Raw genomic sequence first — 115,343 nt, forward strand, 5'->3', positions numbered from 1 at the left:
ACCATCCAATACAGGATATTGATAATCAACAAGTGACTGATTGAATTGATTAACATTTTCTTTTCCTTTTCCGCCTACAATTTTTTCAACTTCTTTCATACTCATTCCTTTTTTAATCTGTTTAAATTCTTCTTTAGAAATTTTTCCATCAGCTGTACTATCAGCTGTACTACATGCTGAAATTAATATCACCATAAGGGATATAGACATTAAAAAAAATAGTGACTTCTTTTTCAATATTTGTTCCTCCTAAAATATGTTGTGAATATATTCCGTTATCCAGTATAACAAATAAGCAACAGTGCTTTAAGGAATAATTTGTGAATGAAGGAAACATTTAAATAGTCTTTCGCCAAAACGAGAACATGTGTGCTATAATGAACACAAACAAATGTTCTTATGGAGGTTATCACATGAATCATTTACTTAAATGTTCGTTCAATCAAAAAATCCCAATTGAATTAATTTATTTAAACGGTTCAGGAGATTTATCTCAAAGAACTGTAATTGTTAGAAAGATATATGAAGATCGTGTATTAGTGTATTGCATGCAAAAGCAACAAGTTAGAATGTTGAAATTAGCTAATATACTATCAATTGATAAAGTAAGAATGAAATATCAATATGCTTAAACATACATAATGAGGTGATATTATATGTCAACATCAATTCCTAAACCACCAAAGAAGAAAGGTGCTTCAAAAAAGGAACCTAGACCGTATATGGATGAATTCGAACAACAAGAAGCTGCTGAATTAATTCAAATGGCTGTGCAAGATGATACAGAGTTAGTGTTTACTTTGTATAGAAAGTATAAAGACCCAGAAATTATTAAAGGCAAAATAATTAAACTTGAACCACAAATGGGTAGAATTGTGTTGAGTGATGGACCTAATCCGATACATAAAGTTCAGTTTATGAATATTTTAAAAATCGAAACACCTCGTTAATTAAACTGGGTGTTTTTTATATACTCATAAACTCACTGTCAAAATAGAACTTGTCCATTAAGTTATTCACAATTCCGTTGAAATAAGCGAATTTACCATTCTTCATTTTTGTGCCAGACTTCACTTTCATAACAAATTCTTTAATAGCTTTTAAGCCAATAGTAAGCTCCTGGTCTTTATTGAACACTGTATCACCTGTTGTATAATTAACGACTTTATTACACTGTCTTACGACCTTCCACAGTTCTTGAATTGTTTTAGATTCAGAATAAAAAGAGCTAGTTAAAGAAACAAAACGTTCTGGTACCCAATGAGCAACAAAATTAGCTCCTTTAATGTTTTCTTCAGGTGTATTGCTATTCTCATTACTATTACGTTTGTTTATATTTTTTATATTTTGTTTTAAGGAAACAGGTGTTGTTTTAATGGTAGGACACTTTGTAGGATTTTTAGCAGGTTGCTTGTCGGACATTTCTTCCACAATTGGTTGAATGATAATTGCATTTGAAGTTTGAAGCATATCTTTTTTACGCTTCATAGATACCTGGCGGATCATGCCTAAGTCCACAAGTTTCTTCATTAAACGTTGTACAGTTTTATATGATACTTCCATCTTGTTAGCAATCCTATTTTTGCACAGGAAACTAACGCCTACATATTTGCAGCTGTGGCGCTTTAAAATTCCAAGTAATGCAATGAGTTTAGATTGTACATCGGTACGCTTAATAGACATACAGATGATGTCTCTATATGTACGAATAGTTTTATTCATTTCTTCCAATTCTATAAATGTAGAAAGATTGTGGAATGATTGTTCACTTGCTATAACATCAATGCGTTCCTTCATTTGTATATGTCTCCTTTGTGGAAACAAAAAAGCAACGTAGCCATTTTGTGACAAACGTTGCTTAATAGACCCTGCATGATATAAAATAATTCATGAGGGTACAGCAAGTGTTTGCCTAGTACGATTAGGCAGGCGGTATAAGAGTGTTGGTAGCACTACTTATACACGTTGTGCTCTTTTATTTTTAATTTTTCGTATTTGCGAGAACTTTACATGTTTATATTTGAATACGAAAAATCAAGTTATACATAGGCAAACTATTTTTATTGGAAGTTTAAATACGTCGATTGTGCACCCAAGGGAAGTTTTTAAAGAAGCGTTCCGTCGGGCAGCAGCCTCTATTATATGTTTCCATATATATTGTTTTAAAATGGGCGGATTCATTATTTGTTGTGAATTTAATGTTTGGTAGAATTTCGCCCAATCTATATGGGCGAAATTCTATTGATAAAATAGCTTCTTAATCTAAAGGATTTTTGTTTTTAATTGCTTATGTATCTATTTTTTGCTTGGCATGTACTAGTTCGCTGGACAAACAAGATCGCGTAAGGTTTTTGGGGATAAGAAACCTTGAATTTCTTGGGCAAAGAGATGCAATTTATTAGATGTAAAAATAGAAATATAAAACGCTATCCTTTCCTATGATTCTACAGAAAGAATAGCGTGTTTTTTAATTTTAGAGGGTATATTGTTGTGTTGACTTGATAACAGTGGGAGTCCACTCCTTTTAGGTAATAGATTAATTTCAGAAGAAAATTAAAAAACGCATCAAATATGCAATATTGCATATTTGTAGAATTCATTATCCAAAAAACATAATATATGTTTTAATTAACCAAGGGAGTGATTAGTATTTTTGGTAAACTAAGGAATCATAGTTATTTTTTTAAAATTTAAAAGGGGTGTTTTTTTATGAATACTGAAAAAGGAAATGAAAATTTTGAATTTAACGAGTTATTTGGTGATATTGAGTTAATTGAAATTGACGAAAGTATTACACTTTCTGAAACTGCTGCATCTAGTGGTATTTCATCTTGCAATAGTTGTTCTTGCTGTGCATCTACTTCATGTTGTGATGGTTGTTGTATTCATATAGGCGGATGATTTAATAAATCACTCCCCCTTAATTTGATTGTGAGGCGATTTTATGGATATTATTATTAATAATTTAAATAAAAAGTATGGAAATATGTATGCGCTTAAGGACTTAAACTTAAAAATAAAAGAAAATTCTACTGTTGGTATTATTGGGCACAATGGTTCTGGAAAGACAACATTATTAGAAATATTATCAGGCTTAAAAAAACCTACATCAGGAAATATTAATTTTTTGAATGGAAAGGATTTTAAAGAAGATTTAGGTGTTGTTTTGCAAGAGAATTCTTTTTATGAGGATGTAAAAGTTATAGAATTAATTAAATTATTTTCAACATTCTATAAAAGTACGATGGATGTAAATGAGATCATTTCTGTAACTGGGATAGAAGGATATATTAATGAGTATTATAAGAATTTATCAGGTGGAATGAAGCAACGAGTTAATATTGCATTGGCAATATTAAACAAACCGAGATTACTATTATTAGATGAACCTACTACTGGATTAGATCCTATAGCAAGAGAAGATTTGTGGAGCATTGTAAGAAAGCAATCTAACAACACAACAATTTTACTTTCTTCTCATTACATGGAAGAGGTTGAGAAATATTGTTCTCATATTTTGTTTCTTATTAAGGGAAATGTTCATTATTTTGGAGAGGTAAAAGAATTAATAAATAAAGAACAAAAAAGTCTAACAGATATATATATATCTTGGAATCATGAAGGAGCAAAAAATCAATGAGTTCATTTGCTAAGCAATTTTTAATTGAATTAAAAATATATTTAAGGCAGCCGTTATATATACTGTTTAGTTTAATAATGCCAGTTGCAAGTTTTGTGTTTTTTGGGAAATTGTATTCGTCAAATGATTATGGTGGAGTGGACTTTTTTTCTTTATATATACCTGGATTTTGTATGTTAATTTTATTTGCTACATCTGTTTTTAATGTTGGAAATCAAATTATATCCGATAAAGAGAAGGGGATATATAGAAGAATAGCTGTAACCCCAATTAAAATTTCTCGATTTATTGGGGTTATTTTACTGAAAGCGGGTTTATTAGCTATCATTGGCTTCCTCCTTATTATTTTAGTTGCTATCTATATGTTTAATATCGAATTCGGTATTGAGAAAATCTCATTCTTATTAGCGTACATTATTTTTATTGGTTATTCATTATTGTTAGGTATTGGGATAGCTCTACTTATAGATAGAATTAAGACGTATACAGTTTTAATGATGACCTTATTTTTTCCTATGTTCTTCTTATCAGATGCGACATTACCATTAACAGCTTTACCAAAGTGGGCTCAGAATATTGCTGAGTTTAATCCTTTATATCATGCAAATAAAATATTACGTCCTTTTTGGGATAGTAAATTTAATGATTTATATAGTAATAGTGAGTTATTTAAGTCTTATTTAATTTTAGGAGTAATATTATTGGCAATCTATATAGGATTATTGGTTAAGGAGAAGATGAAAAATGACTAATAAATTTCATCCTGTAGTTGTTCGGAGAGAAAAGTTTTTGGCGCGTAATGATTTTTTTTTAAATAAAGAATTAACAAGCACGTTTCGATACATGAAAAATATTAAAAAAGAATTAGATCAATTGCTTATGTCAATTGATTTAAAGAAAGGAGGGAAAAAAAAGCTATTAACAGAGATAGAGGGTGAAGATAAAAGTAAAGAATTAGAAGACTATGGAAAATTACATCATCACTATCAAGAGTGTTTAATGAATTTAAAAGAAGTCTTGGTACATGCAGAGAAGGAAGACCGCATAAGGTACAAAGAACTTTTGAAGGAAAATAAAGATTTTAGATCGATGATTAGACTAGTTAATAAACCTTTAAATAATAGAATCGAAAAATATTTAAATAATGAGTACGACGATAGTTATAGAAAGCTACGAAAAATAGAATATCCACTTTCAAATATTATAACTCGAGCTATTAAGAAGACTTCTCCATATTTATTATTTAATGAAGTAAGTTTTAGTTCAAATAATATTAATGACTTTGAATATAAAGTTGATAAGGAGTTAATTACTCCAAATTTTGTATTTTTCCATAGATTATACGAAAAAATCATCTTGAATCATTGGAATATAAAAAATACAGTGTTTAGAGTTAATAGAAGAACAAAAATTGAAGGAGAGTATTTGTTCTTTTTTTCTAATTCTACAGATAATTATAAAATTTATAAAGCAAAAGATGGGCTAGGAAAATTAAAAGTAAACAAGTTTATTGAATTTTTATTATCAAGAGATATTGTAACTACTTTAGATTTGCAAAAAACATTTAAGCTTACAGATATAGAAGCACATAAGGTATTTACTAGGTTATATGATATTGGTTTACTTGAAATCATAGAATATTTAGATGAGAAAAAGGATATATTTAAGCAAATATTATCAAAGATACAAAAATTAGATGCGATAGAATATAACAGATTCAATTTCATTACTATCAAGAAAATGCAAGAACAATTCAAACATATAAATAAAGATTTGAATGAGGAAATAATTAATAGTATTGAAAAAAAATACAATGAATTAGTAGAATATAACAATATGGATGATATGCCTAATAATATTATGGTGTATGGTGATAATATCAAAAGTCAATCAAAATGCGGAGAGGTTTTATCAAGTTCTATTACCGAACTGTTAAGTGTTTATAAAATATTTGATGTGAACGAATTAATAAAAAATGAATTCATAAATAATATTGAGAAATATATGGTCGATAATAAAATCCCTTTTAATCATCCTAATATTTTGAATGAATTAACTAGTGCAAATTTGAAATATGCCGAATTTTGGACAAATCCATGGTTTACTCCTAAAAATATGTGTATAAAAAATAAAGAAATATTAAATATTAGGGACAATTTCAAAAAAGAATTTATGATGTTGAACCAACATAAAGACTCCATAGATATTGAAGAAGTCATTGCAGATTTAAAAATAAACATTTTAAATGATAAATTTAATAGTAGGTATTCCCCGAATGGTTTTTTTAGTGTTTTCTTTCAAAAGGATAAAAATAAGACTATAATCAATAATATTTACCCAGGTTATGGAAGTTTTTATATAAGATTTCTTAGATATACGAATATTCAAGAAAAATATAGGAAGGAAATAAATGAGTTTTATTATGATGATAAGTGCAAATATGCTGAAATAAATGAGACTTTAGGGTTTAATGCAAATGTTTCTAATGAAGTATATTTACCTTACAGATTAATTGATGATATATCAAGATCTGTGGATCATAAGCAAAATTATGAGAAGATTATACAAAGTAATAATTGTATGTTGGTATATAAAGAAAATGAATTGTTCCTAGAGTTTGAGAATGAATATATAAAACCAGTAATTAATAGTAGTTTAATCAGAGCTCTATATCCAGGAAAATTAGCTTTTGTTAGTAGTATATTTACCAATATTAACTTTATTACAAATTTGTTGGTTCTAAAGATTAATTATGATAAAGATATAAATATTTTACCGAGGGTTACATATAAAGATTTAGTGTTAAATAGAAAAAAACACTTTGTGAAGAATAATGTTTTTAAAGACTTGCAAAACAAAGAATGGTTTGAACGTTATATATCTATTAGAAATTGGATTGAAGAAAATAATATAGGGAATGAGTTCTACATTAGAGTAAGAAAAAAAGAATACATCGGAAAAAACATATTATCATTTGATGTGGAGTTTCAGAAACCTCAATATTTTAATTTGGAAAGTCCACTTTTAATGAGACATTTAGCCAGCATTCTGACTAAATCGGCGGAATTGATAATTGAAGAGTCTATTCCAAAAGATTCTTCATCTCCAGAATTTATGCAGGAGGTTAGGGTAAATGAGTAACAAAATATATAAAATTTCTATTTCTTTAAACGTGCAAAAAGAATTTAAATTAAGTTTTTTGAAAGAGATAATTAATACTATAAAAGAATTTAGGGTTAAAAATCCTGAAGTAGAACTATTCATATTTCGTAACATAGAAAACGGCCCGAAGATTAATGTATATATATATGGAAAAAGGGACGTTTCGTATACTTTATATTGTGAAGTGGAAAGTTTGTTTCAGAAGTTCTTAAAGGAAAATAAATTAAAATTTCGGGAAAACTCGATTTATAGCACTAGTATGGAAGAATTGAAAACAATGAATAATCTTCTAACGTATTCGAATTATGAAAATTTAACTTTATCGTTCGAATGTATAGATAATATAGAGCGTAATGGCGAATATCATAGTGATGAAGAAAAGGAATTTGTAAACAAATGGCTATTGGAAAATGGCACTTTGATTGAAGATACTATTAATTTTGTAATAGAAGAAGAACCTTATAAAAAAATATTGTTTGCTGTATTGCTATTCAAGATAATTTCTTCAAAATTAGATAGAAAAAGTTTAAGAGGATATTTATCTTTCAAATCTCATTATGAAGGTTTTATAAATTATAAAGAGTATGAAATGAAGGGATATGCAGAAAAATTCAAAAAATATTATGATGTATATCACCAACAATTATACTCGAATTTCTATACTTTTGACAAAATGAAGGACGAGCATATGAGAAGATTATTGATGACATGGGCTAATAGAATCGATAAAGCCGTAGTGGATATAAAAGTGCTACCCAGAAGGAAATTAGAGGTAGATCATATGGAATCCTTTGTGGAAATGAGTGAGTTTCATAAAAATATCTTCTCACAGGAGAATATTCATTATTATGTTAGTGATGAATTCCAAAATTATAGAATATTAATCAATTTAATTTATTTACTTTTACCTACATTAGGTATAAATACAATTGAGAGATTACTGGGTAGCTATATCTTAATACGATTGATTGAGGAAGGATAAACTTGAAGTATATATATAATAATAATTTGTTTATTAAATCAAAGAATGAAAAAAAATATTTGTTACGTATAAAAAATAAGGAATTATACATTGATAAAGAAAAAATTAATTACTCTTTAATAGAAGAGATTGTTACTTTAACTTGTGAAAGTATTGATTCTAAAGAATTAGAGACTATTTTGAGAAAGACATATAGTATATATGAAATAGAATTACATCTTAAACTATTGGTTAAGATAAAAGCGTTATCAATAGTTCAGGATAGTTACATTGTATCTCCCAGAAATAATTACATTATAAAAAATTATCCGGATGGAGAAGGAATAATTGAAAAATTGGATTCTACTAATGATGAATTTCCTAATGTGATTTGGATAGATAGAAACGATACAAGTAATATTCCTAATAAGTATCCATTTTTTATTGCAACAAAAGATTTACTAACTAATTATGTTTTTAGAGTCTGTACGCAACAAGATAGAAAAAGAATAATTTCATTTATTAAAGAATCCAAACTTGTTTCAGATGGCTTATTGTTATGTGACTACAGTAAAGAAGTAATGTTGAGGTATATTGAATTATTGAATATAGATAAGTTGTCTAATTCACAAAGGCTAAAGGATGCTTTTTCCTTTTATTCAGATGGTCAAATAAAAAACTTTGAAATTGATCATTACTCTGACTACTCTTACAATAAAGAAATGATTAATGTGAAGGTTAGGGAAAATAATGAAATAATTTCCGCATTAATCCAGTACTTCTATAGCTCTCCTAATTTTGATTTAAAGATAGGCGTGGAAAGGAAGAATAATAAATTTGTTGGCTTCTATCAAACTAGAATTCAGAACTTAAATAATGAAGAAGTAAAAGAAGATACATATTTATTATTCTTAGAAAAGATATGTAATGATATCTTAAAATTTATTAAATTACCTAGTGTAAAGCAAATAGCAAGTATTCAAAGAGAATTTGAAAATACAGATGAAGCAATAATTAATTCCCAGATATATGTAAAGACAGGGGTTTTAATAGGTGATAAACATGTACTTAGACAATAAGTTAATTGTTAATAATTTGTTAGAAAATGAAGAAATTAAAAAAGAAATTGAAAAAAATTTAATTAGAAATAAAAAGTTAGATATCAGTAATAATATGTTAAAGGTTAATAAATTGGATCCATACTTAGATGCAATACAAAAATATTTAGAAGCTAAAGTTAAAAATAAAGAATTTTTAGACTTTAACACAAACTTTTTAGAAGTATCGAAGCACAATATAAATTTAGAGTCTAATGAGAATAGGCAAAAAAACAATATGTTAAATAAAAATTGGCATATAAGAAATCTAAGTGAACTATCTTATTTGAAGAACGAACTTTTTGATAATAAATATGGAATAATAAATAATATTTATAAAGATATTAATTCCAGTGATTATTGCATAGTAGGAGCAGAATTTTCCATCTTAGAATCTAAAGAAAATATAGTTGGATACGGGAGGGCTACCACTTTTCAAGAAGCAGAAAATATAGCTATTTTAGAAGCGATAGAAAGATTTTGCATGTTTAATATTGAAAATTGTACCCACAGAGGCATCTTAAAGGAAGTTATTGAAAATCCATATATTAGAAATGAATTGAAAGAGTATGAAGATGAGAATATATATTATATTGAAGCACATAATTATAAGACAAATGATTCATCAAATATCCCTTTACAATTTGTTGATTTAGTTGTTAAAGATAATAAGAGAATGGTTTTAGAAACTTCTAATGGCACCGCAATAGGAACGAGTTATCACGAAGCGATGTTATATGCATTATTAGAGTTTATTGAAAGAGATGCATTTTTAACGTTTTGGCACAAGAAAGTTAAATTAGATATGATTGATGTAGCGAGTTTAAATGTAGAACAAAAAAATATTATAGAAAATTTCGAAAATGATGGAAAGAAAGTTTATTTATTTGATATGGCTATTGATATAGATATACCAACAATTCTCTGTTTAATCATATCAAATAAAGAAAAACCTGCTACATATGTAAGCTCAGGGACACATATTGACCCTGAATTAGCAGTAGATGCGGCTTTAAAAGAAGCTATTGTTGCACATAACATTTATAGAACGAATAATGCGGTAGGAAAATTATATAATAATAAATTTGAAGTTGAAGGTCTATCAGATCATTTTAATTACTATTCACATCCAAGTAAAATTACTACGTACGATTGGTTAATTGAAACTAGTAAAAAAAAGAATTTGTATGAAGTATATCCGAAGATAGAGAAGAATTTTAGTGATGTAGAAGCTGTAGAATTCGTAATTAAAAAAATGGAGAATATAAAAGAAATATATAGTGTTCTTTTAGAAAATAGATTTATACAAAATAAGGGCTTATATGTAGTTAAAGTTGTGATACCAGAAATGCAGACAATGTATTTTGGCTATAAGAATAAGCGTATAAACATTAATCGACTAGATGCTGCTATTAATAATTCGAAGCATAGATATAAGGTAGAATTTAATAGGGGAGAATACTATGATGAACCACATCCCTTCCCTTAAAAAAGATTTTATAGAAGATTCGGTTATCAATAGATACGTCACTGGGGAGAAAGAATGGAAATCATCGCGTTATATTGAAAATATTTCAAGAGTATGTAATGAAAAAGTGCGTACTACTACAGAATTTGAATTTTTTTTAAAAAAATTAGCTAAAGCATTCTCTGTATGTAGAATAGAATTTGAAAATCCATATCAATCTCATAAGTTATTTCCAGAAGCTAGGGGAATAGGTACTCACAAGTTGGTGATAAAACATACATACAATAAAAAAATGTACACCTATTATTTAATGAAATATTCCTCTAGTTTTGAATTAATAGATGAAATAGAAGTGGATGAGAAAGATGAAAATATCGCTTTGATTTTATATTTTGATATATATGAAATAAATAATATATATGGAAAGTTCGGATTTATATTAACATTACTTAATGGTGGGCATTTAATTGATAATATACAACAATTTATAAGTCATGAAGGTTTAATTATGGAAGGTGGAGAAATCTTTCCGCACGATTGCACATTTAGTAATGATGATTTTTTATTTCCTGGTGTAAAGATCATGTTATCCTCAGTTTCTCAAAGTAGAAGTTCAGAGTATATCTTTAAAACTAAATATAAAGTGGATTTTGATGCGCGTACTATCTATAAAGATGACTATTATAGAAGTTATGTTGATTTTAAGAATCGATGTATTAATTCTAGAAATATGATTCGTTCAACTTTCAATAATCTATATTTTCAAAATATGAATATGAGAACTAGTGGTCACAATCTACAGGGATTGGCGTTTAGAAGAAAAATATGTGCTGATTTTTCCTTTTTAAAAGATATAGTGTCAAAGTATCCGTATTTAAAGGTGAAAGTTTTCAATCAAGATTTCCATAAGATATTATTTGAAGTTGGGGATTTTTTAGAATTGGATAGTGTTTCTTATTTAGTTCTGATATTTATTGATTCGGAATATTTGTTCACTCAAAAGGATTTGGCGTATGCATATTTATTAAGTGGACAATTAATGAATGAAATAAATTCAAGAATTTCTAATAAGCTTTTTTGTAGATGTATTCGGAATATTAACGAGAAATATATCTTAAGTGAAGGGGAAGTACATGGATTTCCGTTATATGCATGTATGATAGGTGATAAAGGTTTAGCAAGTAATTATAAGTTAGAAAGGTGGGAGTGTGATTAAATCTATTCATTATTTTATTCATAATTTCGATGATCAAGATAGATTAATAGTGAAATTAAAAGAAATATTTAAAGATATTCAATGGTTTTATATTAGGTATTGGGAAGGAGGACCGCACTTAAGGATTAGGTTTTTAGACGATGGTAATATATATGAAAAAATTTTATTAGATACTATAAGTAAACATCCAATAGAGAATAAGAAGATTTACTCAAAAAAAGAGTACTATGAAATGATAACTGTTCGAGAAAGTTATGAAGATCAAGATAATTTATTATGGTATACCCCATATTCGATAGAATATATTGAGTATGTGCCTGAACTTGAAAGGTATGGTGGGACAATAGGAATGCCTATATCTGAAAGAATCTTTAATATATCTTCAAACTTAGCGAGTGATATTATTTCAAAAAGAAGTAATCTTCATCAACGATTACTTCTTTCATTGTACTTTTCATATAGCATTTTAAAAACCATGGATGTTAATGTGAATGATTTTATGGGACAATATTATTCATTTTGGAAAACATATGAAAATGGAATGAATTTCAAGGTTAATGAGAAAGCAATTGAACAACTAAAATTTGCCATTAAATCATTAGATAGTAAGAAGTGTTATATGGAAGAAATCAATAAAGTTGTAACGGAGTTAAAAATAATAAAACACCTTCTTAACAATAAGGATTATATGTTATATATATTAAGCTCTCAAATACATATGCATAATAATCGATTGGGTATTACAGCAGATATGGAGGCATCCTATGCTAAAATATTAATGAGTATAAGTAGGTGAGGGTGTAGTGTGGAAACGGAAAGAGTCTAATTTTAATAATATATTAAAGTTGATGGAATTTCATTATTTAACGTCACATGAACGTAGCAACATGGACATAAATCATATTAAGAGTGTTCATACTGAAGAAGTAATAAATACAGTATGTTCGACAATCAATTGGAATGAATTAATTGTTAATGAACAGTTGGAAATGGAAAAACATGAGATTTTTCGAAAAAGGAGAACTTCATGGGATTTTAATAATTGTGTAGATTTAAGTAAGTTACATGCTATTTTAAACATAGGACTAGGTGTTACTGAAATAGTTAAATATGGAACAAATATAGTGCATAAGAGAGCATATCCTTCGGCTGGAGCAGAATATACAGTTAATGTTCATTTAATAGCAAAAAATATTGATAAAAAAATAGACAACAAGGTATTGAGAGTTAATGATGATGGATTAGAAGTACTTCATGAATTGAATAACTATAATTTTAATGAAATTTGTTCTTCTACAAAGTATGGAGTTAAAAGTTTTGAAGATGCCAATGTATTAATTTTTTTAACTATAGAATTTGAAAAGTTATTTTCAAAATATGGTGCATTATCATATAGATTGGCACTACTAGAGGCAGGGCATATGGCTCAAAACCTTCAATTGGTAGCAAGTAATTATAATATTAAATCAGTTCCTTTAGGCGGGTTTTATAATGAAGAAGTAAAATCAACCTTAAAATTAGATACTGAAGAATGTCTATATATTTTAGCTTTGGGGTGAATGTATGCTTTTTTGGAAAAATAACTATAGATTATTTGAAGAAGCAGGAACTTTAGTCATATATAATTTTAAAACTAATAAGGCTGAAAAAGCTCTTGATATTAAGAATAATCGAAAAGAACAATTTCAAAAATTAAATGAAATAGATTTAAACAGCACTGATCAGCAAAAATTATTTAATTTAATAAATCCCGCTTTTAACAAATATCTAAAAGAATTTGGTAAAGAAGAATTGGAGCAGTTAGCAAAAATACAAAAGTTTAGTATTCAGTTTGCATTAAATTTAAAAGATTCTTATGTTTTGAAGAGTAATTTAATACAAATAAATATTGAAATGTTTCATTTGTTTTACCGAATTTTCAATATTTCTGTATATGAGGATTTATCGTTTGATAATTTTAGAGTTAGCAGGTATTCAACTAATCAGCTTAAAAGCATATTTAATAATGCTGTGTGTAATGATAAAAAGGTTTATTTGGTTAATTATAATAGTGTGTCTAGAGACGACATCGAGTATATAGAGGATACTTGTAATAAGAAAAATTTAATTAGGTTGTATTACGGTGAGACAAAGAAAGAAATAGTGATTGGCCCTGGTTTAATTGGAAATGAACAGAAAGTATCAGTTTTAAAAATATACGAAGGGCACTATTTTGAAAATACACCTTTATCATTGGAAGCTAATGCTTTAATCTCTTCACTGCTAACTTATGAATTACCAAAATACCATGAGAATTTGATGAATTTATGTGTAGAAGATATAAGTTTGTGTAAAGGGAAAATTTTTATGATTAATAAAAAGAATTTTTCGGCAGAAGATATTATTTTATAGAAAAGGAGAAATGAAAGTGAATTATAATAGACATAAAATGGTAGATCCAAAGGAAACGATTAATAAAATTAAGGTTTTTTTAAAAGACCTTCAAGTAAACATTAAGGAACATGAGTTACTAAATACAAATGGATTTAAGTCTCAACTATTGCAATTAAATACAACTCCATTATTTGTAAATGGAAAAGGGACAACTGATATTTTTACACAAGCAAGCGCATATGGAGAACTAACGGAGAGGATTTTGTCAAGTGTTTTATTTAGATTTAATTATAAAATGGATCAAAAAAGTATTGAATTAGACAGGAATTTAAGTGTTGTTGATAGTCTTGGATATGATATTGATTTTGTAAATGAAAAGTTAAATGCAAACATAGATCAATATTTTTTAAATGAAATTCAAAAATATTACTTTAAAGATTTAGATGAGAAAAAAATAGTTATAGAAACTTATGAAGATTATTTTAATAAAGAATCTATAGATATTCCTGTTTCATACATAGATGCAATGTATACAACAAATGGTATAGCATTTGGTAATACATTATTGGAGGCTAAGATACAGGGGTTAAGTGAAGTTTTTGAGAGATATGCAAACAGGGAATCTGTAATTAATAGGATGACCCTCCCAATGATTGAAAATTGGGAACAGTTAGCGGATGATAAGTTAGTAGAAAAAATTAATCAGTTTAAAGATCTAAATGAATTAGAAATAGAGGTGCGTTCGGTTTGTATTAAAGAGCAACTACCGGTAGTCTGTGTGATTGTTTATAAAAAGAATGATGGAAAGTATTTTGTTAAGTTTGGAGCTCATTTTTCTTTTACAGTTGCTTTAGAAAGATGTTTTACAGAACTAATGCAAGGTCGAAAGCTTGAGAATGATTTTTGGAAAGCTAGAATTTATCCAGAGAATAAAGTTTTGATTGAAAAAAATCTAGAGGATATAATGAAAGATGGCGATGGATATTATCCTCCTGAATTCTTTAATAAAGAATCTATTGATAATTTTACATATGAATTTGGTGAAGATAATGATTCTGCATTATTTATTTATGAAAAATTACTTTTAGAGTTAGGGAACAAAGTGTATTTTAAAGATTATAGCTATAAGGGATTTAATGTATGTAAATTCATTGTTCCTGATGTGAGTAATGTGAATTTATCTATGAGTAATGTATTACAATGGTATAGAAATAATGAGAATCACACTCGTGCATTACTTAATTTTGTAGAATTAGATAAAAATGAAAGAATGCAGACGATTAAATATTTTAAAGATTTAGGAGTTGCAGATAATAGTCTTCTAACAGGGTTTATTAAATTCCCAATTTCATATAGAGATAAGTTAAATTATCTTACTTTATCATACCTTAAATCGATTGATATGATCTTAAGTGGAGAGGAAGTAAAAGAATTTGCATACTCAAAAGTAGTTAACTCTAATTATAATAAAATAAAAGAATTATTAGGGAAAGGTAATGATAAGGAAATAATTTATCAAGCACTTTTATATCCTCGTTTAAACAATAATGAAATATATATTCAAAAACAGAAAATTTCTTTCAATCAAGAAATTAAGGTTTTACAAGACACAATAAATAAGAATTTTTAAATTTGACGTCTGTGAAAAAATAAGATTATGATCCCCCTAAGGAAACTATTTACCTCAGGGGGATGTATGAAAATATAAATAGATATAAAGTAGTGTATCTAATGAGGAAAGACTGAAAATTATTAAAATGGGTGAAAGATAAAAGAGGTGATTTATACAGTGGTTAGATCACCCATACATGCCCATCAACTTAAGGATATTGACTACTCTCAAGTGTAAAAAACGTTATTCTTTCTAAAGAAGATTATTAGAAAGAATAACGTTTTTTATGAATGTTTTGTTTCAAGGTAGACTACAATTATTTGCTGAAGAGCTATGCTGCCATTTAGTACTTTCTTTATAATTGGGATTCTTTTATGATGAAATCAAATTTTTTATCTAGGCTTTAATTAAACTTTCTTTCAAGTCTACAGGATGTAGTAAAAAATGATAATATTTTATTTAAAGTGGAATTAGTATACAAAAAATTAATCAAATTTGTCTCTAAATCGATTTGATAACTTCCTTTCGGTTTTATTACTATTGATCGAAATTACATTCCTAGATGAATTATTTGCTGGATTAGTTTTTTGGAATTCCTTGAAAAAGTCAATGGGACTAGTAAATAATTCTTCCATAGCTCTTATAGCCATTCCTTTGGTTTTATGACTAGACTCTATTAATATGTGATGATATAGATCAAATAAAAGTAGCTGAATCTGATTTTGTTTTTCTTGTAATTTGTTATATTTCTCTTTTTGTATGGAGAGTTGCTTTTGATAGTCTTCATTTTTTTGTTTAAGCTCGTTTTCTTTTTGTATTCCCTTAATAATCAGCTTTTCTAATGGAAGTAAGCTGTTAATTAAAGCCTCTTTATTGGCGTATTTTTTATCAACTAGATCTACTATGTTTGGAACTGCTGTTTTTGCATCATTTGAAATAGGGAGCCGATGAGTAAATACAGCATTAGCTTCATCTACTAATTCTCTTCCTAGGCGACCTTGTTTTCTCCAAAAAGATTCTGATGTACTTGTATCTAAACGACCTTGCTCAACTAAATAATTAGAAAAACAATAGATATCCGAATATTTAATCTGACCTGATACATTTTTTTCCGTTTTATACAAATAGATTATTTCTTTTACTTGAGTCTCTGTTAATTTTACTTTACGCCCCACTTTATTCATCAAAAATGTCCCCTTTAGAATTCAGAGTTTGTAGCGCTGTTAAATTACTTATCTCGGCTTGAACTTGTTTTGAGGTAGTTTTTAGCCGTCCTAACGTATTAGGATTTATTCTTGTCAATTCGTCTTTTAAAATATTTGAATGTAAATTTTTTATAAACGCAAAGAGTTCATGGATATGCTTTCTTTTTTTTAACAATATTTCTTTAATTAGTTCTTCTTTTTCCAGAAGCTCTTTTGTGTTAATTCTCCAATGAGAACAAAGCATACATTCTTCAGACTCGCATCTTTGCAAGGCATCTGTACAATAACCTATTTTTAATTTTCCTTGAAAAGACGAGGTAGGGGGAGCAAATGCTTTTAATTGAATTTCTTTAGGAATAAAAGAATCATTTATAGTATCTGAAGTTTGTCCTTTATGTTGATTTTCTTTCAAGTATTTAAATTTGGAAAATAATTTAAATACTTCACTATCAATCCAATATTCTATATGAGATGAATAGTGGTATTGTGCATTAATTGTTTGATGTCCACCGAGTCTTGCGATTTCAACTGGAGAAATTCCTTGCATCATGAGGGAAATGAAGGCAAGGTGTCTAGTATCATTAGGGCTGAGATGATATTCTTTAGGAATATCACAATTATACGTTTTATTAAGTACATCTTTATAAAATTTTGTAATTAATCTTTGCAGATTCTCACGATTAAAATCAGTGCTAACCCTTTTCTGTCGTTTTCTTTGATTAGATGAATCTGTCCATATTAAAGAAGGATATGAAACTAGGGTATTAGAATAACCATAGGATTGAGTATCGTTAATATAATTATTTATGAGATCATATATATCTTTTGATATAGCGACAGTATCAAGTATTTGGATGTTGCGTTTATTGTTTGATTGTATCTTTCTTCTTGGAAGATGTATGAAGTACTCATTATTTTTGACGGATAAGCAATTTCTTTTTATGGCAGCAAATTCTACACTTCTTATAGGTATAACATTGGTAAGCTTCCACCAGATTAAAAGGGGGTAATACAAAAATTTTTCTTTTTGTACTGTTATATCTAAACCTCCTTTTGTTTCTAGCTGTTTAATTGTTTCAAAATGTTTTTCTAAGTAATAAGAAAATTTCAGTATTTCCTTTGAAGGAGGAAGTTGCCTAACACTATGAATAAAATTAAGTTTAGAGTTTACTTCATGAAGTTTAGGGATGAAAACCTCTCCAACCTCAAGGTCGCTATAGTCAAAAAAATTCAACATTGAAGTTATTAAGTAGATTTTAGTGTTGTTTTCAATGATTGGTTTATGTAACCATTCTATGAATTGACTAACAATTTCTTTTTGGAAGCCATGGGTTTCTTTAAATGCTAGTAAGAAGTGATAATATTGGTTTACTACGGTTGCGATCTTAAATTTATTTAATAACTCTGAAATCCAACACTTAACTATGAGTTTAAACTCATTTGGTAAATCAGTACTAAACATATGTGTGTGTAACGCGTTGAAGTCAATTTTATGTGTTCTGCCTTTAGAGTTAGGGTTTGCCAATAACCACAAATCATCATCGAATTCACCAGATATCAGTAAATCTAATTTCTTTAATTGTCGTAACGTGCTTTTGGATTCTTCAATGGTGGTCAGTAGAGAAAATGATGATTCTGATAGAGCTTCTATTATCTCTTCATCTATTCCTAGTTTAATAATATTCATATATCCTCCTATAATTCGTACTGTGTTGTAGGGACATAGGTGAGATATTCTTCGATGTCTTTTTCGAGTTCTAGATTATCTAATAAAGCCAATAACTCAAAATAGCCTTCTTGTTTTTTTTCGAAAAACTGGAATACTTCTTCTTTTCCAAATGAAACACAAGCATCGTGTAATATATCCATCTCCATGTATAAAAGATTAGCTAACTTTATCCGCTCAGTATTATAGGTAGTGTTTTCAAATTGGTCTTTAAAGCTTTTTAAATGGGAACTAATACTTTCTGTAATTGCGGAAAGTGCATAAAAGTTAGGGATGGCATATACACATTGTTTGCAGCTCTTTGCTGGGTAGATACAGCCTGTTTCTGATACTAAGCATTGGATATGTTCCTCTCGGCTAGGAAGTACATTAGAATTTAGTTTGAATAAATAATCTATGACAGCTTCCTTTCCCATGTTTAAAATCATGTCACCAATTAATTTTTTTTCTGATAGAACACTATTAATAAATTCAGATGTAGCTTCTATCTGGTAAATATCCTTAAATTTTTTATTTAATACAGTAATTTCATGTGTTCTCTGTTCGCGATTATTTGATTCTCCTAAAAGTACTTCGGCAAAAAGGTTAGTAATATATCCAAAGTGTTTTCTTTGAAATAGCTGGCGAGATAAGTGATCTAATTCTTTTTCTGGGATGTGTATATAAATATTAGTAGTTTCAAAGTCTGCATGTGCACGTAGTCTTTGAGCGACTTCAAGTGCAGCTCCTCCATGTCCTTTTTGAAGAAGTAAAATATACATAAATGATAATAAGGTTCTATTCATTTTCCTATTTTCAAAAATAAACTGCGAATCACTAAAATTTTTAAAGAAAGCTTTTTGAGCCGTCTCAGTAAAGTATTGATGTTTATTTCCGAAATCAATAATATGATTACGTATTGGAAAACACTCATTTGCTACAAGTTGACATATAATTACTGCCGTTGCTAAAGAAATTGTAAGATCTCTTGAGCAAAAAAAACGGTTAGTTACTTGTGTTTTTGAGACGGTTAAATCTTTTGCAATAAGTTGGTTGATAACCTTTTGAGCATCTTCGATGCTCAATTCTTGATCTTTGAATTGTTGTAGAGATGTTATATGAATTAGTTTTAAATCAACATTGGGGATTTCACATACATCTTTGTGTCGCCAAGCATTGTTTAAGTGAATTAGTATATATAACCATGAAGAGGCGTAATGTTTACTTAATGTGTTGTGCTTCCTTTGGTATTTATAGTCATGGGTTTTATTAATAGCGTCATTGATCGCCTTCGTTTTGTGTAATGTTATGTTATTTGTATAATGGAATAAAAGTTGGTATTGTTCATATTCATAAATATCTTTATCTTTCTTTGTTGATTTTGTGGCATATGGATTTTTTATCAATTTTAAGTTGAACGTTGGTAAGCTGTTAACTTTTAATTCATGATAATAGCTATTTATAAATGCATATAAAACAAACTGATGTGTAATAGGGATTTGCTCATTAAATAATAAAAGGTTAATTTCTTTAGAAGATTTGAGATAGAGTTCTTGATTTCCTAGCGAATTAATGAGGTGCTTTGTACACTTTACTAGTTGAGATACATTTGCTTCAACTGTTAGTTTGTGTGCCTTAGATAGTTTCAATTTATTGATACAATAGCTCATCCACTGATTCTTTGTATACCAACAATTTGTAGGGAATGTGAGCTCATATATATCTAGTTGAGTTAAGAAGGAATCAGTTGGTTTACTATAGTTTAATTGAGCGATTTGTTGCTTAATTGTATCTTCTTTAATAAAGGCGTCTACTTCGGATTTTAAATAAACAAAGCTACGACGATTTTTGCTATTTAAAGCTACTTTAATTAAATAAGATGTTTTGTACCTAGTGAAATACTTATCAACATGCTGAGAATAACCTTTATTTCGAAGGTATTGTGGAGTGCAATATTTTATTTTTGCTTCTTCTTGAAGTTGCTTTAATTGGTTAATATCTGTTTTTAGATATATTGTGGTGTCTTTATAATAAAGGAAATCTAGATTTTCTTCCTTTCGAATTTGTTGGAGTTCTGTATCATTCGCATTTAAAATGTCTTTGACTTCTTTTAATGTATAATAGCTATTAATCTTAAAGGGCGCTCTGGGTTCGGTGTTGCTAAGTGAAAGCTGGGGAGTATGAACGAATAGGTGTTCAATATCTTTTTTGAAATAATAGGATAATGTGTAGTGAAATGTTAATTTTTTTATATTGTTTTTTCCAATCCAGTGGTTAAGGTCTCTGTGAGTTATTTGATACTCCTGTACTACGTCATTGTTTGAAATATATTTTTCAAAGAACAGATCCAACCCGGTACGTTCAATAAATATAAACTCCCTCTCAATTGGTATTTCGAATTTTTTGTATTTGATTCCTATAGATTTACATATATGAAGAAGATTTGGGATGAAATTAACTTGTAGCTGAGAAATTTTAAATTGTTTTATACCAAATAATCTAGTAATTTTGGTGAGTTTATAATAATGTTGTTGTAGTTCACCTACTAATTTAGCGTACTTTATGAAGGATTTCTCTTCAACGAAGAACTTATTATCGGTATCAAAGAAGTACTTAAAATGCCCCAATTGCGCTATCTTGATTAAGGTCTCTACTTTTTTTGCTACATGACTATACTTAACATCCTTTACTACCCTAGCCCCAATCAACCATGTAGATTCATTTGAGTTGGTATTGTATTTTACAGTAGCTTGTTTGAGTATGTTGAAATCACTGATTGAAATGAATGGGTTTTTAATAGTTATCTTTACCTCGTTTATATCTGTTTTTCTTAAAATCATATGATAATCGTGTAGTGATAGATTAAGTTGCTTTAATATATCATCTCTGTGTATAAATTCTTTTGAAAAACGTAGCATGTCAATTTTTTTTATATACTCTTTGTTTCTAAATACTTTAAAATCAATTAACAATTGCTCTTTATTTTTAATAAGTCCTTCTTTATAGTGGGTAATTTTTGCATTTTTTTTTACGTGAAATACTTGTTCAATAAATGAATGAATGGATAAGTAGTTTTCGTGTATTTCACTTTCAATTTTTATATATTCTTTTATCTCTAATATTGATACGAAAGAGGTATTGTTCTCGTTCTTTATAGTAATAAACCCCTCTTTTTCAAGTTGTTGTAATTTGAATCGACTCATGTTCAAGCATTTAAATTCAGGATCAATTGCTACTGAGTTAATAGGAACCAAATCTTTTTTCACGTTTGAGCACACCATCTTTCCAGATTTTTTTAACAAGATTATCTTCAATAAATCCAATACGTTCAATAGGGATATTTTTAATTTCGTCCATTGCTTCTTTTATAGATTCTATTGTTAGTTTTTCATCTACATAGTCCATTGCGGAGTGGATACTTCTATCACCACGCCCGATAGCAATTTGAGTAATGCTTAATCCCATATCCATCAAAAAATTTGTGAAAATACCTCTTCCTATATGTGTCCCCCAGTAAGAGTCGCTAAATAGCCTGTAATCATCATATCGTTCGGCTGTTAATAAAGATTTAAGAAAATGCTTTTTTATCTTTTTAAATCTTTTTTCGTATACTTTTCCAGACATGGCGTTCCCATCTTTATTAATGAAGAAAGCAAAAGGATTTTTTATTTCCTTTTGTTTTATTTCGAGCATCTTTCTATGTTCTTCATACACTTCCCATACCAGATCATTATCTAATACGCTTTGTCTAGTTAAATGGGTTTTAAGGTAATTTAATCGTTTTGGATACTCATTTTTTGTATCTTTTAAGTGTGAGAATAATTTATTTCGGTTATCCTGAATTTGTACAGATAGACTTTCTCTTGTAGAAGCAAAGATATCTCCTCTAGTGATGTTTACAACTTCTCCTTTTCGTAGGCCGCCATAGAACTGTAAGCAAACACCAAAGGCAATGTCAGGCGCTACTTTTCGTGCTACTTGAATAAAGTGCGCAGTAAGAGAGTATCTGTTTACACCGAAATCTTTTAACTTTGCAGTTCTTTTCTTCATGGTATCTTTTGAAGGGAATCTAGTTTGGAGGCTCGCATGTCTAAATAATGATTCAATTATAGGATTACCATTAGCATCCGTTCTTGATTTTACTTCAAAGTGTTGGTCAATTAAATCTAGTTCTTGTAAATATAGATAAAACTTAGTTAATATCCCTTCGTGCTGTAGGACAGTAGAACGCTTAAGTCCACATAATGTTAAGTATGAAATATATTTACTTCCATGACTAAGGGTGAGGCCCCTAATCCCTTCACTTTGAAGTGATAGGAAAATGTCGTTCCTTTCTTTTATTTCACAATATATAAAATTCAGAAAACGACAAACGATATAGGCTGGTATTGTTTGTGAGTTTAAGGATTTTCCCATGTATGCATATTTAATTCTTATAAAGTCTGTTAGTGGATGAGGTATTGTAACGCCCGTTTGTTTATCCTGGACCCCAATAGCAATAATTCTATTTGTAACAATTATGTCTCGTATCGTTTCCTTTATAGGTATTTCTTTGACGACAAATCGGTAATTTGTTAAATTGCTGTTCATCTGAATACCCCCTTGAAAATATATTACATTAATTGAAAGGGTTATTAAATACTACGTAGTAAACTATTTTGCCCTTGGGGATAAATGGATGGTCGAAATGGTTTTACCTATACCCCCTTGGTAAATATGGAGTTATATAATAAAGGTAGGGATAAAATTTATTTTGGCCAAAACTGTACCTATATGTCTTCATAACCATCCCTCAGGAGATCCGGCGCCGAGCCGTGAAGATATTGAAGTTACAAAACGACTAGTAGAATGTGGTCGGATTATTGGAATTGAAGTGCTTGATCATATCATAATAGGTGACCATAAATTCGTGAGTTTAAAGGAAAAAGGTCATATTTAAGACTATTCTTTTTACCTATTTTGTTTTATAATGTGATTTATGAGTTTTTTGTAGAAAATTATCTACAAGAAGGATACAGATATAAAAAAACGTACTGTTTTTATAAATATAAAGTAAGAAAAATGAGTCCGTGAAAATAAGAAGGGAAGATAAATGATATGTTTGGATTTGGTGGATTTACTCGCGATCTTGGAATTGACTTAGGAACAGCGAACACGCTTGTATATGTGAAAGGAAAAGGTGTAGTTTTACGTGAACCTTCAGTAGTAGCATTACAAACTGATACGAAACAAATCGTTGCGGTAGGTAGCGATGCAAAACAAATGATTGGTCGTACACCAGGAAACGTAGTGGCACTTCGCCCTATGAAGGATGGTGTAATTGCTGATTATGAAACAACAGCAATAATGATGAAATACTACATTCAACAAGCTCAAAAATCAAATGGATTCTTCTCACGTAAACCATACGTAATGGTATGTGTACCATCTGGTATTACAGCTGTAGAAAGACGTGCGGTAATCGATGCGACTCGTCAAGCTGGTGCTCGTGATGCTTATCCAATCGAAGAGCCATTTGCGGCAGCAATTGGTGCAAACTTACCTGTTTGGGAGCCGACTGGTAGTATGGTTGTTGATATCGGTGGTGGTACAACAGAAGTTGCAATTATTTCTTTAGGTGGTATTGTAACAAGTCAATCAGTTCGTGTTGCTGGTGATGATATGGACGATTCAATCATTCAGTACATTAAGAAGAGCTATAACTTAATGATCGGTGAAAGAACAGCAGAAGCACTAAAATTAGAAATCGGTTCTGCAGGCGAGCCAGAAGGTATCGAGCCTATGGAAATTCGCGGTCGTGATTTAGTAAGTGGTTTACCAAAAACAGTACTAATTCAACCAGAAGAAATTGCAGATGCATTAAAAGATACAGTAGATGCAATTGTAGAATCAGTTAAAAATACGCTAGAAAAAACTCCACCTGAATTAGCAGCGGATATTATGGACCGTGGTATCGTATTAACAGGTGGTGGGGCATTACTACGTAACTTAGATAAAGTGATTAGTGAAGAAACAAATATGCCAGTTCTTGTTGCAGAGGATCCATTAGATTGCGTAGCAATTGGAACGGGTAAAGCATTAGACAATATCGACCTTTTCAAAACTGCTGCTCGATAATATTGCAAAATAAAAATCAATGAAATTAAGAGGGTGTGAACGTGCCACAGTTTTTCTTAAACAAAAGATTAATTGTTTTGTTAGTTAGTATTATTCTTCTCGTGGCATTGATTGGAATCTCATTGAAAGAACGGAACAGTTTATCATGGCCAGAGCAGTTTATAAAAGATACTGTCGGTGTTGTAGAACGTGTATTCCAAAAGCCAGCGAATTATGTTGCCGGATTCTTCGAGAACGTAGAAGATGTAAAGCGCACGTATGAAGAGAATAAAGAATTAAAAGCAAAGTTAGATAACTATGCAAAGTTATCAAGTGACGTAAAGCAATTAGAAGATGATAAAAAGAAATTACAAGAGTTAACTGGTAAAAAAGAGTTGAATAGCGATTATACTGAAATTCCAGCTACTGTTGTTTCTCGTAATCCAGATAAATGGTACGATTTAATTGGAATTGATAAAGGGGCACAGCAAGGAATTAAAAAAGATATGGCTGTAATCACTTCACAAGGTTTAGTTGGACGAGTGAAAAGTGTATCGCAGTTTACATCATCAGTAGAGTTGTTAAGTTCTATGAGCCGAACAAACCGTGTTTCTGCTATTGTACAAGGTCAAGAAAAAATCTTTGGATTGATTGAAGGTTATGATAAAGAAAAACAATTACTTCTTTTCACAAAGATTGGCTCTGATGCACCAGTAGCAAAAGATCAATTAGTTGTAACGTCTGGGCTTGGGGATATTTTCCCGAAAGGGCTTGTGATCGGAACAATCGTTGATGTTCAGCCAGATCCATACGGTTTAACAAAAACAGCTTATGTAAAACCTGCTGCTGATTTAAATGACGTAGAGCATATTACGGTTGCCAAACGCGCTACGCCTACAGCGCCGTTAGAATAGGAGGGGAAGAAGAGATGATGACGATTTTAAAAAGAGCAGCTCTTCCTCTTTTGCTCCTTTTTGTTTTTTTATTTGAAAATATGTTCTCTACTGTTGTTCCAACAGACGTCTTTTGGAAAGGCAGTATAGCAGCACCGCATTTCTTTATAATTGTGTTATGTTTTATTACGGTGTACTATAGTCAGGTTCAAGGGATTTACTACGGACTATTATTTGGTTTCTTATTTGATACCGTATACACAGAACTGGTCGGAATATATATTTTTGCTTATCCGATTTTAGCTTATTTAGTTTATAGTGTGATGAAGGTATTACAATTGAATTTATTTATTGTCGCTTCTATCGTACTGGCTGGCATTGCAGCATTAGAGTATTATGTGTATGGGTTTTTAACTTTGTTAGGACGTACTCACATGTCAGCATCTGTCTTTTTCACAGATCGTCTCCTTGCTACTTTATTGCTAAATGGAATTTTCTTGTTAATAGTTTGTTTCCCACTGAGACGATATTTAGTGCGTCTTTCAAAAGCGATAGAAGAAAAGGAAAAAAGGATTTTCTAATTTTATGTCGAATTGAATCGGTGGGGTGAACTTTAGTGGAAGAAAAAAAGCAACAAAATGTAACGATAAAAGGGACAAAAGATGGAATAACACTTCATTTAGATGATTGCTGTTCATTCTCTGAGCTACTAAAAGAATTGGATGAAAAGCTTTCTACACATTACTATGAGAGTGACGGACGTTCTTTAATTGAAGTGCGTGTTAAAGTAGGAAATCGCTATTTAACAGAAGTACAACAAGAAGAGATTCGTACGTTAATTCGCAATAAGAAGAACCTTGTTGTAGAATCAATCGAAAGTGATGTTATAACAAAAGCAGAAGCAATAGCTTGGAAAGAAGAAACAGAAATTGTCCCTATTTCCAAAATTGTTCGCTCTGGACAAGTGTTACATGTAAAAGGCAATTTATTATTAATTGGAGATGTTAATCCAGGCGGAACGGTTATCGCTGGGGGGAATATTTTTGTCTTGGGATCATTAAGAGGAATTGCACATGCGGGGTATGATGGAGATTCAGAAGCTGTTATTGCTGCATCTAGTATGAACCCTATGCAACTCCGAATTAGTGATGTGACAATGCGGGCTCCGGAAGAGAAAGAAGACGGAGCAGAGGCGGCAGAATGTGCGTACATTAATGAGAACAATCACATTGTTGTCGATCGCCTGCAACTTCTCACTCATCTTAGACCTGATTTAACAAAGTTAGAAAGGGGAATTGTATAGCTGTGGGAGAGGCAATAGTAATTACATCTGGAAAAGGCGGAGTAGGTAAAACTACAACGTCTGCGAACATTGGTACAGCCCTTGCGTTATCTGGAAAAAAAGTGTGTTTAATTGATACAGATATCGGTTTACGCAATTTAGACGTAGTAATGGGGCTAGAAAATCGTATTGTATTTGATCTTGTTGATGTCGTTGAAGGGCGTTGTCGTTTACCTCAGGCTCTTATTAAAGATAAGCGTTTTGATGATCTTTATTTATTACCTGCAGCACAAACGAGCGATAAATCGGCGGTAACACCTGAACAAATGGATGAATTAATACAAGTATTACGTCAAGATTATGATTACATATTAATTGATTGTCCTGCGGGGATTGAGCAGGGATTTAAAAATGCAGTAGCAGGTGCGGATAAAGCAATCGTTGTAACAACACCAGAAGTATCCTCAATGCGTGATGCGGATCGTATTATCGGGCTTTTAGAGAAAGAGGATATTGAACCACCGAAACTTGTCATTAACCGTGTGCGTAGCCATATGCTTCATGAACAGGATATGTTAGATGTTGATGAAATCGTACGTACACTGTCAATCGAGCTTCTTGGAGTTGTCGAGGATGATGATGAAGTTATTCGTGCTACGAATACAGGTGAACCTGTAGCACTGCAACCTAGTGGGAAAGCAGCAATAGCTTATCGTAATATTGCAAGACGCTTATTAGGTGAGAATGTACCATTACAAGCATTTGAACAAGAAAAAGTATCGGTATTTACAAAGATGAAAAATTTCTTTGGAATCCGTTAAAAGCACTTCGCATAAATGCGGAGTGCTTTCTTTTTTCTTCGCATGAATATCTTCCTTCTATAACTCATACATATGTACAAACTGTATATAACTGTTTCTATGTTAAATAAGGCTAACGAAAGAAAGGAGACAGTATGAAGAATAGAAGAGTGGAAGAAATTAAAAAGCGGATTGCGAAAAGGAAAGCAGAGCAAGAATTGCTAGAAGAAGAGCGGTATTTTGAGGGAGGAAATTTTGATAGCGAAACGGTCTTTATTGAAGAGGGGGAGAAGGAAATTCATCCTCTATTTCGAAAAGAAGTTTTTCTCTTCAAAGTTTTGCTGTCAGCAATATTAGTTCTTTCTGTTGCTATTTTATATAAGAATGCGCCTTCTTCTTTCGATGGTGCTAAAGCTGTTACAGAAAAAGTGATGAAAGAGGAGTTTCAGTTTGCCACTGTAGCGAAATGGTACGAAAAGCAGTTTGGAAAACCTCTCGTATTCTATTCGCCTAATGAAAGAAAGGAAGGAACAATTCAGCAAAAAGATTATGCAATTCCTGCCTCTGGAAAGGTGATGCAAGGCTTTCAAAAAAATGGTCAAGGTGTATTTGTCCAAACAGCTACAAATGCAACAGTTGAGTCAGTGAATGAAGGGCTAGTTGTTTTTGCGGGCAAGAAAGAAGAACTTGGAAATACAGTTCAAATTCAGCACGCTGATGGCACGGAGTCATGGTATGCAAATTTAAATGATATGTCAGTAAAATTATATGATTACGTTTCAAAGAAACAAAAAATTGGAATAGTGAGTAATGATGAAAATAATAAAAATGGCAAATTTTATTTTGCAATAAAAAAGAATGGAAAATTTATTGATCCAATTCAGGTGATTTCATTTGATTAAATATAGGGATGTTTTCACGAAAATTTCCGTGCATCCGTTGTTTTGGGTTATTATTGTCATCGGTATTTTTACGGCGCGTTTTAAAGAGTTACTATTGTTATTTTGTATCGTTCTCATTCATGAACTTGGGCATGCTTTTGCCGCAGCGTATTATAATTGGCGTATTAAACAAATTCAGCTTTTGCCGTTTGGTGGCGTAGTTGAGATGGAAGAGCATGGGAATAAATCGTTAAAAGAAGAATTAATTGTCGTTATGGCGGGGCCAATTCAGCATATATGGATGATTGCGGCCGCTTACATTTTGTATCAAGCGGGCTGGGTAACTGATGATTTGTACCATTTCTTTGTATGGAATAATGTCATTATTTTAGGGTTTAATTTATTGCCTATTTGGCCACTTGATGGCGGAAAAGTATTATTTAATGTATTATCATATCGTTTTCCCTATTTACAAGCACATGAAAAGATGATGAAATTGTCATGTGTTTTTTTTAGTTTAATATTAGGATGGCAGTTACTTTGGAATAGTAATAACATTATGATGTGGGTATTACTCGTTTTTCTAGCGATTTCTTTATATCAAGAATGGAAACAAAGACGGTACGCATTTATGCGTTTTTTATTAGAGCGTTATTATGGGAATAAAAGAGATATTGAAAAAATAGCACCTATTGAGGTGAAAACGGAAGATCATTTATATACGATTTTCACAAAATTTCGCAGAGGATATAAACACTCTATTATCGTCCATGGAAAATATAAAGAGCATTACACATTGGACGAAAATGAATTGTTGTATGCGTATTTTGCTGAAAAACGAACAACCTCATCTGTTGAAGAATTAATTGGTTAGTGTTGACGACGACACTAACCTTTTATATTGTAAGGAAAAGAAATGAAAAGTGAGGAAAGAATTTTGAAGACGTTATATATTAACTACACTGGTTCGGAAAAGCGTGTTGCGATAGAAGAGAAACAAAAAATTGTCGAGCTTTTATGGAAACGGAATGAAGAGCAGGAGATTGTCGGACATATTTATGTTGGGCGTATCGTAAGAACAATTGCTGGAATGAACGCAGCCTTTGTAAATATCGGATTAGAAAAACATGCATATCTTTCGTTTGATGATGTACCATCTTCATATCGCATACATGAAGGGCAGGCAATACTTGTACAAGTTGTGAAAGAGGCAATTGATACGAAGGGGCCAAAATTAACGGCGAAGATAGAATTTACCGGAAAATATGTCGTTTACATGCCGTATGATGACATGCGCGCTGTTTCTCGGAAAATAAAAAATAATACAAGAAGACAACAGTTACTGGGAATTGAAGTAGAAGGAACGGGTGGATACATTTTCCGTTCTGCTTCTGAAAAAGGAACGATCGATGAAATACAAGCTGAAATGCAAGGGTTGCAGCAGTTATATGAAGAGTTAAAAAGAAAAGAAGATCAAGGGAAGGCGCCCTTACTACTTCATCAACCAGCGACGTTTTTAGATCGTGTATTTCAGGAGAACCCAATTGAAACAATTGAAAAAATAGTTGTAGATACGAGAAGTATAGTAAAAGAATTAGAAGAAAAAGTAGGGAAAGAAAGAGTATCCTTTTATAATGAAAAATCTTCGATGTTTAACCATTTTGGAATAGATCGTGAAATCGAGAAAGCACTTCAAAAAATTGTGTGGCTACCAAATGGTGCCTATCTAATTGTAGAACAAATGGAGACGATGACTGTAATTGATGTGAATACAGGTAAATTTACTGGAAAACAAAATTTACAAGATACCGTATTTCACACAAATGAAATGGCTGCGGAAGAGATTGCTCGTCAATTAAGACTTCGTGATATTGGCGGGATGATATTAATTGATTTTATTAATATGAAAAGACGGGAAGATAAAGAGAAGGTAAGAGAACGCCTCATAGCTGCTATGCAAGATGATCGCACATATACAAGAGTGCTTGGGTTTACAGAGTTAGGTATTTTAGAGATGACGCGAAAACGTAAGAAACATTCGTTACGTGACGTATTATTAGAAGAATGTGTACCTTGTAAAGCGACCGGGTATGTTATGTCTTATGAAACAATTGCATATGAGCTAGAGAGAGAGTTAATTACATATGGCAATATAGAAGATGAAGCAGTATTAATCGCTGCACCAAAAATTTTGCAAAAACATTTTTCACAAAAAGAATTACAAAAAAATATTCCATTTGAAATTTATTTCAAAGATGATATTATCGAAAAGTACGCTATTATCCGTTTTGGAAGTAAGAAAGAAATTGTAGAACGGAAAAAATAGTTAGCAGAACATTCATTGACAATAGTCAATGAGTCATGGTAATATTTTTATGTTATAGTTTATAGCACCTAAACTGCTATATGCTACAACCGCACAAGACAGGTTCCCTAAAGACATTTTATGTCTACCTCGTTTTTGGCGAGTCTTAGTAATTAAGAGGAGGTGCAAGTATGTACGCAATTATCGAAACAGGTGGAAAACAAATTAAAGTTGAAGCTGGTCAAGCAATCTACATTGAAAAATTAGATGTTGAAGCTGGTGAAACTGTTACTTTTGACAAAGTTCTTTTCGTTGGTGGCGAAAACGTGAAAGTTGGTAGCCCAGTTGTAGAAGGTGCAACAGTTACTGCGAAAGTTGAAAAACAAGGTCGCGCTAAGAAAATCATCGTTTTCAAATACAAAGCGAAAAAGAACAATCGTAAGAAACAAGGTCATCGTCAACCTTACACTAAGCTAGTAGTTGAAGCTATCAACGCTTAATTCTGGTTAAGATGATTAAAATTACGATAAGTCGCACGAAACTAGGAAGTATCCAATCATTTAAAATGACTGGACATGCCAATTATGCGCCACATGGACAAGATCTTGTCTGTGCTGGAACTACAGCGGTTGTGTTTGGTTCTATAAATGCAGTGGAAGAACTTTGTAATGTGCAGGCAACTATTGAACTCGGAAGTGATGGCGGATTCTTGACGTATGAATTGCCTAATGATTTAGACGTTCATACAGCAGAAAAAGCACAAATACTTTTAGAAGGATTGGTTGTTTCACTTAAGACGATTGAACTTGATTACGGAAAGTATATCCGTTTAATAGAAAAAGTGCAGGAGGTGTAACGTATGTTAAGATTAGATCTTCAGTTTTTCGCATCTAAGAAAGGTGTAGGTAGTACAAAGAACGGTCGTGACTCTCAGTCAAAACGTCTTGGTGCTAAACGCGCAGATGGTCAAACGGTTTCAGGTGGTTCAATTCTTTACCGTCAACGCGGTACAAAAATTTATCCAGGTGTTAACGTTGGTCGTGGTGGCGATGACACTTTATTCGCGAAAGTTGACGGCGTAGTACGCTTTGAGCGTCTTGGTCGTGACCGCAAACAAGTGAGCGTATATCCTGTTGCTCAAGAAGCATAAGAACTCACGGAAAACTCTAACCTGAGTGCAGGTTAGAGTTTTTCTATATTAAGGGGTATCTAAATGAATGAAAAATGGACAATTATAGATGCATTGCGCCATTCAAGACATGATTGGCTCAATCGTTTGCAGATGGTTAAAGGAAATCTTTCCCTTGGAAAAGTGGAAGAGATTCATGGGCTCATCGATCGTTTTGTCCAAGAAGCTAGACAAGAATCCAATCTGATAGGGCTATCAATGCCTTTATTTTCAGAGTGGATTTTAACATATAATTGGAAACAGCAACCGTGCTTATTGGAGTACGAAGTGTTAGGGAAATTACATAACTTATCTCATCTAGATGAGACTGTATGTACATGGACGAATCAGTTTTTCTCGATGCTTCAGCATAGTTTAGACGTATATGTTGAAAATTATGTTTGTATCACAATTGAATGTGACGCGGAGAATGCTCGTTTCTTTTTTGATTTTCGTGGAAAGCTAACGAATGTAGAAGAACTACAAACGTGGCTTGCGAACCAAAACAATAAATGGTATTCCATTTCTTATACAGTACGAGACGAAGAAGTCTCAGTTATATTACAACTAATCGAAAAAAGTGTGGTGAAATAATGTTTGTAGATCAGGTCAAGATATATGTAAAAGGCGGCGACGGTGGTAACGGAATGGTTGCGTATCGTCGTGAGAAGTATGTACCTAAAGGTGGCCCAGCAGGTGGCGACGGTGGTAAAGGTGCAGATGTTGTTTTTGTTGTTGAGGAAGGCTTACGTACATTAATGGACTTCCGCTACCAACGTCATTTCAAAGCTGATCGCGGTCAGCACGGAATGAGTAAAGGTCAGCACGGTCGTAAATCTGAAGATTTAATCGTAAAGGTTCCACCAGGAACAATAGTGAAAGATGAAAAAACAGGTGAAATTCTTGCCGATTTAGTAACGCATGAACAAACAGCTGTAATCGCAAGAGGTGGCCGAGGTGGCCGTGGTAACTCACGTTTCGCAACAGCGACGAACCCAGCACCAGAAATCGCTGAGAACGGGGAACCAGGTCAAGAACGTGATGTCACGCTAGAACTTAAAGTGCTAGCAGATGTTGGACTTGTTGGATTCCCAAGTGTAGGTAAATCTACATTATTATCTGTTGTATCATCAGCGCGTCCGAAAATTGCAGAATATCACTTTACAACAATCGTTCCGAATCTTGGTGTTGTTGAAACTGGTGATAACCGCAGCTTCGTTATGGCTGACCTTCCTGGACTAATTGAAGGCGCACACTCCGGCGTTGGACTTGGACACCAATTCTTACGTCATATCGAACGTACACGTGTAATTGTGCACGTTATCGATATGTCTGGTTTAGAAGGACGTGAGCCATATGAAGATTATGTCACAATCAATAATGAACTAAAAGAATACAATATGCGTTTAACTGAGCGTCCACAAGTTGTTGTTGCAAACAAAATGGATATGCCAGATGCAGAAGAAAACTTACAAGCATTTAAAGAGAAATTGGGAGACGAAGTAAAAATTTTCCCAATCTCAGCTGTAACGAAACAAGGTGTTCGTGACTTACTATTTGAAGTAGCGAACTTATTAGAAACAACACCAGAATTCCCAATGTACGATGATGTAGAAGAATCTGAAGCAAGTGTAATGTACAAATTTGAATCTGAATCTAATTTTGAAATTACACGCGAAAGTGATGGTACATTTGTTATTTCTGGTTATGACATTGAGAAAACATTCAAGATGACAGACTTCTCACGTGATGAATCTGTACGCCGATTTGCTCGTCAAATGCGTGGAATGGGTATTGATGAAGCCCTTCGTGCACGTGGTGCAACAGACGGAGATATTGTAAAAATTCTTGAATATCAATTTGAATTTATCGATTAAGACTGCCGAAATATGGCGGTCTTTTTTTTTCGCTATTTGAGTCCAGTAAAGATCTGATTCGTATAGTTGAACCATAAGTCGGTATAGGAAAAAATCCCCATTGATTAAAGTTTCAATTTATAATAGAAAAAGGAGTGATTTTAGAAGAATATTTTATGGGGAGAAAAGGAACATGTATAAAATATTAATTGTAGAAGATGATGAAAAAATTGCAGAAATATTAGAGGGGCATTTAGAAAGGTATGGATATCAATCTTTCAGAGTAAGCGATTTACGGCATATAAAAGATGAGTTTGTAAAAGTAAGTCCTCATCTCGTGTTACTTGATATTAATTTACCATACTTTGATGGCTTCTACTGGTGCCGCCAAATCCGCATTGTATCGAATGCGCCAATTATTTTCGTTTCTGCAAGGACAGGGGAAATGGATCAAGTGATGGCGATTGAGAATGGCGGGGATGATTATATTACAAAGCCATTCCATTTAGATATCGTAATGGCAAAGGTGAAGAGTGCACTTCGCCGCGGATATGGTGAGTATGCTTTGGCCGCGGAAAGTGATTGTTTAGGTGTTAATGGATTGTTATTATTCCCATCACAGCACACAGTAGAGTGGAAAGGGCAACAAACTGAACTTACAAAAAATGAATTTTATTTATTAGAATGTTTAATGAAACAAGCGAATCAATACGTGACACGTGAAGAGCTGTTAGAGGCCTTATGGGATGAAGTAGCTTTTGTTGATGATAATACATTAACTGTGAATGTAAAGCGTGTAAGGAAGAAACTTGAGGAGTTAGGTATTAAAAATGCAATTGTCACAAAGCGTGGGTACGGTTATGCTCTTCTTACTGAGTGGGGCGAAGGGCATGAAGGTTAAAAGCTACCTCATAGACCGTTTTTCCTTAATCCTTTCTTACATTATAAGCCTTTGTTTATTTGGGCTCGTATTGCAGTTGCAAAGTCTTTTAGAAAAGCGTTCGCTGGACTGGAGTACATGGCTATACGGACTGTTATTAGGGACAGTTGTGTTTAGTGTATACCTTATTTACGATTACCGAAAACGAAGTGTGTTTTTAAAGAGAATAGAACAGTATATTGCCGGTGGACATACATTACATGACTCTTTACTTATCGATACTTCTTATACGTCAGAGCAAGAACTGGTTGTTGAAGCGTTTACGTTGCTAAGGCAGCAATATATGAATGAAGTTCATAAGCAGCATGCAAAAGAGCAACAGCAAATGATTTTTATGAATCAATGGATCCATCAAATGAAAACACCAGTATCCGTTATCGAATTATTGTTACAGAAATATGGTAAGGAACACCGTGAAGCAAGGGGAACGATTGAAAGTATTCGTGAAGAAAATAACCGTATTTTAAATGGGTTAGATTTAGCGTTACATATGGCAAGGTTAGATCAGTTTTCGAAAGATTATAGAGTAGAAGTAGTAAATGTTATAGAGGTCATTCGAGATATTATTAATGAAAATCGAAAGTCGTTCATTCAATCTTCTGTATTTCCGAAACTGATGTTTGAAGAAGAGACTTGTATGATTGCGTCTGATAGAAAGTGGCTTAGTATCGCTATGAGCCAAATTGTTGTGAATGCAATTAAGTATACAAAAATTTCAGAAGCAGAGAAAAAAGAAATTCAATTTCAAATTGAAGAGAAAGATCAAAAGGTATTACTACATATTAGGGATAATGGAATTGGTATTCCAGAGCAAGATGTAAAGCGTATATTTGATCCGTTCTTTACGGGAATAAACGGCCGTAAAACAAGGGAAGCGACAGGGATGGGTTTATATATTACGAAGGAAATTTGCGGTAATTTACATCATGGAGTGTATGTACAATCAACTGAAGGGGAAGGAACAACAGTTACGTTCCAATTTGCAAAAGATGAAGAATATCATACATTAATGAGAAAAATGACAAAACTGTAAGATAACAAAACGTTTTGTAAGGGAAATCACTCGTTTCTTTTTCTTATTTTTCTTATAGTAAATGTAAGAAGAAAACACGTAGGGGGATTAGAAATGAGTGTTCTTGAAGTAAAAGGATTAACAAAGGTGTATCAATCAAAAGGTTCAGTAGCGACGACTGCTTTAAATGATATAAATTTTAAAATTGAAGAAGGCGAATTTGTAGGAATTATGGGGCCTTCAGGGAGTGGGAAAACAACGCTTTTAAATTTATTAGCGACAATTGATAAGCAAACTTCAGGTCATGTGCTTGTAAATGGTGAAGAAATTAATCAAATGCGCGCTGCAAAATTGGCGGAATTTCGCCGTACACATTTAGGATTCATTTTCCAAGATTTTAACTTACTTGATACGTTATCCATTAAAGAAAATATTATTTTGCCGCTTGTAATGGCGAAGAAATCTGTAAAAGAAATTGATGCGAAAGTACTTGAAATTGCGAGGTTTTTAAACATCGAAGAAATTTTAAATAAAAAAGTATACGAAGTATCAGGTGGACAACAACAACGTGCAGCTGCTGCAAGGGCAATTATTCATGAACCAACATTAATTTTAGCGGATGAGCCAACGGGAAACTTAGATTCGAAATCAGCGAAATCATTAATGGGAGCACTTCAAGATTTACATGAGCAAAAGAAAGTGACAATCGCAATGGTAACGCATGATCCGGTAGCGGCTAGTTATTGTGAACGTATCCTCTTCATACGTGATGGAGAGATCTTCTCAGAAATACATAAAGGAAGAACGAAACAAGCCTTTTTTCAAGAAATTTTGGACGTACTTGCGATGCTAGGGGGGGAATATCATGAACTTTCGCCAGCTCGCGCTTAACAATGTAAAAGGAAATTGGCGTAATTATAAAGCGTTCCTTATTAGTAGTTGTTTATCGATTGTCGTATTTTTCATGTATGCTTCCTTCATTTATCATCCAGATGTCGTAAGCGGTAATATTAGTATGAAGACGATGATTACAAAAGGATTAGAATCGATGAATTATATTGTAGTCATCTTCTCAGCACTTTTTATTTTATATGCGAATTCAACGTTTTTACGAGCAAGAAAAAAAGAATTCGGTTTATTAACATTAATAGGTGGAACGAAGTCTCAGCTCGGCCGAATGATTATATTAGAGCAACTGATGTTAGGTAGTATTGCCATTATAGTAGGTATTGGGATTGGAATGCTTTGTTCAAAACTTTTCTTCCAAGCACTCAGTGTCTTACTGAAAATTGATAAAACACTGCCGCTTGTGTGGAATGGAAAAGCAGTTCTTATTACAGCTGGCATATACTTTATCCTCTTTTTAATACTATCATTGTTTAGTGTTTGGACAGTAGGCCGCTTGCAAATTATTGATTTATTAAGAGAGGCAAGAAAACAAAAAGTAGAGCCTTTTGCATTTACATGGTTAGGTGTAGCTGGTATAGGATGTATTATTGCCGCATATGTGCTTAGCTTCCAAGTGACATTTATGAATTTTATAATGCTGTTTTTACCGATTGTAGGGCTGACAATAGGCGGAACGTATTTACTGTTTACGCAAGGTAGTACAGTCGTATTAAAAGCATTGCAAAAAAGAAAACAATCTTTTTATACGTATCCAAATATGTTTGTTCTTAGTAATCTTATTTATAAAATGAAAGATAATGCTCGTTTTCTATTTGTCATTTCTATCATTACGGCGGTTGTTTCTTCAGCAGTTGGTACGCTTTATGTATATTTTGAAAATATGAGTGCGAAAACGATAGAGCTTACACCGCATGCTATTTCATATGAGGAAAAGGGACTAAATACGCATAGCCTGATTAATGAAGAAAAAGAACAAGAGATTGTAAAAAAACATGGGTTTGAAGATGCACGAAAAGTAACTTACGTAAAACTACCTGCAACACAGAAAATAATGTTGTTTAACAGTGAACGTGAAGTACCAATGACGATTATTTCAGAAAAAGAATATAACGCGGAAGTGCGTAAACAAAAGAAAGAGCAAATTACAGAGGTTCATAATGCACCAGGTAGTGCGACGATGGTTATGGTTGATGCAGCAAATGAACTTATGAAGATAGATCGTACGAAACCGTATGAATTTACAATCAACGGACAAAGGCAGTCTGTTCAATTAAATGAGCCAACGTCATATTCTGTTTTTAATGATAGCGAATATCTCATTGTGAATGATCAAGATTTTGAGAAATACGAAAAGCTCGTACCAGATGAAGAAAAGACGAAATATTATGGTTATTATATTGAAGACTGGAAAAGTACGGAAGACCTTGTGCTAGATTTGAAAAAGGAAATTGCACCAGAAAAGCAAGGGGAATTGAGAAACGCAGTGTTTGCTTATAAAGATATAAGAGAAGGTGGAGCGATTACAATGTTCATCGGATTCTTCGTAGCAGTACTGTTCTTCTTCTTTGCTTGTAGCATGACATACTTTAAATGGTTTAACGATAAAGAACAAGATCGTATTCAATTTAAGTCATTAAAAAGAATTGGTATGACAGATAAAGAAATTCGTAAAATTGCAATTCGACAAATGGGTGTTATCTTCTTTATCCCAATTTTAATCGGTACAATTCATAGTGGATTTGCCCTTCATACGTTAGGGAAAATGCTTTATATCGATTTATGGAAATCAGGTGCGATTGTAATAGGTGCATATATTTTAGCTTCTGCCATTTACTTTATGATTGCGCAAAGAGGATATTTAAAACACGTAAAAAGCTAGGGAAACCTCTAGCTTTTTGCCTATGTAGTAAGTTACAGGAGGACGATAGATGAACATTCGGCAACTAGCGCTGCAAAATATAAAGGGGAATTGGCGTAATTATAAAGTGTTTTTCTTAAGTAGTTGTTTTGCAATATTTGCTTCTTACGCATACATGTCTGTTATTGTACATCCGTATATGCAAGAGACGATGTGGTATCAAAATGTACGCTGGGGACTTATCGTATGTAATGTTATAATTATTTCTTTTTTCGTCGTGTTTATTTTGTACTCTACTTCTATTTTCATAGAAGCACGTAAGAAAGAATTAGGACTATATATGTTAATGGGAGCGACGAAGTCTAACGTAATAGGAGTGATTATGACCGAGCAAATATTGATCGGGATTTTCGCTAATATTTTCGGTATTGGGCTTGGTATAATCTTTTTGAAACTCTTTTTTATGGTGTTTAGTATGTTACTTCGCCTTCCGAAAGAGCTCACTGTCATATTTGATGTGAGAGCGATTGGTGTAACGTTTGTTACATATATGGTTGTTTTTATTATCTTATCTTTTATAAGTGCTTTACGTATATGGAATATAAAAATCATACGGTTATTAAAAGAATTTCGAACAGATAAACGAGAGAGGAAAACATCAAAGTGGCTTTGTTTATTCGGTTTTTCTTGTTTAGTGGGCGGATATGCGTTAGCACTACAAGTGACGATGACAACGATAGCATTATACTTTTTTCCGGTGTCTATACTTGTCTTTTTCGGAACGTATTTTTCTTTTACACACGGTGCCGCTCAAGTATTAGAAATGATAAAACGAAGTAAAAAAATTATGTATACATATCCGTATTTATTTATAGTAAATCAACTGTCACATCGAATGAAGGAAAATAGTCGCTTTTTCTTTATGCTTTCTATGGCAACGACGTTTGTAGTTACAGCAACAGGTACGGTATTTTTATATTTTTCCAGTATGCAAGATATGTGGCGTGGCGGAGGAGCACACTCATTTTCGTACATAGAAAAAGGTACTGCTACTCATGAAGTCTTTGAGGGAGGTGAGGTTGAAAAATTACTGCATCAATATGGATATGATGATTTTCAATCTATGAGTTTTGTTGGAGTATATGCATCTTTTCAGTCCAATAAGGGAGAAACAACAATAGCACCGCTTATAAAGGAAAGTGAATACAATCAAGAGGCAAGAAAACAAAAACAGAAAATGTATCATCCTAAAAAAGGAACAGTTACACTTGTTTATTATAATAAACGCAATTATCCTAATGTATATGATCAAAAAGAGATTCAATTGCAAGTTATGAATCAAACATATCAATTTGTATATAACGGTCAGAAAGAAGGGGTGGAATTTAATTATCACCCCGCGTACATTAATGGTCTGTTTTTCGTCATGAATGATGAAGATTTTAACAGTATAGCAAATACAATTCCGGATTCTGAAAAAATGATATATAGAGGTTACACATTACCAAATATCGAAAATACGAAAGATTTGAATGAAGATTTACGGAAACATATGAAACAAGATACAAATGATGCATTTCGAAGTAATATGGAGTTATATGTGAATATGAAAGAGTTCGGTAATATTACTCTATTTGTAGGCTCATTCATTAGTATATTATTTTTTCTTACTTCATGTAGTATCGTATATTTTAAATGGTTTCATAATATTGCATCGGATCGAAAGCAGTACGGGGCACTCTCTAAACTTGGAATGACGAAGGAAGAAGTGTGGAAGATTTCTCGTTGGCAATTATGTATGCTATTTTTTGCACCTATTATAGTAGGGAGTATGCATAGTGCAGTTGCGTTATATACGTTTCATAATACGGTCTTTATGGACGGATCATTCAGAAAAGTGGGCTTGTTTATTCTGTTTTACATTACTGCATGTATCATTTATTTCTTCTTCGCTCAAAGAGAATACAAGAAACATTTAGACTAGCGAATGCTAGTCTTTTTTAATATTCGAAATTCTCATAGAAGAATATAAAAAAGTATGGTATAACAGTAAGAAAACGAAAAAGAGGGAAAAGACGATGATTCGAGTAGGATATTTAGGACCAGAAGCGACATTTACAAATATGGCGGTGAGTCGTTTTTTTCCGGAAGCAGAGCATGTACCGTATCGAACGATTCCAGATTGTATTGATGCAGCAGCAAATGAAAATGTAGATTATGCGGTCGTACCGTTAGAGAACGCCATAGAAGGTTCAGTTAATATAACAGTTGATTATCTCGTACATGAGCAGCCACTTTCCATTGTAGGAGAAATTACAGTGCCAATTCAGCAACATTTACTCGTACGCCCGCAGTACGAAGAAGTGTGGAAAGAAGTATACGCTGTACATTCTCATCCGCATGCCATTGCACAGTGTCATAAATTTTTAAATGAGGAATTAAAAGGCGTAACAGTTCGAGATATGACATCAACAAGCGCTGCTGCGCAATATGTGAAAGAACATCCTGAAGAAAAAGTTGCCGCCATTGCAAATGAAGCAGCGGCAGAAAAGTATGGATTAACAATTGTAAGGCGTGACATTCATACGCATAAAAACAATCATACGCGTTTCCTTGTTCTGCATAAGAAAAAGAAAGCAGTACTCCCAAACAACGGAGAAAATCGCGGGGAGAAAACGACGCTTATGATAACGTTACCGGCGGATTATGCAGGAGCGCTGTATCAAGTGTTATCAGCTTTCGCATGGAGAAAATTAAACTTATCAAAAATCGAATCTCGCCCGATGAAAACAGGTCTTGGAAATTACTTTTTCTTAATCGACGTAGATAAAGCATATGATGACGTATTATTGCCAGGCGTAATGATGGAACTTGAAGCACTTGGCTTTTCTGTTACTGTTTTGGGGAGCTATTCTTCTTATTGGTTGTAAGAAGTGAGGGTGTCGGTATTTGTCGATAAGTCGATATTTCATGTCGAATCGCTGATATATTTTGAAAATCGCCGATATAATTAAAGAAGCGGTCGATATAAGTTCATTTACTAGTATAATGATAGATTAATAAAAACCCACCTGCAGAAGGTGGGTTTTTTTATTTCAACTTCGCAAGACGATCCTCTAACTGACCACGCCAAATATCAGCTAGTTCTTGTACAGCAAGAACCTTCTCAATGCCATCTTTATCTTTTCTATTATGAAAATAAATTTCGTTAGAGAACAAAACAGATACATTATTTGATGGACGCTCTAGTAATGTGATTTTAGAATCTTTACGCACAGCACCTTCTTGTAGAACTCGGCATAAGTATCCAGTATATCCAGTTGCTACAATGCGTGGTAATATGCCAGGAATACCAAGGCGTTTTGAAATTGTGCTACAGGGTACTCTCGCTTGTGTAACTTGAATAATTGCCTCACCTAATTGATATGTATCTCCGATGCAAACATCACGCTCTAACATATTTGTTACTGTAATGTTTTCGCCAAATGTGGAAGCTGGAAGTGTTGTTTGAAATTCTTCTTCCCATAGTGCGTAATGTTCGTATGGATACACACAAACAGCGCGGTCAGGTCCACCGTGATGTTTTAAATCCGCTACATCATCACCAAGGAATCCATCTTTTGAGAGGAAAGCTTCTTCTGTAGGCTCCTTACATATACCTGTTATCATTTCTTTATCTTCGTTATATTTCATTTGTTTCGGTTTACCGGTGCTAAAGTGAACGAGTTCAATTCCCATATTTGATCTCCTTTACAATTGATTACAATATTATATCATTAAAAAAAGCACAGAGAATGATAAAAAACTCTGTGCTTTTACATTAATAAACGAGAAATCCTGCTTTATCTAGTGCCTCACAAGCTGCGTCTAATTTCTCTTTTGAATCTGCTTCAATTGTATGTAAGTGAATACCATCTGTTAGTTGCGAAAGATAGGAAGCGTTTGTGTTTTCGATTTTTTGTAAATATTGCTCTACATCAAAGCGATTACTTACCATAATCGATGCTGTTAAGTCGCCGTATACAGGATGCTCAACTTTTACGTCTTTAATCGTAATGCCGTGGTCAACTAACATAGTAAGTTCTTGACGTACTTCTGCCGGTTTATGTTGGCATACGATTACGCGTTCAAAAGCTTGTTGTCTTGTTTGTGGTTTTAAATATAAATACCCTTGTGCAGTTGCAATAATTGGTTCATTTCGTGCTTTTAGTAAGGAAATGTCTTGAACGATAACTTGCCTACTTACGTTTGTCTTTTTAGATAGCTCATTCCCCGATAACGGTTCATTTGCAGCAAGAAGCCACTCGAGGATGAGTTGTCGTCTTTCTTCGCCTAAAATCTTTTTTTGATCATTTTGTTTCATAATGATTTAACACCTCTATAAAATTGATTTCCAATTGTGTGTAGTGCATGAATAGTTGTATCAATTTGTTCTTTCGTTGTGTGATGTCCGAAAGAAAAGCGGACATATTGTTTTGCCTCTTCATACGTTTTTCCAATTGCGAGCATTGTTTTTGAAGGTTCTTGTTTACCGACTTGGCAAGCACTTCCAGTTGAAATGGCAATACCATGCCGGTTACATTCTAACATTGTATACTGACCTTCTATTCCTTTTATTGTAACCCCAATAATATGTGGTAAACAAGCTGTAGAATGTCCTTTCACTTCAATTTCTAGAGGAAGTGTTTGCAATTGCTCTAAAAAATAAGATCGTAATTGTTTAAAACGAACGCTCTCTTCCTTTTGATTCTTTAATATATGCTCTGCGGCTGTTAAAAAAGAAGCGACTCCAGGAACGTTCACTGTACCAGGGCGAAAGCCTTTTTCATGAGAAGTTCCAGGGAATATTTGTTCCCAGCGAACTTGCGGATTTATATAGCAAGCTCCAACTCCTTTTGGTCCGTATATTTTATGGGCTGAAACAGAGAGACTATCAATCTCCATCGCTGTAACGTCTATTGGAAGTTTACCAAACGTTTGAACACAATCCGAATGAAATAAAACATTAAATTTTTTTAAAAGTGCTCCGATCTCTGCAATGTTTTGAACGGTCCCAATTTCAGAGTTTCCATGCTGTATACTTGCTAGAGCAGTATCTTCTGTAATAGCTGCTTCTAAATCTACTAAATGAATTATCCCACTTTTATCAACAGGAATCTCAGTAATAGTATAACCTTGCGATTGTAAGGATTGAAAATAACTTCGAATCGATGCGTGTTCCATAGGTGTCGTAATAATATGCTTTCCATTTCTAGCATTTAGAAGGGATTGAATCGCAAGGTAGTTAGATTCTGAACCGCCGCTTGTAAAGAATACACCTTGTTCCTTACCCCCAATCATTTCTGCAAATGTTTCTCTACAAACTTGTAATAAAGATGATGCGCTTCCGCCGATATCGTGTAAACTTTGTTCATTTCCGAAATATGTTTTTGCCGCTTCTACATATGTTTCTAAAGATTCTTCGCTCATAGGTGTTGTCGCTGCATAATCTAGATATATCATTATTTAATTTCCTCTCTTCAGTAAGAGTGACATTTGTTTTCATTTTTAGAATGGTAGTGAAAATAAGAATTGTAAAAAAACTCTTGTCATTATTTTAAAACTATGTAAATATAGGTGTCAAGACAGTTGGAAAGTGTAAAGTGGGAGGCAACAATTATGCCAAGTGCAGATGTCTTGATTATTGGAAGTGGCGTTGCAGCGCTTCGTGTTGCGAAAGAGCTTTGTCACGAAAAGAATGTGATAATTATCACAAAAAAAACAGGACGTAATAACAATACACATTTAGCTCAAGGAGGAATTGCAGCAGCTGTTGCTACATATGACGATCCGAGTGGGCATTTTGAAGATACATTAGTGGCAGGTTGCCATTATAACAACGAAGAAGCAGTTCGTTATTTAGTTGAAGAGGGGCCGAAAGAAATAAGTAAGCTTATTACAAATGGAATGAAATTTGATGGGGATGAAAAAGGGCTCCACCTTGGTAAAGAAGGAGCGCATCGAAAACGGCGTATTTTACATGCGGGAGGAGATGCAACTGGTAAAAATCTATTAGAGCATTTAATACAAGAAGTAGTTCCGAATGTTACTGTCGTTGAGCATGAAATGGTGCTCGATTTTATTATAGAAAATAATAAATGCGTAGGAGCTTTAACGCGAAATAGTGAAGGGAAGCTGAAGCGTTACTATGCTGATAATACGGTGTTAGCATCAGGAGGAATTGGTGGCTTGTACGCCTTTACATCGAATGATGAGACAATTACAGGCGATGGACTTGCGATGATATATCGAGCTGGGGGAGAACTTGTTGATTTAGAATTTGTACAATTTCATCCGACAATGTTATACGTGGACGGGCGATGTTGTGGTCTTGTTTCTGAAGCAGTTCGTGGTGAAGGAGCTGTCCTTATAAATGAAAAAGGACAGCGTTTTATGATGGGTATACATCCCGGGAAAGATCTCGCACCGCGTGATGTAGTGGCAAGAGCTATTCATGAACAACTTCTTGCGGGTGAAACAGTGTACTTAAACATCGAAACCATTCAAAACTTTGAACAACGTTTTCCGACCGTCTCATCATTATGTAAAAAGAATGACGTTGATTTAAAAGGGAACCTTATTCCGGTCGTACCGGGTGCTCATTTTCATATGGGCGGCGTGAAGACGAATTGTGACGGAGAGACGTCCATTTCAAACTTATATGCGGTCGGTGAAGTGGCTTGTAATGGAGTTCATGGTGCGAATAGATTGGCGAGTAATTCATTATTAGAAGGTCTTGTGTTTGGAAGAAGAATAGGAAAACACATTTTAGCTAAACCAGCAGAGGAAAGAAAAAATGTGCCGGAAGAGAGAGGGAAAAGTTTTATAGCTCTTAATGATTTACCGCTGAAAGAAGAAATACAAGAATACATGATGAAGCATGTTGGGATTGTGCGAACTGAGAAAAATTTATCATATGTTAAGAGATGGTTTAGTAGGTACGGTGTGCTAAATATGATCTTACAATATGATGCACTTACAAATGAAGAGATAACGCTTATTAATATGTTAACAGTTTGTGAGCTTATAACAGTATCAGCTTTGCAAAGAGAAGACAGTATTGGTGGTCATTATCGCATTGATTATCCAGAAAGAAATAGCGTGAAAAAAGAGATTATCCGAGTGAGAAGAAAACTACAACTTGTTTAATAAGGGGAAGAGGGGTTTTATGAATACGTTAAAAGTTAAGGAAGCATTAAATCGATTTTTTCTAGAAGATATAGGAGAAAGAGATGTAACATCTCAGCTTATCTTTCCCGATAATGCACTTGCGAAAGGAACGTTTCTTGTAAAGGATACAGGGGTATTTGCAGGGCGCTTAGTAATTGAAGAAGGATTTAAATTAATTGATCAGAGAATTGAAGTTGAACTTCATAAAAAAGATGGGGATCTTGTAGAAAAAGGCGAAATAATTGCAACCGTGCAAGGCCCAATCGCATCATTATTAACGGCAGAGCGCGTTATATTAAACGTTATTCAGCGTATGAGCGGGATAGCGACGATGACACGTAAGGCGGTTTTTGCTTTAGATAGCAGTCATACACGCATTTGTGATACGAGAAAAACAATGCCAGGACTACGTATGTTTGATAAATATGCGGTAGTATGCGGGGGCGGATTTAACCACAGATTCGGTTTATATGATGGTGTCATGATTAAAGACAATCATATTGCTTTTGCTGGCTCGATTACAAAAGCTGTTACATCGGTGAAAGAAAGATTGGGACATATGGTGAAAGTAGAAGTTGAAACAGAGACAGAGGCGCAAGTAAGAGAAGCAGTAGAGGCCGGCGCAGATGTTATTATGTTCGATAATCGTACGCCAGAAGAGATTCGTGAGTTTTCAAAAATTGTACCAAGTGCCATCGTTACGGAGGCTTCAGGTGGTATTACAATTGAAGATTTATCAAAATACGGAAAAACCGGGGTAGATTATATTTCACTTGGAGTGTTAACACATTCAGTGAAGGCACTTGATATTAGTTTTAATATTGAGGCTTAATGAGAGTGGTTTAGAGGGGGAGAATCATAAATGGGTATTTTAGAGAAAGTTCAGCCAATCGAAGTAATGTTACCAGAGCGTTATCAAACGATGTCTACATTAGAGATGGAAGAGCGTGTTCGTGAAATTAAAGAAAAAATGGGGGCATTACTCTTTATTCCAGGACATCATTATCAAAAAGATGAAGTGGTGCAATTTTCAGATGCAGCAGGGGACTCACTGCAACTCGCGCAAGTTGCAGCGAATAATAAAGAGGCAAAATATATTGTGTTTTGTGGTGTGCACTTTATGGCAGAAACGGCAGATATGTTAACGACAGATGATCAAATTATCATCTTACCAGATATGCGTGCCGGCTGTTCTATGGCAGATATGGCAGATATTGAACAGACAGAAAGAGCGTGGAAAGAGCTCACGAAATTATTTGGGGATACGATGATTCCGTTAACGTATGTAAATTCAACAGCTGCGATTAAAGCTTTTTGTGGTCGTAATGGAGGGGCAACAGTAACCTCTTCTAATGCAAAACAAATGGTGTCTTGGGCGTTTACACAAAAAGAGCGTCTTGTCTTTTTACCAGACCAACATTTAGGAAGAAATACAGCGTACGATCTAGGTATTCCGTTAGAAAAAATGGCAGTGTGGAACCCGCATACAGATTCGTTAGAGTATGATGGAGATATAGAAGAAATTCAAGTGATTTTATGGAAAGGCCATTGTTCTGTTCATCAAAATTTCACTGTGAAAAATATTGAAAATGTGCGAAAAAATCATCCGGATATGAATATTATTGTTCACCCTGAATGTTGTTATGAAGTTGTTGCCGCTTCTGATTGTGCAGGATCAACGAAATATATCATTGATATGATTGAAGCTGCTCCAGCGGGAAGTAAGTGGGCGATTGGTACAGAGATGAATTTAGTGAACCGAATTATTCAGCAACATCCTGATAAAGAAATTATTTCGCTAAATCCGTTTATGTGTCCTTGTTTAACAATGAACCGAATTGACTTACCTCACCTATTATGGGCACTTGAGAACATAGAAAGAGGAGAACAAATTAACGTTATTCGTGTGGAGAAACAAGTAACAGAAGAGGCAGTTCTTGCATTAAATCGTATGTTAGAGCGTGTTTAAAGCAGCGGAATTTCCGTTGTTTTTTTTCGTACATATAATCATAACAAGAACGAAAGAGGCATACATTGTGTTGAGGAAATCATTGCGATTTTTCTATGCTTATTCCACTTCGAATCATATTGAAAATAGAAGAAGTGATAAAAGTAAAAGAAGTTAATGTTGTTTAGAAAGTGTTACTTCAAAGTGTTTTTTACTTATAGATAAGTTATACAGGAGGGGGAAAATTTGAAAATTCATATCGTGCAAAAAGGGGAGACCCTTTGGAAAATTGCAAAAAAGTACGGAGTGGATTTTGAAACGCTAAAAAAAACAAATACACAGCTTAGTAATCCAGACCTAATTATGCCAGGGATGAAAATTAAAGTGCCATCGAATAGCGTTCATGTGAAGCAACAGACTGGATCGGGTTCAGCGCCCCCGAAACAATATGTAAAAGAGGTACAGCAAAAAGAGTTTGCATCAACACCAACTCCACTTGGAATAGAAGATGAAGATGAAATTATGTACCAATCAGCACCTATTACACAGCAACCAGCTATGCAACAAACGCAAAAAGAAATGCAGGTAAAACCGCAAAAAGAAATGCAGGTAAAACCGCAAAAAGAAATGCAGGTAAAACCGCAAAAAGAAATGCAAGTGAAACCACAAAAAGAAGTACAGGTGCAGCCACAAAAAGAAGTGCAAAAAGAAAAACCAGTTGAAAAGCCACCTGTCATTCAAAAACCACCTGTTGTAGAGAAAGTAGAAAAGCCACCTGTCATTCAAAAACCACCTGTTGTAGAGAAAGTAGAAAAACCAAAACCGACTACGAAAGAAAACACTAAATTTTCCATTAATGTATTGCCACAGCCACCGCAACCGCCAATTAAAGCGAAAAAAGAATATAAAATTTCAGATGTAATAAAAAAAGGAAGCGAGTTAATTGCTCCTCAAATTAATAAAATGAAACCTAACAACGTCATTTCTCCGCAAACGAAAAAAGACAATATAGGAAACATAGTGTCACCGCAAGTGAAGAAAGAAAATGTAGGGAATATAGTGTCACCGCAAGTGAAGAAAGAAAATGTAGGGAATATAGTGTCACCGCAAGTGAAGAAAGAAAATGTAGGGAATATAGTGTCGCCGCAAGTGAAAAAAGAAAATGTAGGGAATATAGTGTCGCCGCAAGTGAAAAAAGAAAATGTAGGAAGCATAGTCTCGCCACAAGTGAAGAAAGAAAATATAGGAAGCATAGTTTCACCAAACGTATCAAAAGAAAGTGTTATTATCCCGCAAGTAATACCGCCTAATATTCAAGTGCCGAATATAATGCCAATAATGGATAACAATCAAATGCCGAACATGATGCCGATAATGGATAACAATCAAATGCCGAACATGATGCCGATAATGGATAACAATCAAATGCCGAACATGATGCCGATAATGGATAACAATCAAATGCCAAATATAATGCCGATAATGGATAACAATCAAATGCCAAATATAATGCCGATAATGGATAACAATCAAATGCCGAACATGATGCCGGTAATGGATAACAACCAAATGCCAAATATGATGCCGATAATGGATAACAATCAAATGCCGAACATGATGCCGATAATGGATAACAACCAAATGCCAAATATGATGCCGATAATGGATAATAATCAAATGCCGAACATGATGCCGATAATGGATAATAATCAAATGCCGAACATGATGCCGATAATGGATAACAATCAAATGCCGAACATGATGCCGATAATGGATAATAATCAAATGCCAAACATGATGCCGATAATGGATAACAACCAAATGCCAAACATGATGCCATATCAAATGCCGTATCAACAGCCAATGATGCCGCAATATCCGCATTATCAGCAACAAAATCCATACAATCAAATGCCGTATCAACAAATGGCACCGCAATATACTTCTATGCCAAATCCAAATATGATGCCAATGGATAATAATATGCCACCACTCGTACAAGGGGAAGAAGATTGTGGATGCGGAGGAGAGAGTAGGTTATATAGTCCGCAACCGGGTGGACCACAATACGCCAATCCTTTATATTATCAACCGACTCAGCCAGCATATGCACCGCAGCCAGGAACGATGTACTATCAACCAGACCCACCAAATGTATTTGGAGAACCAGTTTCAGAAGAAGAGGACGAAGAGGAAGTTTAAAAAAGGTGGGGTTATTCCCACCTTTTTTGTATTCATGATAGTCAGGAATATGATGAATTTACATTAAGTGCTAGAAAATTCCTAGTGAAATATTAACAGTGTAAAAACCCTCTCTGTTACTCATCATAAGGGGGAGCTTTTCGAAAGAGAAGTTCATTCTAACAAGGGGGGTTTTTGTATTGAATACGAAAGTAAAAGTTATTGCTGCTTCTTTGTTAGTTACCAGTGCATTAGCTGCATGTGGTACACCGAAAGATAATAATGCGATGGATGGACGTAACTATAATTACGAGCGTACATCTTATAATGATACACATCCATATCGTGATAATGTAACGCGTAACAATCATTCTACAGATTATGTAACATATAGAAATGGTCCTAACAATACAGGATCCAACTATTACCGTGATGTAAATTACAATGGGCAAATTGCTAATCCGCATCCAACTCGTAATATTACAATGAACAATTCATACATTAACAATGATGGTAAAACTGCGGAGAAAATTACGAATCGTGTAAAACGTATGAATAACGTAGATCGAGTTTCTACAGTTGTATATGGAAACGATGTAGCGATTGCGGTAAAACCACGTAATCCAGCGACAAATGAAACAGCGATGGCGAACGAAATTCGTCAAGCTGTTGTAAATGAAGTTGGAAATAGAAACGTATATGTTTCTGTAAGAAATGACATGTTTACTCGTGTCGATGCAATGAGTACACGTCTACGTAACGGTACAGTTACAAACGATTTTAATCGTGACATAACAAATATGTTCCGAGATATTCGTTACGGTCTGACTGGTACTATGCGATAACAAATCAAAGAGGAAGGGGATAGCCCTTCCTCTTTATTCATCTTCGTCTTGTAAACGACGTTTTTTTATGAAATAACTAATGGAATAAGAAGTTAAAAAGCATATGAAGAGAATACTACCTGTTAGAATAGCTTCAAATAGAGGCCTTTCTGGACTGAAAATAATATAAATGATAGCCATAACGATTCCTACAACAAGGGAGCGTAATACAATTTTATAATAAGGTGTTAATTTCATTTCTTTTTCACTGTTTTCTACATCGATTGAAATACTTAGTTGTAAATAACTAAGTAACATGCTTGTAAGAATAAATAATAACCATAATGGAGATTTTGTAATTTGATTAATTCCTTCGGTGAATCCGATATAACCTAAAATGCCGATTATACCAATTGATTGGAAGAGAAAGGCAACACGTATGTTTTTTAACGTTTGAAGTATGAGGCGCTCGTCTTTAATTTTTTTCAAAGCATTCATCCCCTGTTTATATTTATAGCATTAATTGTAACATATATATTACAATAACCAATTTATAATTTACATAAATTTCAATTTGATGAAAGAGGAAGACAAATATGTTTAGAAACATGTTGCGCTTCTATCTTATTAATGTTATATTAGCAAAGCGATGAGCTAATTTACGTAAGACGAGAGATATGCTTAAGTGCTAAACACGCGAATGTGGTCGCCTGGTTTCTCGCCGTAAACGCATCAAGACGCCTGCTTTGCAGGCGTCTTTCATTTTATATAAAAGTAAATGATACATGCAGATGAGGACAAACCCTTATCTGCATTTTTTGTTTTCCTTAGAAATTTAACGCTATTGTTTATATGGATAAAAACCCCATTTCCGGAAAAGCTACAAATGAAAGTATGATTTTGCCTAGAAGAGGTGAACGGAAATGAAATGGATACTAATTGCAGTGCAAGCTTTCGTTATGATGTTTTGCTTAGCTTATGGATCCGATGTGAGGGCAGAAATAACAGAAAAAGTACCTGAAGTTACAATTTTATTAGAGCGTATGTATGTTGATGGAGAAGTAAGCGAGGAAATACTGACAGAAAAAGTAGCGGATTTAGAAAAGTTTTTGCAGCAATATAAAGAATGGCAACTTGTTGATCGTGATGATGTGCAAATCGTATTACAAAAGAAAGTGGATGATATTTCTCCTTTACTGAAAACGAGCGGTTATTTTGGTGTTTCAGAGGAAGGGATATTGCAAATTTTCAAAGGGGTACCGAAAAGTGATAACGCGATCCATTCCTTCTTTCAAATTGATATGAAAAAGCTTGAAAGTTATGAGCGTGCGGAATTAAAACGTGGTATTCGCATAAAATCAAAAGAAGGTTTTGTGAAGACAATCGAAAAAATGAAGCAGTACGCAGTGCAAAATAAGAAAAAAAGCAGCTCAGGGTGAGCTGCTTTTTCTTATTTATTCTTAGCTAAAATCTCTTTTGCGATTTCATCAATTAGCATATCTTTTCCGATTGGATTGAAGGCTTTCGTATTGAAGACTTCATTTGATACTTCATATACGTGATTGTTTTTTACTGCTTTATTATCTTTCCAAACCGCACTGTTTTTATAGTCTTCGTACACTTTATCAGCTTCTCCGCCGAAGTTTACAATAAACATTTGATCAGGCTGGAATGCAACAAGACCTTCTAGTGATACTTGTGCCATCGTTTGTTTTAAATCTGTACCTTTTGTTGCTGGAAGCTTTAAGTCGTTAAAGATGATGTCACCGTATCCGAAGCTACCGTATACACGGAAGTTTTGTGGTGTAACTGCAACGAACATAAAGTTCTCATCTTTTGTTTTTTCTTTAATTTTTTTAGATAAAGACTCTGCTTTTTTATCGTAGTCTGCAATCCATTTGTCAGCTTTCTTCTCTTCGTCAAATAGTTTACCTACTTCTTTAAACTTACCGCGCCAGTCTTCTAGATTTGTTTCTAGAACAACTGTCGGTGCAACTTTTTCTAGTTGATCATAAATTTTCAATTGACGATTGTTTAAAATAATTAAGTCTGGTTTTAAAGCAGTAACAGCCTCTAGGTCAACTTTAGGCGCCCAGTACCAGCCGACTGCTTTTACGCCGTCTAGCTTGTCTGTTAAGTGATTTTGGATTTTATCTTTATATGTGTTCGCTGTGCCAACAGGTTTATGTCCAAGGAGTAATAATTCCTCTGTTGATCCAGATAAGTCAACAATTCTCTTTGGATTAACTGGAATTGTTGTTTCCCCTTTAGCATGTTTTACAACTTTCGTTTTTGGTTGTTCTTTTGCTTTTGATTCTTCTTTTTGAGAAGAACAGCCAACAATAGAAAGAACAACTAGCATAATAGTAAATAAAATAAATAGTCTTTGTTTCATCCTGATGTAACCCCTTTAATTAATATTGATAATCATTATTGACTCCTGTATAGTAATGTTCTTTTTGTCTTTATGTCAATAGAAAAAAACGGAAATTGTAAACAGGGAACATTTGTTGGGGTAGTCTCGCTTTTCTATTGTTAAATATGTTAAAATGGAATACATGATTTGAGAGGGAGAGATCGTATTTTGTTTGAATATGTTACAGGTTACGTGGAGTATGTAGGACCGGAATATGTCGTAATTGATCATAATGGAATTGGTTATCAAATTTTCACACCAAATCCGTATGTATTTCAAAGAAGTAAGCAAGAAATTCGTGTCTATACATATCATTATGTGAGAGAAGATATTATGGCACTTTACGGATTTAAAACACGTGAAGAGCGTTTATTATTTACAAAGTTGTTAGGTGTATCGGGGATTGGACCAAAAGGTGCTCTTGCAATTTTAGCTTCTGGTCAAACAGGACAGGTCGTGCAAGCGATTGAACATGAAGATGAGAAGTTTTTAGTGAAATTCCCAGGTGTCGGAAAGAAAACAGCACGCCAAATGATTTTAGACTTAAAAGGAAAACTAGCAGATGTCGTGCCAGATGCATTTGTTGATCTGTTCTCGGATGCCGAAAGTTTTGATCAGAAGAAAGGTTCATCAACTGAGCTTGATGAGGCGCTTGAAGCACTACGAGCACTTGGTTACGCAGAGAGAGAAGTTTCTCGCGTTGTACCAGAGTTATTAAAAGAATCACTAACGACGGATCAATATATTAAAAAGGCACTTAGTCTTTTACTAAATGGTAAGAGGTGAGTATAATGGACGAACGTCTCCTTTCAGGGGAATCTGGATACGAAGATGCGGATTTAGAGTATTCATTACGGCCACAGACGCTCCGTCAGTATATTGGCCAAGATAAAGCGAAACATAATTTAGAAGTTTTTATTGAAGCGGCGAAAATGCGTGAAGAAACGTTAGATCACGTACTTTTATATGGACCACCTGGACTTGGTAAAACGACGCTTGCGAATATTATTGCCAATGAAATGGGTGTTAACATTCGAACAACGTCAGGTCCCGCAATTGAAAGACCAGGAGATTTAGCGGCTGTATTAACAGCACTTCAGCCTGGGGATGTATTATTTATTGATGAAATTCATCGTTTGCATAGATCTATTGAAGAAGTGTTATACCCAGCGATGGAAGACTTTTGCCTTGATATCGTTATTGGGAAAGGACCGTCAGCTCGTTCTGTACGTCTAGACTTACCTCCATTTACGCTAGTTGGGGCAACGACGCGTGCAGGTGCATTATCAGCACCACTTCGTGACCGTTTTGGTGTGCTTTCACGATTAGAGTACTATACAGTAGATCAGCTTTCTGCGATTGTAGAACGTACAGCAGAAGTGTTTGAAGTTGAAATAGATTCGTTAGCTGCATTAGAAATTGCAAGACGTGCCCGTGGTACACCTCGTATTGCGAATCGTCTATTACGACGTGTACGTGACTTCGCACAAGTTCGCAGTGACGGAACGATTGCGATGGAAATTACACAAATGGCGTTAGAACTATTACAAGTAGATAAATTAGGACTTGATCATATCGATCATAAATTACTGCTTGGTATTATTGAAAAGTTCCGCGGTGGTCCAGTTGGATTAGAAACTGTTTCAGCAACGATTGGGGAAGAATCGCATACGATTGAAGATGTGTATGAGCCGTATTTATTACAAATTGGCTTTTTACAAAGAACGCCAAGAGGCCGGATCGTAACACCGCTCGCATATGAGCATTTCGGAATGGAGATGCCAAAAGTATGACGGAGATGCCAAAGCTGCTTATTACAGCTGGTATTTTGCTCATTGTTGTTGGATTAGCTTGGAAGTTCATAGGAAGACTTCCAGGCGATATTTTTGTGAAAAAAGGTAACGTTACCTTTTATTTTCCTATCATTACATGTATTGTGTTAAGTATTGCATTATCTTTCATTATGTATATAATAAATCGATTCAAATAAGAAATAGGTGGATACAGTTATGGATATTAATCTGTTTGATTTTCATTTACCAGAAGAACTCATTGCACAAATTCCGCTTGAAGAGCGTGAAACATCAAGATTGATGATGTTAGACCGTGAAACAGGAGATATTGAGCATAAACATTTTACGGACATTCTTTCTTACTTACATGAGGGGGATTGCTTAGTTTTAAATGAAACGAAAGTTATGCCTGCTCGCTTGCACGGTGTGAAAGAAGATACAGGTGCACACATTGAAGTGCTTCTTTTGAAACAAGAAGAAGGCGATAAGTGGGAAACGCTTATAAAGCCAGCGAAGCGTGTAAAAGAAGGGACTGTCATCTCTTTTGGTGAAGGAAAGTTAAAAGCAACTTGCATTGGAACAGCAGACCAAGGTGGGCGTCAACTTGAGTTTTCATATGACGGCATCTTTTATGAAATTTTAGACGAGCTTGGAGAAATGCCTCTTCCTCCGTATATTAAAGAGACGCTAGAAGATCGCGATCGTTATCAAACGGTATATGCGAAGGAAATCGGTTCAGCAGCAGCACCGACGGCTGGCCTTCACTTTACAGAAGAGTTACTTGAGAAATTGAAGCAAAAAGGCATTCAATTAGCATTCATTACACTCCATGTAGGACTTGGAACATTTAGACCAGTTTCTGCAGATACGATTGAAGAGCATCATATGCACGCAGAGTATTACCATATGTCTGAAGAGACAGCTGCGTTATTAAACCGCGTAAAAGAGAATGGCGGACGTATTATTACAGTAGGTACGACATCAACACGTACGTTAGAAACGATTGCGACAGATCATAGTGGTAAGCTTTGCGCCGCTTCTGGCTGGACAGATATTTTTATGTACCCAGGATATGAATTTAAAGCAATTGATGGTTTAATTACAAACTTCCATTTGCCGAAATCAACATTAATTATGCTTGTAAGTGCATTTGCAAATAGAGATAATGTACTTCATGCTTATAATGAAGCAGTAAAAGAAAAATATCGTTTCTTTAGCTTCGGTGATGCGATGTTCGTTGCATCTCACGCTAAAATGAGAAACAAATAAAAGGAGTAAATTATGACAGCAATTCGTTATGAATTTATTAAAACTTGTAAACAAACGGGTGCGCGTTTAGGTCGAGTACATACGCCGCACGGTTCATTTGATACACCAACATTTATGCCAGTTGGTACACTTGCAACAGTTAAAACGATGTCACCAGAAGAATTAAAAGCAATGGATTCTGGCATTATTTTAAGCAATACGTATCATTTATGGCTACGTCCAGGACACGAAATTATTCGTGAAGCAGGTGGCTTGCATAAGTTTATGAACTGGGATCGTGCAATCTTAACGGATTCAGGTGGATTCCAAGTATTTAGCTTAAGTGATTTCCGACGCATTGAAGAGGAAGGCGTTCATTTCCGCAATCACTTAAATGGTGATAAATTATTCTTATCTCCAGAAAAAGCAATGGAAATCCAAAATGCATTAGGTTCAGATATCATGATGGCATTTGATGAGTGTCCACCGTTCCCTGCTACTTTTGAATACATGAAGAAGTCTGTAGAGCGTACGAGCCGCTGGGCAGAGCGTTGTCTAAAGGCGCATGAACGTCCACAAGATCAAGGTTTATTCGGTATTGTACAGGGCGGGGAGTTTGAAGAACTTCGTCGCCAAAGTGCGAAAGATCTTGTTTCAATGGACTTCCCTGGCTATGCTATAGGCGGTCTATCTGTTGGTGAACCGAAGGATATTATGAATCGTGTTCTTGAGTTTACAACACCACTTCTTCCTGATGATAAACCACGTTACTTAATGGGTGTAGGTTCTCCTGACTCGTTAATTGATGGTGCGATTCGCGGTGTTGATATGTTTGACTGTGTACTTCCAACTCGTATTGCTCGAAATGGTACATGTATGACAAGTGAAGGCCGTCTAGTTGTGAAAAACGCGAAATTCGCTAGAGACTTTGGGCCGCTTGATCCGAACTGTGATTGCTACACATGTAAAAACTATTCTCGTGCGTACATTCGTCACTTAATGAAATGCGATGAAACGTTCGGAATTCGTTTAACGTCTTATCACAACCTTCATTTTCTGTTAAACTTAATGGAGCAGGTGAGACAAGCTATTCGTGAAGACCGTCTTGGCGATTTCCGCGAAGAGTTCTTTGAACAGTATGGCTTTAATAAACCGAATGCTAAAAACTTCTAATACATAATTTAAAAGGAGGAACACAAGATGAATGCAGGTATGATGAATATCGTTATGATTGTTGCGATGTTTGCGATTTTCTATTTCTTATTAATTCGCCCGCAACAAAAGCGCCAAAAAGCAGTTGCTCAAATGCAAAATGAAATCAAAAAAGGTGATGCTATCGTAACAATCGGTGGTTTACACGCTACAATCGAATCAGTGGATGAAACGAAAATTGTTGTTAAATCTGGTGGTTCACACTTAACTTTCGATCGCAATGCGATTCGTGAAGTTGTGAAAAACTAATGATGAAGGCCCTGCATGAAATGTGCAGGGCCTTTTTTTAACTATTTTGTTTTGACATATTTACACCGAAAATACCTCCGAGTGTACTCGCACCCATTAATGCTAATTGGTAGAGTAACTGTGAGTTCGATAAAGTTTGAGAGAAGCCTAAATAGTTAACGAGAAAGACGAGAAGAGTGAATGTGAGTCCTGTAGTGAAACCTACTAACCAACCTTTTCCTTGTGCCTTTTTACCAGCAATGAATCCAGACATAAGCATAGATAGAAGGGCTATTATAAAAATAGTAATTACTAATGTCCCTTCATTAATATTCGTAAATTTTAATAAAAGAGCCATGATCATACTTGTAATAGATGCGAGGATTAATAGGGTAATAATACCGAAGCCGATTGCGCTCGATAATTTTTTCGTTCCATCCATTATGCATTCCCCCTTTTTAATACAAGCATATTTTCATTTTGTTTAAGTTAGACTAGTTTCTTTTTTGTAGGGGAGCCTATAAGTAAAAAAAGGGGATGTAGAAATGGAATGGGTATCAATAATCGGACGAACAATGCTTTTGTATACAATCATTTTAATTATTTTTCGTCTTATGGGTAAACGTGAAATTGGAGAATTAAGTGTATTAGATTTGGTTGTATTCATTATGCTTGGTGAAATGGCTGTAGTGGCAATTGAAAATACAGATAAATCACTTTGGCATCAATTAGTTCCAATGATTTTTCTAATGTGTATACAAATCATTTTGTCGGTCATTTCTTTAAAGTTCCAGCGTTTTCGGCATTTAATAGAAGGAGAGCCTGCGATTCTTGTGAATGCAGGTAAAATTGATGAAAAAAAGATGCGGAAGCAGCGATATAACATAGATGATTTATTGATGCAACTACGTGAGCAAGGAATCGGAGATGTGCGTGATGTAGAATACGCTATTTTAGAACCATCTGGAAAGTTATCTGTGTTTCAAAAACAAAAAAGTAAAAAAAGCAAAAATGATACACCAATTTTTACACTCCCACTAATTATAGATGGAGAAATTCAATACAATCATTTGCAAATGATTGAGCATACAAATGAGTGGCTCGTTGAGAAATTGAATAACTTAGGTTATAAAGATGTGAAACAGATTGTATATTGTAGTTTTCAAAATGGACAATTTTTTGTTGATTTGAAAGAAAATTAGAGGCTTACCATTTTGAATGGCAAGCCCGCTTACTTCAAAAATGAAAGTTTCCGAATGATAGGGAGACGACTTAATTCTTCTTTTCGAATGAGTTTGAAAACGAAGAGGAGAACGATATAAACGATTGTTGTTAAGGTAATTTCCCATAATGTTTGTACGCCAAGTGAATGAGAGAAAACGATATGCTTATGAAGATAAAAACCGAAGGTACCAGCAATCCCGATAGCAATTCCGCCGAAAATATAATCTTTTGCGTAAATGGTAAATGTAATTTTCTTTAAAACAGTGGCGTAGTGAAGGAATGTTACGGTTACTATATTCGCTGCGATGGCGAGGGCAACCCCCATCATTTGGAACTCTGGGCGTGAAGCGAGTGCAAAGATAACGATTAATTTTACGATAGCGCCAATAAAGGTGTTCATCATAGCAGCGCGTGCTAAGTTTAAAGCTTGCAAGACAGACGTAAGGGGACTTTGGAAATAATGAAATAAAAAGCAAGGTGCAAGAAGCTGGATGAATGCGGCCGCGTTGTCTGATCCGTACATGAGAGTTAAAACTGGAGAAGCAAATACATATAATATAACGACTGACCATCCACCGGTTATTAAGGAAATTCGAAGTGCTTGTTGTAATCGGTGTTCCACTAATTTGTGTTGTCTCTTTGCCATTGCCTCGCTAATTGATGGGATGAGTGCTGTAGAAAGAGCATATGTAATAAAGGCTGGCAGTGATAGAAGCGGGAACGCATATCCGTTTAATATACCGTATTGCTGAGTTGCGACAGAAGCAGCAACGCCGGCGATCGCTAAGCTTTGCATAACGACGATAGGTTCAAAGAAATAAGAAACGGAACCAATTAAACGGCTTCCTGTAGTTGGTAAAGCAATGTCCATAAGGGAATAAAACGTATTTTTGCTCTCCTTTACAGTAGTGAAAAATCCAGAGCGTATAGATAAATGTTTTTCGCGTTGGAATAAAGTAAGTAAAAATAATAAAGATGCAACTTCGCCAAGAACAGCTGATAGCATGGCACCGGCTGCAGCATATTCTACGCCGTAAGGTAAAAATAACCGAATGCATACAGCGATAATTGTAATGCGGACAACTTGTTCTATGACTTGAGCATAAGCGCTCGGCTTCATATTTTGTTTCCCTTGGAAATAACCACGTAAAACGGAAGAAACTGCAATAACAGGGACGACAGGTAAAATAGCCATTAATGGATAGTAAGTTCTTTCATCTGTTAATAATGTTTTTGCTAAAATAGGTGTGAGTAGCATAATCCCAATTGTTAAAATGATACTAATAATGGATGTAACGGCTAGCGAGACAGTTAATATTTTTTTAACTTTTTGTTTATCGTTCACTGCTTCCGCTTCTGCTACAAATTTTGCGATTGCAACAGGAAGGCCAATTTGTGTTAATGTAATTGCTAAAATGAAGGTGGGGACAGCCATCATATAAAGGCCAACGCCTTCTTCGCCTAAAATACGTGCCATTACAATGCGGTTAATAAATCCAAGGATTTTTGTAATAAAGCCAGCTATCATTAAAATAAATGCACCTTTTAAAAAGCTTTGTTTCGTCATGGTCTTCTCCTACCTTCTCAAAATCAATGGAATGATTTACAATAATTTATATGCACGTATGAGACAAGAATGACAAGCATTTAAGAGAGTGAAGTATGAATGGTACTCTTGAAAGAAGTTATTACTGTCCATTAGAGCGGGATTAAAAGCGACTTTTCGTGCTGAAATAAGAAGGAGATGTTATATATGTTGGATAAAGAGGCTTTGGTAGAATCATACCGCGGACAGTTACAAGTCGTTTTAGAAAGTAAAGTAGAAGAGTTTCACATGTTTGGTTATGACCGAGTGACAGATAATGATATTTGGAAGTTTCTCAAGGTGAAAAAGTGGAAAAAGATAGACAGTGATGTTAGGTTGTATGCATTAGTAAATGATGTATTAAGAGTAAGTACTAATGAATATATGAATTATTTAACTGTTGAAGCATATCAGGCGCCACTTTGGTCGTTTGATGAATATGAAAATAAATAACCGACTGTAATTGGTTTGTTCTTCCTTTTGCAGTATAATGATAGGTATTGATAAAGAGGAATTAATTATGTCTAAGATTATATATAAAGGAGGTAGTGAAGAGAAAAAATAAATAATAGAAGTGTAGGTATTGTGAAAAGCTTACCGACACAGCTAGTGATGAACTAGCGGAAATACATGTATTTTATAGAAAGTAAGTCTACTAACTAGGCGTATGCACACGTGCAAAAATGAATCGTAAGAGATTTATTGAAAGTGTTAGTAGCAGAAAGAGGGTACATATGGCAAAGCGTGGTACAAGAATTGCCGCCTTTTTCCTCATCGTTTTATTAATTGGTGGAGTAATTGGTGCGGCAGGAAAAGACATAGCAAAAGGAATTAGTCTAGGACTAGACCTTCGCGGTGGTTTTGAAATTCTGTATGAAGTAAAACCAGCCAAAAAAGGTGATAAAATCGATCGTGATGCACTTGTAAGTACAGTAGGTGCTCTTGAAAATCGTGTCAATGTTCTTGGTGTAAGTGAGCCGAACATTCAAATCGAAGGGGAAGATCGAATTCGTGTACAGCTTGCTGGTGTACAAGATCAGCAAAAAGCACGTGAAATGTTATCAACACAAGCGAAACTAACATTCCGTGATGTGGATGACAATCTTCTTATGGACGGAACGGATTTAAAAGGCGGCGGAGCGAAGCAAACATTTGATGAGCAAGGCCGTGCGAGCGTAGGTCTTACACTAAAAAGCGCTGAGAAATTCCGTGAAGTAACTGAAAAGATTTCAAAAATGCCACCACCAACGAATTTAATGGTAATTTGGCTTGATTTTGAAGAAGGAAAAGATTCATATAAAGCAGAATCTGCAAAACCGAATCCGAAGTTTTTATCAGCAGCAACAGTAAGCCAAGTATTTAACCAAGCTGAAGTATCTATCGTAGGTGGAAACTTTACAGTTGAAAGTGCGAAAGAACTTTCATCTTTATTAAATGCAGGTGCACTTCCTGTTGATTTAAAAGAAATGTATTCAACATCTGTTGGAGCGAAATTTGGTCAACAAGCATTAGAGCAAACGATTTTCGCTAGTGCGATCGGTATTGCTATTATCTTCTTATTCATGCTTGTATTCTACCGTTTACCAGGACTTGTAGCGGTTATTATGTTAGGTTTATACATTTTCGTTACATTACTTGTCTTTAACTGGATGCATGCAGTTCTTACGTTACCGGGTATTGCAGCATTAGTGCTCGGGGTTGGTATCGCAGTTGATGCGAATATCATTACGTACGAGAGATTGAAGGAAGAGCTTAAAATTGGTAAGTCGATGATGTCAGCATTCCGTGCTGGTAACCATCGTTCATTATCGACAATTTTAGATGCGAACGTTACAACAATTGCAGCAGCTGGTGTATTATTCGCTTACGGTAATAGCTCTGTAAAAGGATTCGCAACAAGTTTAATCGTAAGTATTTTAGTTGGTTTCATTACGAACGTATTCGGTACTCGTTTCTTACTAGGTTTACTTGTAAAGAGCCGTTACTTTGATAAGAAACTATCTTATTTTGGTGTTAAGGAAAAGGATATTATTCCATTAACAAAAGGTGTAGTACATCCACCGACGAGATTTGATCGTATTAATTTCGTAAATATCGGTCATAAATTCTTCTTATTCTCAATTGTAGTTGTAATTGCTGGGGCAATTATATTACCGATCTTCAAAATGAATCTTGGTATTGACTTTGCAAGTGGTACACGTATCGACTTGCAATCAAAACAAGCAACTACTGTTTCTAATGTTCATAAAGATTTGAAAGAATTGAACATCGATGTGAAGGAAGAAGATATTGTACCGACCGGAGATGACAATAAAGGTTTCGCGGTTCGTACGTTAGGCGTTTTATCGAAAGATGAAATTGCGAAAACAAAAACATTCTTCCACGATAAATACGGTACAGATCCAAACGTAAGTACAGTTTCGCCGACAATCGGTAAAGAGATTGCACGAAATGCATTCATCGCGGTTCTGATAGCTTCATTGGTTATCATCTTATACGTAAGTATTCGTTTCCGTCTTACGTACGCAGTATCTGCAGTAATCGCATTATTACATGATGCGTTCGTTATGATTGTTGTGTTTAGTCTTTTCCAGATAGAGGTAGACTTAACGTTTATCGCTGCGGTATTAACGATTATTGGTTACTCTATCAATGACTCAATCGTTACGTTTGATAGAAACCGTGAGTTATACAACCAGAAAAAACGAGTTCGCGATATAAAAGATTTAGAAGAAATCGTAAACTCAAGTATTCGTCAAACAATTGGTCGTTCAATTAATACAGTGTTAACAGTGTTATTCCCGGTAATCACACTACTTATTTTCGGTAGTGAATCACTGCGTAACTTCTCACTTGCATTATTAATTGGATTAGTTGTAGGTACGTACTCTTCTATTTTCGTGGCTTCTCAAATTTGGTTAATGCTTGAAAACCGTCGTTTGAAAAGGGGCAAAAACAAGAAGAAGGTTGAGAAAGAAGTATCTGAACCGCAAGTATAAAAAATAAAGTGAAACTTTAATCAGTGGGGGTTTTGTTCATCCCCCACTGATTATTAGCCTTCACCAATCGGGCTTTTACGGGAAGTTATCTCCCACCTAACTTCCTCGCATTCGCCGGATTTTGAGGTGGGAGTCTTACTGCCCACAAATAGCGGGATAAAACATATAAAAAGATGGTGTCTCTATATGAGGCATCTCTTTTTCGTTTGCGGACACAATAAAGTAGCGCCTTTTTTAAAGGGGAGATAAATGGAAGAAAGTGGTGATGTTATCTTTGTTTTTGTTACAATAAAGTGAAACTTTAATCAGTGGGAGTCTTACTGCTCGTTAAAGCGGGATAAAACGATAGGTTAAGAAAAGAAGGGATTTCAATTATGGAAAAAGATGAACGTTTTAAACAGGCCGAGTTTGGTGCTATTGTCGGAATCGTTGGTAATATTATATTAGCGATTGTAAAAGCGGTAATTGGTTATATTGGAAACAGTAAGGCACTTTTAGCGGATGCGGTGCATTCTGGATCAGATGTAATTGGCTCGTTAGCTGTACTTTTTGGATTACGAGCAGCAAAGCAACCGCCTGATGAAGATCATCCGTATGGTCATGGTAAAGCGGAATCGATTTCAGCGATTATTGTTGCGGTATTATTATTTATTGTTGGAATAGAGATAGCGATTTCGTCTATAAAAGCTTTTTCACAAGATTTAGAACCACCAAAAGGAATTACGATTTTTGCAGTTATTCTTTCGATTGTAGTGAAAGAAGGGATGTTTCAGTATAAATATCGATTAGGGAAGAGGATAAATAGTGATGCAATTATTGCAAATGCATATGAACATCGTTCGGATGTGTTTTCTTCAATTGCAGCTTTAATCGGCATTTGTGCAGCTATTATCGGCGGTAAGTTAGGCATAGATTGGCTTGTATATGCCGATCCAATTGCGGGATTATTTGTTTCAATTCTCGTTGCTAAGATGGCGTGGAGTATTGGAGCAGAAGCTATTCATGCAACGCTCGATCATGTTCTGCATGAAGAAGATGCTGTTCCGCTTAGGGAGGCAGTTTTTCAAGTGGAAGGTGTGAAGAAAATCGGCTCTTTATATGCAAGGGAACATGGCCACTATGTTATTGTTGATATTAAAATATCTGTAGATCCATATATCACTGTAGAAGAAGGTCACCGCATCGGAAAACATGTAAAAGAAAAACTTATGAAACAAGATAACGTACAAAATGTTTTTGTACATATTAATCCGTATTCTCCAAATTAAACATAACGGATATTTAATTATATAGATATTGAATCGTAGTTTGCATTATATTGTCACCCCTTAATCTGTCTTGTATAATGGATAGGTTAAGGGGTGATTTCGTGTTACAACCGAAGACGCGTTGGAAAGAAAAAGAATATAATGAGGAACTAGTGAGTGAATTAGCAAATAAATTGCAACTATCACCTCTTGTGACTTCATTATTTCTCGGCAGAGGCTTAAATACAGAAGATAAGATTGTAGACTTTTTAAATACAGCAGATCAAGAATTTCATGATCCATTTTTACTTGAAGGAATGGATCGGACTGTAGAACGTGTGAAAAAAGCCATTGAAAATGGAGAACAAATATTAATATTTGGTGATTATGATGCGGATGGAGTAAGTAGTACGACTGTATTATATCTTGCTCTCAAAGAATTAGGTGCAGAAGTAGAGTTTTATATTCCAAATCGTTTTACTGAAGGCTATGGGCCAAATGAAGAAGCGTTTCGTTGGGCGCACAGTGCAGGGTTCTCACTAATTATTACTGTCGATACTGGTATCGCAGCGGTACATGAAGCGAAGGTAGCGAAGGAACTTGGGATAGATCTTATTATTACAGATCATCATGAGCCGCCACCAGAGTTACCAGAGGCATTTGCGATTATTCATCCGAAATTAGAAGGCGGTGTTTATCCGTTTCATTATTTAGCGGGTGTTGGTGTTGCATTTAAAGTTGCACATGCACTTTTGGGCCGTGTACCAGAGCATTTATTAGAAATTGCAGTAATCGGTACGGTAGCCGATTTAGTATCGCTTCACGGTGAAAATAGATTGTTAGTACAGCGTGGACTGAAGCATATGCGAATGACTCGAAATATCGGTTTAAAGGCGTTATTTAAAGTTGCTAACGTTTCGCAAAGCGAAATTACAGAAGAAAGCATCGGATTCTCACTCGCACCTCGTATTAATGCAGTTGGTCGTTTGGAAGATGCAACACCTGCTGTACACCTTTTATTATCAGAAGATCCAGAGGAAGCGAAAGAGCTAGCTGAAGAAATTGATGGGCTGAACACACTTCGAAAAGATATTGTAAAGCAAATTACAGAAGAAGCTATCGCTGAAGTCGAAAATAATTTCCCGCCAGAAGAAAATAAAGTATTAGTCCTTGCAAAAGAAGGTTGGAATCCAGGGGTAATTGGGATTGTCGCTTCTAAGTTAGTTGAACGTTTTTATCGTCCGACGATTGTATTAAGCATTGATCCTCATAAAGAAACAGCAAAGGGATCGGCTCGTAGTATTGCAGGATTTGATTTGTTTGCAAACCTTTCAGATTGCCGTGAATTGTTACCGCATTTCGGAGGTCATCCGATGGCGGCGGGAATGACGCTTAATATGAATGATGTGGATGAATTAAGACGCAGGTTAAATGAGCAAGCAGATGTAATTTTAACAGAAGAAGATTTTATTCCGATTACAGCAGTGGATGCATTTTGTAAAGTAGAGGATGTAACGCTTGCCGCGATTGAGGAGATGCAAAAGTTAGCGCCATTTGGCGTAGGAAATCCGAAACCGCGTATTGCGGTGAAAGATGCTGACTTAGAAAGTATCCGTGCAATTGGATCTGATGGATCTCATTTGAAAATGGCTCTTCGTGAGGGACAAGCAACACTGGATACAATTGGATTTGGATTTGGTGCTTATGCGAAAGAAATCTCTCCAGTTGCGAAGGTTTCTGTAGTAGGAGAAGCGTCCATTAATGAATGGAATAACTTTAAAAAGCCGCAATTAATGGTGCAAGATATTGCTGTAGAGGCATGGCAATTATTTGACTGGCGTAGTATGCGTAATGTAGAAGCAAATTTAGCAGAACTTCCGAAAGAAAAAATAACCATGGTGTATTTTTCTGAAGAGGTATTGAATAAGTTTTCTTTAGAAGGCTATAAAGAACAGCTTGTGCATGCATCAGAGGTAACACATTTAGATGATCAATATATTGTGTTACTCGATTTGCCGAAAGGAACAGATGAATTGCGTGATTTATTTAAAGTAGGATTTCCATCTCGAATTTACACGCTATTTTATCAAGAGAACAATCATTTATTTAGTACAGTTCCAACGAGGGAACACTTTAAATGGTACTATTCTTTCTTAAGCCAAAAAACATCATTTTCTTTAAAGCAATATGGGGAACAACTGTGTCGTCATAAAGGTTGGTCAAAAGATACAGTAAATTTCATGACACAGGTGTTTTTTGAGTTAGAATTTGTTACAATAAAAGACGGTGTCATTTTTATGGCAGATAAAAAACAAAAGCGTGATTTAATTGAATCGAACACATATCGTGAGAAAATGAACCACTTACAATTAGAGAAAGAATTGGTTTATAGTACATATCAGCAACTATATACATGGTTTGAAACGATTCGTAATCATAAATAAGTAGAACAGTTAGGGTAAAGGATTTGTATTTACAAACCTTTTATATCTGAGGAGGATTCAGAAATATGGATTTCAAGCAACATATCGCAATTGTACCAGACTATCCGAAAGAAGGTATTGTGTTCAAAGACATTACACCTTTAATGAACGACGGAAAAGCATATAAAGCAGCAACAGATGCAATCGTTGAGTATGCAAAAAAAAGAGACATTGATGTTGTAGTAGGACCAGAAGCGCGTGGTTTTATTATCGGTTGCCCAGTTTCTTATGCATTAGAATTAGGTTTCGCACCAGTTCGTAAATTAGGGAAATTACCACGTGAAGTAATTACAGTTGACTACGGTAAAGAGTATGGAACGGATGTTTTAACAATCCATAAAGATGCAATTAAGCCAGGTCAACGTGTATTAATTACAGATGACCTATTAGCTACAGGTGGAACAATCGAAGCGACAATTAAACTAGTTGAAGAACTTGGCGGAGTTGTAGCAGGAATTGCATTCTTAGTAGAGCTTACTTACTTAGATGGTCGTAAAATGTTAGATGGTTACGATGTATTAGTATTAGAAAAATACTAATCATTATATAGGTGAAACTACGGTGATAAAAAAGGTACCCGTGAATCTCTTGGAGAGGAGCGGGTACTTTTGTATAATTGCACAAAAAAACATGGTGAAATGTCAGTAAAATCTTTTCCTTTTCACAATTCACAATCATTGGGTTATAATGATAGAATATAAATTATTCTATTCAATAAAGATAAAGTCAATTTTCAATAAAAGGTGATTCGATGGCAAATGAGCAAGTACTAACAGCTGAACAGGTACTCGAGAAAGCAAGTCAATATTTAGCGGATGAAGATATTGAGCTAGTGGCACGTGCCTATGAATATGCGCGTGATGCACATAGCGAACAATATAGAAAATCGGGTGAACCATATATTATTCACCCAATTCAAGTTGCAGGTATTTTAGTTGATTTACACATGGATCCGGCTACAGTATCGGCAGGTTTCTTGCATGATGTAGTGGAAGATACAGAAATTACATTAGAAGATATTGAACGAGAATTTAATAAAGAAATCGCTATGCTTGTTGATGGTGTTACAAAGCTTGGAAAGATTAAATATAAATCCCATGAGCAGCAACAAGCAGAAAACCATCGCAAAATGTTTATTGCAATGGCTCAAGATATTCGAGTTATTTTAATTAAACTAGCTGATCGTCTTCATAACATGCGTACATTGAAACATTTGCCTCAAGAGAAGCAGCGTCGCATTGCAAATGAAACGTTAGAAATCTTTGCACCTTTAGCACATAGACTCGGAATTAATACTATTAAATGGGAGCTAGAGGATACGTCACTTCGCTATTTAAACCCGCAGCAATATTACCGTATTGTGAACTTAATGAAGCGTAAACGTGCAGAGCGTGAAGAATATTTAGATGAAGTAATGACTGGCATTCGTGAGAAATTAAAAGAAGTTGCAATTCAACCTGAGATTTCTGGAAGACCAAAGCATATTTACAGCATTTATCGTAAGATGGCACTGCAAAATAAACAGTTCAATGAAATTTATGATTTATTAGCTGTACGTGTTGTTGTAAATAGTATTAAAGATTGTTATGCGGTACTTGGAATTATTCATACGTGCTGGAAGCCAATGCCGGGTCGTTTTAAAGATTATATTGCAATGCCAAAAGCAAATCTATATCAATCTCTTCATACGACTGTAATTGGGCCGAAAGGTGATCCACTTGAAGTGCAAATTCGTACGAAAGAAATGCACGAAATTGCAGAATTCGGGATTGCGGCACATTGGGCGTATAAAGAAGGTAAAGCAGCAGAAACAACGGGTACATTAGAGAAAAAACTAACATGGTTCCGTCAAATATTAGAATGGCAAAATGAAGCTTCTAATGCAGAAGAGTTTATGGAATCATTAAAAATTGATTTGTTCTCTGATATGGTATTTGTCTTTACACCGAAAGGCGATGTAATGGAATTACCTCTTGGCTCTGTCCCAATTGATTTTTCATATCGTGTCCATTCGGAAATTGGAAACAAAACAATTGGTGCAAAAGTAAACGGGAAAATGGTGACACTTGATTATAAGCTGAAAACTGGTGACATCATTGAAATTTTAACATCGAAACATTCGTATGGCCCAAGTCAAGATTGGGTAAAGCTTGCTCAAACATCTCATGCGAAAAATAAAATACGTCAATTCTTTAAGAAGCAACGTAGAGATGAAAATATTGAAAAAGGCCGTGAACTTGTTGAAAAAGAAGTGCGTGGCTTAGAGTATGAAATGAAAGAAGTATTAGCACTTGATAATTTAAAACGTGTTGCTGAGAAGTTTAACTTTGCAAATGAAGAAGATATGTTTGCAGCAGTTGGATACAACGGAATTACAGCTGCACAAATTGTTACGCGACTAACGGACAAGTTCCGTAAACAACGTGAAGAAGAAGAAATCGTTGAAGTTAAAGAAGTTCGTAAACCGATGAAAATTCGAAAATGGGATTCTGGTGTAAAGGTAAGTGGTGCAGATAATTTGTTAATTCGTTTATCAAAATGCTGTAACCCAGTTCCAGGTGATGATATCGTTGGGTATATTACGAAAGGTCGAGGCGTATCAATTCACCGTTGCGATTGTGTCAATGTGCATACAGAAGAAGCGGTAGAGCGTTTACTAGAAGTAGATTGGGAAGGTAGTCCTGAAAAAGAAATTGAATACAATGTTGATATTGAAATTTCAGGCTATGATCGTCGCGGTTTATTGAATGAAGTATTACAAGCTGTTACAGAAACGAAGACGTATATCTCAGCTGTTTCTGGTAGAAGTGATCGTAATAAGATGGCAACGATTAACATGTCGATTTCTATTCGAAACTTACAACACTTGAAAAAAGTAGTAGAGCGCATTAAACGTGTTCCAGAAATTTATGCTGTACGACGCATGATGCATTAATAGGGAGTGTAGAAAAGATGAGAGTTGTTTTACAACGATCAAAGGAAGCGTCTGTCACAGTAGATGGTGAGATTGTAGGACAAATTCCATTCGGTTTAACATTACTAGTTGGCATTACGCATGAAGATACAGAAAAAGATGCAACTTATATCGCAGAAAAAATTGCAAACCTACGTATTTTTGAAGATGAGAGCGGAAAGATGAACCACTCTGTACTTGATATGAAGGGACAAGTTCTATCTATTTCGCAATTTACATTATACGGAGATTGCCGTAAAGGAAGACGTCCAAACTTTATGGATGCTGCGAAACCTGATTATGCAGAGCGTTTATATGATTTCTTTAATGAAGAAGTTCGTAAACAAGGACTACATGTGGAGACAGGACAGTTCGGAGCAATGATGGACGTTTCTTTAATCAATGATGGTCCGGTGACCTTAATTGTAGAAAGTAAATAGTGTTGCCGGGGAAGAGAGGATTATAGGATCCTCTCTTTTTTCATACATTGTGGTATGTTTTGTTTAGTTATTTGGAATCAATAGCTGTTTCGGCTATGTATAACTATCTCATCAATATGGAACAATAAAAAGTAAAACATCCATATTGAATGTGAGGGATATACGTATGCGTATGAATGAAAAAGGGCATTCTGTTACAAATGGTGCAAATCAACTGTTTAACGTAAATTTACATGATTTTATTTCAAAAGAACAAAACAATACTTCAATGGAGCTTGCTTCTGAGTTTGGAATTTCACTACAAGATGTAAAGCGCCTAAAGAAGCAAATTGAGCGCTCTTAGAGCACTTGACAATCCTACTCAACAAACGTATAGTAATTTTATATTTACATATGAATATAGCCGTTGATAGAGGAGAGTAAATGAGATACACATGGAAAGAGAAGAAATGTCCTAGGCTGAAAACATTTCTACATGATGACTGATTGAATGACACTCTGTAGGTTTCAACTTGAAAGGCTTATACGCTTAGTAGAGATGAACGCAAATTTAAGCGTTATTAAAAAAGTGGAAGCATACGTGCTTCAATTAGGGTGGCACCACGGGTATAATACTCTCGTCCCTACTGTTCAAACAGTAGAGGCGGGAGTTTTTTTATTTTTATTAAGATTAAAACAATTTGAGGAGGAACTGAATATGTCTATTCAAATCCCACGCGGAACGCAAGATATTCTTCCAGGTAGTGTAGAGTTATGGCAGTATATCGAAGGGCAAGCACGCGAAATTTGCCGTCGTTACAACTATAAAGAAATTCGTACACCAATTTTTGAACACACAGAGCTATTTTTACGCGGTGTTGGTGATACGACAGATATCGTACAAAAAGAAATGTATTCATTCCAAGACCGTGGAGAGCGTAGTTTAACATTACGTCCAGAAGGTACTGCACCTGTTGTACGTTCTTACGTTGAAAACAAAATGTTCGGTGATGCAACACAACCAACGAAATTATACTATATAGGTCAAATGTTCCGTTATGAAAGACCACAAGCAGGTCGCTATCGTCAATTCGTACAATTCGGTATTGAAGCAATCGGTAGTAACGACCCTGCAATTGATGCGGAAGTAATTGCACTTGCTGTAGAGTTTTACCGCGGCATGGGCTTAAAAAATATTAAAGTTGTATTAAACAGCTTAGGTGATGCAGCGAGCCGTCAAGCGCACCGCGATGCATTAATTGCGCATTTTGAGCCACGTATCGGTGAATTCTGCTCTGACTGTCAATCTCGCTTAGAAAAGAACCCTCTTCGTATTTTAGACTGTAAGAAGGACCGTAACCATGAATTAATGGGAACAGCACCATCTATTACGGAATACTTAAACGAAGATTCAGCAGTATACTACGACAAAGTACAAGAACTACTAACGATGATGGATGTTCCATTTGAGAAAGATCCGAATTTAGTACGTGGTTTAGACTACTACCAACACACTGTTTTTGAAATTATGAGTGAGGCAGAAGGTTTCGGTGCTATCACAACATTAAGTGGCGGTGGCCGTTATAACGGACTTGTACAAGAAATCGGTGGACCGGAAATGCCAGGTATCGGTTTTGCGATGAGTATTGAGCGTTTAATTATGGCGCTGAAGGCTGAAAATATTGAGTTACCAATTGAACATAGTATTGATTGTTACGTTGTAGCACTTGGTGAAAAAGCGAAAGACCAAGCTGCGAAAATTGCGTTTGATCTTCGTAAAGCTGGATTAGCAGTTGAAAAAGATTATTTAGATCGTAAAATGAAAGCACAATTTAAATCTGCAGATCGTTTAAATGCGAAATACGTAGCTGTATTAGGGGAAGATGAGCTAGATAAAGGCATCATTAACTTAAAAGATATGGCAACAGGCGGACAAGAAGAAGTAGCGTTAGATGTATTTGCTTCATATGTAGCAGAGAAATTAATATAGGGGGAACTTAAAGTGGCTGAAAGAACACATGCATGCGGAAAAGTAACAGTAGAAGCGGTTGGACAAACAGTTCAATTAAAAGGTTGGGTACAAAAACGCCGTGATTTAGGTGGATTAATCTTTATCGACTTACGTGACCGTACAGGTATCGTACAAGTTGTATTTAACCCAGAAACATCAAAAGAAGCGTTAGAAGTAGCAGAAACGATTCGTAGCGAATACGTATTACACGTAGAAGGTACAGTTGTTGAACGTGGTGAAGGCGCAATTAATGATAATATGGCAACTGGTCGTATTGAAGTACAAGCATCGAAAGTAAACGTATTAAACGCAGCGAAAACAACGCCAATCATTATTGCTGATGATACAGATGCATCAGAAGATGTGCGTTTAAAATATCGTTACTTAGACTTACGTCGTCCTGCAATGTTCAACACATTCAAAATGCGTCATGACGTAACGAAAACAATTCGTAACTTCTTAGATACAGAAGAGTTCTTAGAAGTTGAAACACCAATTTTAACGAAGAGCACGCCAGAAGGAGCTCGCGACTATTTAGTACCAAGCCGTGTGCATGATGGTGAATTTTATGCATTACCTCAATCTCCGCAGCTATTTAAACAGCTTCTTATGGTCGGTGGATTTGAGCGTTACTATCAAGTAGCACGTTGTTTCCGTGACGAAGATTTACGTGCGGACCGTCAACCGGAATTCACGCAAATTGATATCGAGGCATCATTCTTAACACAAGATGAAATTTTAGAAATGATGGAGCGTATGATGACGAAAGTCATGAAGGATGCAAAAGGTGTAGAAGTTAGTGCACCATTCCCTCGTATGAAATATGCTGATGCAATGGCTCGCTTTGGTTCTGATAAGCCGGATACACGCTTTGAAATGGAACTAAAAGACCTATCTGAATTTGCAGTAGGTTGTGGATTTAAAGTATTTACAAGTGCTGTAGAAAACGGCGGACAAGTAAAAGCGATTAACGCAAAAGGTGCAGCGAGCAAATACTCTCGTAAAGACATCGATGCATTAACTGAATTCGCAAAAGTATACGGTGCAAAAGGTCTAGCTTGGCTTAAAGTTGAAGAAGACGGCTTAAAAGGACCGATTGCGAAATTCTTCGGTGAAGAAGATGCAAACGTGTTAATGAGTACATTAGAAGCGGATGCTGGTGACTTATTACTATTCGTAGCAGATAAGAAGAGCGTTGTTGCAGATAGCTTAGGTGCACTTCGTTTACGTCTAGGTAAAGAACTTGAGCTAATTGACGAAAGTAAATTTAACTTCCTATGGGTAACGGATTGGCCACTTCTTGAGTACGATGAAGATGCAGATCGTTACTTCGCAGCTCATCATCCATTCACAATGCCATTCCGTGAAGATGTTGAACTATTAGAAACAGCACCAGAAAAAGCACGTGCACAAGCATATGACCTTGTATTAAACGGTTATGAGCTTGGTGGTGGATCACTTCGTATTTACGAGCGTGACGTACAAGAAAAAATGTTCAAAGCACTTGGATTCTCACAAGAAGAAGCACAAGAACAATTCGGATTCTTATTAGAAGCATTCGAATACGGTACACCACCACACGGCGGAATCGCATTAGGTTTAGACCGCCTTGTTATGTTACTTGCAGGTCGTACGAACCTTCGTGATACAATTGCATTCCCGAAAACAGCAAGCGCAAGCTGCTTATTAACAGAAGCTCCAAGCCCAGTTGCAGAAGCGCAGCTTGAAGAGCTAAGCTTAAAATTGAGCGTGAAAGAAGAGAAGTAATTCTAAAGCTTAGATGGTTATACTAACCCCATCTAGGCTTTTTTATAGAGGTTGTTTAAAAAGTCCGGTTCAGATGGCAGTCGCAGCTCATCGTTGCTTAGCCAGTCCGGTGCTCGAGTAGTAAAGTTACACTGCGCTCCTCCTGGCGTCAGCGCCTCGATCTGCTCGGCCATCTGAATCCTCCTTTTTAAACGAATATTGAAGAGGTTGTTTAAAAAGTCCGGTTTAGATAACCGTTGCATCTCATCGTTACGTATGCTAGTCCGGTGCTCGAGTAGTACCCTACACTGTGCTCCTCCTAGCATAAGTGCCTCGATCTACTTGGTTCTCTAAATCCTCCTTTTTAAACGAATATTGAAGAGGTTGTTTAAAAAGTCTTCAGCTAGTGGTCTTATGTTTTATTTTTTCTCTTTGAATATGTATTTTTAGGAATTCTATAACTTTTTCTATACAAATAGTCGGAAAAACGCTAGAATACATGATAGACCATTTTTGTAATAGGAGTGTAGAGCTGAATGTTACATCAATTTTCACGTAATGAATTAGCCTTTGGAAAAGAAGGCCTTGAAATATTAAAAAATAGTACAGTCGGTATTTTAGGAATTGGCGGCGTAGGGTCATTTTCGGCAGAAGCGCTAGCACGTTCTGGCGTAGGACGTCTTGTATTAGTTGATAAAGACGTTGTAGATATTACAAACGTAAACCGTCAAATTCACGCGTTAGTATCTACTGTAGGACGTTCAAAAGTAGAATTAATGAAAGAGCGTATTGCGGACATTAATCCGGAATGTGAAGTAATTGGACTAGAGATGTTTTATACAGATGAAACATATGAAGAGTTCTTTAAACACGGTTTAGATTTCGTAGTAGATGCATCTGATACGATTACGTTCAAAATTCATTTAATTAAACAATGTTTACGTCGTAAAATTAAAATTATCTCATGTATGGGTGCGGCAAATAAAATGGACCCAACTCGTTTCCGTATTACGGACATTTCAAAAACACATACAGATCCAATTGCGAAAGTGATTCGTACGAAGCTTCGTAAAGATGGTATTAAAAAAGGTGTAAAAGTTGTCTTCTCTGACGAAAACCCAATCGTAATTCGTGAAGAAGTACGTAAAGAAATCGTACCAGACGAAAATGCAAAAATTCGTAAAGCGAAATTACCACCTTCTTCAAATGCATTCGTACCATCTGTGGCAGGCTTAATTATGGCAAGTCACGTTGTACGTGAACGTATTAAAAACGTAGAAGTGAAGCGTGTAGGGCAAGAATAAAAAGGAAGCATATATCCGCCTAGGGTATATGCTTTTTGTATGTTGTAAAGAAATATTATTAATGTGAATGTTTGTCGGAAAATCGATATTCTATGTCGAATCGTTGATATATTTCGAGTTGTGATAGATATATTTGAAAAATCGTTAATATAATTTCACTTACCGATGCGATGTTTGCCGTAGCAAAAAACAGGGATGTCACTAAGTTGAAAAAGTGACATCCCTGTTTTTTAATTCTCTGCTGAATATATAATATCTAAATTTCCATTTTGATCGGTTTTGAAAATCGGAGCAATTTGCTCTTCTTGTTCTTCGACCGAAACAAGTTTTCGAGCACGATCCATAATTCTAACAAGCATTGCATAATCTTCTTCGATTGCTTGTTGTTTTTTTGTGAGAACAGCTAATTTTGCTTCAAGTTCATTATTCGTTTTTTTCAGGGAAGTGAGCTGATCTTGTAATACGTCATTTTCAGTTTGTAACTTTGCGAGTGAAGGGTTATTGTGTTCCAAGTTTTGCAAAAATGAGATGACATTTTGCATTGTAAGATCTTGTTTATTTGGGGCAATATCTTCTGAAAACTCGGCATCGATTACGAGTTGCCGAGTTTGTGAGAACTGCTCTTTTTCTATTTTAGCTTCCGAACGCTTTAATTCTTTACGTTGTTTTTTTGCAATTTGCACCGTATCTTCATAATATGGTCTTACTTCAGCATTCCATCTAAAGCCACAAGCTGCTGAAGTTCGGTTTAATGTATCACCAACTTCATCGAATGCTTTTATTTGTGTACTTCCGCTGCGAATATGTCGTAAAACAGTTTCTGCTAAAAGGAGATCGTCTTCTTTTGTCCATGCATCTTGACGTGTTTTCATAAGCGAAGCCTCCGTAATGGTGACGTTTTCGCTTATATTACCCTTTATTCTTCGTTTTATGCGAACTTTGTAATCTTTCATAAACAGTAGAAAGTGCTTGTTCAAATTTCCCTGTCGTTTTCGGCTTATAATATTGCTTGTTTTTAATTTTATCAGGTAAGTATTGTTGTTGTACCCACCCGTTTGGATGATCGTGTGGATATAAGTATCCGATGCCTCTTCCTAACGATTCGGCTCCTTTATAATGACTATCTTTTAAATGACTTGGAATATCGCCTGTTTGGCCATTACGTAAATCGTGTAGTGCGGCATCGAGTGCTTTATAGGCCGAATTTGATTTCGGTGATAGACAAAGTTCAATAACAGCATTTGCAAGTGGTATGCGTGCCTCTGGGAAGCCGACCCGTTCAGCTGATTCAATCGCTGCAAGTGTACGTTGTCCAGCTTGTGGGCTAGCAAGTCCGATATCTTCATATGCCATAATAAGCAGACGTCTACCGATGCTTTGTAAGTCACCAGCTTCAATAAGACGTGCTAAATAATGAAGTGCGGCGTTCACATCACTTCCGCGTACTGATTTTTGAAAAGCAGATAAAACGTCATAGTGAGCATCGCCACCTTTGTCGTGAACGAAACTCTTTTTCTGTAAGCATTCTTCTGCGATTTCAAGTGTAATTTCCGCGGCTTTGTCGTCAGTTGTAAAGCTAGATAAAACAGCTAGTTCAAGTGCATTATAAGCTGAGCGCATATCTCCGCCTGACGCATTTGCAAAGTGATGTAATGCTTCATCCGTAACAGTTACATCATATTCCCCAAGCCCTTTTTCTTTATCTTCAAGCGCTCGTTTTAACCCAATTAAAATATCATCTTCTGTTAATGCGTGTAATTCGAAGATTTGACAACGACTTCGAATAGCAGAATTAATAGCATGGAACGGATTGCTTGTCGTTGCACCAATTAAAGTAAGAAGTCCGCTTTCTAAATGGGGTAATAGAAAGTCTTGCTTCGCTTTATCTAGCCTATGAACTTCATCCAAAATTAAAACGAGGTGTCGATGCATCTTCGCTTCTTGTACGACAACTTCCATATCTTTTTTATTATGAGTAACAGCGTTTAAGAGGCGAAACAGGGTTCCAGTACTTCCTGCAATTGCGCTAGCGATTGATGTTTTTCCTGTGCCTGGAGGACCGTATAAAATCATTGATTGAAAATGATTTGCTTGGACCATTCGCCATAAAATCTTGCCTTCACCAACTAAATGCTGTTGTCCGATAATTTCTTGAATATTTGTAGGGCGCATTCGATGTGCGAGTGGTTGTTTCATTTGACCCTCTCCCTTAATGTATAATCTCATTCTATCGTATCATTTTTTTTTGTGAAATTTGAAATAGGATGCTGTTTTGTGGGGAAAAATGAATATGAATATTTTCATTTTTCTTTCAATTGTAATAATTTCCGAGTTTTTCAATGTGATTTTATGTTATCATTTTGATACACAAGTTGAAATTTCTTATAATACTATATTATGCTATAATTTCATAGGATTTTAAATTGTGTTCTTTTATAAAGTGAAACTTTAATCAGTGGGGGTTTTGTTCATCCCTCACCTAACTTCTTTGCTCCAGCCGAATTGTGAGGTGGGAGTTTTACTGCCCGCAAATAGCGGGATAAATAAGATATAACCAATAGAAGTGAAAATTTGAAATGAGGTGCAAATAGATGAAGATTTCAACGAAAGGCCGCTACGGCTTAACAATTATGATTGACCTTGCGAAAAAGTTTGGTGAAGGTCCAATTTCATTAAAATCAATTGCGCAGGCACATGACCTATCTGAGCATTATTTAGAGCAATTAATTTCACCACTTCGTAACGCTCGTCTTGTAAAGAGTACGCGCGGGGCATATGGCGGATATGTATTATCTGATCAGCCAGTCAACATTACAGCTGGAGATGTAATCCGTGTACTAGAGGGTCCAATTAGTGTTGTAGAAATGATAGAAGAAGAAGAACCAGCACAACGCCAATTATGGATGCGTGTTCGTGATGCGGTGCAAGAAGTATTAGATAGTACAACTTTAGAAGATTTAGTACGTTATGAGGAAGAAAATCACGGGGGCTATATGTTTTACATTTAATTCCTTGTGAAACGATTTGGAAAGAAGGAGATTTAATGGAACGCATTTACTTAGATCATGCTGCGACATCTCCGACTCACCCAGAAGTGGTCGAAAAGATGATTCCATATATGACAGAAACATTTGGAAACCCGTCTAGTATTCACTTTTATGGGCGTCAAACGCGCCATGCGGTAGATGAGGCGAGACGTGTGTGTGCACGTAGCATCCACGCGAATCCAAATGAAATTATATTCACGAGCGGTGGTACAGAAGCTGATAATTTAGCACTTATAGGTGTAGCGCGCGCGAATCGTCACAAAGGTAACCACATTATTACAACGCAAATTGAACATCATGCGATTTTGCATACGTGTGAATTGTTAGAGCATGAAGGATTTGAAGTGACGTATTTACCTGTTGATGAAACAGGGCGTGTTCAAGTTTCTGACATACAAAAGGCACTAACGGAAGAGACGATTCTTGTATCTATTATGTTCGGGAATAATGAAGTAGGGACAATGCAACCAATTGCGGAAATAGGTAAGCTGTTAAAAGAACATCAAGCTTATTTCCACACAGATGCTGTACAAGCCTACGGTTTATTATCGATTGATGTGAAAGAATTTGAAATTGATTTATTATCAATTTCAGCTCACAAAATTAACGGACCAAAAGGTGTCGGGTTCCTATATGCTGGTGCAAATGTGAAGTTTGAACCGTTATTAATAGGCGGAGAGCAAGAAAGAAAACGCCGTGCGGGTACTGAAAATGTACCTAGTATTGCTGGACTTCAGCAAGCAATTTTGCTAGCTGAAAAAACTCGTGAGCAAAAAAATGCCCAATATGAAGAGTTTAAAGATATAATGGTATCTGTCTTCAAGAATGAAGACATTACTTTCGAGGTAAACGGAAACTTGGAATATCGCTTACCACATGTGTTTAATGTAAGTTTTACAGGAATGAATATTGAACCATTTCTTGTAAACTTAGACTTAGCTGGTATTGCAGTATCAAGTGGTTCTGCTTGTACAGCTGGTTCGATTGACCCATCACATGTATTAGTGGCGATGTTCGGAAAAGATTCCGATCAAATACGTTCATCCGTACGCTTTAGTTTCGGTCTTGGAAATACGAAAGAGCAAATTGAAAAAGCGGCGTACGAAACAGTGAAAATCGTGAAGCGATTAACACAAAATTAGCATGGGAGGTGACATGATGAACAAACTACCTCACGAAACACGCGTTGTCATCGGGATGTCCGGTGGCGTCGATTCATCTGTAGCAGCTCTTTTATTAAAAGAGCAAGGTTATGATGTAATCGGAATTTTTATGAAAAACTGGGATGATACAGATGCAAATGGTGTCTGCACAGCAACAGAAGATTACAATGATGTAATTGAAGTGTGTAACCAAATCGGCATTCCGTATTATGCAGTAAACTTTGAAAAACAATACTGGGATAAAGTATTTACGTACTTTTTAGATGAGTACCGAGCTGGTCGTACACCAAACCCAGATGTAATGTGTAACAAAGAAATTAAATTTAAAGCATTTTTAGAGCATGCAATTGCACTTGGTGCTGATTATGTAGCAACAGGTCATTATGCACGCGTTGCTTATATGGACGGCGAATATAAAATGCTTCGCGGCGTTGATGACAATAAAGATCAAACATATTTCTTAAATCAATTAAGCCAAGAGCAACTATCAAAAACAATGTTCCCATTAGGTGAATTAAAGAAACCACAAATTCGCGAAATGGCGACAGAAGCTGGTTTAGCGACAGCGGCGAAGAAAGATAGTACTGGTATTTGCTTCATCGGTGAGCGTAACTTTAAAGATTTCTTAAGTAACTATTTACCGGCGCAACCAGGTGTGATGCAAACATTATCTGGTGAAGTGAAAGGGAAACATGATGGTTTAATGTACTATACAATTGGACAACGTCATGGCCTTGGTATTGGTGGTAATGGTGATCCATGGTTTGCTGTTGGGAAAAACTTGAAAGAAAACATTTTATATGTTGACCAAGGATTCCATAACGAACTTCTATATGGTGATGAAGTTATTGCTACGAATGTAGGCTGGGTAAGTAATAAAGCGAAGGAAAAAGAATTTACGTGTACAGCGAAATTCCGTTATCGTCAAGCAGACAATAAAGTAACGGTTCAAATCGTTGATGAAAATACAGTTCGTATTCTTTGTGATGAGCCAATTCGTGCGATTACGCCAGGCCAAGCAGTTGTTTTCTATGATGGAGATGAGTGCTTAGGCGGCGCTACAATTGATGAAGTATATCATAGTGGTAAGAAATTAGATTATTTAGGATAACACGAGAAGCCTCTGCCGATTAGCGGTTAGAGGTTTCTTTTACATAAAGCGAATTTTTGTTCGCTTGGAAAATACATTCTTTGTTATAATTTGTTGTAGAGGTGAAGGATATGTCAAACAAACTTGAAACAGGTATTAAATATATGCAAGAAGGAAACTGGGAAGAAGCAGCTGAAAATTTCACAGAAGCAATCGAAGAAAATCCGAAAGATGCGCTTGGATACATTAACTTTGCGAATTTATTAGATGTATTAGGTGATAGTGAGCGAGCAATTTTATTTTATAAACGTGCATTAGAATTAGATGGTAAATCTGCGGCTGCCTATTATGGCTTAGGAAATGTATATTACGGTCAAGAGCAATTTGCAGAGGCAAAGGCTGTATTTGAACAAGCGATGCAAGCGGGATTACAATCAGCTGATGTAACATTTATGTTAGGTATCACGCATGTGCAACTTGGCAATGACCGTCTTGCGCTGCCATTTTTACAAAGAGCAACTGAATTAGATGAAAATGATGTAGAAGCTGTTTTCCAATGCGGACTTTGCTTCGCGCGACTAGAACATATTCAAGAGGCAAAACCTTATTTTGAAAAGGTATTAGAAATGGATGAAGAGCATGCAGATGCGTATTATAATTTAGGTGTTGCGTACGTATTCGAAGAAAATAACGAGAAAGCTCTTACTTTATTTAAGAAAGCGACTGAAATTCAAGCAGACCACTTTTTAGCTGGTAATGGTATTCGTTTATTAGAGCAAGAAGCTGAATAAAGTGAAATTATAGTTTAATGCGCAGTTACCCCTCATCTAAAGATTGTGAAAGAGGTGGGGGATGTACTGCTCATTAAAGTGAAAAGAACTCGGAAAGGAGAGGAAATATGGGAAATCAACATGCAATGGATTTGTTTGAGGAAGAGAAAAAATTTGTAAAAGCGCAAGTTCTTCATACCATTTTCCACAACGAAGAAAACCTCTATTCCGTTGTCAGTATGAAAGTCATTGAAACGAATGAAACATACGACGAAAAAAAGGTAATGATAAACGGTCATTTTCCCCGTATGCATGAAGATGAAGTGTTTACATTAACAGGTCATTTTAAAGACCACCCAAAGTATGGAAAACAATATTTAGTTGAAACGTTTAAAAAAGAACTGCCACAAACAAAAGCAGGTATGGTGCAATATTTAGCGAGCGATTTATTTAAAGGGATTGGAAAGCGTACAGCCGAAAAAATCGTGGACCATCTTGGTGAGCATGCGATTTCTAAAATTATGGATGATCCGGATGCGTTAAGTGGTGTTGTAAACAAGCAAAAAGCGCAGGAAATATATGAGACGATTATTGAGCATCAAGGGCTCGAGAAAGTGATGAGTTTTTTAAATGGTTACGGTTTTGGAACAAAACTTTCTATTAAAATTTATCAGCAATATAAAGAGATGACATTAGAAGTGATTCGTAATAATCCGTATAAACTTATTGAAGAAGTGGACGGAATTGGATTTGGAAGAGCAGATGATATAGGGCGTGCAATCGGAATAACGGGCAATCACGACGACCGTGTACGTGCAGGGTGTTTTTATACGTTAGAGAATATTTCATTACAACTCGGTCACGTGTATATGGAAAAAGGTCAGCTTGTAAGAGAAACGATGTCACTTTTAAATAATCAAGAAGGCAGAGTGACTGAGGAAGATATTGTAGGCTGCGTTGAAATGATGCAAAGCGAAGGGAAAGTCATTATAGAAGAAGAGCGAGTGTATTTAGCTTCTTTATTCTATTCTGAGAAAGGCGTTGTAAAGTCAATTCGTCGTCTTATGAATCAAGAAGAAACCCCTGCATTCCCTGAAGCAGAAGTGTTAAAAACATTAGGAGAAATTGAAGAACAGCTAAAGGTGCAGTATGCGCCGCTTCAGCAAGAAGCAGTTCAAACTGCACTTCATAAGCCGATGATGTTATTAACAGGTGGACCAGGAACGGGGAAAACAACAGTTATTAAAGGGATTGTTGAAATGTATGCGTCACTTCACGGAGTATCATTAAATCCGAATGAATACAGTGATGATAATCCATTTCCGATTTTATTAACGGCTCCAACTGGAAGGGCAGCGAAGCGAATGAGTGAATCGACGGGGCTTCCGGCGTGCACAATTCATCGTCTACTCGGTTGGACGCCAGAAGGGTCTTTCCAGCGTAATGAAACCGATCCAGTACAAGGAAAGTTACTCATTATTGATGAGTTTTCAATGGTTGACATTTGGCTTGCAAATCAGCTGTTTAAGTCGCTTCCGACAAATATTCAAGTTATCGTTGTAGGTGATGAAGATCAGTTGCCATCTGTAGGACCTGGACAAGTGCTAAAAGACTTATTGAATGCAGGTGCAGTTCCAACGGTCAAGCTTACAGAAATTTATCGTCAAGCGGAAGGGTCATCTGTTATTCAGCTTGCCCATGCGATAAAAGGTGGTGCGCTTCCGCCAGATTTAGCACAAAATAAAAAGGATCGTTCCTTTATTTCTTGTACAGGCGCTCAAATCGTTGAAGTTGTAAAAAAAGTATGTGAAAATGCCAAGACAAAAGGATTTAGCGCAAGAGATGTACAAGTGTTGGCACCTATGTACCGCGGACCAGCAGGTATTAATGTGTTAAATGAAGCTCTCCAAGAAGTGTTTAATCCGAAAAGGGAAAAAAGTAAAGAAATTGCATACGGTGATGTTGTATACCGCAGAGGAGATAAAGTACTGCAACTCGTCAATCAGCCGGAAAGCCAAGTGTTTAATGGTGATATCGGAGAAATCGTTTCGGTGTTTTATGCGAAAGAAAACGTTGAGCAACAAGATATGATTATTGTTTCATTTGATGGGATTGAAGTAACGTATACAAAGCCAGATTTAAATCAAATTACACATGCATATTGCTGCTCGATTCATAAATCACAAGGTAGTGAATTTCCGATTGTTATTATGCCGATTGTAAAAAGCTACAACCGTATGTTACGTCGTAATTTAATTTACACGGGTATTACAAGAAGTAAGAAATTCCTTATTATTTGCGGGGAGGAAGCAGCTTTTCAATCCGGTGTGAATCGCCTTGATGATGCAATGCGTCAAACGACTTTAGCTGGTCGATTGCAAGAATCACAAGGCGAAGTGCAAATGGTGACGGTTAATGGTGAAGAAATGGATGTGGAAAACATTTCACCGTATGATTTCATGTAACAAGGTGAAATTATATAGTGAAACTTTCAAACGTATAACGTTGAAAGGCTCTAGCAATGTATAAATGAATGCAGTTTGGACATAATGGCGAATAGAATCTGGGAGACTGTAAGGAGATGAAAGCCATATGTTCAGTTGTCCAAATTGCAAAGGGAAAGACATCGGAAAAATAGGTGTCAACCAATTTTATTGCTGGAATTGTTATATCGAATTATCGGTTTCAAAGGGGAAAATCCATACACATCAAGTAGAGGAAGATGGTTCATTAAGCTCTCTTGATGATTTATTTGATGATAATGAAAGAACGATCGGATAACGAAAAGGGGGATTTACTTTGAATCTACGCAATTCATTAATCGCATTAGGTGTTGGAGCTGCAGCATATCAATATGCTCGCAAACAAGATGTATTCTCAAAACGCAATGTGAAAAAAGCACGTAAGATGATTAAGTCTTATTTATAAGGCGTAAAAAACTCCCTTCATGATAAGGGAGTTTTTTTATGCGCTTGTATGCAAATATAAAAGTCCGATTTCAGAGAAGAGATAAGATAAACCGTAACATCCAACGCCAAGCATTCCATAATGCCATAAGTACTTCGCTCTTTCTTTTCGCGAGGAACGAATAAAGAAGCCTTTCCAAATACCAAACCCGATACAAATCCATTCAAGAAGCATAAAAAGTGCGGATAATGCAAGCATAAATAAGATCATTATGAGCCCTCCTGATTATATTTTGACATTTTGTATTTTCAGGGGTGGTTGTCCTTATTATGTTAAATATATGTACGTCTTTAAAAAACAGTATGGTCTGTATAAAAAGATTTTAAAACTTTTGCACATAACCTAACCTATTTATTTTCAAAATAAAGGTGGAGGAGGTTTTTCGTGTGAAGAATCTTAAAATCATTTGGATATATCGTTTAGGATTATTGTTACTCGTTTTTCTTTGTTTGCTCGTCTTTTTAAAAATTAAGCCACTATGGGCACCGATTATTTTTGTATTTAAAGTGGCGATCACACCGTTTCTTATTGCTTGTTTTATTGCTTATTTATTACACCCTTTAATTGAAAAAATCCATAAGGAAGGAATGCCACGCACACTTGCTATTTTGCTCATTTATATTCTTTTCTTTGGCGGAATTGGCTATGGGATTTATAAAGGAACGCCAGTTGTTATTAAACAGTTACAAGAAATTAATGAACAATTTCCGCAGTTTACAAAAATGTACGATTCTTGGATGGATGGAGTTACAGAACAAACAGCGAATTTCCCATCATTTATTCATGAAAAGGTAAAGCAAATTTTCGTTGGTGTAGAAATGAAGATACAAACGCTTTTAAATAAAGTTATGAGTACAGCACGTGGTGTACTGGATTCATTGCTCATTATTTTCTTAATTCCGTTCATTGTATTTTACATATTAAAAGATTACGGTGAGTTTTATCATATTTTTTGGAAACTAGTTCCGAGTAAGTGGCGTAGTACGGGTCAAATGCTTGCGAAAGAAATTGATAAGTCACTCGGAAGTTATATTCGAGGCCAGTTATTTGTTTGCTTAGTATTAGGGGGAGTATCTGTTCTTTCTTTTTGGTTTATCGGTATGAAATATCCGTTATTACTCGGTATTATTATTGGGGTAACGGATATAATCCCGTACTTTGGTCCTATTTTAGGGGCGATTCCGACGTTGATGATTGCGGCAACGGTATCAACGAGTTTACTCATTAAGGCGGGGATTGCGATTGCTATTTTGCAATTTTTGGAAAGTAACATTTTATCGCCTTACATCGTTGGTAAGTCGCTTCGTATGCATCCTGTGATCATTATGTTTGCGTTACTAGTAGGGGGAGAAGTTGCGGGGATTGTAGGATTACTAATATCGGTTCCTATTTTAGCGGTCATTCGGACAGTGGTCGTTCATGTGAGGCCTCTTTGGAAAAGAGAAGATATTTAAAATGAAAAGTAGATGCTTATGTAGCTAACGAAAATGTGTGTAGTACAATATAATTATTATTATCTACATTGACAAACTTAAGAGAATTCTATTATATTTAGTCATATAATACATTAAATCAATGACGGAACAAGTATGTTACAGTCCATTTATAGAGAGAAGCTTCCAATGGCTGAAAGAAGCTTTAAATGAAGGGTAACAGAAAGCTAATCCTGAGAGCAGCTAATCACTGCCGTCTTGCCACGTTACGGCACCATGAGGTGATGAATTGATTGTTATAATAATCAATTCATAATTAGGGTGGTATCGCGAGTTAACTCTCGTCCCTTTTATTAGGGGCGGGAGTTTTTTATATTTAAGGAGGAAAATACAATGAAACAACTAACAGGCGCACAAATTCGTCAAATGTTTTTAGACTTTTTCCAAGAAAAAGGACATGCAGTAGAACCAAGTGCATCACTAGTTCCGCATGAGGATCCATCTCTTCTATGGATTAATAGTGGTGTAGCGACATTAAAGAAATATTTTGACGGACGTGTAATCCCGCAAAACCCACGTATTACAAATGCACAAAAATCAATTCGTACAAACGATATTGAAAACGTTGGGAAAACGGCTCGTCACCATACATTCTTTGAAATGTTAGGGAACTTCTCAATCGGTGATTACTTCAAAGAAGAAGCAATTACTTGGGCTTGGGAATTTCTAACGAGCGACAAGTGGATCGGATTCGATAAAGAATTACTATCTGTTACAATTCATCCGGAAGATGAAGAAGCATTCACAATTTGGAATGAGAAAATGGGTGTTCCAAAAGAACGCATCATCCGTTTAGAAGAAAACTTCTGGGATATCGGTGAAGGACCAAGTGGACCGAATACAGAGATTTTCTATGACCGCGGTGAAGCTTACGGTAATGACTTTAGTGACCCAGAATTATATCCGGGCGGAGAAAACGAGCGTTACTTAGAAGTATGGAACCTTGTATTCTCTCAATTTAACCATAATCCAGACGGTTCATATACGCCGCTTCCTAAGAAAAACATCGATACAGGGATGGGTCTAGAGCGTATGACATCTATCGTTCAAGATGTACCTACGAATTTTGATACAGACCTATTCATGCCGATGATTGGGGCGACAGAATCAATTTCTGGCGAGAAGTATCGTAATGGTGACTTAGAAAAAGATATGGCATTTAAAGTAATTGCTGACCATATTCGTACAGTAACATTTGCGGTTGGTGATGGAGCACTTCCTTCTAACGAAGGCCGTGGTTATGTATTACGTCGTTTATTACGCCGCGCTGTTCGTTACTCGAAAAAATTAAATATCAACCGTCCATTCATGTTTGAATTAGTACCGGTTGTTGGAGAAGTAATGAAAGACTTCTATCCAGAAGTACTTGAAAAGAAAGATTTCATCGCAAAAGTTGTGAAGAATGAAGAAGAGCGTTTCCATGAAACACTTCATGATGGTGAATCAATTTTAGCTGACGTAATTGCAAAAGCGAAGGAAGAAAAAATAACTGTTATTTCTGGCGTAGATGCTTTCCGTCTATACGACACGTACGGTTTCCCGATTGAATTAACAGAAGAATATGCAGAAGAAGCTGGTATGACAGTTGATCAAGCAGGCTTTGAGAATGAAATGGAGAAACAACGTGAGCGTGCACGTGCTGCTCGTCAAGACGTTGATTCTATGCAAGTTCAAGGCGGTGTACTTGGTGAAGTTAAAGTAGCGAGCGAATTCGTTGGTTACGGTACAGTTGCAACAGAAAGTAACGTTGTTGCACTTGTAAAAAATGGTGAGTACACAGATAGCCTACAAGCAGGTGAAGAAGGACAATTAATGCTTGATGTAACGCCATTCTACGCTGAGAGCGGTGGGCAAATTGCAGACCGTGGTTATCTTCTTGCTGACGGCGTGAAAGTTCTTGTAAAAGACGTACAAAAAGCACCAAATGGTCAAAACTTACACAAAGTTGTTGTTGAAGAAGGTACATTAACGAAAGAAGCGGCTGTAAAAGCTCTTATCGATACGAAAAACCGTAGTAGCGTTGTGAAAAACCATACAGCAACTCACTTACTGCACCAAGCATTAAAAGATGTACTTGGAACGCATGTTAACCAAGCGGGTTCTCTTGTAACATCTGAACGTTTACGTTTTGACTTCTCTCACTTCGGTCAAGTGCAAGCTGACGAATTAGAAAAAATTGAGCGTATCGTAAACGAAAAAATTTGGCAAAGTATTGATGTTGCGATTTCTCAAAAAGCAATCGAAGAAGCGAAAGAAATGGGCGCAATGGCATTATTCGGTGAAAAATACGGTGATGTTGTACGCGTTGTACAAGTAGGCGATTACAGCTTAGAGCTTTGCGGTGGTTGTCACGTTGATAACACAGCTTCTATCGGTATTTTCAAAATCGTTGCTGAATCTGGTATCGGTGCAGGAACACGTCGTATTGAGGCGGTAACTGGTAAATCTGCATACGAATTAATGAACGATCAAGTAGGTTTATTAAAAGAAGCAGCAGGAAAAATGAAAACAAATCCGAAAGATATTTTAACAAGAGTTGATGGTTTATTTGCTGAAGTAAAACAACTTCAAAAAGAAAACGAATCTCTTGCTGCGAAATTAAGCAATATCGAAGCTGGAAACTTAACTGATTCAGTAATGACAGTTGATGGTGTGAACGTATTAGCCGCGAAAGTAAATGTTGCAGATATGAACAATTTACGTACAATGATGGATGACCTTAAAAATAAATTAGAGTCTGCAGTTGTTGTATTAGTGTCTGTAAATGACGATAAAGTAAATATTTTAGCTGGCGTAACGAAAGATTTAATTAGTCAAGGTTACCATGCAGGTAAACTTGTGAAAGAAGTAGCTTCTCGTTGTGGAGGCGGTGGTGGTGGCCGTCCTGACATGGCTCAAGCAGGTGGTAAAAACCCAGCGCAAGTTGAGGAAGCTTTAGCATTTGTACAAGAGTACGTTAAATCTGTTTCAAAATAAAGAGATAGTAGTGTACAATGGTAGGGAGAGGAGAAGTTCTTCTCCCTATACTTACTACTTACAAGTGAGGTGCTTGAAATGGACGGTTTTGATAAAACAATGAAGTTTAGCATTCAAGATGAAAAGCAGAGTGTCCATGTAAATGATGTACTTTTAACTGTGTATAATGCACTTCAAGAAAAAGGTTATAATCCGATTAACCAAATCGTCGGTTATTTATTAAGTGGAGATCCAGCATACATACCTCGCCATAAAGATGCACGAAGCATCATTCGCAAGCTTGAACGTGATGAGTTAATTGAAGAGCTTGTGAAGTCTTACTTGAAACATCATCGTGAGGAGTAGTTTATGCGGATATTAGGTTTAGATGTTGGTACTAAAACAGTCGGTGTTGCAATGAGCGATGAAATGGGCTGGACAGCACAAGGACTGGAAACAATCAGGATTAACGAAGAAAGAGGCAACTTTGGTTTTGACCGTATTTCTGAGTTGGTAAAACAGTACAATGTGGACAAAATAGTAGTAGGTTTACCTAAAAATATGAATGGTACAATTGGCCCGCGTGGTGAAGCGTGCCAACAATTTGCAGAAAACCTGCGAAATCTGTTACAATTAGAAGTTGTAATGTGGGACGAGCGTTTGTCGACGATTGCAGCGGAACGTCTGCTCATTTCAGCTGATGTGAGCCGTAAGAAGCGAAAGCAAGTAATCGATAAGATGGCTGCAGTCGTAATCTTACAAGGATTTCTAGATAGTAAATAAGAGGTGACCAAAATGGAAGAAAATCAAATTACAATTGTAGACGAAAAAGGAAACGAACATTTATGTGAAATTATTTTCACTTTTGATGCTGAAAAATTCGGCAAAAAATCTTACGTAGTCTTCTCTCCAATCGGTGAAGTAGACGAAGATGGAGACCAAATCTTCGATGCAATGGCATACGAGCAAAGTGAAGAAGAGGGCGGAACATTACTTACAATTGAATCTGAAGAAGAGTGGGAAATGGTACAAGAAATGTTTAACACTCTTGCTGATGAGCAAGACGAAGAGTAGTAATGTATAAAAAGGCGGACTGTGTACACAGTCCGCCTTTTTTGTATTCATATGCAAAATGACAGATTTTTTGTCGAAACTACTTAATTGTTTATAGTATAATAAGACGGGTTGTATGAAATGAGGATTTAAATGAGTAGCTGTCACCAATTATTTAGAAATGATTGGTTTTGCTTTATGTTTGTAGGGCATTGTATAGAGGAAGTGTATATGGTCTACAATTAAATAAGGAGGAAGAATTTTGGTAGAGAATCAAGTGAAGAAGAAGCGTAGACGCATTTTTTTATTTTCGATTATCGCACTGCTTTTAGTTTGTGGATCAGTCTATGCGTATATTTCATCTGCATTAGGACCAGTTGATAGTGGAAATAAAAAAGAGATTGAAGTAGAGATTCCAAAGGGGTCATCTACAAGTAAAATCGGTGAGATTTTAGAAGGAAAAGGTGCTGTGAACAGCGGTACAGTTTTTAGTTTTTATACGAAAGTTAAGTCAAAAAGCTTACAAGCAGGTACATATTTATTAAATCCTTCGATGAATGCTAACGATGTCATTGAACAAATGTCATCTGGCAACGTACATCGTCCGGCTCTTTATAAAGTGACGATTAAAGAAGGAGCGCAAGTAACTGAAATTGCTGAAGTGATTGCGGCAGAATTAAAGTGGAATAAAGATGATGTTGTGCGTCAATTAAACGATAAAGCATTTATTCAAAAAATGCAGCAAAAGTATCCGAAGCTATTAACGGATAAAATTTTTGATAGTAATATTAAATATCCATTAGAAGGTTATTTATATCCTGCGACGTATTCGTTCTATAAGAAAGATACGACATTAGAAGAAATCGTAATTCCGATGCTTGAGAAAACGAATGCAATCATTGTTCAAAATGAGGCGAAAATGAAAGCGAAGAACTGGGATGTTCATCAACTGCTCACGTTGTCTTCCCTTATTGAAGAAGAGGCCACTGGCTTTACAGATCGCCAGAAAATCTCTAGTGTTTTCTATAATCGTTTAGCGAAAGGTATGCCGCTTCAAACGGATCCGACGGTACTATACGCGCTTGGAAAGCATAAACAACGTGTATTATACGAAGACTTGAAAGTAAACTCACCGTACAATACGTATGTTGTGAAAGGGTTGCCAGTTGGACCGATTGCAAACTCTGGTAAACATTCAGTGGAAGCAGCGTTAGATCCTGCGCAAACAGATTATTATTATTTCTTAGCTGCACCAAGTGGTGAAGTGTATTATGCGAAAACATTAGAAGAACATAATGCATTAAAGCAAAAATACATTACGAAAAAACAGTGAAATGGGGAGGGATAGCGAAAAGGGTCGCATATCCCTCTTTTTTGTGGTAAAATATATCGGGTTAAAAACTGGCAGAAGAATCGTTTTTAATATCAAAACGGGACGTACAAGCTAAGGGTGAAACTGGCTTGTATTTTTATTGCATTCTATGTGTGAAAAGACAAAGGTTGACGCGTCATAGAGGCACTTCTCCATGTAAATAAGGAGGACCAATTATGGAGGATGCAGTTAACGAGTACCTATTATCATTTATTGATCCAAAAGATAAATTAATTCTTGAAATGGAAGAGTATGCAACTGAACACCATGTGCCGATTATGGATCGACTTGGAATGGAATTTATGCTGCAATTTTTACGTTTAATTGGACCGGAAAGTATTTTAGAACTTGGAACAGCAATCGGTTATTCTAGTATTCGTATGATGCAAGCTATTCCGAACTCTCGCATTGTGACAGTAGAGCGCAATCGTGAACGATATGAAAAGGCACTTGAATATATAGAATGTTCCTCGGTAACAGACCGTATTTCTGTTATTTACGGTGATGCTTTAGAAACGGGCGAACAAGTGAAAGAACATGGAACATTTGATGTTATTTTTATTGATGCAGCGAAAGGGCAGTATCGTCGCTTTTTTGACTTATACGAACCGTTATTAAATCCTGGTGGCGTTATTATTTCAGATAACGTTATGTACCATGGTCTTGTGACGACAAAAGAGAAAATTGAAAATAGACGTACCCGTGGTTTGATTCGTCGTATTAAGACGTACAATGAATGGCTTATGAATCATGAAGGATATGATACAACGATTTTCCCAATTGGCGATGGAGTGGCTGTAAGTAAAAAGAGAGGGTGACAAAAGTATGAAGAAACCTGAATTGTTAGTAACGCCTAGAGCGGTGGCGGATATTGAACCTCTTGTGAAAGCAGGGGCAGATGCAGTAATGGTTGGTGAACAAAAGTTTGGTTTACGTTTGGCAGGAGAGTTTTCACGTGAAGATGTGAAACAAGCTGTAAACATTGCACATGAAAATGGTGTGAAAGTATACGTTGCAATGAATGCGATGTTCCACAATGATAAAGTAGAAGAATTAACGGACTATGTTGCCTTTTTAAATGAGGTAAATGTAGATGCGATTGTTTTCGGAGATCCAGCGGTATTAATGGCTGTTCGTGAAGTTGCACCAAATATGCAACTTCACTGGAATACAGAAACGACAGCAACAAACTGGTTTACTTGTAACTATTGGGGGCAAAGAGGAGCGAAACGCGCTGTATTAGCTCGTGAGCTTAGCTTAGATGAAATTGCTGAATTAAAAGAAAATTCCGAAGTGGAACTTGAAGTACAAATTCACGGTATGACTTGCATGTTCCAATCGAAGCGTTCACTAGTAGGAAACTACTTTGAGTATCAAGGGCGTAATCTCGACATCGAAAAGAAAAAGTATGAAGAGAATATGTTCTTATACGACCCGGAACGTAATAACAAATATCCAATTTATGAAGATGAAAATGGTACTCACATTATGAGTCCGAATGATATTTGTTTCATCGATGAGTTAGAGGAACTAATCGATGCTGAAGTCGATAGCTTAAAAATTGATGGTGTCCTAAAAAGTTCTGAGTACATTATTGAGGTAACGAAGAAATATCGTAAGGCGATTGATTTATGTGTAGAAGATCGTGATGCGTATTATGACGTGAAAGATGATTTATTTAAAGAGATAGAAGAAATACAACCGGTAAATCGTCCGTTAGATACAGGATTCTTCTTTAAAGAAACGGTTTACTAAACGAGGAGGGTGTAGGAAATGACTGTACAAGAAATTTCACGAGTGATCGATGGCAAACGCGTTATTGTGAAAAAACCTGAACTGTTAATCCCTGCGGGTAACTTAGAAAAATTAAAAGTAGCTATCCATTATGGGGCAGATGCTGTATATTTAGGTGGACAAGAATTTGGTCTTCGTTCTAATGCAGGTAACTTTACGCTGGAAGACATGGCAGAAGGCGTTGAATTTGCAAAGAAATATGGAGCAAAAATATACGTAACAACAAATATTTTTGCACATAATGAAAATATGGATGGGCTAGAGGAATATTTAAAAGGGATTGAAAAAGCTGGCGTAACGGGAATTATCGTTGCCGATCCGCTTATTATTGAGACATGTAAACGTGTAGCTCCTTCTGTTGAGGTGCATTTAAGTACACAACAATCACTATCCAACTGGAAAGCAGCACAGTATTGGAAAGAAGAAGGTTTACATCGTCTTGTATTAGCTCGTGAAGCAAGCTATGAAGAAATGAAAGAAATTAAAGAAAAAGTTGATGTTGAAATTGAAGCATTCGTCCATGGTGCAATGTGTATCGCGTATTCAGGGAGATGTACATTAAGTAACCATATGACAGCGCGTGACTCTAACCGTGGTGGTTGTTGTCAATCTTGCCGCTGGGATTATGATTTAGTTCAAACGGTATCACAACATAAAGATGCAAAAGAGCTTCCTCTATTCCAAGAAGAAGATGCTCACTTTGCGATGAGCCCAAAAGATTTAAATTTAATCTTATCAATTCCGAAAATGATTGAAATTGGAATTGATAGCTTAAAAGTTGAAGGACGTATGAAATCTATCCATTACGTAGCGACTGTAGCAACTGTATATCGTAAAGTAATTGATGCGTATTGTGCGGATCCGGATAACTTTGAGTTTAAACAAGAATGGTTAGATGAACTTGATAAATGTGCAAATCGTGATACAGCTCCTGCATTCTTTGAAGGGGTTCCAGGACATCAAGAGCAAATGTTTGGAAATCATAGTAAGAAAACAACGTATGATTTTGCTGGTTTAGTGTTAGATTATAATGAAGAAACGGGCATCGTAACGCTTGAGCAACGTAATCACTTCAAACCAGGACATGAAGTGGAGTTCTTTGGGCCAGAAATAGAAAACTTTACGCAAACGGTGGAGAAAATTTGGGATGAGGATGGAAACGAATTAGATGCAGCGAGACATCCGTTGCAAATCGTGAAATTCAAAGTGGATCAACCAGTGTATGTGAATAATATGATGCGCAAAAACATACTTCAATAAGAAAGAGTGGTAGTCGAATGGGGACGAATAAGCCTGTTGTAATTGGAATCGCTGGTGGTTCAGGATCAGGAAAAACAAGTGTAACGAAAGCGATTTTTGACCATTTTAAAGGTCATTCCATTTTAATCTTGGAGCAAGATTATTATTACAAAGATCAAAGCCATTTACCAATGGAAGAACGTTTAAAAACAAATTACGATCATCCGTTAGCGTTTGATAATGATTTGTTAATTGACCATTTGCAGCAGTTGCTTGCATATGAGCAAGTGGAAAAGCCTATATATGACTATACATTGCATACGCGTTCAGAAAAAATTATTCCAGTTGAGCCGAAAGATGTAATTATTTTAGAAGGAATTCTTATTTTAGAAGACCCACGTCTTTGTGAGTTAATGGATATTAAGGTGTTCGTTGATACAGATGCAGACCTTCGTATTTTACGCCGCATGCAGCGCGATATTGAAGAGCGCGGTCGTACAATGGATTCAGTTATCGACCAATACGTAAACGTTGTACGTCCAATGCATAATCAATTTATTGAGCCTTCTAAGAAATTCGCGGATATTATTATCCCTGAAGGTGGACAAAACCATGTTGCAATTGATATTATGGTTACAAAAATTGCAACAATTCTTGAACAAAAAGTAAATTTGTAATAGCATAGTAAAAGATATACGATAGGAAGGGATTTTTTCCCTTCTTATCGAATACAATGAAACATGAAACCTCACCTACCAATAGGTGAGGGCATATTTATATCAACTTTCCATACATACCTTCTTTATATAAGGAAGAATTGGAGAATAAGGGGTTGTATGTGACAACTCCACTAGTGCTACGTGTGCTAGAAACCTCCGCTATATAAGCGGAGGAGTTTTCATATGGAACTCCTCTTTTTTTCGGGGGATTGGTATATAAAAGGAGTGGAAAACATGGCAACAGAAAAAACATACCCTATGACGCAAGAGGGTAAGCAAAAACTAGAGAACGAAGTTGAACAATTAAAAACAGTAAGACGTAAAGAAGTTGTAGAGCGTATTAAGATCGCACGTAGCTTCGGAGATCTTTCAGAGAACTCTGAGTATGATGCAGCGAAAGATGAGCAAGCATTCGTAGAAGGACGTATTACACAACTTGAAAACATGATTCGTAATGCGGTTATCATTGAAGACAATGGTGAAGAGTCTACAGTTGTAACATTAGGTAAAACAGTAATATTTAAAGAGTTACCAGGTGGAGACGAAGAAGCGTACATAATCGTAGGTAGCGCAGAAGCCGATCCATTTGAAGGAAGAATTTCTAACGATTCTCCAATCGCAAAAAGCTTATTAGGTAAGCAAATTGGTGAGAAGGTAGCAATCCAAACACCAGGTGGAGAAATGCAAGTAGAGATTATCTCTGTAAAATAACGTAAAAAATCACTCGTGTTAAAACGAGTGATTTTTTATTTGTATAAAAGGTGAAACACCTCGTCTAAACTACAATAGACGAGGTGTTTTTTATGAAAATGAAACGGAGAATTATAATTGTTTTAATTTGTTTTATGGGTGTGATTTTTTTATTACTTTGTCGTTTAATCCAAATACAGATTATAGATACGGAATCATTTACTGATCGAAATATCAATTTGATTGAAAAAAGTGTTACACAACGAACCCAATCACTTACAGTAGATAATGGAAGAGGGCATTTTACAGATCGAAATGGTAAGGAAATTGGTGAAGAGAAATATCCAGTCTTAATTGTTTTTCCATTTTTACAAATAAAAAATGACATGTTAGAGAAAATTGCGCATATCATTGGTGTGTCGAGACAAGAGATAAGACTGCAAATGAAAAATAAGAATCAAGCATTTATATTACGAAAGGAGAATACCCCATTTCAATTAACGCTCGAGCAGATGAAGAAGGTAAATCAATTAGATATTTTAGGTATTGTAGCAGCAGAAGTTCGACTGAAGCAAATGGGGGAGGCAAATCATTTAATTGGTGATGTGGGAGAGAATGAACAGGAATTTCAAAAGCGTTATGGAGAAATGAAAAAAACGCCAATTGGTATTTCTGGATTGCAACAATCATTTGATGAATTTTTACTGACTGATGGAGAAGCGAAAGTACTATATCAAGTGGATCGACAAGGAGAACCGATTTTTGGGAAGCAGGCGAAATACACTTCACCAGGAAATCCATTTTATCCAGTTACTATTCAAACAACAATACATAAAACGTTGCAACGACGAGCAGAGAAGATTATAGATGAAAACGGAATAAAAAAAGGTGGGTTAGTATTACTAGACATAAAGAATAGTGAAGTTTTAGCAATGGTAAGTAGGCCTTCTTTACAGATGAATGATAGGAGGATATATAAATCTACACTTGAAAATCAAATGTTAACTCCTCATTTTCCAGGGTCTGTTTTTAAAACAGTAGTTGCAGCAGCAGTAATTGATGAGAATTTGGTGCGGTTTAATCGTACATTTAACTGTAATACGGATTTATACGGTGAAAATCTTCCACAAGTTATGATGGGGTCATTAAACTTTAAGGAAAGCTTTGCTAGAAGCTGTAATCGAACGTTTGCCGTATTAGGTGATGAACTAATGCAAAAGGATAGGGAAGTATTAGAAACGTATTTAGAGGCCTTAGGAGCAAGTGAGAAGGTAGGTTGGAAAGGTTCAGTATTTCATACACCAGAATTTGAGCAATTGCCAGAAGAAAAGAGTGCTATTATTTGGGGAAGCGAAGAAAATAAAGATAGTAGAAAAGCGATTGCTCAAACGATGGTCGGACAAAAAGATGTACGTGTGTCACCTCTAGCTATAGCGAATATGATGGCGACAATTGCTAGAGGTGGAGAGAAGATGGAAGTGAAAGCTGTGAAAAAAATAGTGTATAAAAATGGAACCGACTTTTTTACATTTAAAAATCATAAATTAAATGGGAAACAGCTTTCTTATGAAACGATGAAAAAATTACAACAGTTGTTAAGAGCCGTTGTAACGATGGAGAAAGGAACGGGAACCGCATTCCGTTCGTTGCCACTAACTGTCGCTGGAAAATCTGGGACGGCACAAACAGGAAAAGGAGAGAGGGTGAATCGCTGGTTTGCAGGTTATTTTCCATATGAAAACCCAAGATATGCTTTAGTTGTAGTTGATATAGAAACAGATAGTAATGAAAATGTAGTCACACCAGTTTTTGCAGAAATGGTAGAGGCAATTCATCAATTAGAAATTGAAAAGTAATCTTGCAATTATTTATGAAATGTTTTCATTTCGTGAAAATATTATTGTAAATGTTCAACCTTTCTAGATTTAATGTTACAATAGCAAGTATGAAAAACTGCATGGAGGTTTGAAGAATGGCAGGAGGATCTAGATTCCAACAGAAACAACAAAAACGTCGTCAAAACGGTGTTTTAAATATTGCAATTGCAATTGTATTAATATTAGTAGCTATTGTATCATATCAATTGTTTGTTCCTGAAAGAAAAGAGCAAGCGTCTTCTAGTGATAAAAAAGTAACTCAGCAAACAACAAAAGAGAATAAAGCTGAGAAAGCTAAAGGTAAAGAAGAGACGAAGAAGAACGAGCAAGAGAAAGCAGAGGCTAAGAAGAAGGAAGAAGAGAAGCTAAAGGCTGAAGAAGAAAAGAAAAAAGCTGAAGAGGAAGCGAAAGTTAACGAGAAAGAACCAGCTGAAAAAACACAGCCAAAGGCAACAGATGCGTATACGAAATCCTCTTGGAAGCCAGTAGGTACAGAACAAGGTGCAACACCTGCGATGACGTTTAAAAAAGGTTCAGCAGATTGGAATGAAATGAATCAAGCGATTTCCACTGCAATTGACGTTCCAGTAGAGCAATTAGTTATTCATAGAATCGGAAATAACGGTAAGAATAAAGCGTACGGTAATGTCCAAGATAAGCAATCAGGTAAAAAATATTATGTAAATATTGATTGGGTAGACAATGAGGGCTGGAAACCAGTACTTGTTCAAACTCTAAACTAAAAAAGAGAGGCTCTTATGAGCTTCTCTTTTTTAGTTAGCGTAATTTCTTTAATTTAAAATGAACAACCGCACTATAATAAGGTCTTTTGCTTTCAGGATCCATAACCATTTGATGCGAGATGTGATGTACTTCGAGCATAAGTGCTTTATTATTATCAATTTGCTCACTAATTTTTCTTTCTAAAGAAGCTAAGTCCGCCGCTTCAAAAAACTCTACTTTATCTTCTAACATTTCAAAGGTAAATGACACGAAGACGACCCCTCTCCTATGTAATCACCTATAGTGTAACAAAGAAAAGAAGGAAATACTACGTACATTTCAATTGACATTTTTAGAAAGAGGGAATATCATACTGATAAAACCGATAAGAAAAAGGGGAATTTTTATGGGGACAGAATTTAATGGTCTATTTGATGAGTGGGCTCATACGTACGACTCATTTGTACAAGGCGAAGATATACAATATAAAGAAGTTTTTGCCCATTATGAGGACATTTTAGAGGATGTAGTTAACAAGTCATTTGGTAACGTATTAGAATTTGGTGTAGGTACTGGCAATTTAACAAATAAATTATTACTTGCCGGCCATACAGTTTACGGTATAGAACCGTCACGTGAAATGCGTACTATTGCAGAAGAGAAATTACCAAAAGAGTTTTCAATTACAGAGGGTGATTTTCTTTCATTTGAAGTCCCAAATTCAATCGATACTATCGTGAGCACTTATGCATTTCATCATTTAACAGATGAAGAAAAAGACGTAGCAATTGCGAAGTATAGTCAATTGCTAAACAAAGGTGGTAAAATAGTGTTTGCTGATACGATATTTGCAGATCAAGATGCATATGATAAAACTGTCGAAGTAGCAAAACAAAGAGGTTTTCATCAGTTAGCAAACGATTTGCAAACAGAATACTATACACGTATTCCTATCATGCAATCTATTTTTGAAAACAATGGCTTCCATGTAACGTTTACGAGATTAAATCATTTCGTTTGGGTAATGGAGGCAACTAAGCAATAGAAAGAGGGATTAGATTGAGAATTGCTGTAATTGGAGCAATGGAAGAAGAAGTACGTATTTTACGTGACAAACTAGAACAAGCAGAAACAGAAACTGTTGCAGGTTCTGAATTTACGAAAGGGCTATTGGCAGGACATGAAGTAATCTTGCTAAAGTCTGGTATTGGTAAAGTAAATGCAGCGATGTCAACGACAATTTTATTAGAAAGATATAAACCTGAAAAAGTAATCAACACTGGTTCAGCTGGTGGATTCCATCATTCTTTAAATGTTGGAGATGTGGTTATTTCAACAGAAGTTCGTCACCATGACGTAGATGTAACAGCATTTAACTACGAATATGGTCAAGTGCCAGGAATGCCACCTGGATTTAAAGCTGATGAGGCATTAGTTGCATTAGCTGAGAAATGTATGCAGGCAGAAGAAAATATTCAAGTTGTAAAAGGTATGATTGCAACAGGTGATTCATTTATGAGTGATCCGAACCGTGTTGCAGCAATTCGTGATAAATTTGAAGATCTTTATGCAGTAGAAATGGAAGCAGCAGCTGTTGCGCAAGTATGCCACCAATATGAAGTTCCATTTGTTATTATTCGTGCACTTTCTGATATTGCTGGTAAAGAATCAAATGTTTCATTTGATCAATTTTTAGATCAAGCAGCTCTTCATTCTACAAACTTTATCGTAAAAGTACTAGAAGAGTTAAAGTAATGTAACAAAAAGGCAACTGTCTCATATAAAGAAAATACATACAGTTGCCTTTTCTTTATTGGCAAATAAGGGGGAGAACACGATGAATGTATATCGTGGAGTTCATGAGTTGATTGGCCATACACCAATCGTAGAAATTACTCGTTTTTCACTTCCGAAAGGAGTCCGTTTATTTGCAAAGCTTGAATTTTACAACCCAGGCGGAAGCGTTAAGGATCGTTTAGGAAGAGAATTAATCGAAGATGCGTTAGAAAAAGGGCTTGTTGCAGAGGGCGGGACAATTATTGAACCGACGGCTGGAAATACCGGCATTGGACTGGCACTTGCAGCGTTAGAACATGATTTACGTGTCATTGTTTGTGTACCAGAGAAATTTAGTATTGAAAAACAAGAATTAATGAAAGCGCTAGGTGCAAAGGTCGTGCATACACCGACTGAGCAAGGAATGACCGGCGCAATTGCAAAGGCAAAAGAATTAGTAAAGGAAATACCAAATTCATACTCTCCAAGTCAGTTTGCTAATGAAGCAAACCCTCGTGCTTATTTCAAAACACTAGGTCCTGAACTTTGGGACGCATTGAATGGAGAGATTAACATATTTGTTGCGGGTGCAGGAACTGGCGGTACGTTTATGGGAACTGCGTCTTATTTAAAAGAGAAAAACATTGATATTAAAACGGTTATTGTAGAACCAGAAGGATCTATTTTAAATGGCGGTAAAGCTGGTTCACATGAAACAGAAGGTATTGGTCTTGAATTCATTCCACCATTTTTAAAAACATCTTATTTTGATGAAATTCATACGATTTCTGATCGAAATGCATTTTTACGTGTGAAAGAATTGGCGCAAAAGGAAGGTCTTCTCGTTGGAAGCTCTTCAGGAGCGGCATTCCATGCAAGCTTGCTTGAGGCTGAGAAAGCAAAACCAGACACAAATATTGTAACGATTTTTCCAGATAGTAGTGAGCGTTATTTAAGTAAAGATATATATAAAGGATGGGAATAAAAAATGAGAGCAAAGACAAAGTTAATTCATGGTATTCGCATAGGAGAACCTTCAACTGGATCTGTAAACGTGCCGATATATCAAACGAGTACGTACAAACAAGAAGCAGTTGGTAAGCACCAAGGATATGAATATTCTAGAACTGGTAATCCAACTCGTTCAGCTTTAGAAGAAATGATTGCAGTGTTAGAAAATGGTCATGCAGGATTTGCATTTGGTTCAGGGATGGCAGCTATTACAGCAACTATTATGCTATTCTCAAAAGGAGATCATGTCATTTTAACAGATGATGTTTATGGCGGGACGTACCGCGTTCTTACAAAAGTACTAAACCGTTTCGGCATTGAGCATACATTTGTAGATACAACAAACCTAGAGGAAGTTGTAGAAGCGATTCGCCCAAATACGAAAGCGATTTATGTGGAAACACCAACGAATCCATTATTGAAAATTACTGATATTAAGAAAATATCGACTCTTGCTAAAGAAAACGATTTATTAACAATTATTGATAACACATTCATGACGCCATATTGGCAGTCGCCAATTTCTTTAGGAGCAGACATTGTACTTCATAGTGCAACGAAATATTTAGGTGGGCATAGTGATGTAGTTGCAGGCCTAGTAGTTGTAAATAGCCAGCAACTAGCAGAAGACCTTCATTTCGTACAAAACTCAACAGGAGGTATTCTTGGACCACAAGATAGCTTCTTACTACTTCGCGGTTTAAAAACATTAGGAATTCGTATGGAAGAGCATGAAATAAATTCACGCGCAATTGCTGAGTTTTTAAATAACCATCCGAAAGTAAATAAAGTATATTATCCAGGTCTTGAATCACATCAAAATCACGAATTAGCAACAGAACAGGCGAATGGATTTGGTGCAATCATCTCATTCGATGTAGATAGTGAGGAAACATTAAATAGAGTACTTGAGAAGTTACAATACTTTACACTTGCTGAAAGCTTAGGAGCAGTAGAAAGTTTAATCTCTATTCCATCACAAATGACACACGCGTCTATTCCGGCTGATCGCCGTAAAGCATTAGGGATTACAGATACACTAATTCGTATTTCTGTCGGTATTGAAGATGGTGAAGATTTGATTGAAGATTTAGCACAAGCGTTAGCATAATGAGAAAGTGCTGCTTATAGAGCAGTGCTTTTTAAAAGATTCTCTTGTGAAAAGTTTCACAAAACGGACATACACAAATAAAATGATTTCATGTATAGTGAAGTCATGAAATATTATTCACGAACAATCTTGTGAAAAGTTTCACAAGCGGTGAGATTCATGTAGGAAGGTAACTCTATTTTTTTACGCTAATCGGGACTTTTTACGACCTATAGGGACTTATAAAGCCCAAGATAGCAGAATAGGAGGAAATTTACATGGTAGTCAAAGAGAAAGTTGTAAATGAAATGCAAGAGGTAAAAGAGATGATTGATACGTTAGTAGATAACGGTCAAAAAGCTTTACAAGCATTAGAAGGTTTTACACAAGAGCAAATTGACAACATTGTTCATGAAATGGCGCTTGCAGGTGTTGATCAACATATGCCACTTGCGAAGTTGGCTGTTGAAGAAACGGGTCGTGGTGTATATGAAGATAAATGCATTAAAAATATTTTTGCCACTGAATACATTTGGCATAGTATAAAGAAAGACAAGACGGTAGGAATTATTCATGAAGATCCTCATGAAGAAGTAATAGAAATTGCAGAACCGGTTGGTGTAGTAGCTGGCGTAACGCCAGTAACCAACCCAACGTCGACAACGATGTTTAAAGCATTAATCGCGATAAAAACGAGAAATCCAATTATTTTCGCATTCCATCCTTCTGCACAAAAATGTTCTATTGCAGCAGCGAAAACAGTATACGATGCTGCAGTGAAGGCTGGTGCACCAAAGCACTGCATTCAATGGATTGACAGACCTTCTGTCGAAGCAACGAAACAATTAATGAATCATGAAGGTATTGCGCTCGTTCTAGCAACTGGAGGAGCTGGTATGGTGAAATCAGCGTATTCTACTGGCAAACCAGCGTTAGGTGTAGGTCCAGGTAATGTACCCTGTTATATAGAGAAATCGGCACATGTAAAACGAGCTGTTAATGATTTGATTTTATCGAAAACATTTGATAACGGTATGATTTGTGCGTCAGAACAAGCTATCATTGTAGATAAGGAAATCTATCATGATGTTAAAACAGAAATGATTGCAAATAATTGTTATTTTGTAACAGAAGAAGAGAGAGAAAAATTAGAAAAGCTTGTTATTAATGAAAATACATGTGCAGTAAATAGTGATATTGTTGGGAAATCAGCACAGTATATTGCCGAATTAGTAGGGATTACTGTGCCTGAAGATACAAAAATGCTTGTAGCTGAAATTAAAGGGATCGGAGCAGCGTATCCACTGTCTCGTGAAAAACTGAGTCCAGTATTAGCTTGTGTAAAAGCAAATTCATTAGAAGAAGGATTTACATATTGCGAAGAAATGCTAGGCCTGGGCGGTTTAGGGCATTCAGCAGTCATTCATTCTACAAATAAAGAAGTACAAAAACAATTTGGATTGCGTATGAAAGCTTGCCGTCTCATTGTAAATGCACCTTCATCACAAGGAGGAATTGGTGATATATATAACGGATTTATTCCATCACTTACGCTTGGATGTGGTTCCTACGGAAAAAACTCAGTTTCCCAAAATGTAACAGCTACTCATTTACTAAATATAAAAAGGCTGGCAAATAGAAAAAAGAATATGCAGTGGTTCAAATTACCACCAAAAATCTATTTTGAAAAACATGCTACAGCATATTTAGCGAACATGCCTAATATTTCACGTGCATTTATTGTAACGGATCCAGGAATGGTTGAGCATGGATATGTAGATACGGTCACGCACTATTTACGTAAACATGCAAATGATGTGAAAGTCGAAGTTTTCTTCGAGGTCGAGCCAGATCCATCAGATGAAACTGTTTTTAAAGGTGCGGAAATGATGAGAAGCTTTAAGCCAGATGTAATTATCGCACTTGGTGGCGGTTCAGCTATGGATGCAGCAAAAGGGATGTGGCTTTTCTATGAGCACCCAGAAACGACATTCTATGGAATAAAACAGAAGTTTTTAGATATAAGAAAACGTACATGTAAGTATCCGAAATTGGGAAATAAAGCGCAATTTGTTGCCATTCCAACAACATCAGGGACGGGTTCAGAAGTGACGCCATTTGCGGTTATTACAGATAAGAAAAATAATATAAAATATCCGCTTGCTGATTATGAATTAACACCAGATGTAGCAATTGTTGATCCACAATTTGTAATGACAGTACCACCTCATGTAACAGCAGATACTGGCATGGACGTATTAACGCATGCAATTGAGGCGTATGTGTCTGTTCTGGCAAATGACTATACTGATGGTTTAGCGTTAAAAGCAATTGATCTCGTATTTAAATATTTACCGAGAGCATATAAAGATGGAAATGATGAAGAGGCGCGCGAAAAAATGCATAACGCTTCTGCGATTGCAGGGATGGCATTTGCTAATGCTTTCCTTGGTATTAATCATAGTTTAGCACATAAAATTGGACCGGAATTCCATATTCCACACGGACGTGCAAATGCAATTCTTATGCCGCATGTAGTTCGCTATAACGCGATTAAGCCAAGGAAACACGCATTGTTCCCAAAATACGAGCATTTTGTGGCAGATGAACGCTATGCACATATTGCAAGAATGCTCGGGCTTCCAGCGAGTTCAACAGAAGAAGGTGTAGAATCACTTATCCAATCAATTATTGCGCTTGGGAAAAAATTGAATATTAATATGAGTATTGCAGGACAAGGAGTCGCTAAAGAACAATTTGAAGCGGTTGTTGGAATATTAGCAGAAAGAGCGTTTGAAGATCAGTGTACAACAGCTAATCCAAAATTGCCGCTCATTTCAGAGCTAAAAGAAGTCTATATGGAAGCGTATAAAGGCGTATAATAGATAAAAAAGAGCCGCATTTAGCGGCTCTTTTTTACTTTGGAAAACATCTCCCAGTTTGGTTCTATTTACTTGTCTTTAAGCTTGATAGAATGTGATAAAGTGAGGATGGGAGTGATAAAGAGATGAAAGAATTACAAGAAAAAATAGCAGATTATACCCGTTTCGGACAAGTGCTTTTGTCTATAAGTACATTTTTAATGATCGGTTTATTAATTCCAAGTGGAGTCAAAGATATGCTGCAGTCTTTTGTTATGATGGGGAGTATTATTGTATTTTTAGTTCTTGCTTTTTTCCTTTTTAAGCGTGTTAGAACGATGCGTGACCAATTAGAGGAGAGCGAATATGAAGAAAATTGTTAAATAGGGCGCTACGAAAAGAAGAAATCTTTTTGTAGCGTTTTTTCATTTTTGTAGAAAATGTATGCGTTTCATATTGACAATGATAATCCTTATCAATTAAAGTAGAATAGTAGTCAATGATTATTATTATCAATTAGAGGTGAAAGAATGAAAAAATCTATTACGCTGTTCACAGCGATCTTATCTATTTTTTTCTTATTAATAGGTTGCAGTGCAAAAGAAAACGAAAAAGCATCCGCAACAAAAACAGAGAAAGGAACAGACAAAATCGAAATTACCGATCTCTCAGACAGAAAGATAACATTCAATAAAGTTCCTGAAATTTTTGCGACGTTAAGTATGGGTGATATGAATATTATCCACGCTTTAGGAGGGAAAATCGTCGGGCGTCCAGATGCAAAAATTCCCCTTCCAGAAGATTTGCAAAAAACACAAGTAATTGGAAATGCACATCAGCCAAACTTTGAACAAATTGCTAGTTTAAAGCCAGACGTACTTATTGCTAATAATGGGTTCCAAAAAAATATTCCAACGGTTGAAGGGCAAGGAACAAAAGTGATCATTTCTTCAGCAAACTCTGTAAAAGATATTCAAAAGAGTATTGAAATGTATGGAACAGTAATGAAGAAAGAAGATAAAGCAAAAGAGCTTAACCAAAAAATTAATGATCAAATGAAGAAATATGAGAAAAAGAGTGATATTAAAGCGTTGCTAGTTTATGGAGCGCCAGGCACTTATTTAGCAGCATTACCAACATCTCTATCAGGGGATATTTTAGAAAAAACAGGCGGGAAAAATATCGCAGCTGGTTTTCCAGAAATGAAAGAATATCCGCAATATGCACAGCTAAGTGTAGAACGTATTATTGAAGCAAATCCAGATGTGATTTATTTAATTACACATGGAGATCCCAATAGTGTGAAAAAAGCATTTGAAGGCGAAATGATGAAAAATGAAGCATGGAAAAATTTAGATGCAGTAAAACAAAATCGTGTAGTTATTTTGCCACCAGATTTATTTGGATCAAATCCTGGGACAAAAGTTACAGAAGCGATGGAATTCATGTATAAAAGTATACAAGATGTAAGGAAATGATAAGTATGGAGAGTAGTGAAATAGTAAGAGAAAAGGAACATCCTTTTGCGAGAAAAAGATGGATAATAGCAGTTACTTTAGTCGTATTAACATTTCTAAGCCTTTTTTACGGTCTTTTCGCAGGAAGTTTATCTTTTTCTTTACGAGACATTCTAACAGGGATACAAGATGAAAGTTCGACAGTTCATCGAATTGTATGGGATCTTCGCATACCGAGAGTGCTCGTTGGGTTTATAGTAGGAACGTGTTTAGCTACATCTGGAGCATTACTGCAAGGGGTTATGAGAAACCCTCTTGCAGACCCTGGAATTATCGGGGTTTCATCTGGAGCGGGTCTTGTAGCAATTGTAATTATGATTCTATTTCCTCAGCACATGGCTTTTTTACCGCTAGGAGCGTTTTTAGGAGCTTTCATAACAGCGATGGTCATTTATGCTTTATCATGGCAAAAAGGGGCACCGCCTTCAAGAATCGTCTTAGTAGGTGTGTCAATCAATGCATTAATTGGTGCAGCAACGTCAGCATTAATGTTATTACATAGTGACAAAGTACAATCCGTGTTACCGTGGTTAGCTGGGGGTATTGGTGGTGTGAGCTGGGCACATTTAAATATGATTATTTACTATGCAATATTCGCTATTATATTAGCTTTCTTCGGTATTAAACACATTCGAGTATTAATGCTTGGGGATGAAATGGCGAAATTATTAGGGCATAACGTGGAAAGAAGTCGGTTTTATTTAATAGTAGTAAGTACAATGTTAGCTGGAATTGCGGTTAGTGTTTCTGGTCTAATTGGATTTGTAGGTCTTGTCGTACCGCATATGTTACGTTTATTAGTTGGAAATGACTATAAATATTTACTGCCATTATCATGCCTTGGCGGAGGGATATTACTTGTTTTCGCGGATGCGATAGCTCGAAGTTGGTTCGATCCAATCGAATTGCCTGTTGGTATTTTATTGTCCTTCTTAGGTGGTCCGTTCTTCTTATATTTAATTCATAGAGGAGGAAAACAACGTGATTTCCGTTAACAAAGTGTTTTACGCACATTCTGAAAGATTTCAAATGCAAAATATGAATGTACATATTAAAGCTGGAGAAATCGTTAGTTTAATCGGTCCGAATGGATCAGGGAAATCTACTTTGCTGCGTTTAATAGCACGGCTACTTAAACAAAGCGAAGGAAATATCATTTTAGATGGGACAAATATTCATACGATGAAGAGTGCGGATGTAGCGAAGCAATTAGCGATGTTACCACAAATGCATGATCATCAATTAGATTTAACAGTGAAAGAACTAATACAGTTCGGAAGAGGTCCCCATAAATCATGGAGTAGTCGCTTAAATAAAGAAGATGAAGAAATTGTTAATTGGGCATTGTCTGTTACAAATCTTGAAGGGTATGAATATCGTCTTTTACAGTCTTTGTCAGGAGGAGAAAGACAACGTGCTTGGATTGCGATGACGCTAGCACAACGTACAAATGTCTTATTATTAGATGAACCAACAACCTTTTTGGATATCGTTCACCAGTTGGAAGTAATGGAACTTGTGAAACGATTAAACGAGGAGTTTGGTATGACAATTATAATGGTCTTACATGACATTAATCAAGCGGCTCAATATAGTGATCGTTTACTCGTATTAAAGCGAGGAAAGATTCAGTATGACGGTGTACCAGAAGAAGTATTATGTCAACAAATGTTTCAACATGTATTTGGCATAGAAGTAGATATTTTTCAAGGAAGCGACAAGCCATTTTTTACACCGAAACGAATTTCTAAAAAAGGAGCAGAGCGATGCAAACAGAAGAGCGTATTACCACTGAATTAGTAAGAGAATTTGTTATGGCAGCTCACGGAGATTTAGAAAAAGTACAGGAACTATTGGCAGAATCGCCAAGCTTACTTCACGCTTCTTATAATTGGGGCGGCTCAGATTGGGAAAGTGCCTTAGGAGCAGCGGCCCATGTAGGACGTAAAGATATTGCACTTTATTTACTGGAAAAGGGAGCTCGGATGGATATTTTTGCAGCGGCTATGCTTGGTGAACTTGAAGTCGTACAAGCCATTTTAGTAGCACAACCCGAAGTATTACGTGCATCTGGCCCACATGGCATCTCTCTTCTTCAACATGCACGAATGGGTGGAGAAAAAGCTCAGCGTGTATTTGAGTACTTAACAGTGCTTTCTTAATGACCGCAAAGTTCTTATGTGCGGTAAACTTTCCACTCAAAAGATTGGAAGGTTTACCGCCCGTTAGAACGGGATAAGCATCTAGTATATTTGAAAATCCTACACCCCCTCAATTGTAGTTTTCTTTATACTAGTTATGATATGGATGCAGTAGACACTCTTTTGTCTACTGCTTTTTTTTGATATAATACACTTTTATAAGATTGAATTTTCTTTCTTTTCGACAACTTTCTTGATATAAATTATTCAACACTTACGTAGTTTGAAATATGTTGTTATGTAATGAGGTTCAAAATGATGGGAGTGAATAAAAGAGTGTTCCATACAGATCGCTTACAATTTCGCAAATATACAATGGATGATTTACCATTTTATGCTTCTTTATGGGGGGATGAGAAGGTAATGCGCTATATTGGAAATGGAACGTTAAAAACATTTATGCAATGTAAAAAAAGTTTGGAGGAGAGGGTACTTCCAAATTATAAAAATGGTCTCGGTTTATTTGTAATGATTGAAAAGGAAACAGGGATACGAATTGGTCATGCAGGGCTTGTCAAGCAGAAGGTAGATGGAAAAGAGGAAATTGAAATTGGCTATTGGCTACTTCCTAAGTATTGGGGGAAAGGGTATGCGAAAGAGGCTGCGGCTGCATTTCGAGACTATGGTTTTCAAGCATTACAAATGAATAAATTAATTTCACTTATTAATCCGAACCACCCAGCTTCAATATTTGTTGCTAGAAAAACAGGGCTTAGTTATGAGAAAACAACTTCATTTCATGAGATGGATGTTCTCGTTTATTCCATTAAGCGGGTTGGATGAAAAAAGGTGAATTGCGTCTTTTGGAGAATGGTATATAAAAAATAAAGGGGGGATTACATGTATATTTACCATAATGGACTTATTATTCGTGAGGGAACGAACGGTGTACCAGCATATGCAATTAAAACTTTATTCGAAGATGCCGGTTGGAGTAATGATAATATCCCTTCTTGGCAAATTGAAAAATTTACGATAGCATTTGAAAATTCCACATGGGCTTTCACAATTTGGGATGAAGAAGAAATGGTCGCGATGGTTAGAGTGATTTCTGATCAAATCATGGTCGCTAACATAGTGAATTTAGTTGTGAAGTGTGAGTATAGGGGAAAAGGGTTAGGTAAGAAACTTGTAGCTCTTTGTTTACAAAAGCTTCCGCATGGCGATTGGTTTGCGCATACATCCGCTAGCAATTTTGATTTTTATAAAAGTTGTGGTTTTGAAGTAAGAGAGTTATCAAGAAATGGAACATGTGCGTATTATGGGTATCAAGTGGCAAAAAGGGATGGGCATCGATAAAATTATAAGGTAGTGAAGAAAAAGGATCGCTATTTTAATAATATAAACTGAACGGAGACTTATTTTGTGATAAAATTAAAGAAAATTCAGTTTATTAAACGGGGGATAAAAATGAATGTAAAAGTTGGAGATGTATTTAAGTACGAAAGAAGGTTTACTGAGGAAGAAGTTTTTGAATTTGCAAATATTACAGGCGATAAAGGTAGACATCATATGGAATATGATGAGAATGGACGATTAATGGTTCATGGTCTATTGACTGCTAGCATTGGTACGAAAGTAGGAGAAGAGTTACATTACATAGCGAGGGAATTAGTAAGTGAGTTCATTAGACCAGTTTTTACAGGTGATACGATTACTTGTGAATTAACATTAACAAATATTGAGCAAATGGAAGGATATAAAAAAGTTTCAATTGAGTCAGTTTATCGCAATCAACATGAAAAGACCGTACTAGTTGGGACAAGTTATGGAATTATAAGGGAATAAAAAAGAAGCCTGTTACGAAACAGGCTTCTTTTTTATTAATTAGTAAACTCGTTTTCGATTTTCCGCATGACTAGAGATAAGTAATAATGCAGATTCTTCACCTATATTACGAACAATATGGGGAACGCATGCATTCCAGGAGAAAGAGTCACCTTCTTCTACAATTGCAATATCTTCACCATGTTGAACTTCCAGTTTTCCGCGTAATACAAGATGACACTCTTCGCCTTCATGAGCATTTGGCGAGTTTTCCTTCGGGAATCCGGCAGAAATTTCTACGAGATTTAGGCGAAGGCCACCTTGCTCCGCAACATGCTCAATTCTTTGTTCATCTTTTCCATACACACTGTATTTACGCTCTTCTTTTTTTATAATTTTCAAACGATCTTTTTGTTCTAACAATAAATATGGAAGGGGAACATTTAAAAAATTAGCAATCATTTCTAAAGTTGAGATAGATGGTGAGGTTTTATTGTTTTCAACCTGACTCATAAAGCCTTTAGAAAGACCTGTTCCTTCACAAATTTGGGCAATCGTAATTCCTCTACGTTGACGAATTTCACGAATCGCAGAACCGATATTCATAAAATCATGCTCCTTTTTGTAAACAACTATTTGTATCATAGCAAAAAAAAAATATTTTTTCTCATGAAAAATGAATTGACGAATAAAAATAATTAGTGTATGTTTTGTAATATAAATAAAAGTTTTGTATAAGAAAACTATAAAGGAGAGAATGAAATGAATCAACATATTGGTAACTTAATTATTCGTATCGTGTTAGGGGTAACGTTCTTTATGCACGGTTTAACAAAATTCCAATCAGGAATTGACAATATTGCAGGGTGGTTTACAAGCATTGGTTTACCAGGAGGACTTGCATACGGTGTAGCAACAGTTGAATTAGTTGGAGGTCTATTGTTAATTCTAGGTTTAGGTGTAAGATATATTGGCTTATTATTTGCACTTGTTATGGTTGGAGCGATTGTGAAAGTAAAATGGTCAGCTGGCTTGTTAGGAGACGGAAAAAATCCTGGGTTTGAGTTAGAACTTGCATTATTAGCGATGGGTGCATACTTATTTGTTGCGAAAGCTGATGGTTTTGTAGATAATTTCTTAAAAGAGAAAATGTTAAAGAAGAATTAATTAAAATGGGGGTATAACAAAATGGGCTTGCCACTTCATCCCGAAACAACACTTGAGGTTGTTCATTTATATGTATCAAATTTAAAGAAATCGCTAGAGTTTTATACAGAAGTATTGCGTATGAAGGTACTGGAAGAAAAAAGTACAATCGTTACGTTTGGTAATGAGGAAAATGAGCCACTTCTCATAATAGAAGAAAAGGAAGACGCTCTTCCGAAGCAAAGAGGTCGAACTGGTTTATATCACTATGCAATTTTATTACCAAACAGACAAGACTTAGCAAATATTCTTCGTCATTTTGTTGAGAAAGTACACCCCTTACATGGTGGGGCTGACCATTACTTTAGTGAAGCTCTTTATTTAGCTGATCCAGATGGAAACGGGATTGAAATTTATCATGATCGCCAAAAGGAAGTTTGGCATGATGAAAATGGAGAGCTACCATTTGTTAGTAACCCGTTAGACGGCGAAGGATTATTACAGCAAGGAAGTACATGGAATGGGTTCCCGGCTGGTACTGTGATGGGGCATATTCATTTACATGTAGCTGACTTAGAAGAAGCGAAACGTTTCTATGTTGATGGTCTTGGTTTTGATGTAACAATCCCAGCTCGTAATGGAGCATTGTTCGTATCAGCAGGTGGTTATCATCATCATATCGGTCTAAATACATGGCAAGGTGAGGATATACCACCACAAATGCCAAATTCCGTTGGCTTGAAATATTTCACCATTGTACTAGCAGATGAAAAACAAAAAGAGCAAGTATGTGAAAGCTTAAAATATATTGGCGTGGTTGCTACGTATAAAGATGGAGTGTTACAGGCAGAGGATCCGTTTGGACATTGTATACATTTTAAAGTGAAAGGAGAAGCCTAAAAAAGGCTTCTCTTTTTTTACTTTCTTATAATCGCTTTTTCATTTTGTAAAAACAGTTCATCAAATTGCTTTGCAAGGTCAAAATCTAGTTTAGTTAAACCTTTTGCATTCCATGATGACAATGTAATAATGACTGCTTTATACTGAATAAGGATAAATGGATGGTGATTATGTTCTTCTGATAGTTTGGCGGCTTCAGAGACAAATTCGACTCCTTTTAAGTAGTCGGAAAACATATATTTCCTTTCAATCCATTTTTCATCTTTCACTGTCCATTTATCCAGCTTTGTTAATTCCTCTTGTACTTCTTCATTAGTTAATCGTAGCATCATTTTTCACATCCTTTACCTGCAGTAGCGCAAGACCATTGTTAATAAGACGTGTTACAGATTCTTCAGTTGTGAAAGTAGAAAGTTGTTGTAATAATGCTGCTGATGCTTCATGGCCTTTATTATGTTCTAAAAGCAATTCTAAAATTTCAAGACGAAGCAACCATTCTTTCGGATGAAATTTATTTAATACTTCTTGAATAGCTATTAATTGATCAATATGAGTATCGTGTAAAATACTATCGTTACGTATATCTCGAACTGTTTGATACATACGTTCAAGCTCATTCAGTACAAGTGGATCAGGAGTTTCTTGTACTTCTTCATCTATCGGGAAAAATGCAGCCGCATCTGCCGCTCCTGGGAATACAGAAGTGATTTGTGAGCCGACAGCCATATCAAATGCTCCCCATGAAGGATCAAATAATAAGCGATCTTTATGAGTAACCGCACAATTTATAAAGGAGATAAGAGCAATTTTTTTATCATTCCTTACAATGTCTGTTACTGTTCCTTTTACATGAATGCCACTTTCAAAAGTAAACTCTGCACTGTTTCCAATTGTAATGCCTAATGATTGTAATTGTTCTTCTGTACAATTTTCTAATGCAATATCTCCATCTAGTAATCCGATTGGTGTCCCGAATCCATCGCTGTGTACAGATGTAGAATGATTTGCTAGTTGTTTATTATGAATTGCTAATGCAGTTGGTGAGCTTGTTCGTGTGTAAATAACTTCACCAGTATCATTTTTAATTGTCTCTGTAAATGTACCCGTAATTTGTAATCCACTACTTAGCTCAGTTGTAGCATGATTTTCGGAGCGGATTGCTTTTTCTAATCCTTCTGTGCCACCTGTTTTAAATGCCATCGTTGTAGAGAACTGCTCAAGTGCCTCAGTCAACTCTTCAAATGATTCACAAACAAATAGCTGTGGCTGCATTTTTGTTACGTCATAAGTTGTCCCGGTGCAAGCTTCAATTGAGAATGGAACTTTCTTTACAGCATCTGTTAAACAATGCTTACTTTCACCGACAGAGGAAAGGAGACCAGCACCGTAAATTTTGGGGTCATCTATATTACCGATTAAGCCGTATTCCACTGTCCACCAGAATAGACGTGAAATTTGTTCTGCTTCTGATAAACCAGAAACTAAGTTTTGTTTTTCGATTACAGCATTTTCAGCAGCTGCAACTTCTTCAGGTGTAGAAGTCGGGCTTTCTTTTACGATCGTTAATGTACGAACAGCTTCAAAAGCTTCATGTTCTTCTTTAGTGGAGAAAGCTTTCGCTCCAATTTGCCCAAAGCGTTTCACATAGTTTGCATATGTACGATCAAGTAAAATCGGTGCGTGTCCTGCTGCTTCATGAACGATATCAGGAGCTGGTGTATACTCGATATTTTCTACTTTACGAATATCTGTTGCGATTGGTAGTAATCCGTGCCCCTGAAAATCAAAGAATGCTACGCCGGGAATAAGCCCATCAATCGTTACGGCGCCCCAGCCGCTTGGTGCTAAACAGTCATTCATTTCTTCTACTTTTGGAATCGCATCTATATTAATACCAGATGATTGTAGTCCATTAACATAGGCGGGATGAGCAACATCTTTTAAGAAGTTATGGTTTTGTTTCATAATGTAACGCCAAACAGCGTGATTCACCGGTGTGTATTGATCATAATGCTGTGTGGATACGAATGGTTTTAAATGTGATGGAATTTCTGTTTTCTTTGTCATTTAGACATCCTCCTTTTTTCTATAAAAATGAATACCGGTTCGTATAGATTGCATCACCTCCCTTTCAAAAAATGTAAGCGCTTATAAAATCTTATCATAAGATTCGGAATTATTTAACAACTGTTTGTGTGAGAAATAGAAAAAGCCCCTATCGGAAAATCCGATAGGGGCGAAAAAGTCGCGGTACCACCCTATTTGTAAGTGAAAAGGTACTTACATCTCAACTAATGATAACGGAAAAACTCCGTCTTTTCCTTCATGCATAAAAGCACTACGAAAAAGAAGCTCCAGAATTGTAATTCGTACTTATATATGTGCTAATTTCCACCGACCATTAGCTCTCTGAAACAGGGATACAAGATACTACTGCGATTCTTTCAACGCGTATATATGAAGTTATTTAAAGGGAAGGACGCAAAAAAGCCCCTATCGGAAAATCCGATAGGGACGATAAAAATCGCGGTACCACCCTATTTGTAAACAATTAATTGTTTACCACTTACTTTAAGATAACGGAAAGATCCGTCTTTCTCTTCATGCATAAAAAGCATTACGGGAAAGAAGCTCCAGAATTGTAATTCACGCT

At 35.4% G+C, this 115,343-nt stretch carries 112 protein-coding genes, 3 pseudogenes and 5 other annotated features (2 of these 120 only partly in view); of the genes and pseudogenes, 94 read left to right on the top strand and 21 right to left on the bottom strand.

The window, feature by feature from the left end; translation table 11 throughout:
* Nucleotides 1-210, bottom strand: partial view of a hypothetical protein gene (locus MKX77_RS02565; RefSeq protein WP_341307925.1) — the 5' portion only. 510 nt of this gene lie to the left of the window's left edge; only the first 210 of its 720 coding nucleotides appear in the window; it begins with the start codon at nt 208-210; its stop codon lies beyond the left edge, outside the window.
* Between the two features lie 203 nt (nt 211-413).
* On the opposite strand from MKX77_RS02565, the gene MKX77_RS02570 reads away from it, so the two are divergent.
* Both MKX77_RS02570 and MKX77_RS02575 read left to right on the top strand, forming a co-directional pair.
* On the top strand, nt 414-632 hold the full coding sequence (locus MKX77_RS02570; protein ID WP_341305755.1) for a hypothetical protein: 219 nt from the start codon (nt 414-416) through the stop codon (nt 630-632).
* A 24-nt stretch (nt 633-656) separates the two neighbouring features.
* On the top strand, nt 657-950 hold the full coding sequence (locus MKX77_RS02575; RefSeq protein WP_341305756.1) for a YolD-like family protein: 294 nt from the start codon (nt 657-659) through the stop codon (nt 948-950).
* Between the two features lie 16 nt (nt 951-966).
* Here MKX77_RS02575 and MKX77_RS02580 read toward each other — a convergent pair whose 3' ends face one another.
* The gene (locus MKX77_RS02580) at nt 967-1,797 is read right to left on the bottom strand and encodes a helix-turn-helix domain-containing protein (protein ID WP_341305757.1); all 831 of its coding nucleotides are present in this window, start codon (nt 1,795-1,797) and stop codon (nt 967-969) included.
* A gap of 202 nt (nt 1,798-1,999) precedes the next feature.
* Here MKX77_RS02580 and MKX77_RS02585 point away from each other — a divergent pair.
* The 13 genes and pseudogenes from MKX77_RS02585 to MKX77_RS02645 all read left to right on the top strand — a co-directional run.
* Nucleotides 2,000-2,209, top strand: a pseudogene (locus MKX77_RS02585) (JAB domain-containing protein); the annotation flags it as partial.
* 500 nt (nt 2,210-2,709) lie between these two features.
* Nucleotides 2,710-2,901 (top strand): thiazolylpeptide-type bacteriocin, encoded by a 192-nt coding sequence (locus tag MKX77_RS02590; RefSeq protein ID WP_341305758.1) that lies wholly within the window; start codon nt 2,710-2,712, stop codon nt 2,899-2,901.
* 43 nt (nt 2,902-2,944) lie between these two features.
* Nucleotides 2,945-3,640 (top strand): ABC transporter ATP-binding protein, encoded by a 696-nt coding sequence (locus tag MKX77_RS02595; protein ID WP_341305759.1) that lies wholly within the window; start codon nt 2,945-2,947, stop codon nt 3,638-3,640.
* A complete protein-coding gene (locus MKX77_RS02600; protein WP_341305760.1) occupies nt 3,637-4,392 on the top strand; it encodes an ABC transporter permease in 756 nt (251 codons plus the stop codon). The genes MKX77_RS02595 and MKX77_RS02600 overlap by 4 nt, the downstream gene beginning before the upstream one ends.
* Nucleotides 4,385-6,781 (top strand): hypothetical protein, encoded by a 2,397-nt coding sequence (locus MKX77_RS02605; RefSeq protein WP_341305761.1) that lies wholly within the window; start codon nt 4,385-4,387, stop codon nt 6,779-6,781. Before MKX77_RS02600 ends, MKX77_RS02605 begins: the two co-directional genes overlap by 8 nt.
* Nucleotides 6,774-7,784 (top strand): hypothetical protein, encoded by a 1,011-nt coding sequence (locus tag MKX77_RS02610; protein ID WP_341305762.1) that lies wholly within the window; start codon nt 6,774-6,776, stop codon nt 7,782-7,784. The genes MKX77_RS02605 and MKX77_RS02610 overlap by 8 nt, the downstream gene beginning before the upstream one ends.
* Nucleotides 7,785-7,786: 2 nt before the next feature.
* Complete coding sequence (locus MKX77_RS02615; protein WP_341305763.1) at nt 7,787-8,842, top strand: hypothetical protein; 1,056 nt, start codon at nt 7,787-7,789, stop codon at nt 8,840-8,842.
* Nucleotides 8,826-10,349, top strand: coding sequence for a YcaO-like family protein (locus MKX77_RS02620; protein ID WP_341305764.1), 1,524 nt, complete (start codon nt 8,826-8,828; stop codon nt 10,347-10,349). The genes MKX77_RS02615 and MKX77_RS02620 overlap by 17 nt, the downstream gene beginning before the upstream one ends.
* A complete protein-coding gene (locus MKX77_RS02625; protein WP_341305765.1) occupies nt 10,324-11,544 on the top strand; it encodes a hypothetical protein in 1,221 nt (406 codons plus the stop codon). The genes MKX77_RS02620 and MKX77_RS02625 overlap by 26 nt, the downstream gene beginning before the upstream one ends.
* Nucleotides 11,537-12,340 (top strand): thiopeptide-type bacteriocin biosynthesis protein, encoded by an 804-nt coding sequence (locus MKX77_RS02630; protein WP_341305766.1) that lies wholly within the window; start codon nt 11,537-11,539, stop codon nt 12,338-12,340. The genes MKX77_RS02625 and MKX77_RS02630 overlap by 8 nt, the downstream gene beginning before the upstream one ends.
* 7 nt (nt 12,341-12,347) lie before the next feature.
* Nucleotides 12,348-13,103, top strand: a complete 756-nt coding sequence (locus MKX77_RS02635; RefSeq protein ID WP_341305767.1) for a SagB/ThcOx family dehydrogenase — start codon at nt 12,348-12,350, stop codon at nt 13,101-13,103.
* Nucleotides 13,104-13,107: 4 nt separating this feature from the next.
* Nucleotides 13,108-13,935 carry a hypothetical protein gene (locus MKX77_RS02640; RefSeq protein WP_341305768.1) on the top strand — a complete coding sequence of 276 codons (828 nt, stop codon included), beginning with the start codon at nt 13,108-13,110 and terminating at the stop codon, nt 13,933-13,935.
* 16 nt (nt 13,936-13,951) lie between these two features.
* Nucleotides 13,952-15,547: a YcaO-like family protein gene (locus MKX77_RS02645; RefSeq protein WP_341305769.1), complete on the top strand. Its 1,596-nt coding sequence runs from the start codon at nt 13,952-13,954 to the stop codon at nt 15,545-15,547.
* A 467-nt stretch (nt 15,548-16,014) separates the two neighbouring features.
* Here MKX77_RS02645 and MKX77_RS02650 read toward each other — a convergent pair whose 3' ends face one another.
* Genes MKX77_RS02650 through MKX77_RS02665 form a run of 4 tightly spaced genes read right to left on the bottom strand, consistent with a single transcriptional unit; the run spans nt 16,015 to nt 23,029 of the window.
* A complete protein-coding gene (locus MKX77_RS02650; RefSeq protein WP_341305770.1) occupies nt 16,015-16,713 on the bottom strand; it encodes a hypothetical protein in 699 nt (232 codons plus the stop codon).
* The gene (locus MKX77_RS02655; protein WP_341305771.1) at nt 16,706-18,421 is read right to left on the bottom strand and encodes an integrase; all 1,716 of its coding nucleotides are present in this window, start codon (nt 18,419-18,421) and stop codon (nt 16,706-16,708) included. Before MKX77_RS02655 ends, MKX77_RS02650 begins: the two co-directional genes overlap by 8 nt.
* A gap of 8 nt (nt 18,422-18,429) precedes the next feature.
* A complete protein-coding gene (locus MKX77_RS02660) occupies nt 18,430-21,705 on the bottom strand; it encodes a hypothetical protein (protein WP_341305772.1) in 3,276 nt (1,091 codons plus the stop codon).
* The gene (locus MKX77_RS02665) at nt 21,680-23,029 is read right to left on the bottom strand and encodes a site-specific integrase (RefSeq protein ID WP_341305773.1); all 1,350 of its coding nucleotides are present in this window, start codon (nt 23,027-23,029) and stop codon (nt 21,680-21,682) included. The genes MKX77_RS02660 and MKX77_RS02665 overlap by 26 nt, the downstream gene beginning before the upstream one ends.
* Before the next feature lie 181 nt (nt 23,030-23,210).
* Here MKX77_RS02665 and MKX77_RS02670 point away from each other — a divergent pair.
* From MKX77_RS02670 to pheA, 20 genes and pseudogenes are all read left to right on the top strand, one after another.
* Nucleotides 23,211-23,378, top strand: a pseudogene (locus tag MKX77_RS02670) (JAB domain-containing protein); the annotation flags it as partial.
* A 158-nt stretch (nt 23,379-23,536) separates the two neighbouring features.
* Nucleotides 23,537-24,556, top strand: coding sequence for a cell shape-determining protein MreB (gene mreB, locus MKX77_RS02675; protein ID WP_002015369.1), 1,020 nt, complete (start codon nt 23,537-23,539; stop codon nt 24,554-24,556).
* Nucleotides 24,557-24,597: 41 nt separating this feature from the next.
* Nucleotides 24,598-25,449, top strand: coding sequence for a rod shape-determining protein MreC (gene mreC / locus MKX77_RS02680; RefSeq protein ID WP_070144995.1), 852 nt, complete (start codon nt 24,598-24,600; stop codon nt 25,447-25,449).
* 14 nt (nt 25,450-25,463) lie between these two features.
* Nucleotides 25,464-26,009, top strand: a complete 546-nt coding sequence (gene mreD, locus MKX77_RS02685; protein ID WP_341305774.1) for a rod shape-determining protein MreD — start codon at nt 25,464-25,466, stop codon at nt 26,007-26,009.
* Between the two features lie 35 nt (nt 26,010-26,044).
* Nucleotides 26,045-26,731, top strand: a complete 687-nt coding sequence (gene minC, locus MKX77_RS02690) for a septum site-determining protein MinC (RefSeq protein WP_341305775.1) — start codon at nt 26,045-26,047, stop codon at nt 26,729-26,731.
* Between the two features lie 2 nt (nt 26,732-26,733).
* Complete coding sequence (minD, locus tag MKX77_RS02695) at nt 26,734-27,531, top strand: septum site-determining protein MinD (protein WP_000503308.1); 798 nt, start codon at nt 26,734-26,736, stop codon at nt 27,529-27,531.
* Nucleotides 27,532-27,665: 134 nt separating this feature from the next.
* Nucleotides 27,666-28,412: a stage IV sporulation protein SpoIVFA gene (spoIVFA, locus tag MKX77_RS02700; RefSeq protein ID WP_341305776.1), complete on the top strand. Its 747-nt coding sequence runs from the start codon at nt 27,666-27,668 to the stop codon at nt 28,410-28,412.
* The gene (locus MKX77_RS02705; protein ID WP_341305777.1) at nt 28,405-29,265 is read left to right on the top strand and encodes a M50 family metallopeptidase; all 861 of its coding nucleotides are present in this window, start codon (nt 28,405-28,407) and stop codon (nt 29,263-29,265) included. The genes spoIVFA and MKX77_RS02705 overlap by 8 nt, the downstream gene beginning before the upstream one ends.
* Nucleotides 29,266-29,307: 42 nt before the next feature.
* Nucleotides 29,308-30,717: an Rne/Rng family ribonuclease gene (locus MKX77_RS02710; RefSeq protein WP_341305778.1), complete on the top strand. Its 1,410-nt coding sequence runs from the start codon at nt 29,308-29,310 to the stop codon at nt 30,715-30,717.
* A gap of 77 nt (nt 30,718-30,794) precedes the next feature.
* Nucleotides 30,795-30,873: a sequence feature (ribosomal protein L21 leader region), on the top strand.
* Nucleotides 30,874-30,887: 14 nt separating this feature from the next.
* Entirely contained in the window at nt 30,888-31,196 is a 309-nt protein-coding gene (rplU, locus tag MKX77_RS02715) for a 50S ribosomal protein L21 (RefSeq protein WP_000270907.1), read from the top strand.
* Nucleotides 31,197-31,207: 11 nt separating this feature from the next.
* Complete coding sequence (locus MKX77_RS02720; protein ID WP_002008596.1) at nt 31,208-31,552, top strand: ribosomal-processing cysteine protease Prp; 345 nt, start codon at nt 31,208-31,210, stop codon at nt 31,550-31,552.
* Nucleotides 31,553-31,555: 3 nt separating this feature from the next.
* Nucleotides 31,556-31,846, top strand: a complete 291-nt coding sequence (gene rpmA / locus MKX77_RS02725; RefSeq protein WP_002088814.1) for a 50S ribosomal protein L27 — start codon at nt 31,556-31,558, stop codon at nt 31,844-31,846.
* Nucleotides 31,847-31,909: 63 nt separating this feature from the next.
* Nucleotides 31,910-32,458: a sporulation initiation phosphotransferase B gene (locus MKX77_RS02730; RefSeq protein ID WP_215554294.1), complete on the top strand. Its 549-nt coding sequence runs from the start codon at nt 31,910-31,912 to the stop codon at nt 32,456-32,458.
* Nucleotides 32,458-33,741 carry a GTPase ObgE gene (gene obgE / locus MKX77_RS02735; RefSeq protein WP_002015378.1) on the top strand — a complete coding sequence of 428 codons (1,284 nt, stop codon included), beginning with the start codon at nt 32,458-32,460 and terminating at the stop codon, nt 33,739-33,741. The genes MKX77_RS02730 and obgE overlap by 1 nt, the downstream gene beginning before the upstream one ends.
* Before the next feature lie 172 nt (nt 33,742-33,913).
* Entirely contained in the window at nt 33,914-34,621 is a 708-nt protein-coding gene (locus tag MKX77_RS02740; RefSeq protein WP_215554293.1) for a response regulator transcription factor, read from the top strand.
* Complete coding sequence (locus tag MKX77_RS02745; protein WP_215554292.1) at nt 34,611-35,693, top strand: HAMP domain-containing histidine kinase; 1,083 nt, start codon at nt 34,611-34,613, stop codon at nt 35,691-35,693. The genes MKX77_RS02740 and MKX77_RS02745 overlap by 11 nt, the downstream gene beginning before the upstream one ends.
* A 93-nt stretch (nt 35,694-35,786) precedes the next feature.
* Nucleotides 35,787-36,563, top strand: a complete 777-nt coding sequence (locus tag MKX77_RS02750) for an ABC transporter ATP-binding protein (RefSeq protein WP_002015381.1) — start codon at nt 35,787-35,789, stop codon at nt 36,561-36,563.
* On the top strand, nt 36,538-38,460 hold the full coding sequence (locus tag MKX77_RS02755) for an ABC transporter permease (RefSeq protein WP_341305779.1): 1,923 nt from the start codon (nt 36,538-36,540) through the stop codon (nt 38,458-38,460). Before MKX77_RS02750 ends, MKX77_RS02755 begins: the two co-directional genes overlap by 26 nt.
* A 49-nt stretch (nt 38,461-38,509) precedes the next feature.
* The gene (locus MKX77_RS02760) at nt 38,510-40,423 is read left to right on the top strand and encodes an ABC transporter permease (RefSeq protein ID WP_341305780.1); all 1,914 of its coding nucleotides are present in this window, start codon (nt 38,510-38,512) and stop codon (nt 40,421-40,423) included.
* A gap of 94 nt (nt 40,424-40,517) precedes the next feature.
* Nucleotides 40,518-41,369, top strand: a complete 852-nt coding sequence (gene pheA / locus MKX77_RS02765) for a prephenate dehydratase (protein WP_341305781.1) — start codon at nt 40,518-40,520, stop codon at nt 41,367-41,369.
* A 160-nt stretch (nt 41,370-41,529) separates the two neighbouring features.
* Here pheA and MKX77_RS02770 read toward each other — a convergent pair whose 3' ends face one another.
* The 3 genes from MKX77_RS02770 to MKX77_RS02780 all read right to left on the bottom strand — a co-directional run bounded on the left by MKX77_RS02770 (nt 41,530) and on the right by MKX77_RS02780 (nt 43,944).
* Entirely contained in the window at nt 41,530-42,177 is a 648-nt protein-coding gene (locus MKX77_RS02770; RefSeq protein WP_341305782.1) for an MOSC domain-containing protein, read from the bottom strand.
* A gap of 82 nt (nt 42,178-42,259) precedes the next feature.
* The gene (locus MKX77_RS02775; protein WP_215554285.1) at nt 42,260-42,802 is read right to left on the bottom strand and encodes a transcription repressor NadR; all 543 of its coding nucleotides are present in this window, start codon (nt 42,800-42,802) and stop codon (nt 42,260-42,262) included.
* Nucleotides 42,799-43,944 (bottom strand): IscS subfamily cysteine desulfurase, encoded by a 1,146-nt coding sequence (locus MKX77_RS02780; RefSeq protein ID WP_341307926.1) that lies wholly within the window; start codon nt 43,942-43,944, stop codon nt 42,799-42,801. The genes MKX77_RS02775 and MKX77_RS02780 overlap by 4 nt, the downstream gene beginning before the upstream one ends.
* Nucleotides 43,945-44,097: 153 nt before the next feature.
* Between MKX77_RS02780 and nadB the strand changes: the two genes are divergently transcribed.
* The 5 genes and pseudogenes from nadB (at nt 44,098) to MKX77_RS02805 (ending at nt 50,622) form a co-directional block, all read left to right on the top strand.
* Nucleotides 44,098-45,627, top strand: coding sequence for an L-aspartate oxidase (gene nadB / locus MKX77_RS02785; RefSeq protein ID WP_341305783.1), 1,530 nt, complete (start codon nt 44,098-44,100; stop codon nt 45,625-45,627).
* Between the two features lie 19 nt (nt 45,628-45,646).
* Nucleotides 45,647-46,480 carry a carboxylating nicotinate-nucleotide diphosphorylase gene (nadC, locus tag MKX77_RS02790; RefSeq protein WP_215554283.1) on the top strand — a complete coding sequence of 278 codons (834 nt, stop codon included), beginning with the start codon at nt 45,647-45,649 and terminating at the stop codon, nt 46,478-46,480.
* A 30-nt stretch (nt 46,481-46,510) separates the two neighbouring features.
* The gene (gene nadA, locus MKX77_RS02795; RefSeq protein ID WP_341305784.1) at nt 46,511-47,617 is read left to right on the top strand and encodes a quinolinate synthase NadA; all 1,107 of its coding nucleotides are present in this window, start codon (nt 46,511-46,513) and stop codon (nt 47,615-47,617) included.
* A gap of 225 nt (nt 47,618-47,842) precedes the next feature.
* Nucleotides 47,843-47,999: pseudogene (gene safA / locus MKX77_RS30600) on the top strand (SafA/ExsA family spore coat assembly protein); the annotation flags it as partial.
* A gap of 1,978 nt (nt 48,000-49,977) precedes the next feature.
* Nucleotides 49,978-50,622: a YhcN/YlaJ family sporulation lipoprotein gene (locus tag MKX77_RS02805; RefSeq protein WP_341305786.1), complete on the top strand. Its 645-nt coding sequence runs from the start codon at nt 49,978-49,980 to the stop codon at nt 50,620-50,622.
* A 33-nt stretch (nt 50,623-50,655) separates the two neighbouring features.
* On the opposite strand, the gene MKX77_RS02810 is transcribed toward MKX77_RS02805, so the two are convergent.
* Entirely contained in the window at nt 50,656-51,090 is a 435-nt protein-coding gene (locus MKX77_RS02810; RefSeq protein ID WP_341305787.1) for a branched-chain amino acid ABC transporter substrate-binding protein, read from the bottom strand.
* 434 nt (nt 51,091-51,524) lie between these two features.
* On the opposite strand from MKX77_RS02810, the gene MKX77_RS02815 reads away from it, so the two are divergent.
* A complete protein-coding gene (locus tag MKX77_RS02815; protein WP_088060096.1) occupies nt 51,525-52,040 on the top strand; it encodes a BofC C-terminal domain-containing protein in 516 nt (171 codons plus the stop codon).
* 11 nt (nt 52,041-52,051) lie between these two features.
* Here MKX77_RS02815 and MKX77_RS02820 read toward each other — a convergent pair whose 3' ends face one another.
* A complete protein-coding gene (locus MKX77_RS02820) occupies nt 52,052-52,996 on the bottom strand; it encodes an iron-hydroxamate ABC transporter substrate-binding protein (RefSeq protein WP_341305788.1) in 945 nt (314 codons plus the stop codon).
* Nucleotides 52,997-53,185: 189 nt separating this feature from the next.
* Here MKX77_RS02820 and ruvA point away from each other — a divergent pair, with 189 nt between their 5' ends.
* Genes ruvA through yajC form a run of 6 tightly spaced genes read left to right on the top strand, consistent with a single transcriptional unit; the run spans nt 53,186 to nt 57,519 of the window.
* Entirely contained in the window at nt 53,186-53,803 is a 618-nt protein-coding gene (gene ruvA, locus MKX77_RS02825; RefSeq protein ID WP_002112013.1) for a Holliday junction DNA helicase RuvA, read from the top strand.
* A 5-nt stretch (nt 53,804-53,808) separates the two neighbouring features.
* Nucleotides 53,809-54,810 carry a Holliday junction branch migration DNA helicase RuvB gene (gene ruvB / locus MKX77_RS02830; RefSeq protein WP_000344470.1) on the top strand — a complete coding sequence of 334 codons (1,002 nt, stop codon included), beginning with the start codon at nt 53,809-53,811 and terminating at the stop codon, nt 54,808-54,810.
* Nucleotides 54,807-55,007: a DUF2905 domain-containing protein gene (locus tag MKX77_RS02835; protein WP_000138161.1), complete on the top strand. Its 201-nt coding sequence runs from the start codon at nt 54,807-54,809 to the stop codon at nt 55,005-55,007. The genes ruvB and MKX77_RS02835 overlap by 4 nt, the downstream gene beginning before the upstream one ends.
* Before the next feature lie 19 nt (nt 55,008-55,026).
* Nucleotides 55,027-56,079, top strand: coding sequence for a tRNA preQ1(34) S-adenosylmethionine ribosyltransferase-isomerase QueA (gene queA, locus MKX77_RS02840; protein ID WP_341305789.1), 1,053 nt, complete (start codon nt 55,027-55,029; stop codon nt 56,077-56,079).
* Between the two features lie 12 nt (nt 56,080-56,091).
* Entirely contained in the window at nt 56,092-57,231 is a 1,140-nt protein-coding gene (tgt, locus tag MKX77_RS02845; protein ID WP_002015319.1) for a tRNA guanosine(34) transglycosylase Tgt, read from the top strand.
* Nucleotides 57,232-57,258: 27 nt separating this feature from the next.
* Nucleotides 57,259-57,519: a preprotein translocase subunit YajC gene (gene yajC, locus MKX77_RS02850; protein WP_002034132.1), complete on the top strand. Its 261-nt coding sequence runs from the start codon at nt 57,259-57,261 to the stop codon at nt 57,517-57,519.
* 37 nt (nt 57,520-57,556) lie between these two features.
* Here yajC and MKX77_RS02855 read toward each other — a convergent pair whose 3' ends face one another.
* Nucleotides 57,557-57,940: a TIGR04086 family membrane protein gene (locus MKX77_RS02855; protein WP_070144970.1), complete on the bottom strand. Its 384-nt coding sequence runs from the start codon at nt 57,938-57,940 to the stop codon at nt 57,557-57,559.
* A 103-nt stretch (nt 57,941-58,043) separates the two neighbouring features.
* Here MKX77_RS02855 and MKX77_RS02860 point away from each other — a divergent pair, with 103 nt between their 5' ends.
* Entirely contained in the window at nt 58,044-58,700 is a 657-nt protein-coding gene (locus tag MKX77_RS02860) for a DUF421 domain-containing protein (protein ID WP_002112002.1), read from the top strand.
* 29 nt (nt 58,701-58,729) lie between these two features.
* Here MKX77_RS02860 and spoVB read toward each other — a convergent pair whose 3' ends face one another.
* A complete protein-coding gene (spoVB, locus tag MKX77_RS02865; protein ID WP_341305790.1) occupies nt 58,730-60,289 on the bottom strand; it encodes a stage V sporulation protein B in 1,560 nt (519 codons plus the stop codon).
* 186 nt (nt 60,290-60,475) lie between these two features.
* On the opposite strand from spoVB, the gene MKX77_RS02870 reads away from it, so the two are divergent.
* The 10 genes from MKX77_RS02870 to aspS all read left to right on the top strand — a co-directional run bounded on the left by MKX77_RS02870 (nt 60,476) and on the right by aspS (nt 74,186).
* Nucleotides 60,476-60,760: a post-transcriptional regulator gene (locus tag MKX77_RS02870; RefSeq protein ID WP_002088778.1), complete on the top strand. Its 285-nt coding sequence runs from the start codon at nt 60,476-60,478 to the stop codon at nt 60,758-60,760.
* Nucleotides 60,761-61,041: 281 nt separating this feature from the next.
* Nucleotides 61,042-63,306, top strand: a complete 2,265-nt coding sequence (gene secDF, locus MKX77_RS02875; RefSeq protein ID WP_341305791.1) for a protein translocase subunit SecDF — start codon at nt 61,042-61,044, stop codon at nt 63,304-63,306.
* 374 nt (nt 63,307-63,680) lie between these two features.
* On the top strand, nt 63,681-64,574 hold the full coding sequence (locus MKX77_RS02880; RefSeq protein WP_215554271.1) for a cation diffusion facilitator family transporter: 894 nt from the start codon (nt 63,681-63,683) through the stop codon (nt 64,572-64,574).
* A gap of 101 nt (nt 64,575-64,675) precedes the next feature.
* Nucleotides 64,676-66,997 (top strand): single-stranded-DNA-specific exonuclease RecJ, encoded by a 2,322-nt coding sequence (gene recJ / locus MKX77_RS02885; RefSeq protein WP_341305792.1) that lies wholly within the window; start codon nt 64,676-64,678, stop codon nt 66,995-66,997.
* Nucleotides 66,998-67,062: 65 nt separating this feature from the next.
* On the top strand, nt 67,063-67,575 hold the full coding sequence (locus MKX77_RS02890; RefSeq protein ID WP_341305793.1) for an adenine phosphoribosyltransferase: 513 nt from the start codon (nt 67,063-67,065) through the stop codon (nt 67,573-67,575).
* 212 nt (nt 67,576-67,787) lie between these two features.
* Nucleotides 67,788-69,971 carry a GTP diphosphokinase gene (gene relA / locus MKX77_RS02895; RefSeq protein WP_085312421.1) on the top strand — a complete coding sequence of 728 codons (2,184 nt, stop codon included), beginning with the start codon at nt 67,788-67,790 and terminating at the stop codon, nt 69,969-69,971.
* A 17-nt stretch (nt 69,972-69,988) separates the two neighbouring features.
* Nucleotides 69,989-70,429 carry a D-tyrosyl-tRNA(Tyr) deacylase gene (locus tag MKX77_RS02900; protein ID WP_002111994.1) on the top strand — a complete coding sequence of 147 codons (441 nt, stop codon included), beginning with the start codon at nt 69,989-69,991 and terminating at the stop codon, nt 70,427-70,429.
* 166 nt (nt 70,430-70,595) lie between these two features.
* Nucleotides 70,596-70,772: a hypothetical protein gene (locus MKX77_RS02905; protein WP_002015300.1), complete on the top strand. Its 177-nt coding sequence runs from the start codon at nt 70,596-70,598 to the stop codon at nt 70,770-70,772.
* A gap of 54 nt (nt 70,773-70,826) precedes the next feature.
* Nucleotides 70,827-71,057 (top strand) — a binding site (T-box leader).
* Nucleotides 71,058-71,126: 69 nt separating this feature from the next.
* Nucleotides 71,127-72,398 carry a histidine--tRNA ligase gene (gene hisS / locus MKX77_RS02910; protein WP_341305794.1) on the top strand — a complete coding sequence of 424 codons (1,272 nt, stop codon included), beginning with the start codon at nt 71,127-71,129 and terminating at the stop codon, nt 72,396-72,398.
* 12 nt (nt 72,399-72,410) lie between these two features.
* A complete protein-coding gene (gene aspS / locus MKX77_RS02915; RefSeq protein WP_341305795.1) occupies nt 72,411-74,186 on the top strand; it encodes an aspartate--tRNA ligase in 1,776 nt (591 codons plus the stop codon).
* A 32-nt stretch (nt 74,187-74,218) separates the two neighbouring features.
* On the opposite strand, the gene MKX77_RS02920 is transcribed toward aspS, so the two are convergent.
* Nucleotides 74,219-74,359, bottom strand: coding sequence for a hypothetical protein (locus MKX77_RS02920; RefSeq protein ID WP_341305796.1), 141 nt, complete (start codon nt 74,357-74,359; stop codon nt 74,219-74,221).
* A 342-nt stretch (nt 74,360-74,701) separates the two neighbouring features.
* Here MKX77_RS02920 and MKX77_RS02925 point away from each other — a divergent pair, with 342 nt between their 5' ends.
* Complete coding sequence (locus tag MKX77_RS02925; RefSeq protein ID WP_215554268.1) at nt 74,702-75,469, top strand: tRNA threonylcarbamoyladenosine dehydratase; 768 nt, start codon at nt 74,702-74,704, stop codon at nt 75,467-75,469.
* 230 nt (nt 75,470-75,699) lie between these two features.
* On the opposite strand, the gene MKX77_RS02930 is transcribed toward MKX77_RS02925, so the two are convergent.
* Complete coding sequence (locus MKX77_RS02930) at nt 75,700-76,341, bottom strand: RsfA family transcriptional regulator (protein ID WP_341305797.1); 642 nt, start codon at nt 76,339-76,341, stop codon at nt 75,700-75,702.
* Between the two features lie 37 nt (nt 76,342-76,378).
* Nucleotides 76,379-77,665 carry a replication-associated recombination protein A gene (locus tag MKX77_RS02935; RefSeq protein WP_002067244.1) on the bottom strand — a complete coding sequence of 429 codons (1,287 nt, stop codon included), beginning with the start codon at nt 77,663-77,665 and terminating at the stop codon, nt 76,379-76,381.
* 395 nt (nt 77,666-78,060) lie between these two features.
* On the opposite strand from MKX77_RS02935, the gene cymR reads away from it, so the two are divergent.
* From cymR to MKX77_RS02970, 7 genes are all read left to right on the top strand, one after another.
* Nucleotides 78,061-78,477 carry a cysteine metabolism transcriptional regulator CymR gene (gene cymR / locus MKX77_RS02940; RefSeq protein WP_000704117.1) on the top strand — a complete coding sequence of 139 codons (417 nt, stop codon included), beginning with the start codon at nt 78,061-78,063 and terminating at the stop codon, nt 78,475-78,477.
* A 35-nt stretch (nt 78,478-78,512) separates the two neighbouring features.
* Nucleotides 78,513-79,658: a cysteine desulfurase family protein gene (locus MKX77_RS02945; protein WP_341305798.1), complete on the top strand. Its 1,146-nt coding sequence runs from the start codon at nt 78,513-78,515 to the stop codon at nt 79,656-79,658.
* A gap of 16 nt (nt 79,659-79,674) precedes the next feature.
* Complete coding sequence (gene mnmA / locus MKX77_RS02950; RefSeq protein ID WP_002160392.1) at nt 79,675-80,790, top strand: tRNA 2-thiouridine(34) synthase MnmA; 1,116 nt, start codon at nt 79,675-79,677, stop codon at nt 80,788-80,790.
* 110 nt (nt 80,791-80,900) lie between these two features.
* Nucleotides 80,901-81,560: a tetratricopeptide repeat protein gene (locus tag MKX77_RS02955; protein WP_341305799.1), complete on the top strand. Its 660-nt coding sequence runs from the start codon at nt 80,901-80,903 to the stop codon at nt 81,558-81,560.
* Between the two features lie 107 nt (nt 81,561-81,667).
* Nucleotides 81,668-84,004 (top strand): SF1B family DNA helicase RecD2, encoded by a 2,337-nt coding sequence (recD2, locus tag MKX77_RS02960; RefSeq protein WP_215554264.1) that lies wholly within the window; start codon nt 81,668-81,670, stop codon nt 84,002-84,004.
* Between the two features lie 127 nt (nt 84,005-84,131).
* Nucleotides 84,132-84,320 (top strand): hypothetical protein, encoded by a 189-nt coding sequence (locus MKX77_RS02965; protein WP_002015288.1) that lies wholly within the window; start codon nt 84,132-84,134, stop codon nt 84,318-84,320.
* An 18-nt stretch (nt 84,321-84,338) separates the two neighbouring features.
* Nucleotides 84,339-84,467 (top strand): YrzQ family protein, encoded by a 129-nt coding sequence (locus tag MKX77_RS02970; RefSeq protein ID WP_002015286.1) that lies wholly within the window; start codon nt 84,339-84,341, stop codon nt 84,465-84,467.
* A gap of 36 nt (nt 84,468-84,503) precedes the next feature.
* Here MKX77_RS02970 and MKX77_RS02975 read toward each other — a convergent pair whose 3' ends face one another.
* A complete protein-coding gene (locus MKX77_RS02975) occupies nt 84,504-84,716 on the bottom strand; it encodes a hypothetical protein (RefSeq protein WP_341305800.1) in 213 nt (70 codons plus the stop codon).
* Between the two features lie 176 nt (nt 84,717-84,892).
* Between MKX77_RS02975 and MKX77_RS02980 the strand changes: the two genes are divergently transcribed.
* The 13 genes from MKX77_RS02980 (at nt 84,893) to MKX77_RS03040 (ending at nt 98,441) form a co-directional block, all read left to right on the top strand.
* The gene (locus MKX77_RS02980) at nt 84,893-85,960 is read left to right on the top strand and encodes an AI-2E family transporter (protein ID WP_341305801.1); all 1,068 of its coding nucleotides are present in this window, start codon (nt 84,893-84,895) and stop codon (nt 85,958-85,960) included.
* A gap of 112 nt (nt 85,961-86,072) precedes the next feature.
* Nucleotides 86,073-86,291: a binding site (T-box leader), on the top strand.
* Between the two features lie 41 nt (nt 86,292-86,332).
* The gene (gene alaS, locus MKX77_RS02985) at nt 86,333-88,975 is read left to right on the top strand and encodes an alanine--tRNA ligase (RefSeq protein ID WP_016106212.1); all 2,643 of its coding nucleotides are present in this window, start codon (nt 86,333-86,335) and stop codon (nt 88,973-88,975) included.
* Between the two features lie 78 nt (nt 88,976-89,053).
* The gene (locus tag MKX77_RS02990) at nt 89,054-89,320 is read left to right on the top strand and encodes an IreB family regulatory phosphoprotein (protein ID WP_002111976.1); all 267 of its coding nucleotides are present in this window, start codon (nt 89,054-89,056) and stop codon (nt 89,318-89,320) included.
* A gap of 3 nt (nt 89,321-89,323) precedes the next feature.
* A complete protein-coding gene (ruvX, locus tag MKX77_RS02995) occupies nt 89,324-89,737 on the top strand; it encodes a Holliday junction resolvase RuvX (protein ID WP_215554262.1) in 414 nt (137 codons plus the stop codon).
* A 12-nt stretch (nt 89,738-89,749) separates the two neighbouring features.
* Nucleotides 89,750-90,028, top strand: coding sequence for a DUF1292 domain-containing protein (locus tag MKX77_RS03000; RefSeq protein ID WP_215554261.1), 279 nt, complete (start codon nt 89,750-89,752; stop codon nt 90,026-90,028).
* A 241-nt stretch (nt 90,029-90,269) separates the two neighbouring features.
* Nucleotides 90,270-91,340: an endolytic transglycosylase MltG gene (mltG, locus tag MKX77_RS03005; protein ID WP_341305802.1), complete on the top strand. Its 1,071-nt coding sequence runs from the start codon at nt 90,270-90,272 to the stop codon at nt 91,338-91,340.
* Between the two features lie 215 nt (nt 91,341-91,555).
* Entirely contained in the window at nt 91,556-92,197 is a 642-nt protein-coding gene (locus MKX77_RS03010; protein WP_341305803.1) for an O-methyltransferase, read from the top strand.
* Nucleotides 92,198-92,204: 7 nt separating this feature from the next.
* Nucleotides 92,205-93,134: a peptidase U32 family protein gene (locus tag MKX77_RS03015; protein ID WP_341305804.1), complete on the top strand. Its 930-nt coding sequence runs from the start codon at nt 92,205-92,207 to the stop codon at nt 93,132-93,134.
* 18 nt (nt 93,135-93,152) lie between these two features.
* Nucleotides 93,153-94,433 carry a peptidase U32 family protein gene (locus MKX77_RS03020; protein ID WP_002015275.1) on the top strand — a complete coding sequence of 427 codons (1,281 nt, stop codon included), beginning with the start codon at nt 93,153-93,155 and terminating at the stop codon, nt 94,431-94,433.
* A gap of 17 nt (nt 94,434-94,450) precedes the next feature.
* The gene (gene udk / locus MKX77_RS03025; RefSeq protein ID WP_002015274.1) at nt 94,451-95,089 is read left to right on the top strand and encodes a uridine kinase; all 639 of its coding nucleotides are present in this window, start codon (nt 94,451-94,453) and stop codon (nt 95,087-95,089) included.
* Between the two features lie 276 nt (nt 95,090-95,365).
* A complete protein-coding gene (greA, locus tag MKX77_RS03030) occupies nt 95,366-95,842 on the top strand; it encodes a transcription elongation factor GreA (protein WP_078213491.1) in 477 nt (158 codons plus the stop codon).
* 92 nt (nt 95,843-95,934) lie between these two features.
* Entirely contained in the window at nt 95,935-97,677 is a 1,743-nt protein-coding gene (locus MKX77_RS03035; protein ID WP_341305805.1) for a peptidoglycan D,D-transpeptidase FtsI family protein, read from the top strand.
* A gap of 116 nt (nt 97,678-97,793) precedes the next feature.
* Nucleotides 97,794-98,441 carry a YrrS family protein gene (locus MKX77_RS03040; protein ID WP_341305806.1) on the top strand — a complete coding sequence of 216 codons (648 nt, stop codon included), beginning with the start codon at nt 97,794-97,796 and terminating at the stop codon, nt 98,439-98,441.
* 34 nt (nt 98,442-98,475) lie between these two features.
* Here MKX77_RS03040 and MKX77_RS03045 read toward each other — a convergent pair whose 3' ends face one another.
* On the bottom strand, nt 98,476-98,691 hold the full coding sequence (locus tag MKX77_RS03045) for a YrzA family protein (protein WP_002145646.1): 216 nt from the start codon (nt 98,689-98,691) through the stop codon (nt 98,476-98,478).
* A 136-nt stretch (nt 98,692-98,827) separates the two neighbouring features.
* Here MKX77_RS03045 and MKX77_RS03050 point away from each other — a divergent pair, with 136 nt between their 5' ends.
* The 13 genes from MKX77_RS03050 (at nt 98,828) to MKX77_RS03110 (ending at nt 110,665) form a co-directional block, all read left to right on the top strand.
* The gene (locus MKX77_RS03050) at nt 98,828-99,466 is read left to right on the top strand and encodes a class I SAM-dependent methyltransferase (RefSeq protein WP_341305807.1); all 639 of its coding nucleotides are present in this window, start codon (nt 98,828-98,830) and stop codon (nt 99,464-99,466) included.
* Nucleotides 99,467-99,480: 14 nt separating this feature from the next.
* On the top strand, nt 99,481-100,176 hold the full coding sequence (mtnN, locus tag MKX77_RS03055) for a 5'-methylthioadenosine/S-adenosylhomocysteine nucleosidase (protein ID WP_105584423.1): 696 nt from the start codon (nt 99,481-99,483) through the stop codon (nt 100,174-100,176).
* A gap of 82 nt (nt 100,177-100,258) precedes the next feature.
* On the top strand, nt 100,259-101,182 hold the full coding sequence (locus MKX77_RS03060) for an O-acetylserine dependent cystathionine beta-synthase (RefSeq protein WP_105584424.1): 924 nt from the start codon (nt 100,259-100,261) through the stop codon (nt 101,180-101,182).
* Nucleotides 101,183-101,185: 3 nt separating this feature from the next.
* Nucleotides 101,186-102,319, top strand: a complete 1,134-nt coding sequence (locus MKX77_RS03065; protein ID WP_341305808.1) for a bifunctional cystathionine gamma-lyase/homocysteine desulfhydrase — start codon at nt 101,186-101,188, stop codon at nt 102,317-102,319.
* Between the two features lie 257 nt (nt 102,320-102,576).
* Nucleotides 102,577-105,180 (top strand): bifunctional acetaldehyde-CoA/alcohol dehydrogenase, encoded by a 2,604-nt coding sequence (gene adhE / locus MKX77_RS03070; protein ID WP_341305809.1) that lies wholly within the window; start codon nt 102,577-102,579, stop codon nt 105,178-105,180.
* A gap of 125 nt (nt 105,181-105,305) precedes the next feature.
* A complete protein-coding gene (locus tag MKX77_RS03075; RefSeq protein ID WP_341305810.1) occupies nt 105,306-105,542 on the top strand; it encodes a YrhC family protein in 237 nt (78 codons plus the stop codon).
* Nucleotides 105,543-105,689: 147 nt separating this feature from the next.
* On the top strand, nt 105,690-106,637 hold the full coding sequence (locus MKX77_RS03080; RefSeq protein ID WP_341305811.1) for an ABC transporter substrate-binding protein: 948 nt from the start codon (nt 105,690-105,692) through the stop codon (nt 106,635-106,637).
* Nucleotides 106,638-106,642: 5 nt separating this feature from the next.
* On the top strand, nt 106,643-107,671 hold the full coding sequence (locus tag MKX77_RS03085) for a FecCD family ABC transporter permease (RefSeq protein WP_215554252.1): 1,029 nt from the start codon (nt 106,643-106,645) through the stop codon (nt 107,669-107,671).
* Nucleotides 107,658-108,476, top strand: a complete 819-nt coding sequence (locus tag MKX77_RS03090) for an ABC transporter ATP-binding protein (RefSeq protein WP_341305812.1) — start codon at nt 107,658-107,660, stop codon at nt 108,474-108,476. The genes MKX77_RS03085 and MKX77_RS03090 overlap by 14 nt, the downstream gene beginning before the upstream one ends.
* Nucleotides 108,443-108,838 carry an ankyrin repeat domain-containing protein gene (locus MKX77_RS03095; protein ID WP_215554250.1) on the top strand — a complete coding sequence of 132 codons (396 nt, stop codon included), beginning with the start codon at nt 108,443-108,445 and terminating at the stop codon, nt 108,836-108,838. Before MKX77_RS03090 ends, MKX77_RS03095 begins: the two co-directional genes overlap by 34 nt.
* 294 nt (nt 108,839-109,132) lie before the next feature.
* Entirely contained in the window at nt 109,133-109,660 is a 528-nt protein-coding gene (locus tag MKX77_RS03100) for a GNAT family N-acetyltransferase (RefSeq protein ID WP_002015253.1), read from the top strand.
* 57 nt (nt 109,661-109,717) lie between these two features.
* Nucleotides 109,718-110,176, top strand: a complete 459-nt coding sequence (locus tag MKX77_RS03105) for a GNAT family N-acetyltransferase (protein WP_341305813.1) — start codon at nt 109,718-109,720, stop codon at nt 110,174-110,176.
* Nucleotides 110,177-110,287: 111 nt separating this feature from the next.
* A complete protein-coding gene (locus MKX77_RS03110) occupies nt 110,288-110,665 on the top strand; it encodes a MaoC/PaaZ C-terminal domain-containing protein (protein WP_002160412.1) in 378 nt (125 codons plus the stop codon).
* Nucleotides 110,666-110,704: 39 nt separating this feature from the next.
* On the opposite strand, the gene MKX77_RS03115 is transcribed toward MKX77_RS03110, so the two are convergent.
* Nucleotides 110,705-111,250: a helix-turn-helix domain-containing protein gene (locus MKX77_RS03115; RefSeq protein WP_088099534.1), complete on the bottom strand. Its 546-nt coding sequence runs from the start codon at nt 111,248-111,250 to the stop codon at nt 110,705-110,707.
* Nucleotides 111,251-111,406: 156 nt separating this feature from the next.
* Here MKX77_RS03115 and MKX77_RS03120 point away from each other — a divergent pair, with 156 nt between their 5' ends.
* Both MKX77_RS03120 and MKX77_RS03125 read left to right on the top strand, forming a co-directional pair.
* Nucleotides 111,407-111,811 (top strand): DoxX family protein, encoded by a 405-nt coding sequence (locus MKX77_RS03120; protein WP_070144931.1) that lies wholly within the window; start codon nt 111,407-111,409, stop codon nt 111,809-111,811.
* Between the two features lie 21 nt (nt 111,812-111,832).
* Nucleotides 111,833-112,690 (top strand): VOC family protein, encoded by an 858-nt coding sequence (locus MKX77_RS03125; RefSeq protein ID WP_215554248.1) that lies wholly within the window; start codon nt 111,833-111,835, stop codon nt 112,688-112,690.
* Nucleotides 112,691-112,707: 17 nt separating this feature from the next.
* Here the strand turns inward: MKX77_RS03125 and MKX77_RS03130 are convergent, their stop codons facing one another.
* Nucleotides 112,708-113,022, bottom strand: coding sequence for a 4a-hydroxytetrahydrobiopterin dehydratase (locus MKX77_RS03130; RefSeq protein ID WP_002167644.1), 315 nt, complete (start codon nt 113,020-113,022; stop codon nt 112,708-112,710).
* Nucleotides 113,003-114,757 (bottom strand): aromatic amino acid hydroxylase, encoded by a 1,755-nt coding sequence (locus MKX77_RS03135; protein ID WP_341305814.1) that lies wholly within the window; start codon nt 114,755-114,757, stop codon nt 113,003-113,005. The genes MKX77_RS03130 and MKX77_RS03135 overlap by 20 nt, the downstream gene beginning before the upstream one ends.
* A 162-nt stretch (nt 114,758-114,919) precedes the next feature.
* Nucleotides 114,920-115,147: a binding site (T-box leader), on the bottom strand.
* A gap of 50 nt (nt 115,148-115,197) precedes the next feature.
* Nucleotides 115,198-115,343 (bottom strand) — a binding site (T-box leader) (it continues 83 nt past the right edge of the window).

Source organism: Bacillus sp. FSL R9-9410 (genome assembly GCF_038050385.1).
GTDB lineage: Bacteria > Bacillota > Bacilli > Bacillales > Bacillaceae_G > Bacillus_A > Bacillus_A cereus_U.

Bases quoted from the DNA above. Each gene is read 5' to 3' on its own strand.
- MKX77_RS02570 (WP_341305755.1), top strand. From the start codon at position 414: ATGAATCATTTACTTAAATGTTCGTTCAATCAAAAAATCCCAATTGAA.
- MKX77_RS02575 (WP_341305756.1), top strand. From the start codon at position 657: ATGTCAACATCAATTCCTAAACCACCAAAGAAGAAAGGTGCTTCAAAA.
- MKX77_RS02580 (WP_341305757.1), bottom strand. From the start codon at position 1,797: ATGAAGGAACGCATTGATGTTATAGCAAGTGAACAATCATTCCACAAT.
- MKX77_RS02590 (WP_341305758.1), top strand. From the start codon at position 2,710: ATGAATACTGAAAAAGGAAATGAAAATTTTGAATTTAACGAGTTATTT.
- MKX77_RS02595 (WP_341305759.1), top strand. From the start codon at position 2,945: ATGGATATTATTATTAATAATTTAAATAAAAAGTATGGAAATATGTAT.
- MKX77_RS02600 (WP_341305760.1), top strand. From the start codon at position 3,637: ATGAGTTCATTTGCTAAGCAATTTTTAATTGAATTAAAAATATATTTA.
- MKX77_RS02605 (WP_341305761.1), top strand. From the start codon at position 4,385: ATGACTAATAAATTTCATCCTGTAGTTGTTCGGAGAGAAAAGTTTTTG.
- MKX77_RS02610 (WP_341305762.1), top strand. From the start codon at position 6,774: ATGAGTAACAAAATATATAAAATTTCTATTTCTTTAAACGTGCAAAAA.
- MKX77_RS02620 (WP_341305764.1), top strand. From the start codon at position 8,826: ATGTACTTAGACAATAAGTTAATTGTTAATAATTTGTTAGAAAATGAA.
- MKX77_RS02625 (WP_341305765.1), top strand. From the start codon at position 10,324: ATGATGAACCACATCCCTTCCCTTAAAAAAGATTTTATAGAAGATTCG.
- MKX77_RS02640 (WP_341305768.1), top strand. From the start codon at position 13,108: ATGCTTTTTTGGAAAAATAACTATAGATTATTTGAAGAAGCAGGAACT.
- MKX77_RS02650 (WP_341305770.1), bottom strand. From the start codon at position 16,713: ATGAATAAAGTGGGGCGTAAAGTAAAATTAACAGAGACTCAAGTAAAA.
- MKX77_RS02655 (WP_341305771.1), bottom strand. From the start codon at position 18,421: ATGAATATTATTAAACTAGGAATAGATGAAGAGATAATAGAAGCTCTA.
- MKX77_RS02665 (WP_341305773.1), bottom strand. From the start codon at position 23,029: ATGAACAGCAATTTAACAAATTACCGATTTGTCGTCAAAGAAATACCT.
- mreB (WP_002015369.1), top strand. From the start codon at position 23,537: ATGTTTGGATTTGGTGGATTTACTCGCGATCTTGGAATTGACTTAGGA.
- mreD (WP_341305774.1), top strand. From the start codon at position 25,464: ATGATGACGATTTTAAAAAGAGCAGCTCTTCCTCTTTTGCTCCTTTTT.
- spoIVFA (WP_341305776.1), top strand. From the start codon at position 27,666: ATGAAGAATAGAAGAGTGGAAGAAATTAAAAAGCGGATTGCGAAAAGG.
- MKX77_RS02710 (WP_341305778.1), top strand. From the start codon at position 29,308: ATGAAAAGTGAGGAAAGAATTTTGAAGACGTTATATATTAACTACACT.
- rplU (WP_000270907.1), top strand. From the start codon at position 30,888: ATGTACGCAATTATCGAAACAGGTGGAAAACAAATTAAAGTTGAAGCT.
- MKX77_RS02720 (WP_002008596.1), top strand. From the start codon at position 31,208: ATGATTAAAATTACGATAAGTCGCACGAAACTAGGAAGTATCCAATCA.
- rpmA (WP_002088814.1), top strand. From the start codon at position 31,556: ATGTTAAGATTAGATCTTCAGTTTTTCGCATCTAAGAAAGGTGTAGGT.
- MKX77_RS02730 (WP_215554294.1), top strand. From the start codon at position 31,910: ATGAATGAAAAATGGACAATTATAGATGCATTGCGCCATTCAAGACAT.
- obgE (WP_002015378.1), top strand. From the start codon at position 32,458: ATGTTTGTAGATCAGGTCAAGATATATGTAAAAGGCGGCGACGGTGGT.
- MKX77_RS02740 (WP_215554293.1), top strand. From the start codon at position 33,914: ATGTATAAAATATTAATTGTAGAAGATGATGAAAAAATTGCAGAAATA.
- MKX77_RS02745 (WP_215554292.1), top strand. From the start codon at position 34,611: ATGAAGGTTAAAAGCTACCTCATAGACCGTTTTTCCTTAATCCTTTCT.
- MKX77_RS02750 (WP_002015381.1), top strand. From the start codon at position 35,787: ATGAGTGTTCTTGAAGTAAAAGGATTAACAAAGGTGTATCAATCAAAA.
- MKX77_RS02755 (WP_341305779.1), top strand. From the start codon at position 36,538: ATGAACTTTCGCCAGCTCGCGCTTAACAATGTAAAAGGAAATTGGCGT.
- MKX77_RS02760 (WP_341305780.1), top strand. From the start codon at position 38,510: ATGAACATTCGGCAACTAGCGCTGCAAAATATAAAGGGGAATTGGCGT.
- pheA (WP_341305781.1), top strand. From the start codon at position 40,518: ATGATTCGAGTAGGATATTTAGGACCAGAAGCGACATTTACAAATATG.
- MKX77_RS02770 (WP_341305782.1), bottom strand. From the start codon at position 42,177: ATGGGAATTGAACTCGTTCACTTTAGCACCGGTAAACCGAAACAAATG.
- MKX77_RS02775 (WP_215554285.1), bottom strand. From the start codon at position 42,802: ATGAAACAAAATGATCAAAAAAAGATTTTAGGCGAAGAAAGACGACAA.
- nadB (WP_341305783.1), top strand. From the start codon at position 44,098: ATGCCAAGTGCAGATGTCTTGATTATTGGAAGTGGCGTTGCAGCGCTT.
- nadC (WP_215554283.1), top strand. From the start codon at position 45,647: ATGAATACGTTAAAAGTTAAGGAAGCATTAAATCGATTTTTTCTAGAA.
- nadA (WP_341305784.1), top strand. From the start codon at position 46,511: ATGGGTATTTTAGAGAAAGTTCAGCCAATCGAAGTAATGTTACCAGAG.
- MKX77_RS02815 (WP_088060096.1), top strand. From the start codon at position 51,525: ATGAAATGGATACTAATTGCAGTGCAAGCTTTCGTTATGATGTTTTGC.
- MKX77_RS02820 (WP_341305788.1), bottom strand. From the start codon at position 52,996: ATGAAACAAAGACTATTTATTTTATTTACTATTATGCTAGTTGTTCTT.
- ruvB (WP_000344470.1), top strand. From the start codon at position 53,809: ATGGACGAACGTCTCCTTTCAGGGGAATCTGGATACGAAGATGCGGAT.
- MKX77_RS02835 (WP_000138161.1), top strand. From the start codon at position 54,807: ATGACGGAGATGCCAAAGCTGCTTATTACAGCTGGTATTTTGCTCATT.
- queA (WP_341305789.1), top strand. From the start codon at position 55,027: ATGGATATTAATCTGTTTGATTTTCATTTACCAGAAGAACTCATTGCA.
- tgt (WP_002015319.1), top strand. From the start codon at position 56,092: ATGACAGCAATTCGTTATGAATTTATTAAAACTTGTAAACAAACGGGT.
- yajC (WP_002034132.1), top strand. From the start codon at position 57,259: ATGAATGCAGGTATGATGAATATCGTTATGATTGTTGCGATGTTTGCG.
- MKX77_RS02855 (WP_070144970.1), bottom strand. From the start codon at position 57,940: ATGGATGGAACGAAAAAATTATCGAGCGCAATCGGCTTCGGTATTATT.
- MKX77_RS02860 (WP_002112002.1), top strand. From the start codon at position 58,044: ATGGAATGGGTATCAATAATCGGACGAACAATGCTTTTGTATACAATC.
- spoVB (WP_341305790.1), bottom strand. From the start codon at position 60,289: ATGACGAAACAAAGCTTTTTAAAAGGTGCATTTATTTTAATGATAGCT.
- MKX77_RS02870 (WP_002088778.1), top strand. From the start codon at position 60,476: ATGTTGGATAAAGAGGCTTTGGTAGAATCATACCGCGGACAGTTACAA.
- secDF (WP_341305791.1), top strand. From the start codon at position 61,042: ATGGCAAAGCGTGGTACAAGAATTGCCGCCTTTTTCCTCATCGTTTTA.
- MKX77_RS02880 (WP_215554271.1), top strand. From the start codon at position 63,681: ATGGAAAAAGATGAACGTTTTAAACAGGCCGAGTTTGGTGCTATTGTC.
- MKX77_RS02890 (WP_341305793.1), top strand. From the start codon at position 67,063: ATGGATTTCAAGCAACATATCGCAATTGTACCAGACTATCCGAAAGAA.
- relA (WP_085312421.1), top strand. From the start codon at position 67,788: ATGGCAAATGAGCAAGTACTAACAGCTGAACAGGTACTCGAGAAAGCA.
- MKX77_RS02900 (WP_002111994.1), top strand. From the start codon at position 69,989: ATGAGAGTTGTTTTACAACGATCAAAGGAAGCGTCTGTCACAGTAGAT.
- MKX77_RS02905 (WP_002015300.1), top strand. From the start codon at position 70,596: ATGCGTATGAATGAAAAAGGGCATTCTGTTACAAATGGTGCAAATCAA.
- hisS (WP_341305794.1), top strand. From the start codon at position 71,127: ATGTCTATTCAAATCCCACGCGGAACGCAAGATATTCTTCCAGGTAGT.
- MKX77_RS02920 (WP_341305796.1), bottom strand. From the start codon at position 74,359: ATGGCCGAGCAGATCGAGGCGCTGACGCCAGGAGGAGCGCAGTGTAAC.
- MKX77_RS02925 (WP_215554268.1), top strand. From the start codon at position 74,702: ATGTTACATCAATTTTCACGTAATGAATTAGCCTTTGGAAAAGAAGGC.
- MKX77_RS02930 (WP_341305797.1), bottom strand. From the start codon at position 76,341: ATGAAAACACGTCAAGATGCATGGACAAAAGAAGACGATCTCCTTTTA.
- MKX77_RS02935 (WP_002067244.1), bottom strand. From the start codon at position 77,665: ATGAAACAACCACTCGCACATCGAATGCGCCCTACAAATATTCAAGAA.
- cymR (WP_000704117.1), top strand. From the start codon at position 78,061: ATGAAGATTTCAACGAAAGGCCGCTACGGCTTAACAATTATGATTGAC.
- MKX77_RS02945 (WP_341305798.1), top strand. From the start codon at position 78,513: ATGGAACGCATTTACTTAGATCATGCTGCGACATCTCCGACTCACCCA.
- mnmA (WP_002160392.1), top strand. From the start codon at position 79,675: ATGAACAAACTACCTCACGAAACACGCGTTGTCATCGGGATGTCCGGT.
- MKX77_RS02955 (WP_341305799.1), top strand. From the start codon at position 80,901: ATGTCAAACAAACTTGAAACAGGTATTAAATATATGCAAGAAGGAAAC.
- recD2 (WP_215554264.1), top strand. From the start codon at position 81,668: ATGGGAAATCAACATGCAATGGATTTGTTTGAGGAAGAGAAAAAATTT.
- MKX77_RS02965 (WP_002015288.1), top strand. From the start codon at position 84,132: ATGTTCAGTTGTCCAAATTGCAAAGGGAAAGACATCGGAAAAATAGGT.
- MKX77_RS02975 (WP_341305800.1), bottom strand. From the start codon at position 84,716: ATGATCTTATTTATGCTTGCATTATCCGCACTTTTTATGCTTCTTGAA.
- alaS (WP_016106212.1), top strand. From the start codon at position 86,333: ATGAAACAACTAACAGGCGCACAAATTCGTCAAATGTTTTTAGACTTT.
- MKX77_RS02990 (WP_002111976.1), top strand. From the start codon at position 89,054: ATGGACGGTTTTGATAAAACAATGAAGTTTAGCATTCAAGATGAAAAG.
- ruvX (WP_215554262.1), top strand. From the start codon at position 89,324: ATGCGGATATTAGGTTTAGATGTTGGTACTAAAACAGTCGGTGTTGCA.
- MKX77_RS03000 (WP_215554261.1), top strand. From the start codon at position 89,750: ATGGAAGAAAATCAAATTACAATTGTAGACGAAAAAGGAAACGAACAT.
- MKX77_RS03010 (WP_341305803.1), top strand. From the start codon at position 91,556: ATGGAGGATGCAGTTAACGAGTACCTATTATCATTTATTGATCCAAAA.
- MKX77_RS03015 (WP_341305804.1), top strand. From the start codon at position 92,205: ATGAAGAAACCTGAATTGTTAGTAACGCCTAGAGCGGTGGCGGATATT.
- MKX77_RS03020 (WP_002015275.1), top strand. From the start codon at position 93,153: ATGACTGTACAAGAAATTTCACGAGTGATCGATGGCAAACGCGTTATT.
- udk (WP_002015274.1), top strand. From the start codon at position 94,451: ATGGGGACGAATAAGCCTGTTGTAATTGGAATCGCTGGTGGTTCAGGA.
- greA (WP_078213491.1), top strand. From the start codon at position 95,366: ATGGCAACAGAAAAAACATACCCTATGACGCAAGAGGGTAAGCAAAAA.
- MKX77_RS03035 (WP_341305805.1), top strand. From the start codon at position 95,935: ATGAAAATGAAACGGAGAATTATAATTGTTTTAATTTGTTTTATGGGT.
- MKX77_RS03040 (WP_341305806.1), top strand. From the start codon at position 97,794: ATGGCAGGAGGATCTAGATTCCAACAGAAACAACAAAAACGTCGTCAA.
- MKX77_RS03050 (WP_341305807.1), top strand. From the start codon at position 98,828: ATGGGGACAGAATTTAATGGTCTATTTGATGAGTGGGCTCATACGTAC.
- MKX77_RS03060 (WP_105584424.1), top strand. From the start codon at position 100,259: ATGAATGTATATCGTGGAGTTCATGAGTTGATTGGCCATACACCAATC.
- MKX77_RS03065 (WP_341305808.1), top strand. From the start codon at position 101,186: ATGAGAGCAAAGACAAAGTTAATTCATGGTATTCGCATAGGAGAACCT.
- adhE (WP_341305809.1), top strand. From the start codon at position 102,577: ATGGTAGTCAAAGAGAAAGTTGTAAATGAAATGCAAGAGGTAAAAGAG.
- MKX77_RS03075 (WP_341305810.1), top strand. From the start codon at position 105,306: ATGAAAGAATTACAAGAAAAAATAGCAGATTATACCCGTTTCGGACAA.
- MKX77_RS03080 (WP_341305811.1), top strand. From the start codon at position 105,690: ATGAAAAAATCTATTACGCTGTTCACAGCGATCTTATCTATTTTTTTC.
- MKX77_RS03085 (WP_215554252.1), top strand. From the start codon at position 106,643: ATGGAGAGTAGTGAAATAGTAAGAGAAAAGGAACATCCTTTTGCGAGA.
- MKX77_RS03095 (WP_215554250.1), top strand. From the start codon at position 108,443: ATGCAAACAGAAGAGCGTATTACCACTGAATTAGTAAGAGAATTTGTT.
- MKX77_RS03100 (WP_002015253.1), top strand. From the start codon at position 109,133: ATGATGGGAGTGAATAAAAGAGTGTTCCATACAGATCGCTTACAATTT.
- MKX77_RS03105 (WP_341305813.1), top strand. From the start codon at position 109,718: ATGTATATTTACCATAATGGACTTATTATTCGTGAGGGAACGAACGGT.
- MKX77_RS03110 (WP_002160412.1), top strand. From the start codon at position 110,288: ATGAATGTAAAAGTTGGAGATGTATTTAAGTACGAAAGAAGGTTTACT.
- MKX77_RS03115 (WP_088099534.1), bottom strand. From the start codon at position 111,250: ATGAATATCGGTTCTGCGATTCGTGAAATTCGTCAACGTAGAGGAATT.
- MKX77_RS03120 (WP_070144931.1), top strand. From the start codon at position 111,407: ATGAATCAACATATTGGTAACTTAATTATTCGTATCGTGTTAGGGGTA.
- MKX77_RS03125 (WP_215554248.1), top strand. From the start codon at position 111,833: ATGGGCTTGCCACTTCATCCCGAAACAACACTTGAGGTTGTTCATTTA.
- MKX77_RS03130 (WP_002167644.1), bottom strand. From the start codon at position 113,022: ATGATGCTACGATTAACTAATGAAGAAGTACAAGAGGAATTAACAAAG.
- MKX77_RS03135 (WP_341305814.1), bottom strand. From the start codon at position 114,757: ATGACAAAGAAAACAGAAATTCCATCACATTTAAAACCATTCGTATCC.